The organism is Cesiribacter sp. SM1, assembly GCF_020178975.1.
In the GTDB taxonomy this organism is placed as follows: domain Bacteria; phylum Bacteroidota; class Bacteroidia; order Cytophagales; family Cyclobacteriaceae; genus Cesiribacter.
Genome location: NZ_JAHXBU010000090.1, coordinates 173,015 through 288,357 on the forward strand (window position 1 = coordinate 173,015; position 115,343 = coordinate 288,357).

The window sequence follows — 115,343 nt, forward strand, 5'->3', positions numbered from 1 at the left end:
CCGGCCATGGCCCTGGAGAGCTGGTTCAGGATTACCAGGTTAATCTGGCGCTGGTTGCCGATGTCCTTGTTTTCCTGCTCCAGGTAGGTTAAGAACTCATCTGCACGTTGTGCCATAAGGTTTCCAATTTCTACGGCACGCTCCACATCGCCGGCCTCCAGCAATAGCTGCACGGTAAGGGCAGTGGCGTAATCGTATGGAATGGCCCTGTCTGGCATTACCTCCAGGCTCTTGTGCAGGGCATTCAAGGCCATTTCGGTTTTGCCTTCGTCCAGCAGCGCTCCAGCCAGGGTGTTGAAGGAAGCACGGTGGTTCAGTACAAAGTTGCGGTAGTCTTCGGTATAATAAACATCTTCATTGTCGAGCTCACGCCAGAAGAAGTCATTCATCATGTTATCATACATCTCCTGGGTGTTTACCAGCTCTGCCTGCGGGTTAGGGTTGCGCGTTGGCAGCAGGCGGTAGGTTGTGCCCTCATGCACCACATACTCCGAAAGGTCAAAGCTGATGCTCTGCAGTGAGGTGTTGTTGAAGTACACCGGGCGCTCCCAGTTGTTGGTTACCAGCAGGTCCAGCAGCATCAGGTCTTTTTTCTCCAGGGCATTGCCGGTCATCTTAAACTCCATCTTGTCTACCAGCAGCTCCTCCATGTTTTCCGGAATAATACCTTTATCCAGCAGCTCCTGGCGGTTGATGTTCAACGAGAGCGTGCGGGAAGGAATGGTGTTCACCTCGTCTGATGGCGTAGACAGCCTGATGGCAGGATGGCCCTCACGCACCAGATTAATGTACTGCTCCAGCGGCAGGGCACCCTTCAGGTTCTTGTTCTCATAGAAGTACACCACATCATTCAAGCCACCCTGCTTGTAGTTTTCCTTGGTAAGGCTGATGGGCAGAGGCTCAGACTCGTTCATCTGCATTTTCATCTGGTCAATGTACCAGTCGGTGTTGAAGTAGGTAAGTACGATTACGCGAACATCGGTCCTGAAGCCCTCAACCTCCTGTGCGTACCAGAGCGGGAAGGTATCATTATCGCCGCCGGTAAAGAGTATGGCGTTTGGTGCCAGGGAGGCCAGGAAGTTCTTGGCAGAATCTACCGAGAAATAGCGGTTAGAGCGGTCATGATCGTCCCAGCCCTCTGCCGCCATTACACCAGGCACCAGCAGGCATAGCGCAGTAGCAAGTGCCGGGGCTGCAATAGGATTCTTTTTGAACGCTTTTTCGAATACCTCTGCAATGGCGATCACACCAAAGCCAATCCACATGGCAAAGGCATAGAAAGAGCCTACATAAATATAATCGCGTTCGCGTGGTTCAATAGGAGGGGAGTTCAGGTACAGGATCAGGGCCAGGCCCGACAGGAAGAACAGCAGGAGCACAAAGCCAAAACCTGTTTTATCCCTGGAGAACTGGTAAAAAGCACCCAGTACTCCTAAAATCAGGGGGAGCATCCAGTAGTTATTGCGGGCTTCGTTGTTGGCCAGCACATCGGGCATGTTCTCGGTGCTGCTGTTGAATGGGGTAAGCACGCCGGCATCTTTATAATCGCCCTGGCGGCCCACGAAATTCCAGAGGAAGTAGCGCCAGTACATATGTCCCATCTGGTAATCGAACATATAGGCAAGGTTATCGCCAAAGCCGGGCGATTCATGCGGCTGCAGCCCCATGCGCTGCCTGTAGAGCTGCTGGTGCTGAGGTGCCGTGCTGTAGGCACGCGGCAGAATGGTCATGCGCGTGTTTTCACCATAAACCGGCACAGGCTTATAGCTGGCAATTTCATACTTGTCTTCTCCCTTGCGGTAAACAGGGTCGCCGCGGTCGTAGCGCTCCAGCTCTGCATCAAAATACTGTCCGTAGAGCAGGGGACGGTCGCCGTACTGTTCCCTTTTCAGGTAAGAAACAAAGGAGATCAGGTTTTCGGGGTTGTTCTCGTCGATAGGCGGGTTAAAGTTACTCCGGATCACCACCAGCGTATAGCTGGAGTAGCCAATCAGGATAAACACCAGCGCCAGCAGGGCTGTATTAAGGCCGACCATTTTTTTGCGCTCGCTCCAGATTACGCCAAAGACTAGCGCGCCCAGGAACAGCAGCACAAAGAATATAGCACCTGAGCCAAAGGGTAGTCCCAGGCTGTTTACAAAGAATATCTCGAAAGAACCGGCAATAGAGGGCAGGCCGGGTATAATGCCTACCATCACCACACCCACAATTACCAAACCGATAAACATAGCCAGCAGTACGCCTGCTGTGGTATATTTGGTGTAGCGTTTGTGGTAATAAATGAGTGCAAGCGCAGGCACTGCCACCAGGTTGAGCAAGTGAACGCCAATGGAGAGGCCCATGATGTAGGCAATCAGGATCAGCCAGCGGTTAGAGAGGCGCGGATCGTCCAGCAGCTCCCACTTCAGCATGGCCCACACCACAATTGCCATAAAGAACGACGACATGGCATATACCTCGGCCTCTACTGCCGAAAACCAGAAAGAATCAGAAAAAGTATAGGCCAGCGCACCGATAAGGCCACTGCCGATCATCAGTACCGACTGGCGGGAAGATTCAGCACCCAGTGGCGCATTCACCATTTTACGCGCCAGCAGCACAATGCTCCAGTATAGGAACATAATAGTAAAGGCACTGCTGATCACACTCACCCAGTTTACGAACAGGGCCACTGATTCAACGTCAGGGGCAAAGAGTGAGAACATCCGGCCAATCAGCAGGAAGAAAGGCGCTCCGGGAGGGTGAGGCACCTCCAGCTTGTAGGAGGCGGCAATAAATTCACCCACATCCCAGTAACTGGCGGTAGGCTCAACGGTAAGTCCGTATACCACCGCGGCCAGAAGAAACACTCCCCAGCCAACCAAATCATTCAAACGCTTAAACTGCTGCATATTTTAGAGTTTTGCCTGCCCTGCAGGAACACTGCCCGGGAAACCTTAATCCCGGCAGAAATTTTTATCAACGGCTAAAGAACGGCGAAAATAAAGCCAATAATGCTTCCGGCCGGAACTAGAATCGTTAAATAATGTTAAAATGGCTTTTACACAAGCCGCTGCAAAAATATTCTATTTATTCAGAAAAAGTAATTGTTTTTTAGGGTTCGTAAGCGGGGCTGTGTTTGAGGGTGGATTTGTTCGTTGTTACCTCATCCCTAACCCTTCTGACTAGCCGTCCGCCTCTTAAAGGAGAAGGGGATTTGGCCGCCAGATGATTTAACAGGGTCTTGCGGGGGTTGGCCTTTTTTCTGGGGGCAGGGTTGTGTATTACAGGGTATCTACCAGTACAAACATCCGCTTGTACTAAAGATAGATGAGGAAATGGGTTTAGTACAGCACAGGCGGGTGCCTGTACCCGGTTGAGAGTGATATCAGGCGCATCCGGGGAATCCTGATGGATAACATTAACAATATGAGACTTTAACCCTGCTTCCACCCCAAATCATGAAAAAATGCAGTAAATATCACATGGGAGAACTAGTCTGCTCCTTTTTTGATTAATATTACATTGTGCACGATATTTGCGTTAACTCCACCATGAAACACCTGATTCTCTTATTGTTGGTATGCTTCACTACGACTGCATTTGCGCAGACGGCCTCCACTGATACCCAGTTGGTAGAGGCACCGGGCTTATCTTCAGATGAAGAGAAACTCCTACTGATGGACATGACCCTGCAGATGGAAACTGCAGATGCCATCAACCAGATGTACAACTTTAAGTTTGCCAGGGCCGAGCAGCAGTTTCGCTGGATCAAGCAAAAATACCCCACGCACCCGCTCCCTTATTTCCTGATGGGCCTTAGCCAGTGGTGGAAGATTATGCCCAATGTGGAGAACGAGCGCTACGATGTGCGCTTCACCCAATACATGGACAGCACCATCTACTTTGCCGAGCGCATGTTAAGTGCCGACGAAAGCAATGCCGAAGCAAAATTTTTCCTCTCCGGCGCCTGGGCCTTTAAAAGCCGCCTTCACTCAGAGCGCAAAAGCTGGCGCAAAGCCGCCTCTTCCGGTAAAAAAGCCCTGGAGTACCTCGAGCTGAAAGGCGAGAAAAAAGCACTTAGCTCTGAGTTTCTCTTTGGCGATGCCCTCTATAACTATTATGCCGAGTGGGTGCCTGAAAACTACCCCCTGCTGAAGCCTGTGCTGATGTTTTTCCCCGATGGCGACAAGCCCCTGGGCATGCAGCAGCTAAAGGAAGTAGCCAATAATGCCTTCTACACCCGTACCGAGGCACAGTATTTCCTGATGCGCATCCTGGCCCTTGATGAAAACAAGCCCTACGAAGCCCTGCGCCTTTCGGAGTACCTGCACAAGACCTATCCCGATAACCCCTACTTTCACCGCTATTACGCCCGTATGCTCTACACCACCGGCCAGTACACCAAGCTGGAGGAGACTTCCAAGAACATCCTGGACAAGATCGACAACAAGATGCCCGGTTACGAGTCCATCAGCGGACGCTATGCAGCCTTTTACCTGGGCCAGATGTACGATGTGCTCAACAAGCACAACGATGCCCGCAAATACTTTATCCGTGTAATAGAGTTCGCCAAAAGCACCAACGACCTTGATTCCGGCTATATGCTCTACAGCCTCCTGGCCCTGGGCGACATGGCCAAGGAAGACGGCGACGAGCGCCAGGCCAAACGCTACTACAAAGAAGTAAAAAAATACGGCGACCGCGGCCACTCAGCACATTCCAAGGCCAGGGAGAGGCTGAAGGAGATGTGATTTTATTAACTTTACTTCACATTGCTGTGCATAGGGAAATGAACCGCATAAGTGAAAGTGCTTAACCTAAGCCCTCGCGCATGACTTGGATCGATCTTTTTCTTACCCCCTTCTATCTGTTGATCATATATGTATTGGCTTATATTGTCAAGCCACATGTAAGCAATAGACATACAGGTAAATATTTCATTCCTGCTTTAAGCCTGAAATTACTAGGGGCAGTTTGCCTTGGTTTAGTGTATCAATTTTATTATGATGGTGGGGATACGTTTAGTTATTTTAATTCTGCTAAGCAAATATGGGAAGCATTCAATAAAAGTACAGCAACTGGTATTGATGTGATTACAGCAGAGGCTGGAAATTATTCCGGTAATTCGAGTACTTATACCATGCGAATGTGGGGATTTAGGAGCCAAGCTAATTTGATGGTGATAAAAATAGTAGGTATTCTAGGCCTGATAAGTTTTGGTTCCTACACAGTCATTAGTTTGTTGTTTGCAGTTTTGAGTTTTTCAGGCCTTTGGGCCATGTATCTTACTTTTTATAAAATTCGGCCAACCCTTCATAAAGAACTTGCCATAGCCTCCTTTTTTGTGCCTTCTGTTTTTTTCTGGGGTTCGGGGATCATGAAGGATACTATTTGTATTGGGGCCTTAGGTTGGGCTTTTTTTGGTTTTTACCATCTTTTGCTGGCAACTGAAAAAAAGATCTTTTCGTTTGTTATTCTGGCTGTTTCAATTTTCCTTATTAAGGAAATCAAAACATATTTAATTCTTTCTTTTCTGCCTGCAGCTATTTTTTGGATTGTTTTAGAGTACAATAAGAGGATCAAGCAGGTGTATATAAGGGTTTTAGTGTTTCCTCTTATATTGGGTATAGGATTAGTAGTAGCTTATTTTGGAGCTGTAAAGGTGTCGGAAGATAGTGATCGCTACGCAATTGATAAAATTGCCGAAAGAGCAGCCATTACTTCGAATTATTTAGAGAGGCAGACATTAGCGCGTGCAGGTGTTGGCAGAAGAACTGGTTCTGAGTATTCTGTCGGAACGCTGGACGGCAGTTTTGGAAGTATTTTAACGGTAGCCCCACAGGCAATTGTAGTTACCTTATATAGGCCATTTTTATTTGAGGTAAGAAATCCTGTAATGTTATTATCAGCCATTGAAGCCTCCTGGTTTCTGTTCCTTACTATATACATTATATGTAAAACAGGTGTAATTAAATTTTTTACCGTTGCTTTCAAAGATCCTTTAGTTTCTTTTGGAATGATATTTAGTATTGTCTTTGCAATTGGAGTAGGGGCTACCTCTGGTAATTTTGGTACCTTGGTTAGGTATAAGATACCATTGATTCCTTTTTATCTGGTTGCTCTTTATATTATGCTGGCAGAACTTAGAAAGTTTACTGGTAGAAAAAAACAGGTGCGTCGACAACGTTATGTTGTGCATACCACACCAACACCTATGATTTAAAACAATCTATGTTTATCAGGCCATGAAAATAAGGATCTCTGAAAGGTAGAATGATGAATCTTTCTGCCAGAGCTTCTTAGCTTGTGTTCTGCAAATAATATACATTGCTGCATAGTTTGCTTACCGAGTAATGATATATCAGCTTTATTTCAATTAATTAAGTTCTGCGAAAACTCCTGCCAATTGATATCAGGTATGCTATTATAAGGTGGGTAGAACCTTCCATGTCTCGAATATAATCCAATTACGTAAGTGAAATTAGTCTGATAAATAACTTTGTATTCTAAATTGTTATATGAATGCCAATCAATACTTCCATAACTTTTCTTTGATAACTCTTTCATGTCAATGGGATTCATTTTGTTATCAAGCCCAATAAACTCGGCATTCGAATCAACGAACATCCACCCCTTCTGTGTCAGCACTTCAAGTAAAGCATGAGACTCATTCCCAGGAGTTAGTAAAGCTTTTGTTGTACTACCGCTAATTCCTGTTGATAGTACAGTAATGTGTCTGGTCTTAAAGTTATATGTGCGTAGTATTTTTTCGATTACCCTGCTTCTGTCATAGCATAATCCGTAGCGAGAATTATACAAGTTCTCGGGTTCTCTTGGACTACCCTCTGGTATACCCTGATTGATTGGTGCTACAGAGAGTACCCTATTCTGGACAGCCATAATAAACCTAATTTCTTCTTCAAAAGACTTTGGCAGTGACAAAGAAAGACTGTCCTCTTCTAGAATTTTGGATATATATATCTGATCGCTTTCAGTAATGGAATTGTCAACGTTATGGAAAATCAGTACACCAACCAGAGAAAGAACTGCTGAAGTCAAGAGAAATAGTAATAATTTTTTCATATAACACAATAGAAAAACTTATCTGAAAGATTGATGTTTGAGCGTCTAAAAGCTGATATGCATCTTCAAGCTTTTGGTTTTTGATTTATTTAGATATTAATACTTCTACTTCTATGGCTTTCAGATAGATAGCTTAATTTTCTTGGTTACTATAGAGAGCTTATGAGAGTTGAAATTAATAAAAATAGCAGACTTATTTTAAGTTTATGGTTAGTATATTTATTTGAAACCATGGAAGGAACAGTTACATATTGAAAATCTGACACTATCAGTTGATTCTAACTGCAGTGTTGATCAATGCCATGCGAAAGGAATTTTATGAGAAAAGATTCAAATAATTACAATAGTTGGCTGACACTGAAAATTTAGCTTCCACACTTGCTCTGGCCCGCTTGCCTATGGAGCAGCGTAGGTAAGTGTCTTCTATTAACCTGCTTATTGATGACTCCCACTCCTCCGGGCTATCAGCTAAATACCCATTTTTATTATGTTGAATAATGGTCTTATTAACCCCTACAGGTGATACAACAGAAGGTACACCCAAGGCCATATATTGTAAGGCCTTGAAACCACATTTACCTTCCGACCATTTGTCGGCCGTCAGGGGCATCAGGCCTATATCCATCTTCAGCAGGTCATCTGCTTCTGTTTCTTTATTCCATTTCCTGAACTCCAACCTGGGAATCCGTAGATCGGGTGTGTGGTTAGAAATAATCAGGAAGCTGATGTGTTGATACTTTGTGGCTAAATGGTTAAGCACTGGTTCAAGTAACTTTAGGTACTTTAGGGTGCTGTGGGTACCTGTCCAGCCCAGAATCACCGGCCCATCGCGGTGTTCCTTTAGTCGGTTGTGCAGGTGTACCGTGTCAATTGTAGTCGGGTTCGTTACTACATAATTGTTGTACTGCCGGGCCCAGTTAGCTAAATAGTCATTGCCGCAGCTTACCCTGGTACTCCAGCGGCAGATAGAGGCTACTTTTTGGTGCCATTTCAGGCCTGCAGCCAGCTTGTTTTGTTCCGAAGTGTTGGGTAGCCAGATGGCATCATCAAAATCGTAAATAACTCTTTTTCTGAACACTTTCGTGATGAGCCACTCAAAAAGGGGAGGCCCCAGGGGAGCCGCTTCGCGGTGTATGAACACCCAGTCGTATCTGTAGATGCTGGGCAATAGTGCTATTCTCCTGAGAAAGCCTTTGGCAATACCCAGGGCTTTTTTGGAGCCATTGCCCGATTTGTAAAGTATCCGCCAGGTCTCAAGGTCTAAGAAAGAGGCAACGGTGTAGCGGTGGCCTTCTTCTTTCAGTATGTCGAAGTACTGTTCAAAGCGAAAACGTTGCGAGGGAGCTTCTCCCTCCGGATATGGTACTACAAATAGAATGTTCATGTTCAATCCCCCTGCTGCTGCTGTTTTAAACCTGGCAGGTCTTCAAGACCTGTCAGGTTTGCTGACGCTTGCAAAGAAAGTACTTTACCAATATCAATAATGTTATTTCCTAAAATCCCTTGCACAAAAAGCTGCCGTTCAGCAGGTTTTCCCGGTTGTAATGCATCGGAACATCGCCCATCAGCACCTGCCCGCCGGCACCTTCTACAATGGCCTGCCCAGCGGCAGTATCCCACTCCATGGTAGGCTTGCCCCGGTAATAGATGTCAGCAGCGCCATCGGCTACCAGGCAGAATTTGATAGAGCTGCCTGAATCAACATAATTAGTAATGGAATATTGTGCCAGCACCGCATCGTCTTCATCACCAGAGTGAGAGCGGCTGCGGACGGCAGTCAGCTTTTCTGTTTTATTGTTCACCTTCAGTTTTTGTGCCTCTTTGCCCTTCTGCTGTTTAAAAGCACCATAAGCCGATCCGCCCCAGTAGAGGGTTTCTTTTACAGGTACATAGATCACCCCAAACAGCGGCTTGTGGTCTTCGATCAGCGCAATGTTTACCGTGAACTCACCATTCCGTTTAATAAATTCCTTGGTGCCATCGAGCGGATCTACCAGCCAGCAGCTGCTCCAGTGCTGACGGTCACTGTATGGAGTCTGCATACCTTCTTCCGATAGTACCGGTATCTGCGGGAAACGTGTTTTCAGGCGCCCGTCTATCACCACATGCGAACGCTGGTCGGCAATGGTCAGGGGGGAGTCATCGGCCTTGTAGTCTACAGTATCGAACAGGGAGGTGTCGTGGTATACTTTCAGGATTTCTTCACCGGCTTTAACGGCAGTGTCGATCAGGTACTGGATATCATTCTGGGAGAGCAGAGTAGGCATAAAAATGTGCTTGTGTTTTAGGTTAGTATTAAATGCAAATATAAGGAGGTATGGGGTATGAGGTACCAGGTATGTGCATAAAGTCTGCAGCATATGCCCGGCTTTATTACGTATGGGTAGGGGTGGAGGTTGTAAAAAATCTTTTCCAAAACCGAAACCCTACCCATACACACACCGTTTGCTAAAGGGTCGTTTCGCAATTTGGAAGGGGTACGGATATTCCTGCTAGCGAAGCCCTTTATTTATGGCAAAATATTTTTAGTTTTGCATCTGGTTCAGAAATAATTTTTTTGTGGAGAATATTCACCCAATCTTTGACAGGATTCTTGACCGTAGTCAAAAAGAGCGCTTGCTCAAACAACGCGCGGCCGTCATCTGGATGGTAGGCTTGTCCGGCTCGGGCAAAAGTACCATTGCACAGGCCCTGGAAAAACGTTTGCACCAGGATGGCTGCCTCACCCAGCTGCTCGATGGCGATAACCTGCGCAGCGGCCTCAACAGCAACCTTGGCTTTTCTGAAGAAGACCGCCGGGAAAACCTGCGCCGCTCTGCCGAAACAGCAAAGCTGTTCCTTAACTGCGGCATCATCACCATCTGCTCCTTTATCAGCCCTACTGCAGAGGTGCGGGAAAGGGCTAAATCCATTATTGGAGAGGCTGATTTTCTGGAAGTGCATGTAAAATGTTCTTTTGATGCCTGCGCAAAGCGCGATGTAAAAGGACTTTACGCCAAAGCTCTGCGCGGCGAGATCAAAAATTTTACAGGACTGGATGCTCCCTTCGAGGAACCTCAGAACCCCTGGCTCCAGCTTAATTCCGAAGAAGAAAGCGAAGAAGCCTGTGTGGAGCTCCTATATACAAAACTGATTCAACGAGTAAAAACTCAGCAAGATTAATTTAAGAGGCATGGCATCTTACAACCTAAGTCACCTGAAACAGCTGGAAGCGGAAGCGATCTATATCATGCGCGAAGTAGCCGCACAGTTTGAGCGCCCGGTGCTCCTTTTTTCCGGTGGAAAAGATTCGATCGTATTAACCCGTCTGGCGGAAAAAGCCTTCTGGCCGGCTAAAATGCCTTTTCCCCTCATGCACATCGATACCGGCCACAACTTTCCCGAAACCATCGCTTTCCGCGATAAGCTGGTGGAAAAGCTGGGCGTGGAGCTGATCGTGGGCAGCGTGGAGGAATCTATCCGCCAGGGCAAGGCCCAGGACGAAAAAGGCCCAAACCCCAGCCGCAATGGCCTGCAGACCATTACCCTGCTCGATAAAATTGAGGAACTGGGATTTGATGCTGCCTTTGGCGGTGCCCGCCGCGATGAAGAAAAGGCCCGTGCAAAAGAACGTTTCTTCTCGCACCGCGATGAATTTGGACAGTGGGACCCTAAAAACCAGCGCCCTGAGCTCTGGAACCTGTTCAACGGCCGTAAAAATATGGGTGAGCACTTCCGGGTGTTCCCGATCAGCAACTGGACGGAGATGGACGTATGGCAGTACATTGCCCAGGAAGGCCTGGAGCTGCCGCCGATCTATTTCTCGCACCAGCGCAGGGTGGTAAACCGCGGCGGTGTGTTACTGGCCGAGAACCCTTACATCTCGCTGCTCAATGGCGAGGAGTACGAAACCCGTACCATCCGTTTCCGCACCGTAGGTGATGCCACCTGTACCGGGGCGGTAGAGTCAGATGCCGATACCCTGGAGAAAATTATTCAGGAAGTTGCTTCTGCCCGCATTACAGAACGCGGTGGCCGTGCCGACGACCGCCGCAGCGAAGCAGCCATGGAAGATCGTAAACGCCAGGGATATTTTTAACAGGTATCAGCGATCGGGTATCAGGCATCAGGTTGTTTGCTGCTTATGCCGGCGCCTGAATGTATCATCCTACTGCCCGATACCGCAGCGGCGGACCGCCTCATACCTCATACCTCATACCCCATACCTAAACAACAATGGAACAACAACTAGCAAATACTGCTGTAGATACAGATCGTTACCTGAACATGGACCTGCTGCGCTTTACCACGGCCGGCAGTGTGGATGATGGTAAAAGTACACTCATAGGCCGCCTGTTGCTGGACAGCAAGGCAATTTTTGAAGACCAGATCGAAGCCATAGAACGCAGCAGCAAGCAGCGCGGTACCGAATATGTAGACCTTTCGCTGCTCACCGACGGCCTGCGTGCCGAGCGGGAGCAGGGTATTACCATTGATGTGGCCTACCGTTACTTTGCCACCCCGCGCCGTAAGTTCATTATTGCAGATACCCCCGGCCACATCCAGTACACCCGCAACATGGTAACGGGCGCCTCTACGGCCAACCTGGCCATTGTGCTGGTAGATGCTCGCCATGGGGTAGTGGAGCAAACACGCCGCCATGCCTTTATTGCCTCCCTGCTGCAGATCAAGCACCTGGTGCTGGCTGTTAATAAAATGGACCTGGTGGATTACAGCGAAGATGTATTCCAGAAGATCAAGGATGATTTTTCAGAATTCAGCTCCCGCCTGAACATTGCCGATATCCGCTACATTCCCATCAGTGCCCTCAAAGGCGACAATGTGGTGGAGAAAACAGAAAACATGCCCTGGTTTAAGGGCGCTACCCTGCTCTACACACTGGAAACGGTGAACATCAGCTCTGATCATAACCATGTGGATAGCCGCTTCCCGGTGCAGTATGTGATCCGCCCTCAGAACGATAAGTTCCATGATTACCGTGGCTATGCCGGCCGTATTGCCGGTGGTGTATTCAAGCCGGGCGATGAGGTTATGGCCCTGCCATCAGGCTTTACCTCCAAAATCCAGAGCATCGATACCATCAACGGCCCGCTTGAGGAAGCCTTTGCGCCTATGTCGGTAACCATCACCCTGGAAGATGATATTGACATCAGCCGCGGCGATATGCTGGTGAAGCCCAACAACCAGCCCAAGACCGAGCAGGACATTGAGCTGATGATCTGCTGGCTGAACCAGAAGCCCCTGCAGCCCAAAGGCAAGTACATTCTCATGCACACCACCAAAAGCTGCAAGTGCATTGTAAAAGAGGTGCGTTATAAGGTAAACATCAACACCCTGCACAAGATCGAAGATGACCTCACGCTGGGTCTCAACGAAATAGGCCGCATCAGCCTGCGTGCCACAGAGCCCCTTTTCTTCGATAGCTACAACAGGAACCGCGCTACCGGCTCACTGATCCTGATCGATCAGTTTACGAATGAGACTGTTGGTGCCGGGATGATCATTTAATGATGCTTCCTTTATGATTCGATAAAAGAATTTAAAAATAATTTTTTTCCTATTAACTAACTCAACTAAGGCAGTTCCTATATATATGAAATTGACCCTAATCTGGCAAGGTTAGGGTCTTTCTTTTTAGGATGAGCCAACTGGTTATTAAAAGAAAAGTCGTGTTTGGTAAAGGCTTTATGTTGTACTGATCCATAAATAGGCTGTTTCGTATTTTTTCTGGGCTAAGGATTATTTTAAAATAAATTTTAACTACACTTGTTTTATCAACCATTTTTCTTTCTGTATTACGATTTTCTGTTTCATTCATGTAGGAGGTTACTGGATTTTTTATATTTGCTGTGGGTATTGATGCTAATAAGTTTCATACCTGCCAATTATATCCAGTTCTAAAAGGAATGACATCAATAATACTGCTTAGGGCAATTAGAAAGGCGAAAAATCTATTAGCGCCTGGTAAAAATTTTGCATTCGATACACCTACTGTAGATTTCTCTGGACAGGCAGCATCAAACCTTATTTCCCAGCTATTAACAGCGGAGAGTCCGGCAATGATTGCCCGGTTTGGGTATGGTGAAATTCGCTGTGTGTATAATTATGTAACGCAGCCCAGCCTTCAGAACATAAAAAGATATATAAACGGTGAGATTATATCGTTGGGATGGGAAAAGGACAGGGCAAGAAGCATGTCTGTTAATGCTGGCTTTTTTCCGGCAAATATCAGTAATTTTGAAAAATTTAGTCAACTCATGATCCAGGAAATGAAGCAGGTCGACATCCTTGGCTCCTGGCTTCCAGAGGAACATATTTTTCATGAAGAATTGAGCCTCGCAAAAAAAGTGAAACTTTCTGATTTGGAGCCTTATTATCATCAGGATCCCTGGACCAATGTACTGAAGGGTAAGAAGATATTAGTGGTACATCCATTTGAAGAATCAATCAGAAGACAGTATAAAAAAAGGAAATATCTATTTAAGGATGAAAGGATACTGCCTGAATTCGATTTAAAGGTTGTCAAAGCAGTTCAGAGTATAGCAAATAATAATGTTATTTATAAAAATTGGTTTGAGGCACTGGATTCTATGAAAGAAAAAATCATCAAAGAAGATTTTGATATTGCTTTGATTGGATGTGGCGCTTATGGCTTTCCTCTCGCGGGGTTTGTTAAAAGTATCGGCAAGAAGTCTGTTCATATAGGTGGAGCAGTACAAGTTATTTTTGGAATAAAAGGAGCCAGATGGGATGATAAAAAGTTTTTCCAAAGTTTATATAATGAGCATTGGATAAGACCTGTTCAAAATGACTTTCCAGAGAACTATCAACAGGTAGAGGGAGGATGCTACTGGTAAAAAGAAGATCTTAATGTACTGTTCTTGTAAGAATTTCTTCATGTATTATCTTAAGTAATGATGCTATTATTAACATAGTATGTTCTTGTAAAGCAAGAAAATAGTATCTTCGAGGCTTCAAAAGTTTTAAATGCAAAAAATTGTTGTTGATGCTAATAAGCACCAGGTGACCTTAAACCTGAGGGAGTTGTTGGCTTATAAGGATCTTTTTCTCGTGTTGGCCTATCGTGATTTAAAGGTACGTTATGCTCAAACATTTCTTGGTTTATTTTGGGCATTTATTCAGCCAGCAGCGACCTTACTAATTTTCACGGTGGTATTTGGTGTAGCTGTCAAAGTGGAGACAGGTGGAGTGCCTTATCCAATTTTTGCCATTGCCGGCATGTCGGCCTGGGCATATTTTGCTTTTGTACTTAATAACTCAGGCAATTCTATCATAGGAGCTCAGGAAATGGTAAAGAAAATTTACTTTCCCCGCCTGATCATTCCTTTATCAAAAGCGGTAGTAGGTTTGGTAGATTTTGCGGTGGCGTTCGTATTCATGTCTGGTCTTATGATATTTTATGGCTTTATGCCATCCGCTAATATTATCTACCTTCCTCTTTTTATCCTGTTAACAATCATATCAGCCTTAGCTGTAGGCATCTGGTTAAGTGCCTTAACAATTCGTTACAGGGATTTTCAACAAATTGTGCCCTTTATGATACAGTTTGGCTTATATGCCACGCCCATTGCCTATCCTGCCGAAACAATTATCAAAAGTTTGCCCAACTGGGCTGTGATAATCTATTATCTGAATCCAATGGCAGGGGTGGTAGAAGGCTTTCGCTGGTCAATATTAGGTGGAGAGCCCCCCTCAAAATATGCCTATATATCTTTCGTGCTGATCATCTTACTTTTTATTAGTGCACTATATTATTTCAGGAAAGTGGAGCGGATAATGGCTGACATAGTATAGCAATGAGTGATATAGCGATAAAAGTCGAGAACCTGGGAAAGTGCTACCAGATTGGTCATGCCAAAAGTGGAGAACTTCGGGAAAGCTTTGGCCAATGGTTTAAAAAGCTTAAAGGAAGTAATGGAAAAGCAGCTGAAACAGCCTATGAGTTCTGGGCATTACAAAACATCAGCTTTGAAGTTAGAGAAGGACAGGCGGTTGGGATCATCGGACATAATGGAGCTGGCAAAAGTACTTTACTTAAAATCCTAAGTCGTATTACAGAACCTACAAAAGGCAGGTTTGAAATCAGGGGCAGGGTATCCTCTTTGCTGGAAGTAGGCACAGGCTTTCACCCGGAATTAAGCGGCAGGGAAAACATCTACCTTAATGGAACTATATTGGGAATGAAGCGCTCTGAGATCAGGGCAAAGTTTGATGAAATAGTAGCTTTTAGCGGGGTAGAGAAGTTTATTGATACCCCCGTAAAGCATTATAGTAGTGGAATGAAAGTGCGGTTGGCTTTTGCTGTGGCCGCACACCTGGAGCCAGAAATCCTGATTATAGATGAAGTGCTGGCTGTTGGCGATGCTGAATTCCAAAAGAAGTGTCTGGGTAAGATGGACGAGGTAAGCAAGAATGAAGGCAGAACTATCTTATTTGTCAGTCATAATATGCTTGCGCTACAAAGTCTTTGTTCAGAGGCTATCTTGCTAAGCAGTGGAGAGGTTACGGCAACTGGTAGTGTAGATCAGGTGGTGAGTACATATCTAAGAGCATTTAATGCTTCAGAAAAAATTAAAATTGTATATCCATCATCAGAATGTCCGGGTAATCAATCGGTAAAACTCTTAAGCCAGGAAGTAGTACCTAATGAACATGATCATTTAATTGTTAATGACAGGCCATTGGAGATGACTTTTAGGTTTGAAAATCTTCAAAAAGGAGAGAGCGTTTTGGATGTAACCTTTCATTTAGCAGATGAGATGGGGAACCTGGTTTTTGTAGGCAGTTCTGCCTTTAGTGGAAATAATATGGTAGGTAATGGATTACACTGCTATTCTTGCCAGATTCCTGCTTATTTGCTCCATGAGGGGTTTTATTTGATATCGCGGCTATTGATAGTAAAAGATAAAGGAACTATTCTATACGAGCATAGGGATAATATAACTTTTCAGGTAAAAGAACCAACGGTAGCGGAATTTGGATGGAAAGGTGCCAAAGAAGGCATAGTAAGACCTAAACTAGAATGGGTAATTAAGTAGCATATGATTCCAGTAACGAAGCCATTTTTACCTCCAAGGGAGGAATATGAATACTATTTGCAGGGAATTTGGAAGAGAGAGTGGCTAACAAATAACGGACCACTGGTAAATGAGCTGGAGCTGAAACTTAAAGAATACCTGGAACTAAAGCACCTCCTGTATGTATCTAATGGCACTATTGCCATTCAGATGGCGATTAAAGCGCTGGATTTGAAAGGTGAGATAATTACAACGCCATTTTCTTATGTGGCTACAACCAGTAGCATAGTCTGGGAAGGCTGTTGTCCTGTTTTTGTAGATATCCATCCTAAAACTTTCAATATAGATCCATCTAAAATTGAAGCGGCAATCAATGAGAATACCAGCGCTATATTAGCAACGCATGTGTATGGTAATCCATGTGATATAGATGCTATACAGACCGTTGCCGATAAATATAGTCTTAAAGTTATTTACGATGCCGCTCATTGCTTTGGGTCAAAGTATAAGGGGAAAAGTGTTTTCGCCTATGGCGATATATCAACAACAAGTTTCCATGCTACTAAGCTCTTTCATACTACGGAAGGTGGGGCAGTATTTACGAATGACCCTGATCTGTTGAAGAAAATGGCCTATTTACGCAATTTTGGCCATGATGGACCAGAGAAATTTGTTGGTGTAGGTGTTAATGGAAAAAATTCTGAGTTTCATGCAGCTATGGGTTTGTGCAATATCAAGTTTGTTCCAGAAATACTTAAGCGGAGAAGAGAACTGTCAGAGCGTTACAATTTAATGCTACAGCCGCTAAAGGTAGTAAGGCCTGTAATACAACCAGAATCAGAATTTAATTTTGCTTATTACCCTATTATTTTCCAGTGTGAAAGTGTATTGCTGAAGGCTATAAGTGCCTTGCAGGGAATATATGTTTCTCCAAGAAGATACTTTTTTCCTTCTTTGGAAACACTTGATTATGTCAAACCAAGTCAGAATATTGCTGTATCAAAAGATATATCAAGGAAAGTTCTTTGCCTACCTCTTTATCATGATTTGTCATTTGAGGAAGTAGATATGATATCTAGAGCTCTTCTAAGAGCACAGAACTATTAAATAGAATTATTAAATAGAATATTATGCTAATAGTGGGTGCGAAAGGTTTTGCAAAGGAGGTGCTAGAAGTTATTTGTCAGGAAAGGGTGCCGGATAATTTAGCCTTTTTTGATGATATAAATCCAGAAGTTGAGGGTCTCGTTTACAATCGCTTTCCAATATTAAAAAATGATGAAGCAGTGAGATCTTATTTCAAAGATGTGGATAATAGATTCACTATAGGTATAGGAGGTCCTGTTTTAAGGTATAACCTTTCTCTCAAGTTTATGAAACTTGGTGGAGAATTTACGTCAACTATTTCACCTAAAGCTACAATCGGAATTTTTGGAAATAGTATAGGTATAGGGGTGAATTTAATGTCTGGTTCAGTTGTAACAGGTAGTATAAGTATTGGAGAAGGAACACTTATAAACCTTAATTGCACAATAGGTCATGACACACTAATTGGCAAGTATGTTGAAGTATCGCCTGGAGTAAGCATATCTGGAAACTGTACTATTGGTGATTTTTGCAATATAGGTACTGGCGCTGTGATCCTTCCAAAAGTAAAGTTAGGTAGAAATGTTATTATAGGAGCAGGTGCTGTAGTAACAAAGGATATAAGTGATAATTCTCTTGCTATAGGTGTACCAGCTTCTGTAGTAAAAAATTTAGAACCTCTTAATATATACTGAGTTTGATAAGAGTTAGCGTTTGCATGGTTACTTACAACCATGAACAGTATATAGAGCAAGCTATTTTAGGGGTGATTAACCAAAATGCAAGTTTCCCCATAGAGTTAGTCATTGGGGAGGATTGTTCTACTGATGGCACAAGAGATGTATTGCTCGAATACAAGTCCAAATACCCAAGCTTGATTAAGCTAGTACTTCAAGAAGAAAATGTAGGAGTACTCGAAAACTTTGTTAAAACTTTAGAAGCCTGTGATGGAGATTATGTAGCTCTTTGCGATGGGGATGATTACTGGACTGATCCTTTGAAAATTCAAAAGCAAGTAACATTTCTGGAAAGTAATCCTAACTTTTCTATTTCTTTTCATAATGTTGTTTATATATATGAAGATGGAACAAAGGATGTCCCTGTTATGGAAAAAGATATCTATGGTATAGAAGACCTTTTAGCGAAGAATTTTATTGCAACAGCATCCTGTGTTTTTAGAAAATTTCAGGTTGAGTTGCTACCAGAATGGTTTAAAAAACTTCCATTTGGTGACTGGAGTTTGCATATTCTTAATGCTCAGTATGGAAAAATTAAATACCATGATGAGGAAATGGCTGTATATAGAATCCACAAAGGAGGAACATGGTCTGGAAGTTGGTCTTCAGGTTCAGCGGAGAAAGCAATTAGTGCAATCCAGACAAAAATCAGGTTTTTTGATTTGTTAAATGAATATTTTGGGAAGAGGTACACTCATATACTGAGAGATCAAAAGATGGCTGCTTATAATCAGATGCTATATGTGTACTCAGATTCCGGGAACCATATTAAAGTTGATAAGAGAGCTATTATTTACTATTTGCTAAATAATTTGTGGGTAAAAAAATATTCAAAAAAGCTTATAGTTGTATCAATTTTGCGTTACTGGTTTGGAGTTAAAATTGTTTGAAACAAATGCTCTGACGCGATATGATTTGGATTGAGTTCAAGTAGAGAATAGAGATCTCTTGTTGCTAATTTGTATTCGATATCCTTAGTTAATCTTTAGCTGCTCTGCTCATGAAGTCCAATGTATCAATCGATGTTTTTAAGTTTTATTAAGCTTTCGATAAAGCAGATACTAAGTCAGCCCCAGCTACACCAACATTCATGACTAAACTAAAATTTGCCTTAGTAAAGCAAGACGTGTACCAGGATTTATACGTTTGCCCGATAGAAGAAAGATCATCTTTAGAAATACTTTTTTCATCCATGGGAAGGGTTGGCCCAATTGGATTGATCTACGAGCTTGGTGCTGATTTTATAATAGTGAAAGAGGAGTATGATAAAGAAACTCAAATTTATAAAAGGTCTATTCCTCATATCGCTGAAAGTTTGCAATTGTTAAAAACTACGACTTTAGATAAGCTACCTAACCAGGGGTTCAAAAAACCTGGAAGCCCACACCCTAATGGAAGGTTTAGTATATCATGTCGGGATATAGATTGGGGAGCATATGATATTGTTATATCAGTTAATGTAAGTATCCCCAAAGCTATAATACAAGAATACAAAAACACAATATTCTGCTATATGATGGGTGAAGCCAATATGGCCACCGAAAAAGTAAAATTTGGATACGATGTAACATTAAATCAAATGGCAAGAGGGGTGGTCGCTAGTCAGCTAGGGCCGGTTGATTTCCCTTATACTTTTGTGAAAGGTGATACACTTGAGAACATTGTAAGGGAGAAATATCAGAAGCCTATCAAAAAGGGTATTTATGTGGAAATAAATTCCTGTACAGAAAGACCAGTTGTTAACACACCAGAACAATTTGAGGTAATTCAAAAAGAAACTGGGGAAGAGGTAGTTCTCCATAAGCAACTCATAGAGGAGAATCTTCTTTCTGTTTATAAGTCTAAATACTATGTTAAGTTAGGAGGACGGAAAACCAGGGGAAATGGTGCAATCGAGGCTGTGTCACTGGGAACATTAGTGATTATGGATCCTTCTGATATAATTCACCATGAAATTTTAGCTAAAGAAACGCAATGTAGTAGTGCTCAAGAAATAATTGCCCTTATCAATAAACTCAATCGTGACGAAGAAGAATATCAAAGGTTACTGGCTATCCAAAGAGAAAATGTTAGTAAATATATGTATGATAAGCCATTGGAAAGTTTAATTAATTGTTTGGACGACAAACGTAAAAGAAATGAAGATGGTTGGGTTCAAAGGCTTATGAGAAACTTCAGAAGCTAATCATCACGATCAGGAACTGATTATGATACTTGTGGCCTTGTTCATTGCGTGCTTCTTACTATACTTAAATGCAAGTTGTGTATAATGTGTCTTGGCAAGTTTTTGGGGAAATCTGTACGAGTAGACTTAGCTTCAAACATTAGTATATAAAGATATGATCATAAATACCCTCAAGAGAAGCATAAGAAAATTAATACTAGGATATGATATATCTACTTATTACTTCTCTCAAGGTGGTGAAGACGCAATTCTTCAGGCGCTTTTTCATAAAAAACTAAGCCGTAAAGATAAAGGCTTTTTTATCGATGTGGGCGCTTATCATCCATACAAACACTCCAATACTTATTTTTTCTATATCAATGGCTGGAGAGGCATTAATATTGATGCCCGCCCGGGAAGTATGAAATCGTTCAATAAAGTCAGGCCTAAGGATGTAAACCTGGAGGTCGGGGTTAGTGAAGAGAATGGTACGCTGACCTATTACTTCATTAGTGAAAGCTCTACCATGAATTCTTTTTCCAAAGATAATCTGTTGGAAAATGGCATGTATAAACATGTTCAAGCTGAAATTCCTGTAAAGGTTACTACACTAGAGGACATCCTAGATAAGCATGCTCAGCAGTCTGGTCATATTGATCTTTTAAGTGTTGATGCGGAAGGTTTAGACTACCAGGTGCTTAGATCAAATAACTGGAGTAAGTATAAGCCTGATGTTATCGTGCTGGAACTTAGCTGCCAGGACATAGATGATGTAAAACATAATATATCAGCCCGGTTTCTTTTTGATTTAGGTTATAGAATTGTCGCTAAAAACGTCATCATCAAAAATGTAGCAAGTGTATTTTTTGTTTCTGATAGTTTTGATTATTAGTAGGGTAATAGGGATGTGACGTTTATCAATATGGAATTTGCCAGTAAGAAGCTTGCTGTAATTGCCCCTCAGATTGGAGCCTTATCAGAGACCTTTATCAGAAAACACATGGAGGCTTTAGTGCCTCAAAATACATGTGTGATCGCCGCAACAAATGATCCTCCATATGCAGGAAACTGGGACGTAATGGGTCCTAAGCTGATCCTGAAGGTTTCTGATTTCAAAAGTATGTTTTTGCCTAAGATTTCAAGAGCAATGGTAGGTGTACTATCTACAAATAATTATCTGCAAAAAAAGCGGGCAAATGTGTTCTTAAAAAAAAATAGGCCAGATGTTATATTAGGTGAGTACTTAAACTTTTCGTTGCTATGGTGGCCAATGGTAAAGAAATTAGGGATACCAATGTATGCTCACGCACATGGCTTGGATATCTCTGTAGTGTTAAAGGATGCTGAATGGCGAAAGCGGTATTTGCAGCTGAATGAGATGTCAGGTGTGATCACAATGAGCAAAGTAAGTAAAGAAAAATTAATTGATCTAGGCGTTGATTCAGATAAAATTCATGTAGTACCTTATGGAGTGGATGTGCCTGATATACCGGTAACACGTGAAGAGATTGAAGAAGTTAATTGCCTGGCAGTTGGTAGAATGATTACTAAAAAAGCTCCAATATTTCTCCTAGATGCATTCCGTCGAGCATTTGAAAAAAACAACCATCTCAGATTAGATTATATTGGGACTGGCCCTCTCTTGCCAGCTGCCCAACATTATATCAAAGCATTTAATTTAGAGCATGTTGTTAAATTTCATGAAGGAATGTCAAGAGAAAAGGTGCAAGCTTTCTTCAATCGTGCAGATATATTTTTACAGCATAGTGTTGTTGATCATGTAACAGGAGATGAGGAAGGATTACCCGTTTCAATTCTTGAAGCCATGGCAAGTGCACTTCCGGTAGTTTCTACAAGGCATGCAGGTATCCCAGAAGAAGTCGAGGAGGGTATTACAGGTTTTTTAGTGCAAGAAGGAGATACAGTCACAATGGCTCAAAAGATTAACCTTCTAGCTGCTGACCCTGAATTGAGACAAAAAATTGGTTTAGCTGGCTGGCAAAGAGCAAAGCAGCAATTTTCATGGGAGAAAGAGAAAGGGGATTTGCTTAAGATTCTTTTTAGCTAGGATTATACGAATTTATTTTCAGCTACTAATGCGTATTATAGGAGTTTGATAAATGGAAGGGAGAACAAATGGGTGACTTGGCTCCGATTGTAGTATTTGTATATAATAGGCCAAAACATACTGCCTCGACCGTAGAAGCGCTAAGAAGCAATTTTTTAGCTAGTGATTCTGATTTATTTGTGTTTGCAGATGGCCCCAAAAATGATGCGAGTGAGGATCAGTTAAAGGCTATTTATGAAACAAGAGAAATATTCAAAGATATTACTGGCTTTAAATCTGTTACGATTTACGAATCATCCTGTAACAAAGGGTTGGCTAGGTCTATTGTAGAAGGGGTAACTAAGATAGTTGATGAATTTGGAAAGGTAATAGTACTTGAGGATGATCTGGTGACATCTGCATACTTTTTGACCTACTTTAATGATGCTTTGGATACTTATGAGGACAATGAGAAGGTAATGCATGTGAGTGGGTATTGGTATCCCTTGGAACTGGATAAAATATTACCGGAAACATTTTTTTTCAATGTTACCTCGTGCTGGGGTTGGGGTACGTGGAAGCGTGCATGGAAACATTTAGAGCTTGATCCACAAAAGCTGATGGAACAGTTAGAGTATTCTAACAAGCTGAAGTATTTTGATCTGGAGGGATGGGGTGATTTCAAAGGGCAGTTAGTTGCTAATATTTCAGGCAGAATGAGTACCTGGGCAGTACGATGGCACGCTAGCGTGTGCTTATCTGATGGTTTCTCGCTCCATCCCAGGCATTCTTTAGTGAAGAACATTGGTTTTGATGGAACAGGAGTGAATTGTTATGATGATAATGGCCAGGCACAAAACCAGAAAGTTTTAGACAGGCCAATAAATGTGATCAAGCAATGTGCTACAATGGAGAATGGGAGAGCCAGAGCGCGGGCTATTCAATATCTCCAGTCATTGAACAAAAAGCCTACTTATTTAAAAAGAGTTAAAGCTAGAATATGGTCTCTTCTCCACTAACAGGTAAGCCTGCTTTACTTCTTGAGGAAGTACCTACAATTGAAATAGCACAAAAGTATAAGAAGGAGCTTGATTTAGATGTTAATTATATCTTTCAGGGACATAAGACTTTACAAAGGTATTTATGCAGAGAGACTGGGTACAGTTTCTTTTATCCATTTGATTTAGCAGGGGACGGTAAATTTTATTCAAAATTACAACAGTTTGATTGGTATTACATGCCTTGGAAATGGGAGCATAATTTTGCACTCTCCATGATCAGGAATGGCATGAAGATTTTGGAGATTGGTTGTGGAACAGGAGGTTTTATCAATAAAATTTCAAGCTTAAGAGATGTGGAAGTTGTGGGATTAGAGCTGAATGAGGAAGCTGTTGCAGCTGCGAGAACGAGTGGTGCCAATGTACTTAATAACACGGTACAAGAGTTTTCTGTCAATCATGCCGAGACTTTTGATGTGGTCTGCTCATTCCAGGTACTGGAGCATATCAGTGATGTTGATAGCTTTATCCGCTCTTCTGTTGAGTGTTTGAAGAAAGGAGGTAAGTTGATAGTTTCTGTGCCTAACAATGATTCTTTTATCAAGTATGCAGATTATCCCTTGAATTTGCCACCTCACCATATGGGGCACTGGACTTATAATTCATTGAAAAATGTGGCACCCCTATATAATTTAGAATTTGAGAATGCAGTTTTCGAACCTTTACAACATTATCACATAGACTGGTATTTACATGTGATGATGAATGATAAGGCCAGGTTTTCTTTCTTTTTTAAGATGCTTTCCAAATTTCGTCTGAACAAAGCTTTTTCACTTTTGCATAAAAGGGCTGATTTCAACATCAAAGGACATTCGATCACTGCTGTCTATACTAAATCATGAAGGTTCTTCACTTGTGCACTTTTTCAAGTGGAGGTGCTGCTAATGCTGCAGTTCGCTTGCATCAGGGTCTAATGAATGAAAATGTCATTTCAAACTTTTTGTACCTGAAAGGAGAGCCTAGTGCTACCGAACAGCTTGTTATATTCGATGACTATGCAACTGGGCTTGTTTCCAAAATTCAAGACTTTTTTAATGGTAACTGGTTCCATTACAGAGTGAAAGCTAATAAGAGATTATTTGAAATATACAGCTTTCCGAAATCTAAGTATAAAGATTTAGCACAGCATCCCTTAGTTAACCAAGCAGATATCATTCATTTGCACTGGGTTTCTAACTTTATAGACTACCCTTCTTTTTTTAAAAAGCTTGATAAGCCTGTAGTATGGACCTTGCATGATATGAATCCATTTAGGGGCGGGTTTCATTACGAGGAGGATGCCAAAAGAAGTAGCTACCTTCAGGAATATGAAAGGACATTATTAAATATAAAGAAAAAGGCTTTGGCTGGTTTCAAACAGTCAGTTACCTTTGTTGCTCCTTCTAAATGGCTGCTAGAGGAGTCATTGCATAGTGAAATTGGCCGAACCTATCCTCATTACCTTATCCCTTACGGAATAGATGTTGATGTTTTTCATGCTTATTCTCAGAGAGAGGTGCGAACTGAATTAGGAATTGCCGAGCATGAAAAGGTACTTCTTTTTGTAAGTGAGAATGTTGATAACTATAGGAAAGGATTTGATCTTCTTTTACAGGCTCTTCCTTCCCTTGTTGATGAATTTGCAGATTTGAAAATTGTTGCAATTGGCCGTGGATCGGATGCCATACCTGAATATGTTAAACATTTAGGAATGATACATGAACAGCAGTACCTTGCCAAAATATATGCAATGGCAGATGCGGTGGTTTTACCCAGCCGGGAAGATAATTTGCCAAATGTCATGATCGAGTCCCTTGCCTGCGGAACTCCGGTAGTTGCTTTTTCAGTTGGAGGAATGCGGGATGTTATACGGTCGGGTATCAATGGTATACTCGCAGAAGACGTATCCGCAGCTGGATTAAGCAAAGCACTGTCTGCATTACTGGTCAATCTTAATGTGTATGATAGGGCATCGATTCAAAGAGATGCCCATGAACTGTTTTCGTTAAATGTGCAGGCCGAGCGTTACATAGATTTATACCGTCATATTCTTAGCTGATGTTGCCTAAAATTTCAGTAATAACGCCGTCATTCAATCAGGGGCCATATTTAGAGCAAACAATTAACTCAGTAATCGATCAAGGCTACCCCAATATAGAATATATCATAATTGACGGAGGTAGCAAGGACCAGTCGGTTGATGTCATCAGGAAGTATGAAGAGAAGCTTTCGTATTGGGTAAGCGAGCCAGACCAGGGCCAGTCTCATGCCATCAACAAAGGTTTTTTAAAAGCAACTGGAGATATCATAACCTGGATCAACAGCGACGATTTGTTGCTACCCAATGCCCTGAAGATTGTTGCACATGTTTTTAGGGATGATCCAACCCTAAGTCTTGTGCATGGCAATGGCATATACTTATGGCCGAATGGTACTAAAACAGAAGTGCCGGTTTCTCCAGAAGGCTTTCCCTACAAATATTTATCGGGCATGGCATTTACCCAGCCTTCGTCTTTCTTCAGAAGATCCAGTCTGGAAAAAGCAGGATATTTAGACGAGTCGCTGCATTTTGGCATGGATTATGATTTAATGCTGCGGCTTTTTGATGTTGGCAAAACAAGGCAGCTAGATGATTATTTCTCTATTTATCGCATACACCAGGAAAGCAAAACCAGTACCTCCAAAATAAGATTTGCCCGGGAGTGGGCCCAAATATTCAGTAAAGTTGTTTATTCAGCAAATCCGGCTTCTAGAGTCATTAATATTTTAAAAGAACTTGAGCTGTATCAGCAGCCCGGTACAACATATGCTTTCTCAAAACATTATGAGGAGGATTTTTTATATCAATCACTTCTCTATTTTTTAAATTTCCAGATTATTTTCCATTACCAGTCGGCCAGCCTGGAGCGGGCAAAAGTAATCACGCACTGGTTTAAAAAGAATGAACCGCTGTACTTTAATAAATTTGGGTTAAAGCCTGTTTATTATAGGTCTAAATATCTGCCAGCACCGCTGCTCCAATATGGAAGATCAATCCTCGCCAGATATTAAGTTTAGCGTAATAGTGCCGGTATACAACAGGGCTGACATCATTGGAAAAACCATTGAGAGTGTATTGCGCCAGGAGTATGCCTGTTTTGAACTGATACTTGTGGATGATGGGAGTACCGATCATACCTCTGATGTTATCCAAAATTATGAACGCTGCGACCTCAGGATAAAAAGCTACTCTATCAAAAACAGTGAACGCGGCGCTGCCAGAAATTTTGGGATCAGACAGGCTACAGGGAATTACCTTGTTTTTCTGGATTCTGATGATCTGTTTCATGCAGATCATTTATCCACTCTGTGTGCCTACATCATTGCCCTGGGAGCACCTGCTTTCCTGGCAACTAAGTACAATTTCTTTGATGGGGTACGACACTTCCCTTCCGATCTGCAGCCCCTGCCGGAGGGGGATTATGATTACAGGTATATGTTGAAGGGAAACTCTTTCGCCTGTAACTTCTGTGTAAAAAATACGAATGACCTGATTCTTTTCGAGGAAGACAGGTCTGTAGCCTGCTTTGAGGACTGGATGTTTCTGGTAGAGAATTTAAAGCAACACAAGCTGTTTTTGATTGACAGGGTTACTGTTACCATGCACGATCATCCGGGCAGGTCCATGAGAGGGGCTAACGAGGTCCTGATCAGGAAAAGATTGAAAGCTAGCCGTTTTCTGGAGCAGAAGCTCCTGTTTGATAGTAAAGAAAAGCAGGTTTTAAATGCATACAGCTACTACTTCTGTGCCATTCATGCCTATCTTGACTATGATAGAAAGGCAAGTATGCAGTATACTTTAGAAGCTATTAAAAGTATGCTACAACCAAAGTTTTTGCTGATGCTGCCAAAGGTAATATTCGGAAAGCGATTAATCAACAAATTGCTTTCCATGAGGAGAGGTTAAGTTAAGGGAAAAAGTTAATTTTGCAGATAACAAAGCAATGTTTCTTGTTCCAAGCAGGCAAAAGTAGAAACGTTTGCCTGAGCTTACTCTATCATCAGAAATATCATACAACTGGTTTGAAGAATATATTGGTACTTACTTCCTGGAGCTATAAGGATGCCTTGATCCAAACCTATACCCTACCATACCTGAAGATCATTTTAAAAAAATTGCCGGAAGGGAGCAGGGTTTTTTTATTGACTCAGGAACAGGAAAGCCTGAAGATGCGGCCGGATGAGCTGACAGCTGTGAAAAAGCAGTTGATGGAGGATGGTATTGTGCTGCTTCCTTTTAAATATATTCCATTCGGCCCACAGGCAGGCCTGGCCTGGACGAAAAGTTTACTTTTACTGAAAAAACTGGTGAAAGCAGAAGGCATAGACTATCTTCATGCTTTTTGTACGCCTGCTGGTGCTATTGGTTATATGCTGTCGCTCATAACTGATAAGCCGCTGGTGCTGGATAGCTTTGAGCCACATGCAGAAGCCATGGTAGAAAATAAAACATGGCGCCCGGGCAGCATCTCCTATAAAGTACTTCTGTTACTGGAAAAATTGCAGTATAGAAGGGCAAGCTACATTGTTTCTGCTACTGAAGGTATGAGAAAGTATGCCAGGGAAAAATATGGCGTAGCAGAGAAAAAGATGTGGGTAAAGCCAGCTTGTGTTGATCTTGAATTGTTTACATCTGCCAAGCTTAAACAGCAACGGTTGTTGAATGAACTGGGCCTGCAGGACAAGCTGGTTTGTGTGTATGCTGGAAAGTTCGGAGGAATTTACCTGGACCAGGAGGTTTTCGATTTTTTTAAAGTTGCCTATGACTATTGGGGTGATCGGTTCAGAGTATTGCTCCTGACGAATCAGCCCAGAAATGATATAGATACTTGGTGCAAAAGGGCAGGAGTTCCTGCAGAAATAGTTCTTGATTTGTTTGTGCCCCATTCAAAAGTAGCTGATTATATGGGTTTAGGCGATTTTGCCCTGACACCGGTAAAGCCGGTGCCTACCAAGCGGTATTGTACCCCTATCAAAAATGGAGAATATTGGGCGCTTGGGCTGCCCGTTGTAACCACGGCAAACATATCAGACGACTCTGGAATTATTGATCAGAATAGCATTGGGGCTGTTATTGAGACGCTTAATGAAGAGCCTTACCTGGCAGCTGTGAAGAAAATCGATAGCTTGTTAAGTCAGCCGAAGGAAGAAGTTTTTACTAAAATTCGTAATATTGCTAAACGCTATAGAAGCTTTGATATAGCAGAGCATGTTTATCAGGAGATTTATGGAGCAAAAGAAAAATAAAATATTAATAACTGGCGGCTGCGGGTACATTGGTTCACAAACCATAATAGAACTGGTTAAACAGAATAAGTATGAGATAATATCCGCAGATAATTTTATAAATTCTTCTGCTGCTACGCTGGAGCGCATAAGGGAAATAAGCGGACGCGAGATCAAAAATTATGAATTAGATCTCCGGGATAAGGAAAAGACGCTTAAGCTTTTTGAGGAGAATAAGGATCTTGTTGGGGTGATACATTTTGCAGCCCTGAAATCTGTGCCGGACTCTGTAGCAGATCCTATTTTGTATTATGAAAATAACATTAGTTCTTTATTGAATATACTGTCTGCATGCGACCAGTATCAGGTTGATAACCTGATTTTCTCCTCCTCCTGCTCTGTTTACGGAAACGTAGAAAAACTTCCGGTTGATGAAAATACGCCTCTCACCAGGGCTGAATCTCCCTATGCACATACAAAACAGCTTGGTGAAGACATCATTAGGCACTTTGCTAAAACATCATCGGTTAAAACCATAGCGCTGCGATATTTCAATCCTGTGGGCGCTGATGCATCCGGCAAAATAGGCGAGAATCCTATCAACAGGCCTAATAATTTAGTGCCGGTGATAACGCAAACAGCAGTTGGTAAAATTGAACAGCTTACTGTTTTTGGTGGGGATTACGATACGCGTGATGGTTCATGTATACGGGACTATGTGCATGTTGCCGATATTGCCAAAGCACACATACTGGCGTTAGGTTATCTGATTGATGATAAAAACAGGAGTAATTTCGAGATCTATAATCTTGGTACTGGTCAGGGCGTTACGGTGTTGGAAGCCATCAAAGCTTTTGAAGAAGTAAGTAAGCAAAAACTTAATTATATAGTAGGTCCTCGTAGAGAAGGCGATGTTGCCAGTATCTACAGTAACAGCCAACTGGCAGAGGAAAGATTAGGTTGGAAGGCTGAAAATGATATCTATGATATGATGAGTAGTGCGTGGAAGTGGCAGTTGAATCTGGAAAAAGAACAAGTAAAATAGATATGAAAAGGAAAGTTTTAATTACGGGCGGCGCTGGTTTCATTCCAAGCTCATTAGCCGATCGTTTGGTGAAGGATGAGAATTATTTTGTGGTGCTTGTTGATAACATGCTTACAGGCAAAAAGCTGAATGTTACCAAAGCTCCAAATTGTAAATTCATCAAGTGCGATGTAAACTCCTATAACGATATTGCTCCGGTAATGACTGCTTATCAGTTTGATTATGTTTTTCACTATGCAGCGGTTGTGGGTGTGCAGCGAACACTTGATAATCCTGTAATGGTACTGAATGACATACAAGGTATCAAAAACGTACTTGATCTTGCAAAGAACACAGGGGTTAAACGTGTGTTCTATTCTTCTTCCTCGGAGGTGTACGGTGAGCCTGTAGAACTGCCGCAACGTGAGCTAACAACACCACTTAACTCCAGGCTGCCTTATGCAGTTGTGAAGAATTTGGGAGAAGCTTTTTGCAGATCTTACAAAACAGAATACGATCTTAATTTTACCATATTCAGATTCTTTAATACCTACGGGCCCAAGCAAAGTGAAGACTTCGTAATTAGTAAATTTCTGAATCTTGCCCTGCAGGGAAAAGATATACCTGTCTATGGTGATGGAAACCAGACACGGACTTTCTGTTATATAGAAGACAACCTTGATGCAACCCTGAAAGCCCTTAATCATGATTTATTTGTGAATGATGTTGTTAATATAGGCAATGACCAGGTTTACACTGTTAAAGAATTAGCCGAAATAATTATAGAGGTAACAGGTTCCGACTCAAAGATTGTTCATTTACCGGCTTTAACTGAAGGAGATATGAATCGCAGGCAGCCTGACGTAACAAATATGAAGATTCTTTTAGGAAGGGATTTTAAATCCCTGCAGGAAGGAATAGAAGAGATTTTAATATTAAGAGGGAAAAAAGCAAGAATCACCACTTATTAAACGGAACTCTACAAAATATCTTTGCTTATGGTGATTGTAAGCTCGAGAGCTGGACAGTTGGCTAATAGAATTATCCATTTCTCAAATTTTATAGCAAATGCAATAGAGCACGATTACCGCTTACTGTATCCTTTCTTTGATGAGTATAGAGAGTATTTTGAGAAAATTGAACAGAATGATTTTGATGGCTACAAAATCAGTTCCCGGCTTGTACAGAATAAATGCCTTAATACTTCCTTATCTAACTACCTATTCTTTTTTCACAGGCTGTTTAGGAAAGTAGGTCTCACTAAACTTCCTTTTCTGGAGTTTCATTCAGTGCTTACTCATGATGAACAGGATTTGGCATATAGTATGGAAAATCCTGCTTTTGTGGATTTAGCAAAGAAAAATCTGCTGTTAACCTTTGGGTGGTCATACAGAGATGAGGTGAACTTCAAAAAGCATGCTTCCTTTATCAGGACCGTTTTTACACCACTGCCTGTTTATCAGGAAGAAACAAAAAGAATACTAGCCGAATGTAAATCTAAAGGGGAGGTAGTTGTGGGCATACATATCAGAAGAGGTGATTATAAAGCTTTTAATGGAGGAAAGTGGTACTTCGAGGATGAGGTTTATTTAGAGAAAATGAAGCAGATGAGGGCTCTCCTCAAACAACATGGTAAGACTTGTGTATTTCTAGTTTGCTCCAATGAGGCTGTTAATGTTGATTATTTCTCTGAACTAGATGTAGTTGCCGAACCAAAGCATTTCATTGTAGATTTATATGCACTTGCAAAGTGTGATTATCTGATTGGACCACCGAGTACATTTACCATTTGGGCCTCTTTTTATGGGCAGGTACCACTATTCAAAATAGAAAGAACCGATTCTCCGGTTATTCTGTCCAATTTCAAGATACACTATAAGTGCCTTCAGACCACTGAATCAGTATTGAAGTAAATAGCAGAATGATATTCTGTTGAAATTGTAATCTTTTGTTGCCATTTTAAGATTCTTCCAAACCATCTACCGATTCATACTTCCAAACAAAATAAAAACAAAATAATCTGTAGCAGATTTAGGGATTAACGCTAATTTTGTGCTGTTAACCATTCTGACAATGAATTATAAGCTCGATCAGATCGACCGCAAGATTCTGGAGATTCTACAAAATAACGCGAAGATCACCAATGCACAGCTTTCTAAGGAAGTAGGGCTATCGCCGGCACCAACGCTGGAACGGGTAAAAAAGCTGGAGCAGACAGGCATCATTGAAAGCTACCATGCGAAACTGGACCCCGCAAAAATAGGCTTAGGCGTTTCTACCTTTGTGCATGTAGGCCTTAAAGGTCACAATAAGGAAAATATTGAGGTGTTTCTTTCTGCCATCCGGGGCATCGACGAAATTATCGAATGTCACCACGTAACCGGCACCGGCGATTTTATCCTACGTGTGATTGCCAAAGACATTACCTCTTACCAGCGCCTGATGCTGGAAAAGGTAAGTGAAATTCCGGTGGTGGATAACCTGCAATCGATGGTGATCCTCTCTACCTTCAAGGAAAAGAAAAGCATGCCCCTCCCATAGGGTCTGCGAAATCTAGAACAGAAGTCTTTGCTTTACGGTAAAGACTTTTTTTATTTGAGGAAGGGTAGGGCAGGTATATGGTATCTGGTATAGCGTATATGGACAAAGGCAAATTAGCAGCCGCTGAAAATGGTCAGTGGTGGCGGTTGAGGAACATGTGCCCAAGGTTGAAGCCCTGGGCTAAGCACGAGCAGCAACATCATGTCACTAAAAAACTTTGTCCGAAGCCAGGCATAGTTAGCCCCGGGCTTTAGTCCGGGTTCCGCTCAAGCCCAACCTGACCCTAATGAGCCGCAACGGCGGTCCGTCACATTAATAAAATAGCACATTAACACCCATGTCCCTAATACTCCAGGAAGCGCAAATTCGGCAGAAGGTTCGCAGAATTGCTTTTGAGATTTACGAGAATAATTTCGAGGAGCAGGAGCTCTGGCTGGCCGGTATAGAAGGGCAGGGCTGGAATTTTGCCCAGATGCTGCAGGAGGTGCTCCGGCAGATCAGTCCGCTAGAGGTGTCGCTTATGCGCATTGAGTTGAATAAGTTTACACCCTCTCAGACCGAGGTGCTGCTGCATGATGCTCCTGAATCGTTCGCAAATAAAACGGTGATCCTCACCGACGATGTGCTCAACACCGGTCGCACCCTTGCCTACAGCCTGAAGCCATTCCTGCAGCAGCCGGTCCGCAAGCTGGAGATTGCCGTGCTGGTAAACAGGAGCCACACTACCTTTCCGGTGCAGGCCAAGTACACTGGTTACGAGCTGGCCACTACACTTTCCGATCATATAGAGGTGCAGCTGTCGGCCGAAAAGATGGCCGTTTACCTGCAATAGCAGAATAAGGCACAGAATACGCTACTTTTGGCCAAAGCCTTGCATGCTTGTGCTGCATGAAGCAGCGCCTGCATCTGTAGTAATGGTTTAAGTAAGTGTGGGTAAATAGCTGTATATGAGTTATTAATTTAGTTATTGAGTGGGGTGCGGATTTAGTTGCATCCCTTTCTTTATTTAAATAATACTAAACATTACATTGCAATATTGCTGCTGATATTCAATGTACACAGAATGGCATAAGCTGTATTTTTAAGCTGCAGAAATACTTACCGGGATGAATCATTGTGTGTAGCAGACAGACATGCTGTCTCTAAGGGGGTTTGATTGCCTTTGGAATGGCTTCATGGAGCCTGTATTTCTTAGGCTGTCTCCGAAATAAAGGGGCTGCCTCCGTGGACTGTCAGCCAAAAATAAAGTGGCTGCATTTCTGTTTGCGGCATAAGCATGACGGTGTGTACTGCATCATAAAGAGTTGAAAAATGGCTGAACAAGCATTTATGAAAAGTGAGCAAAGGCATGGAAACCTGTTCGATAATTCGCTGGTGGCCATGCTGCGGGCTGATATTATCAGCGGGGAGATCCTGGAGGCAAATGGAAAAGCCTGGGAGCTGATTGGCCTGGCACCCGGCCCCGGGGTTTCGCTTACTGACTTTTTCATAAATGATGATCAGCGTGTGCAGGTTTTAGCGCTGCTGCGCGATAACAGACTGGTCGAAAACTATGAAATAGAAGTACGCAGCAGTGATGAGCGTTCGCTCTGGATCTCCATGTCGGCCTGCTATTATCCTGTGGAGGGAATGATCGAATGTGTGCTCAGGGACATCACAGAAACCAAGCAGACCCTGCTGGAGCTTCAGAAGGTGAATTTTGAGCTTGATAACTTTGTATACCACGCCTCGCACGACCTTCGCTCCCCGCTTAGATCAATCCTGGGGCTGATTAACCTGCTGCGGATAGAAGACAATGAAAAAGCAAAGCAGAACTGCGTAGACATGATCGAGGGCAGCATTAAACGCCTCGACAACCTGGTGCAGGACCTCCTGAGCATGAGCCGCAATAACCGCGTGAATGATGCCCATGTAGAGGTTAACCTGATGAATGAGATCAATTACTCCTTTGCCAACTTTTACCACGTATCGGATACCAAAAACCTGGAGATCGTTACTAAGGTGCGGCAGCCGGTAATTTTCAAATCTGATATTACACGCATCCGCATTATTTTAAATAACCTTATCTCCAATGCCATCAAATACCGCAGCTATGAGCGGGAGCGCTCTTACATACACATCGATGTAGCGGTGAGTGAAGCAGAGGCGGTGTTTGTGGTAGATGATAACGGCGAGGGAATACCTGCATCCAAGCAGGCAAATATATTCGATATGTTTGTGCGGGCATCTGAAAGCAGTGAAGGCTCGGGTTTGGGACTTTACATTGTTAAGAACGTGCTGGAGAAACTCAAAGGCACCATTACCATGGAGTCTGAAGAAAATGTGGGGACCCGCTTTACTGTTCGCTTACCCAATAATTTAATTGAAGAGCCTGTAATCGCCTAGCAAAGAAGCTTAGCGGAAGCTTTCTCAAAACTGCCCCGACTTTCCCTTCTTTCCTGAGCTGCGCTGTCTACAAAAGTGGGGCACTCCGGGGGAGCTTGCTGGCAATGAGCAGTAGATCTGAATTCACGGAGTGCCTTTGCGCAGCCGGTGATGATATCCGGATTGTGTGGGGGTAGTGTATGCTGTTTATCAAATATCCTTATTGACAGTATCAAAAAAGCCGGATGTTTGGATTTACCAAAACCTCCGGCTTTATTTGTGCAGCTTCAATATTTTTCAGCCATGTCAGTACATAAATCAAGCATCCGCAAAATTACCACCCACCAGCTGCAGGAAATGAAAAGCAGGGGAGAGAAGATCTCCATGCTCACTGCCTATGATTATTCCATGGCGCGTATTCTCGATGCTGCCGGTACAGATGTGCTGCTGGTAGGCGATTCGGCCTCCAACGTAATGGCGGGTAACGATACCACCCTGCCCATTACCCTCGATCATATGATCTGGCATGCCTGTGGCGTGGTAAAGGCAGTGCAGCGTGCGCTGGTGGTGGTAGATATACCTTTCGGTAGTTACCAGGCCAACAGCACAGAGGCCCTGAAGTCGGCCATCCGTATCATGAAGGAGAGCGGCGCCCATGCCATTAAAGTAGAGGGCGGCCGGGAAATACAGGAGTCGGTGATCCGCATCCTCAGTGCCGGGGTGCCGGTAATGGGACACCTGGGCCTTACCCCTCAATCGATCTACAAGTTTGGTACCTACAGTGTAAGGGCCAAGGAGCAGGCCGAGGCCGAGCGCCTGATAGAAGATGCCATTATGCTGGAAGAATGCGGATGTTTTGCGCTGGTGCTGGAAAAAATTCCTGCTGCACTTGCGCAATCGGTAGCACAAAAACTGAAAATTCCGGTAATTGGCATTGGTGCCGGTGCCGGTGTAGATGGCCAGGTGCTGGTGGTGCACGATATGCTGGGCATTACCCAGGATTTTAAGCCCAGGTTTCTGCGCCAGTATGCCGATCTGAACACCATCATCAATGATGCAGTTGTACGCTATATCAACGATGTTAAATCAAAAAGCTTTCCCAGCGAAGAAGAGAGCTACTAGGGGAGTGAGTGGCCGCCGCTTAGGTGAGTGAGTCGCTGCTGCTGAATAGACCATATGGGGCGGCGCCGTTCATTTTTAACGCGGCGGTAGCGGCTGGACAGAAAGACAAATAACAGATAGAATTTTTTTATAGAATAGAATGATCCCCTCAATGTAAAAAGAAAGGAGATCGTGATACAGATAAAATCAACTTATAAAATGGCAACACAAGCATCCAGAATTATTTACACCAAAACAGATGAAGCGCCAGCTTTAGCAACTTATTCTTTATTGCCAATTGTAAACACTTTTGCAAAAACTGCAGGCATCACTGTTGAAACCAGGGATATCTCACTTGCAGGCAGAATCATTGCCAGCTTCCCGGAAAGACTCTCCGACAAGCAGAAGCAGGAGGATGATCTTGCTTATTTAGGTGAACTGGCAAAAACGCCTGAAGCAAATATTATTAAGCTGCCAAACATCAGTGCCTCCATTCCGCAGCTTACGGCAGCCATCAAAGAACTGCAGGGGCAGGGCTACGATATTCCCGATTATCCGGCCGACCCGCAGAATGATGCTGAAAAAGAAATCAAGGCCCGCTATGCCAAAGTGCTGGGCAGTGCCGTAAACCCGGTGCTGCGCGAAGGCAATTCCGATCGCAGGGTGGCGGCCCCGGTAAAAGAATATGCGAAAAAGAACCCGCACAAGATGGGTAAGTGGTCGTCTGACTCTAAGTCGCACGTTGCGCACATGACAGAAGGCGATTTTTATGGCAGTGAAAAATCTGTGGTGATAGAAAAAGGCGGTGATGTTAAAATTGAATTTGTTGCTGCCGACGGAAGTACAAAAACACTGAAAGAAAAGACTCCGCTGAAAGCAGGGGAGGTAATCGATACATCAGTTATGAGCAGAAAGGCCCTGCGTTCTTTCCTGGAGAAGGAAATTGCAGCGGCTAAGGAGGAGGGTGTACTGTTGTCGCTCCACCTGAAGGCCACCATGATGAAGGTGTCGGACCCTATTATGTTCGGTCATGCCGTTACGGTGTACTTCCGGGATGTGTTTGAAAAGCACGGTGCTAAGTTCAAGGAAATTGGCGTAGACCCCAACAATGGCCTGGGCGATCTCTACAACAAGATCAAGGCATTGCCGCAGGAGCAGCAGGCAGCCATAGAAGCAGATATTCAGGCGGAATACAAAAAGCGCCCCGAGCTGGCCATGGTGAACTCCGATAAAGGCATCACCAACCTGCACGTGCCAAGCGATGTGATCATTGATGCGTCCATGCCGGCGGCCATCCGCGAATCTGGCAAAATGTGGGGACCAGATGGCAAACTGCACGATACCAAAGCAATCATTCCTGACCGCAGCTATGCAGGAATCTACCAGGAGATCATCAAACTCCATAAAGAACATGGTGCTTTTGATGTAACCACCATGGGCACCGTGCCTAACATTGGCCTGATGGCCCAGAAGGCAGAAGAGTACGGCTCGCACGACAAGACCTTCGAAATGGGAGGTAGTGGTACCGTGCGTGTGGTTGATCCATCCGGAAACGTACTGATGGAGCAGAAAGTTGAAGAAGGGGATATCTTCAGGATGTGCCAGACCAAAGATGTGGCCATCCAGGACTGGGTAAAGCTTGCGGTAACCAGGGCCAGAATTACCAGCACACCTGCTGTTTTCTGGCTTGACTCAAACAGGGCGCACGATAAAAAGCTGATCCAGAAGGTAGAGAAGTACCTCAAAGACCATAATACAGAAGGACTGGACATCAGGATTATGTCGCCGGTAGAAGCCATGCGATTTACCTGTGACAGAGCCAGGGCAGGTAAAGATACGATATCTGTTACAGGTAACGTACTGCGCGATTACCTGACCGACCTGTTCCCGATCCTGGAGCTGGGCACCAGTGCCAAAATGCTTTCCATTGTTCCGTTGCTGGCCGGTGGTGGCCTGTTTGAGACAGGTGCCGGTGGCTCTGCCCCTAAGCATGTGCAGCAGTTTGTGGAAGAGAACTACCTGCGCTGGGATTCTCTGGGTGAGTTCCTGGCCCTTGCGGTTTCCCTGGAGGATATGGCGCAGAAAACCGGTAATGAGAAAGCCCAGGTGCTGGCTGAGAGCCTGAACAAGGCAAATGGCGAGTTCCTGGATAAGGACAAATCTCCTTCACGTAAGATAGGTGGTATTGATAACCGCGGCAGCCATTTTTACCTGGCCCTTTACTGGGCGCAGGCCCTGGCCGAACAAAACAAAAACCAGGAGCTAAGGGATAAATTCAGTACACTGGCTAAGAACCTCACGGAGAATGAAGATAAGATCGTGAAAGAACTTGCCGATGTTCAGGGCAAGCCTGTTGACATAGGCGGCTACTTCCATCCGGATACCCAGAAAACAGAAAAAGCCATGCGCCCAAGCGCTACCTTGAATGGGTTTCTGAATAACTTCTAAAGGATAATGCTTGAACGATAGAGTTTGATTTATCAAGATTTATCTTAGGCGATGCAAATAAAACTGCTCTGAATTAATGTTCAGAGCAGTTTTTATTTGCTACAGGCTTCTCTTTTCGAGCATAGCGAAACAACCTGGTTTCTGTACCGAAAGACGCTGGATTGCCCCGGGGTGGCCCCCGCTTCGACGGTTCAATTCGCTACGTTTTCAAATGAAGATACTGCAGCATTAAAGCAGGTCTGGAATCTAGTCCATCAAACTTCTCTATTGAAATCATCAATATTATGATCATCTGGGGCTGATTAATTTTCCAGCTTAATATGTGTTAAAGATGAAAGCTGCTGATAATCTGTTTGTTATCATCTTCTGGAGTCAGGTACAAGCCGTCATTCCCCTGAAGAGGGAGATCTGTTTGCTTTTACAGGCGAAATCACCATTCCTGTTTTTAGCTAACGGATCCCCGCCTGCGCGGGGATGACGATCAGGGAGTAATTGACACTGATGCGAACCCTTAACTCACGAGAGTTTAATAACTGATGTTTAAACGTATACCAATGCTTATCAACAAAATACCAATCATTCTGCTAATAACCACCATCATTGCCTGCACCTCGCGGGAGCAGGCAGCGGAAGTAAAGACAAACCCTGAACCTGATTCTACTACTGCGACAACAATGCCGGATAATGCATTGGCCCAGAACAGGCAGGACACACTCATGATTGAAGGCATGCCGGAGCCGGTAAGCCTGAATCTCTACCGTTCTCCGCAAAGCTGGCCGCTGCAATTCCACACTTATTTACCCCCGGGAATGGAAGCAGAAACCACCAGTTCCGGTGAGGGAAATGCTGTGCAGTTCAGCTTCAACGAGGCGCGCATAAATTTCTTCACCTTTCCCGAAGGCATCAGCCGTTCTGAAGCGCAGAAGCAGGCCTATAATGCCCTGGGCTCCAGATCAGTAACGCCCTGTGATAATGAATGGGAATGGCAGTGGGGCTGCTACTACAGTGGCAGCAATCCGGAACAGGTAAATCAAATACTCATGGGCGAGCATGAGGGCCGCTACTTCTATTACCTCATCCGCTACCCTGCAGCATATGGCGACGGTTTCGGCCCCCGCTACAGGATGTTGCTGGAGCACTGGCGGTGGGAGGAGTGAGAAAAATCCCTATCTTTGAATAAAACAGATCCCCGTTGCTGAATCCTGCTGTATCATCATTTGGTGAAATTCTGCTGTACCTGATCGGTGGAATTGTGTTCGTGGCCGGTGCCCTGCTTACGGCCTGGATTATTCGTCCCAGCCGCCCTAATGTGGAGAAGCTGGCAACCTATGAATCTGGCGAAGAACCGGTGGGAAGTGCATGGGGGCAGTTTAATGTGCGGTTTTACATCGTTGCCCTGGTTTTTATCCTGTTTGATGTGGAACTGGTATTCCTGTTTCCCTGGGCAACTGTTTTCGGTAAGAAAGCGCTGATCGATGCCACCGATGGCATGTGGGGCTGGTTTGCTTTTGTAGAAATGACGATTTTTGTTGCCATCCTTGGCCTTGGTTTAGCATGGGCCTGGGCTAAGGGGCTGCTGGACTGGGTTAAACCGGAGCCTGTTGTAAAGCAGCAGGGTTCACCAGTGCCACCAGGCCTGTATGAGCAGATCAACAGAACAGTAGCTGCTGCTGCCAGGGCAGAGCAACGTAAGCAGAAGGAGTAGCATTTATGGGATTACTGGATCAGAAATTCGGGCAGGGTGGTGTGCTGGTCAGTCATGTAGACGACCTGGTGAATTGGGCAAGGCTTAGCAGCTTATGGCCCATGGGCTTTGGCATTGCCTGCTGTGCCATAGAAATGATGGGGGCTTTTGCCTCGGGCTATGATCTTGACAGGATAGGGGTGTTTCCGCGCCCCAGCCCCCGGCAAAGCGATGTGATGATTGTTGCCGGTACAGTTACCTTTAAAATGGCAGATCGCCTGCGCCGGCTCTATGAGCAGATGCCAGAGCCGCGCTACGTAATTTCAATGGGCAGCTGCGCCAACTGCGGCGGCCCCTACTGGCAGTGGGGGTATCATGTGGTAAAAGGGGTAGACAGGATTGTGCCCGTAGATGTGTATGTGCCCGGATGCCCGCCCCGCCCCGAAACCCTGATCGGTGGCATTTTAAAGCTGCAGGAAAAGATCAGAAAAGAAACCCTCATGACACCCGAAGCGCTCGAGAAACTGATTGCCAGAAAGAAAGGAGCGGCCGTATGAGCGCACCCGCATCTTTCACAACACTCGTGGCGCTGCTTCAGGATAAGTTTGGCACCGGTATAGTGCTCGGTACCGATGAAGCCGGTATGCCACCTGCAGTGCTGATTGCTCCAGATGCCATTGCTGATGTGTGCCGTTTTTTGTATGAAGGGGAGCAAACCTACTTCGACCTGCTTAGCTGTATTACGGGGCTCGATAACGGACCGGAAGCAGCCAGCATGGAGGTGGTCTATAACCTCTATTCTATCCCTTACAACCAGCACCTGATGCTAAAGGTAGTGCTGCCCCGGAATTTGCCCGGACAGTCGCTGCCGGTAGTGCCCAGCGTAAGCAGCATCTGGCGCACCGCCGACTGGCACGAGCGTGAGGTTTTTGACCTGGTGGGCATCCATTTTACAGGACATCCCGATCTGCGCCGGATTTTACTGCCCGATGACTGGGAGGGCCACCCCCTGCGCAAGGACTACCGGGAGCAGGAGTACTACCACGGCATCTGGGTGCGCTACGGACAGGAGCGGCTGGAGGATGAGTCCGGAAAACATCAATAGGTTTTGGGTTCTGCTCCATTAAAAAGATCTCCAAATCAGCCCATGATTGCCGGAAGTAAGAAATTTGCCTGGAGCGCTAACTTCAATTTTGCATTTTCAGAATTTTATACTGCCATACTGAGGTGTTGGCAGCAGTACAGTTGGAACATTTCTGCCTGCGCATCTAACGCTATAGATCAGCAGCAGCAGGAGCAGCTGTAAGATTTGTTAATCCTCATGTATTAAAAAGCGGTTAAAAATAGCTTTATCAGGTTTAATTACATCTTTCTTCTTCACAGTCAAAGACTTGTTAAATTTCGGATAGTAAGAGTATAAAGGTTTACTCTGCTAAATGGCTGAATTATGATGCTGTACGGAATTGAAGCAACTTCTCTTGGAATGTATCAGGCGGAGCAGCTGTGCTGCTCGAAGTGTGGTGGCGTGAATTCAGTGAAGATGAAAGTATTTGCCAAATACTTTCATGTTTCCCGGATTCCGAGTTTCCCGCTGGGAAAAATAGGTGTAGCGGTATGTCAGAACTGTAATCATTCTGTAGATAACCAGGGATTCAGTCACCTGCAACAGTACCAGCTGGCCTTCAGGCAGATTGAAAAGAAAACAACAATCCCTTACTGGTCATGCGCGGGCATAGGTCTGCTCCTGATGCTGATGAGCCTGGTAGGGTATTCCCTGGCAGGCATTTAGAAAGGAGGCTCTTTAGCCTGTCATCAGCAGCCATTGCTGTGAAGCCAATGGGCTTCTGAGGAGCTACCAACGCCAGTAGGCGGACGGAGGGCTGCTTGTTTGCTATTGCAGTTCAGGGCCTACCGCCCGCCTCCTGGCGGGTGGTCTGTTGCTCTACGCCTGCAGGCTTACATATAAGGCACAACAGGCTTTTATTGCTCGGGATCTTGTTTGTATCTTAGGGGCTTATGGCCAATCCCGTTCAATACCAGTACCACCCCGATCATTTTAAGAATTCAGAGCCTGCCAAGTATAAGGCCGAAGCGCTGCCGCCCGGGCATATGCTCATCAACATAGGTCCGCAGCACCCCTCTACCCATGGTGTGCTGCGCCTGGAGGTTATTACGGATGGTGAAATTGTACTTGATGTGGTGCCTCACCTGGGGTACCTGCACCGCTGCTTCGAGAAACATGCCGAAAACCTCACCTACCAGCAAACCATTCCCTTTGTAGATCGCCTCGATTATGTGGCGGCCATGAACAATGAACACATCTGGTGCCTGGGGGTAGAAAAAATGCTGGGTATTACCGACAAGGTGCCGGCAAGGGTAGAGTACATACGGGTACTGGTGGCAGAACTGAACCGCATTGCTTCGCACTTTGTGGCTGTAGGCACTTACGCCATGGATATCGGCGCTTTTACACCTTTTTTGTGGCTGATGCGCGATCGCGAACATATTTTACGGCTGCTGGAGTGGGTGTGTGGTGCACGTATGCTGTACAACTACATCTGGATCGGGGGCTTGTACTACGATCTGCCGGTTGGTTTTGAGGAGCGCTGTTCGGAATTTCTGCGTTACCTCAAACCAAAACTAAAGGAGCTGGAAGATCTTGTAATTGAAAATAAAATATTTGTAGACCGTACTGCCGGGGTGGGGGTGCTGCCGCTGGATCTGGCCATTAATTATGGCGTAACCGGCCCCATGCTCCGTGGCTCCGGGCTGGCCTACGACCTGCGCCGCATCGATGGTTACAGTGTTTACCCCGAGCTGGATTTTGAAGTGCCTGTGGGCAGGGGGCAAATGGGCGCCAAAGGAGATTGCTGGGACCGCAGCTGGGTGCGGGTGCAGGAGTGCCACCAGTCGGTATACATTGCAGAGCAGTGCCTGCAGCGTCTCACCACAGATTTAAAAAGAAGCAGGGATTTTGATCCCAAAGCGGCAGTACCCAAAAAAGTACGCCCCCCTAAGGGAGATTATTATGTGCGGGGGGAAACACCCCGGGGTGAGCTGGGCTTTTTTTTCAGGGCCGATGGGCGGGCAGACGTACCCTTCCGCTGCAAGGCACGCAGCACCTGTTTTGTAAACCTTTCGGTACTGCCGGAGATCAGCAAAGGTGTGATGATTGCCGACCTGATCGCCATTATCGGTTCTATTGACTTTATACTTGGTGAGGTAGACAGGTAGGGCTAGGGCATCTCAGTCTAAAGCAAACAGTCTGCCCCCGTCGTGTCAATGCATGCTTCGAGGCTACAGGAATTGCCAGATGCTTTCAGTCTGAAGCATCTGTTGGCTTATCAAAACAGTCGGCTTAGTGAAATGTTGATTAGCTCCTGTGAACAAATGCCTGCCAGAGAGTTTATTAGCCAAATACTCCTTGTATGTCATTAAAAATTCTAACGGCTGAACAGATCAGGGAAGCCGACCGCGTAACCATTGAAGAGGAAAAAATTGAATCGCTTGAACTAATGGAGCGGGCTTCTGCTGCTTTTGTACGGGCATTTGTAAAGCTGTATGACGAAAAGCGGCCGGTATTTGTACTGTGCGGCACAGGGAACAATGGTGGCGATGGCATGGCCATTACCCGGCTGCTCATCAGCCAGCAGTACAAGGTGTCAGCGTTTGTGGTGGGAGACCTGGAGAAGGCAAGCAAGGATTTTAGTACCAATAAAGAAAGGCTTGAAAAGTTTCAGACACCGCAGCATGTGCAGGAGGTGGGGCAGCTTCCCGAGTTTCCCGCAGATAGCATCATTATAGATGCTTTGCTGGGATCTGGTTTAAGCCGGCCTATTACAGGGCTGCTGGCAGAGGTGGTGAACAGGCTGAATACGAGTGGGGCAGAGATTGTTGCTGTGGATGTGCCCAGCGGGATATACCTGGATAAACCAATAGAAGCGGGCTCTGCTGTAGTATGTGCCGATATGGTCATTACCTTTGAAGTGCCCAAGCTGGCCTTTATGCTGCCGGGCAGCGGCAAGCATGTGCGCCACTGGAAGCTGGTGAACATTGGCCTGAGCAAAAGCTATCTGAATGAGGTTAAAACTACTAACTGCTTTACCGATACCAGTACCATAGCAGATATCTACCGCAGGCGCGATAAGTGGACGCACAAAGGCGATTATGGCAAGATTTTGCTGATTGCCGGCAGCAAAGGCAAAATGGGAGCAGGGGTGTTGTGTGCCAGGGCCTGCCTGCGCAGCGGAGCCGGTCTCCTGACGGTGCATGTGCCCGCTTCCGGCTATACAATCATTCAGACATCAGTACCTGAGGCTATGGCGCTGGTAGATAGCAGCGAGGAAGAGTTTAGTGCGCCACCGGTGCTTGATGGCTTCAATGTAATTGGCGTAGGCCCAGGATTGGGTACGGCTGAGCACACACGGCAGGCCTTTAAAAAAATGCTTCAGCAGGTTGATGTGCCTATGGTGCTGGATGCCGATGCACTGAACCTGTTGGCACGGTATCCCGATCTGATGGAGCACCTCCCCAAAAAAGCCATTCTAACGCCGCACCCCAAAGAGTTTGAGCGCTTAGCGGGCAGCTGGCAGCACGATTACGAGCGGCTTGAAAAGCAAAAGGAATTCAGCCGTAAGCATGGAGTAGTGCTGGTGCTGAAAGGGCCGCACACCAGCATAGCTGCACCAGACGGAAGGGTGTATTTTAACAGTACCGGAAACCCGGGGCTGGCAACCGGTGGTACCGGAGATGTGTTAACCGGTATCCTGGCAGGTATGCTGGGGCAGGGCTACGAGCCTTTCGATGCAGCTGTGCTCGGTGTATTCCTGCACGGACTGGCGGCAGACCTGGCCGCAAGAGATATGGGCGAAGAAGCGATCATAGCATCAGACCTGATCACTTTTTTGCCCAAGGCATATCAGAAGATCAACGACCCTTCCTTCAATATATCAGCTCAAGTTTTTTAGTGAACTCTACCAGGAGGCGGTGCAGGTTTTCGAAGGCTGTTAGCGGCAGGGTTTCGCTGCGGTCGTACACATCGTGATACGCCTGTATGCCTCCCAGTGTATAAATGAAAAAGGAAGGAACACCCTTCTCGTAAAAGGGGCAGTGGTCACTGTTGCAGGCTTCGCCCCGCGGCGACACCTGTTTGAGCAGCTCATGCTCCTGGTTTAGTGACTGCAGTAGTTCAAAATGCTCCCTGAAAACGCTGCCGTTTACCACTTTAATGCCTTCTTCCCCTGTGCCGGTAATATCAAGGTTCATCAGGAAGCGGATATTCTCCAGGGGCACAAGCGGGTTTTCTACAAAATACTGCGACCCCAGCAGCCCGGCTTCTTCGGCTCCAAAGGCAATAAAAAGAATGTCGTGATCGGGCTGGTGCTGTGGCTGCGAAAAGTATTTTGCCAGGCTTAGCAGCATGGCCACGCCGCTGGCATTGTCGTTGGCACCGGGAAAAAAGGTGTTGCTGCCCAGGCGGCCCAGGTGATCATAATGTGCACTGAAAACCACCAGGCCTTTTCCCGGATCTTTACCCGGCAGCAGGCCTGCTACATTTTGTGTGGTAAGCGCCGGAATAAACTTGCTCTCTATCTCCAGTTCTGCAAAACGAAAATTAGCTGGAGCTGCTGCTTTGTTTACGATTAGCTGTGGGCGTTCGCAGGGCTGCTGAGCCACATGCCAGGTGAGCTTTTCATCTGTTAACACAATTACCGCAACAGCCGGGTTATTCTTAAAACCCCTTAAAAAGGCCAGCACATCTTCCAGCCTTTGTCTATCTTCTTTGGAGGCACTGCTAAAGCCTGTTTTATCGATGAGCAGCACCTTGTCGCGTGCCTCCTGCAGGCTGCTGAGCAGTAGCTGTGGATCTTTGATGGCAGCAGCAGAAAGTGGCATTACTTCGTAGCGGCCGCTTATGCTCTGCGAGCAGGGCGATACCAGGAAATCCTTCCCGGGCTCCAGCACCTTATCACCAGCCTTCAGGGCTACATCATCAGGAAAGGTATTGACAGAGATAGGAAACTCCTGGAAATAACCATTACCAAAAGATTTTAGCTTATGCTTTTTGAATTCGGCAGCAATATACTGGGCCGCCTTGATATGACCACCCGCAACATAACCACGGCCATGCATGCCTGGTGCCGAGAGGGTATCAATAACACTGCGGGCATAGGGTAATGCCTGTTGACCAAAAGATGAGCCGGAAAAACAAAACAAGAAGGTTACCAGCAGAAAGCCGATACGGAAACGCGTAAACACAGACACAAGAAGAGGGAAAAGACTGCCAAAATTCTTTCCTTAAATTTACAGAATTGAGTGCAGGTTTAACAAGAAATTGTTCAACTTTATTTGCGTAACCCCGTGGCCGGGCGGTGCAGCTGAACACCACAAAAGCGGCAGTAGTTGGCGTCGGCGGGATGATCTTCCGGTTTGCAGCTTGGGCAGGCTTTTACCTGTGGGTTGGAGGCTTTATCGGCTTTGCTTAATTCTGATGAAACAATGCCTGTTGGAACTGCAATAATGCCATAGCCAAGCAGCATAAGCAGCGTAGCCAGGAACTGACCTGCCGTGGTATGCGGTGTTATATCGCCAAAGCCAACAGTAGTAATGGTTACAATGGCCCAGTAAATGCTTACAGGTATATTATTGAATCCGTTTTCAGGCCCTTCTATCAGGTACATCATGGTGCCTACAATAATCACGATTGTTATAACGGCACCAATAAATACAATAATCTTATAAACGCTGTTGCGCAGGGCCAGTTGCAGGGTTTGCGCCTCACCCAGGTAGCGGCTCAGCTTTAATACCCTAAAGATGCGCAGTAAACGCAAGCCTCTTATAACAAGTAAAAAACGGGTGCCGCTGTAAATAAGGTTGATGTAGGTAGGTAAAATAGATAACAGATCTACCAGCCCGTAAAAACTGAATATGTATCGCCAGGGGTAGCCCGCACTGATGAGGCGCAGGATATACTCAATGGTGAAGGCAATGGTAAAGAACCACTCCAGGGCTACCAGCAGCGAACCATACTGCTCCTGTATGGAAGATACACTTTCCAGTACTACTGTAAGGATACTCAGTAAAATTAATACCAGGAGCACCACATCAAATAACTTTCCGCCCCAGGTATCGGATTCAAAAATGATAATGTATAGTTTTTTACGCCAGCCCTGCCTAAGACGTTCCTTTCCGTATACCATTTATAAGTTTAATATCTAAAGTTCTTCTATTTGGCTTTTACTTAATCTACGCATTACTAAATGAACATTTGCATTAGTATAAAAATCAGTATTTTGTTTGATCTTTATCTGCAGGTGCAGCCAAATATGCATTAATCGGGCATGGTAATAAAGGTTCAGAAGAGCAGTTTGTAACGGCTAAAAGGTTTAGCGGTTCTGCTGCACACCTCTACTTTGTTGCAATTGTCTTAAGTCTGTATCCTGAAATTGTTTTCCGTCTTCTGAACGTATTTCGGCACGGGTAACAGGCAAACTCTCGGGGTAGTTATCCCTGATATATTCAACCAGCTTTTCTCTTAAATACACCCGCAGCTCCCAGGCATTCCCAGAGTTGAGGGCACTTACCAGCACACGCAACTGAATGGCTGTTTCGGTTGTTTCTGTAACCTGCAGCACACACACTTTTTTGTCCCAGTGCGGGCTGGCTTCACAAAGCCGCCTAAGTTCTGCACGCAGCTCTTTTAGCGGTACATAATAATCTGTATACAGAAATACAGTACCCAGCAGTTCGGTAGACTGGCGGGTCCAGTTCTGGAATGGTTTTTCTATAAAATAATTAATGGGCACCACCAGCCGTCGCAGGTCCCATAGCCTGATTACCACATAGGTAAGCGTAATTTCTTCAATACGGCCAAATTCGCCTTCAACAATCACTACATCATCTATACGAATTGGCTGGGTAAATGCAATCTGAAAACCAGCAATAAGATTAGCTATAGATTTTTGTGCAGCAAAGCCAATGATTATGCCTGTAACGCCGGCAGAAGTTAACAAACCAGCTCCTATAGTGCGTACACTTTCAAAACTTAACAGTAAAACTGATAACGTAATAACTACTACTCCAATAATCAGTAGTTTTCTGATAAACTGTACCTGTGTGCGTACTTTACGGGCCAGGAAATTATTTTCTGCCTCAATATCAAAATTATCATTGATGTAATCCTGCGCTACATAAATAATTTTGATAGCCAGCCATGCAAAGCCAATGATCATGAGCACACCCAGGGTTTTTTCCAGAAACTGGTTTTCCCGTGGGGTTGTGTCCATCAGGGGTAGGGTAAGTGAAAGTGTAATTAATGGTACCAGGAAGTTTAGTACCGCACTGCACCTGGTTAACAGGGAGTGGATGAGAATGGCATCCTGATGGTTTCTGAAAGCAAACCTAAGAATGCTAAATATGATAGACTTTATTAACAGGCCACCTAAAACAGCGGCAATAATTAAGATAAGGTTTTGAAAAATTGGAGCAAGGTCCTGATAATATCCCTGAAATTGTTCCATAAAAAATGTTGAATATACGTTAAGCGCTAACAGCTGTATTTAATAAGTTAAAGAAAAAGAATGTTACAGGAGCAGGGAGATTCCCGGCAACTATACATTCTTAAATTGACTTTCCTGATGAATGAAGCCTTACCCCCGGTTCCGGCATAGCGGCTCACAGCCTCTGCAGGCGATACTATAGCGCTTTTATCCTCAAAAACAGCCAGGGCCAAAACCTACATCAGTACTACAGTGAGTAACCAGAGTTTAAATGCAGGGTTTCATTTTGCAATTTAAACGGCTCAATCATAGCCCTCTTAATTACGGATGAAACAGAAAATAGATGAAGTTTTTCGCAGCTGATTTATTGAAAATAGCTAAAAAGCTCAGCTGCTGTTAATTTTGTTTGATTAGTAGAAAAAAAGTATAGAAAAATTTTGCTAATATTAGAAGGTATCATTTCTTTTGTTTTGTATATAGTATCAATTTTTTTTAATTAGCACTTCATTTTGTTCTAACCACCCGCAATAATGAATAATAATTCGAGCGATCTCTCTAAGGTTAATGATCGTATTCAGTACTTTCAGGATGATATCCTGAAAGTGAGTGCAAACCGTTTTGCAAAAGAAGTTGGAATTGCATACGGTACTTTACGTAATTTATATACTGAAGATAAAAAGCCACGTAAAGGCACCATTCAAAAAATATTAGAGGCTTATGATGGTTTCATCAATCCGGCCTGGCTGCAAAGCGGCAAGGGGCGCCCTACCTTGTCGGCTACACAGGAACATCCTGGTTTTCAGCTCATGACCAGTGATGAGCACTGGCCAAAAGTGGGTCGCCAGGTGCGTAAGCTTATTCGCAAATCTGAGAAATCGCCCGAGGAAATAGCAAAGGCTACCGGCTTTTCGATGTACAGGTTAAACAAAACCTTAAGTGGCAAGCAAACGCCTACCCCACAGTTTATGAGTGTGCTACTATCGGAACTTGGTGTAACGGTAGACCAGCTGGCACAAAAAGCAGGTGTGGCAGTGCCGCAGCAACAAAAAGAAAAAGAAAAGCCGGCAAAAGCTGTAGCAGAAGCAGACGAAGAGCAGGTGACAGCCGAAGTGCAGTCGCTGGAGGATGCACAGCCGGAGCAGCCACAGGCAGCCACAGCACAGGTGCAGCCCCAACAGCCGCAGCAGGCAACAGCCCCCATGCCGGTGCCCCAGCCACAGACTTTCCCGGTGCAGCAACCTTATGCAGCTGCAGTGGATCATGAAGGGGTGCAGGAGCTGCGCATGAAGATTGATTTTCTTACCAACAGAATTAACTACCTGGAAGAACGCCTAAGCCGCTTGGCTAGATAGTTCATCAGTACAGTATCTGTATCTTCAGAAAAGATAAAAGCAGTAATACCGAAAGGTGTTGCTGCTTTTTTTGTTCGTATAGAAGGTAAATACCGGAACCATGCCGCCCTTGCGGCACTTGTTTCTGCCTGCCTTTCCAGCCCGGGAGGAGTGGCATGTATTGGCCCTGCCCGGGGCGTTTGGCCAAATATGTCATAGACAAAGCACTAAAGTATAATTGAAAAGGCCGGATAGAGAAAAATAGCATAATCAGCTTAAGCCTCTACCTTTATTCTGCTCATTTCCTTAACTTTAGGCTAACGATGGGATGGACTGCGCTGCCGATAACGGAATTACCGCCAAAATACTACCTCGATAATTTTTACTCCTTGCTTGAGTTTGTTGAGGCTAAGTACGGGCACCTTCTGCTGGAGGGTGAAAAGGATTTTATTGCCCGCTTCAGGGCCTTGAGTGAGGAGGGTCGCTGCCTTTTTTTGCGTTTTGCAAACCGAAAGGGCCGGTTTTTCAGGCTTAACAAATTGAACTATCCTGAAATAGGAGCCCTGGCGCTGCCACTGCAGGAGCTGACAACCGCTGGATTTTGCCTTCTTTTTAAGGAGGAATACAAGCAGGAATTACCAAACGTACTGCAAATTTTCAATAAGCAGGAGCTTTGTGCCATCTGGAAGCTGTTGCAGCCAAAGGTAAAGGGGTTAAGCCCTTTAAAGAAGGAGGAGCTGCTCCAGAGAATGCTGGAGGAGCTCGTGCATGACGAAATACTGCAGGCTGTGCTTGCCCTTGAAACGGTGGTAATTCAGCGTTACCTGCAGGAGTATGAGCTGCTGAAATTCCTGTTCTTTGGTCACCTGCACGGCGAAATGTCGGAGTTTGTGATTCGCGACCTGGGCTACGTTCAGTACGAGGTGCTGGATAATGATAAACTGGTGGCAAAGTTCAGCAGCCGTAAAGAGGTAGAAGATAAATTCTGGATATCATCTGTATACCAGCATTTCAGGGAGCTAAGAGATGCACCGGTAGCAGAGCCACTCTACACCTGGTATATGCAGATTGCCGGCCGTGGCGCACAGCTGGGCGAAGAAGCAAGGCCAACCTTCGACAGGCTTACCCTAAAAACAGCCCGCCTGTTGGAAAGGCTGCAGCAGCCCGACTGGGCCCTGGAGGTTTACCGCTACAGTCAGCAGCCGCCTTCGCGGGAGCGGCAGGTGCGCCTGCTGCAAAAGAAAGGTGATGTGCAGCAGGCGCTGGAGCTCTGCCACCAGATGGAAGCTACACCTCTGAATGCCGAGGAGTCGATTTTTGCACAGGACTTTTGCAGAAAGCTGAAAGTTAAGAAGGCTGTAAGAAGTACTACAGAACTGCTGAAAGAAGCAGAATCTGTGCAAATATCCGAAGAGTACCGCTATTATGTGGAAAAAGGTGTGATCCGTTACTTTGCCGATAAAGGTTATGAAGTGATGTACAGCGAGAATTACCTTTTCCGCAGTTTATTTGGCCTCTTGTTCTGGGATGTGATCTTTGATCAGGATGTGCCGGTTTACCACAGTCCGCTGCAGCGCTTCCCTGCAGATTTGTACCTGCCGCAGTTTCTGGACCGCAGGCAGGAGTCGCTGAAAAAGCGGGTAGGGGAGCTTAACAGGCGAAAAGCACTGCTCAGTCACCTGCGCAGCACCTATGATCAGAAATGGGGCATTGGTAACCCTTTGGTGGGCTGGCATGAAAATACCCTGCCTTTACTGGAAGCTGCCTGTAAAAAGATACCCATGGAGGCGCTGTACCAGGTGCTGCTCAACATGGCTCAAAACCTGAAGGAGTATGGCCGCGGCTTTCCCGATCTTTTTATGTGGTCAAAAAAAGACTATCGCTTTGTGGAGGTTAAGTCTCCAACTGATGCCCTGTCGCCACAGCAACTCTACTGGCTCCGCTATTTTAAAGAAGCGGGCATCAGGGCAGATGTGCTAAGGGTAGAGTGGATAGCTGGCTAAAGCAGCAGCTGTAGGGCTTCCTGTAAGCCAGCCTGTAGCTGCCGGGGCGACAGGGGTGGTAACTGCAGGTGCTGGCGTATGCTGTTTACTACTGCCAGATCGTGGCACAGGCTTCGGGCATGTTGCTGGTGTAAAATAGCCAGGGCCAGGGCAGTTTTAAGGGTATGCGCTTTCTGGCGGATGGTGTGGGGTGAGTAGCGGGCAGGGTGCAGATGTACCCAGTGCCCGGACAGGTTGCCTACCCGCAGCACCCATTGCGAGTGGTCGGAGAGGCAAATCAGGCGGTAGCCTTTGTGGCTGCTGATCCAGACTGTGTATTTATCCTGTAACAGGTAATCCTGCTTTTGGAGCAGTTTCTTAACCTCTTCAGTAACAGCATCAACAGTTAAGGGGCCTGTATAAAAATCGAGCTGCGCCGCTCCTATGGGTAATAAGAGCTGGCTCAGCTCGTGTGGTGGTATAGAAGAAGGTGTTTGCCTTATCAGTTGCTGCAGGTATCCCTGGTGATGCTTAAGGGCATTAAATAAAATGGGTGCTGTATGCTGCAACAATCACTGAAGTGGTTAACCTCTTTTATTAATTTTCCCGCTGCCACTGGTACGGGCATTCACTGAAGTTGGGCTGCCTGTGTAGTTTACATTTCCGCTGCCGCTTATGTGTGCATCCAGTTTGTTATCGGCATGTACAGAGCAGTTACCGCTGCCGCTTATGTGTACTTCCACCTCACTGGCACGAAGGCCCTCTGCCATAACTTTGCCGGAACCACTGATGTGTGCGTTTAATACACTGGCGGTTCCGCTGGTTTCAATATCACCAGAGCCAGAAACATGCGCATCGAGCTTGTCGGCTGCAACCGGCAAATGCATCCTGCCAGATCCGCTAACATTCAGTTTCATATGGCTGGCAGAGAACTGGTCTTTGCTCTCCAGCTTACCGGAGCCACTCAAAGCCACTGCCTCCAGGCTTGGCATGCTTATGTAAATCACCACCTTCTCGAAATTATTGCCAAAGAAGCTCCACTTATCATTTTTACGTTTGATGACCAGCTGATCTCCCTTTACCTGGGTTTCTATTTCATCCAGGTCGTCGCCCTCCAGCTGTACTTTAAAGGGTCCCTTGCTTAAACGCACTTCTGCGGGTACACCTATCGATAATTTGGTGAAGCCGGTAAGGGCACGCGTTTCAGAATTCTGCGCCAGCATTGGCAGGCTCACACACAGGGCTAGGATCAGGCTTAAAAAAGTTTTCATGGTAGTAAGGGTTGTTTTAAGTTAGATGCCGGCCGGTGCGAGATGGTTGCATGGGCAGTCGAAAAAAGAGGAAGTATATGGTATGAGGTATGTTGATCCTGAAAGCGGTTTTAATAGCCAGCAGCTTACCGCTTTTTATTCTGAGCTGCTAAACTGGAACACGTTTCCCTGTACCATATACTTTGTACCCAATACTACATTCCAGCTACCGATTACCGCTCAATATCCAATTCCCAGCTTTCTGAAGATAAAGTGCATAAGCCAGGCGGGACCAATAAGCAGGAACTGCACATCTTTCAGGAAACTTGGCTTTTTACCCTCTACTTTGTGGCCGTAGAACTGGCCGATCCAGGCTACTACAAATATAACCAGCGCTATCGCCCAGAGGGGGGCAATGTTAGCCTGCTCCAGCTGCCAGGCGCCCATGAGGCAAAGTACTGAAAAAAGGAGCATGCCTACGAACAGGGCAGGGGAAAGCACCAGGTAGTAGACCAGTGTGATGAGCAGTAACAAGGTGGCCCAGTTGGCAAATGCTGCGGCAGTGCCTGTGAACATGTTGTTTAGGGGACCGGCCGGGATGGACCAGAGCAGGCATACGATGCTGAAAAAAATCAGCGGCACGCAAATCCAGTGAATGGTTTTGTTGAGTGAATTGCGGTGGCTCTCGCCATATTCACTAAGCAGCGCATCGATTTTTCGCATAAGTCTAAGCGGCTTTTTCGAGTTGGGCTTTTCCGGTTTTGACTTTTGCCCAGGGTTTTATTTGCCAGAACACCCGGGCGGTAGAGAGGTGGTTGCCCTGCTTGTCATGTATTTTGATCTCGCAGGGAAGTACTACCGATTCTGCAGTCTTGAGCGGCTCCAGTACCGATTCCTGGATAAATTCAGGACTGATGCGCCAGGTTGCGTGAGCATCCATCTTGCCCTGGTAAAAATATTGGATGTCCAGGTTCTTGAGGATAATGCGGAACTCCCTGGGACTAAGGCCCGAAAGCAAAAGCACGCCTGTGGTATATTCCGAAAGGGTTGCCAGTGCGCAGGCGTGTAGTCCTCCTATATGGTTTTTGTTTTTTCTGCGGTAGGGAAGCAGGGTTTTAATGTGCAGGTCACTGATCTCCAGGATCTCAAATTTGTGAGGCAGGTTAAAAGGGATCATGCGGCTTAACACCTGGTTGAGCAGCCACAGGTAAAAACGCGATTTTTTTGCTTTGTTCAGTAAACTGACGGGATCGGTCATGGGGCAGGGTGTTTGATTGCTTATATGCCTAATATAAAAAAAATCTGCTATAGCTACTACAACGTTTGCATGAATATGCTTTGGTAGCCTGAGCAAACAGCTTTACATTTGGGGCATGTTAAGTTTTTGGGAGCAGGAGAGCTATATTAAAGCTGATTATATAGTAGTGGGAGGCGGTATAACTGGTCTTTCCACAGCCATTGAAATAAAAGAAAAACGTCCGTCGGCCAGGGTGCTGGTGCTGGAGCGGGGGCTTTTTCCATCGGGTGCCAGCACGCGTAATGCTGGCTTTGCCTGTTTTGGCAGTTTAACGGAACTGCTGGTAGATAGGCAGGCTATGGGCTCCGAAAGGGCCTTTCAGCTGGTGGAAGAGCGCTGGCGGGGCCTGCAGAAGCTGCGCCAGCGCCTGGGCGATAGCCGCATTGGCTACCACCAGTGGGGCGGCTATGAGCTTATACGTGAAGAAGAACGGGATTGCCTTGAGCAGATCGAGGCTGTAAATGAATGGCTCCATCCCTTGTTCAGGCAGCCAATATTCAGTGAGCGCAAAGAGCAGCTGTCTGTTTTTGGCTTTTCCCGGCAGCGGGTACAAACCCTGATTTACAATCCGCTGGAGGGGCAGGTGCATACGGGCCAGCTTATGCAGGCCCTGGCAGCCTGTGCCCGAGCAGTAGGAGTAGAGGTGCTTACGGGCGTGCAGGTTGAGCGTATAGAGGAGGAAGCTTCCGGGGTAGCTGTGGTAGCGCTTGACCCGGCCCGCAAGAGTGAAGTGCCCTTCAGGGCAGAAAAAGTTGCCATCTGCACCAATGCCTTTGCCCGGCAGTTTTTGCCTAATCTCGACCTGCAACCGGGCAGGGGGCAGGTGCTGCTCACAGCTCCCGTTGCAGACTTGCCTTTCAGGGGTACCTTTCACCTGGAAGAAGGCTACTATTATTTCCGGAACATTGGCAAGCGTATCATGCTGGGTGGTGGCCGCAACCTCGATTTTAAAACAGAAACAACCACCCACATCAGCCTGAACAACAGCATACAGGAGGCGCTGGACAGGCTTCTGCAGGAGGTTATTTTACCCGGCAGGCCTGTTGCCGTTGAGCAGCGCTGGGCAGGTATTATGGCCTTTGGACCGGTAAAAGAACCCGTGGTGCACCAGCAGGGCAACAGAATTGCGGTTGGCGTTCGCCTGGGGGGCATGGGTGTAGCCATTGGCAGCAGGCTTGCCGAGAGACTGGCCGCTTTGCTACTGATAGGCTAACGGTTCTATTGCCTTAAACACACCGGCTTCTTTTCTCGTTAAGGTTAAGATTTCAACTAAAACTTTAACACCATGATAAGAATGTTAGTGCATCTGCTGGTAGATGCAATAGTACTTTTAGTAGCCTCCAGGGCAATGAGCACTGTATATGTGAAGAGTTTCAGCACCGCCGTATGGGTTGCTATATTAATAGGTATATTTAGTTTTCTGATTGGCTGGCTGCTGTCGTTACTGCTGAACATAGCCACACTGGGCCTCTTTTTCTTTACCGGGCTTGGGTTTGTGATCCGGATCATTGTCAATGCTATTATCATTGAAATAGTAGATAAGCTTCATCGGGGATTTGAGACCAAAGGCTTTACGCCATCCCTGATACTTGCAGTGCTGATTGCTCTTGTCAGCTGGATCGTTGACCTGATCATGTTCTCTTAGTGTACTTTTAAAGTATACCTTGGTGTGAACAGCTAAAACAATTGTTTTTATATGTAGGGCAGAAAGTGGCATATAGTTGCCGCTTTCTGCCCTTCTTCTTTTCTTTGCAGCAATGGATATTGTAAAGCTAATTGGTCTGGTGGCCGGCTTTTGTACAACTGTTGCCTTTCTGCCGCAGGTAATTAAAACCTGGCGGAGCCGCTCTGCCAAAGATATTTCTCTGGGTATGTTTCTTTTCTTTGTGTTTGGTGTGCTGTTGTGGCTTATATACGGCATTATGGTTAGCGATTTACCCATTATTCTGGCAAATGGTCTTACCCTTATTCTGGCGGGCAGTATCCTCTACTTTAAAATTACCTTTAAAAGTTAGGCAGCAAAGCCATCGCTTACTCTCCTGCGGGAGTTTCTTTTAATCTGTGATGATGGGTACTGCAAACAGGATTCTGATTCTTGGGCTGCTGAACATTATGCTGAAGGTCAGGAGGATAGAATGATGCGCAGACCATTGGGCAAAAAGGTGGAGCTGATCCAACATCTTTTTGGTTTTGAAAAATTTCTGCTGAGGGTTTCTTTTTAATGAAGTTTTTCGGCTTTGTATGATTAAGGCGTATATTAGTTGTTTAACGCCCTTCGTTTTTCTTTTACAATGAGTGTTACCAAGCGTAAACCACGCCTGTTTGAGGCGCTGATTCCCATACTTCTGCTGATATGTCTGCTGGCGCTAAATGTGCTGATTTTTGGCGATTCTGCTCTTGATGGATCTAACCAGCTGGCACTGCTGTTTGCTGCTGCCGTTGCAGGCATTATTGGCATTCGGTTAGGTTATACCTATGATGAAATGCAGGACGGCATTGTGCGCAGCATCAGCACGGCGCTATCTGCCATTCTTATTTTGTTGCTGATAGGCGCCCTGGCTGGCACCTGGCTGTTAAGTGGTATTGTGCCGGCCATGATCTACTACGGGCTTGAAATACTGAACCCTACCATATTTCTGTTTGCAGCCTGTTTTGTGAGTGCGGTTGTCTCGCTGGCAACTGGTTCGTCCTGGTCTACCGTGGCAACCATTGGTATTGCACTGCTGGGCATTGGCAAGGCCCTGGGCCTGTCAGAAGGCCTTATTGCAGGCGCTATTATTTCCGGTGCCTATTTTGGCGATAAAATGTCGCCCCTAAGCGATACCACCAACCTGGCACCTGCAGTGGCCGGTACCGACCTGTTTACCCACATACGCTATATGATGTGGACCACAGTGCCCTCCATCATCATATCGCTGATCATCTTCCTGGTAATTGGTCTTACCAATGATACCGGCGGGGTAGTGGCAAATGTAGAAGAGGTGCAGCAGGCCATCGCACAGCGCTTCAACATCAGTGGCTGGTTGTTCCTGGTGCCGGTAGCTGTAATTGCCATGATAGTAGGTAAAATGCCTGCCCTGCCTGCCCTGCTGATCGGTACTTTGCTGGGTGGTGTTTTTGCCTTTATTTTTCAGCCCGATGTGGTTGGCCTGGTATCAGGCGAAGTGAATGATCCCCTCCTGGGAGGCTACATAGCCCTGATGAAGTCTATGTATACCGAAATTAGCATACCTGCCGGTAACGAAGTGGTAGACGAACTCTTAACCACAGGTGGTATGTCTGGTATGCTTAATACGATCTGGCTCATTGTGTGTGCCATGGTTTTTGGCGGGGTAATGGAAAGTACGGGCATGCTTCAGCGTATAACGGAGGGTATTATCTCCTGGGCTACTTCTACCGGTTCGCTGATCACCTCTACGGCTGTTACCTGTATTTTCTTTAACTTAACAGCTTCGGATCAATACCTGGCCATTGTGGTGCCGGGCCGTATGTTTGCAAATACTTACAGAAAAAGGGGACTTTGTCCGGAAAATTTAAGTCGTACACTCGAAGACAGCGGAACCGTTACTTCGGTGCTGGTTCCCTGGAATACCTGCGGTTTAACACAGTCGTCGGTATTAGGAGTTGCTACACTTGTATATTTGCCGTACTGCTTTTTTAACCTGATTAGCCCGCTTATGACGATAGCCTTTGCCTATCTGAACATAAAACTAAGGCGCTTTTCAAACCAAACCCCTGAAAAAACAGATACTTCAGTAAATGTTTAAGCAAGAGGTTACCAAAGACGAAATTAACGAGCTGCCCCTTATCCGCTATGAAGGTAAGGTAGAGGTGGTAACGACGGAAGACGAATTAGCCGAAGCGCTGACAGATCTTCGTCGACAGCCGGTGCTGGGCTTCGATACCGAGAGCCGGCCTTCGTTCCGTAAGGGAGAGTATTATCCTATTTCCCTGGTGCAGATAGCTACTCCGGGTCTGGTATACCTCATCAGAACAAATAAAACGGGCTTTCCTGCAGGCTTAAGAGCCCTGTTTGAAACACCTACCGTAATCAAGGCTGGTATATCTATTCTTGATGATTTGCGTGAGCTTCAGAAGCTGGGTAATTTTAAACCAGGGGGTATCATAGAGCTTAACCAGGTAGCACAGGCCGCCGGTATCAAAAATATTGGTGTTCGCAGCCTGGCTGCCATTATCATGGGTATCCGGATCAGTAAAAGTCAGCAGACCTCGAACTGGGAGCGGGATAGCCTAAGCAAGAGCCAGATCTACTATGCCGCCACCGATGCCTGGGTATGCCTGCAGCTTTATGAAAAGCTGGAGCGCTGGGGGTACATTCAGCCTGGTGAACACCTGTTCCAGATGCCGCCACCGGCAAAACCTAAAATCAGGCAAAACGGAAGGCCTTTCGGCGAGCGGGGGAGTTAGGGCTTGTTATGGGTGCTGAAGCCGCAAAGGCAGTTTATTCTAGCGCAGTGCTGCGGCTACAAATTCACTCATTCACTAAATCACTTATTTGATCACTTCCACACCCAGTATCTGCCGGGCTTTTTCGAGGGCTTCGGGGTAGAGGCTCTGGCGTACCAGTAACTGCATGCGGCAGGTTTCTGTAAAGGACTGATCCTCTACCTGCATATTATATTCGCTCACCAGCCTCATGACTTCATTGGTAAGCTCATAGCCATACTGCAGCTTTAACTGCTGCATTACTACTTCTTCCTTTATTTCGTTGGCGGCCAGTGCTTCGGCTGCAGCCGTTTTATAGGCATTAATGAGGCCGCTTACCCCCAGCTTGGTGCCACCAAAATAGCGGATCACTACCACAAGCGTATTGGTTAACTCCAGTGAGCGTATTTGCCCCAGGATAGGATCGCCGGCAGAATGGTTGGGCTCACCCCCATCATTGGCACGGTAGCGTTCTGAATGGGCGCCCAGTATCCAGGCATAGCAGTGGTGGCGGGCATCGAAAAACTCCTTTTTCAGGGTCTCCAGTACTTCCTTTATCTCCTCTTCGCTTTTTACCGGGTGAGCCCTGGCAATAAACTTGCTGCCTTTTTCCTTGTATAGGCCTTCGGAGCTTCGGGCAATGGTCCGGAAAGAATCGGATGGCTGCATTACTTCAGGTGGGCTTTGGCTTCCTGTTTTACTGGGTACTCGTACATAGCCAGGTCAAGTGCCTGCTGCCATGCTTTTTTAGCCTTTTCCTGCTGATTCTTTGCCTCGTAATAACGGGCAATGCCGGCATGTGCCATGCTTCTGTAGGTATCTGCTATGTAATTGAGGGGGGCTGCCATGCTAAGCGCAGCATGGTAGTGGGGTAAAGCCTGCTGATGGTTTTGATGCTGTTTTTCCTGCAGTAAGCCGCTAAACAGCTCTCCGGCAGCGCGGTAGTAGGCATCTGTTTCCTTCAGCAGGTAGGCTACATGTGGGGCTGCTTCGGCATAATGCCGGGCGGCTATGAGCGACTCGGCCAGCTGCAGACGAATAAAGCGGTTATTGGGAAATTGTTTGTAGAGTATCTGTATGCTTTGCAGCGCTTTCTGTGGCTGGTTTTCATAGTAAAGGTAGAGGTGCACCAGGAAAACTGCCGCTTCTGCTTTGGTAAATACATTGTTGCGTACAGAATACTCCAGCTGCTGCAGTCCCAGTGATTTATTGCCATCCTGGAACATCCACATAAAAGATTTATACACCGGGTGCAGATCGGGATACTTTACCCGGTAGTAGTTATAGAGGCCTGTGGGGAAATAAAATTCCTTGTACGACTCCTTTAGCTCAAAACCCTCCTTCATATAGCCGTAGGTAGGCCTGGCCTGCTTTAGCGCTGCCATATAATCGCCCTTCTCTGCATGGAAACGCGTAAGCAGGCTATTGGCGGTAAGGGCCGCGAAAACACTCACAGTTTTGTCCATGCCTTTGTCGAGGTAGGCCTCTGCCTGGCTGTTGGTCTGATGCAGCAGCTGTACAAACTCATGATAATGCGGCGATGCCAGGTGCATGGGGGCATCCTTCCAGTAGAGGTTGAGGGCTTTCAGGAGCGGATGTACAGGATGCGAGGCCGGCACCCGGTGCTTCAGCATTTCCAGTTCCCTGTCTACCTGCTGGTGCCGGGCATCGTAAATAAGGTATGTGATGCGCTCCACATCTTCCAATCCCTTGGGGTCGCCATAGAGGGTGTAGGCTTGCCCACGGAGCAGGAGGGGGCAACACAGGAGTAACAGCAATATGGCAGAAACAGCACGAACCAACTTATAAAGCACTTAAAATTTCCTGATAAGATAGCAAAAATATAGCCAAAACAGACAGCAGCAGTCCGAGCTGGTTAAGGGGCAGCAGCTTTTCCTTAAAAAAGAGCACCGCAGCAATCGAAGAACCTAAAATTATGCTGATGTTAAGGAGCGGATAAAAGAATGCGCCGTTATTATCGAACTCTGCCAGCCCCTTTACGATAAAATAGATGCTGAAAAAATTAGGTACGCCCAGTACAACACCCCCTAAAAACTCCCTGCGGCCTGTTGGCTGTTTTCTGAAAAGCTGCAGCACAAGGCCTAGAATGGCTGCAATAAAAAAGATCACCAGCGGAAAGATGCCTTCTTCCCTGGGCGTTAAATATCGGTAGGAGGTATAATTAATGGTCGTATCGATAATGCCGCTGCATAAAAACACACCAAGCGGAAGCAGCAGTATAAGCCTGTTGCCCGGCAGTGGTGCTTTTTTCTCCTCGCGGGGCTTCCAGGAGCTAAGGTATATTGCTACAAAAGCCAGGGCAATGCCCAGGTAATTCCAAAGGGTAAACTCCTTGCTCTCGATCTGCAGTATAAACATACTGAAAACCACCGGCAGCGCCAGCGACATTTTGGCGGCAATGGAAGAAACCGTTACACTAAGCCGCTGGGTAGTCATGGCCATCATATAGAAAGTGCCGATAAACATTGCTCCCAGGAAAAAGGCCAGCAGCAGCCAGGGGCTATTGATGGAAATAAGCTGCAGACTACTGAAGCCACCCAGGAAAACCAGGCCGGTGATGATACAAACAAAGTAGTTTACCACAATGGCCGGCAGGGTGTTAACACCATAGCGGGCATACCCCCTGAAGATCAAAAAAATAGCAACATTAAAAAGGATGCCTAGAAGCAAATAGGGCATAGGATGCAGAATAAAACAGGCTGCGAAATTAATGAATATTTATGAAAGCAATAAATAGGGGGTTTTAAGGAGAAGTAACATTAAAGTATGTAGGGAAACCAGGAGAATAAGCGAGCCTCTGTAAAGCAGCTGTTTAGTTTTGGGAAAGTATTGCTCTGTAAAGTGTGTAGACTTTCTCTGTAACGGCTGTGCTGGAGAAACGCTTCATAAAATCTTCTCTGATAGCAGTAGGAGAATATTGACTGTAAAGCCTGATCATGAGATCCATTGCCCCTGCCAACTGATCGGGGGCCTGAACATCTACTACTAAACCATTATGCTCCTGAACAATAAATTCAGGCCCGCCACAACGGGTTGCAATAATGGGCTTTCCACAGGCGAGTGCTTCGGCATAAACTACTCCCATAGACTCATGGATGCTAGGTAGCACAAAAGCATGGCAGTTTTTAAATTCTTCTGCCGCTTCTTTTCGTGTCAGTTCTCCAAGCCATTGTATGTTAACATCGAGTTGCAGCTGTGTGGCCAGGGCCTGATATTCCTGCAGATGTTCACCATCTCCTCCTATTCTAAAGTTCACCTTCTTATTGCTCATCAACTTTATAGCCTTCAAAAGGTCTGGGATTCCTTTTTGGGGTACCATTCTACCTAATGTGAAGAAGGTGAAAACTTGTTGTTCCTGCTTATCAGAGGATTTAGCCGGATGAGCTAAAGGAGAGAACATACTTTCATTTACTAAATTTGGAATAATAACAGGCTGTACACCAGTTTTATCCTGTATATCTCTGGCGGCATGCGGGCTGATGGCAATCACCGCATCTGCTTTTTGCATGGGCAGCAGCACTTTATCCATGATTTGTTGTTTGCGCATATAGCAACTAAAAGGAAAAGGGCTCATTTGCTCTGTTATTACATAGGGCAGTTTATGCCTGGAGGCCAAATGCATTGCTATGTAGCCTGCAGGAAAAGCAACCTGGGCATGAATAATTGTGGTTTTACCAAAATCAGATTCAAACCGGTTTAGATTCTCATCATTAGCCTCAATAATGCGCTTGATGTTACCCTGAAAAAGTTTATCACTCCAGGTTAAAGCTGGGCAGTAATACTCCTTTAAATTATCGTAAATGGTGTACTGATAATTGCGCTCCAGAGGGAATCGGAGCAGTTTGTAAAAATTTTTAAGGTGATCTTTAGCCCAGATTAGGTTTGCCTCTGTTTTTTGTCCCCAAAGGCTGACTCCAGAGTTCAATGCAGGGTAAGCCGCCGCCATTGCCTGGATCAGTTCCTGATGAAAAATTCCGGAAATGTTTTCATCCGCCGATGGATACCAGGATGGTATATAGAATACATTCATGTACTACTGTTAGTTATTCAGCTTGTAAGGCAGCGGGCACTGTTTCAGCAGAAAAATAAGAATTACACCGACCTGAAAATGTCATCTTTGTTTTGTTGTATTTTCAAATACATTGCATCATGTTCTTTTTCCTGATGTTTTGCTATTTCCCAAGCCATTGTTTTGTGCCATAAACGGTCTATCACTGCATCAAGGCTACGACTTTTACTTGAGGCCCACCAGAGTGCCCTCGAGAAAATGGATTTATTCATCAGGTCTATTCGTTCTGCAGGAGGTCTGAAGCCGGCACCGTGGTGGTAAATGTGGTTGTGATAGATACCGTACCATACAGGGTGAGTGCCCAGGGATTGCGTCCGATAGAGGCGCAGCCATTCTATGTTGAGTTCAAGTAACTGTTTGAAAAGATTGCCCCCCACATCAGATACCAGCTGGCCGTTACTATCTTCCCAGCAGTACCCTCTTTTCCAGTCCCCCCTTATTTGCTGCCAAAAACCAACTGTAGTAATACAAAAACTTGGGTGAGGTTGTGGATCCATTAAATTCTCTTTTCTAACAATTGCTGCTAATGGATACTTTGGAACTACCTCCGCTATAAAATTCTGCATGGGAGCTATAGGAAAAGCATCTCCATCAAGAAAAATAAGAACATCATTTGGATTGGCCTGCGGTGCTATAATTTGTGATAGTAAGTTTAACTTAACAGCATGTTCTTCAATAGGTTCATCGCATACATAGAAGAACTTCTCATAATGTTGTTTCTGAATTCCATTCAGAAAAGCATACACCTTAAATGGTTGAGGTAGATATTTTTGTAAATAATACAACTGCAGATCAATCCATTGATCAGATTGCCAATGTACTGTAACTACATGTATCATATTAATCTATTATCGTAAGGCGAATCCTTTAACATATGAAGTTTATATACATTCAAAACCTGATGACGGCAAAACAATAACTCCTCTTCTAATAATTCTGCAAGTTTATTAAATGTGCTTCTGAAGACTAATTCAGAAGACATTATCATCGGTTTCTATTACTGTTTAGAGCAGTGACCCTGCAAAATCTTTATATTCACAATTTACTATTGAATCTGCTGGTAAACTATTGATTCTAAACTTCTGCTTCTATTTCAATTGCATGTTAAAGGTTCTAAAACGACTATACGCCTGGCTTTACAACTATTACATCCATTATCGGGCTCGTAAAATTAAGGGCTGGCAGCTTTTTTCTAGTAAACGTCTGGAACTGCGCTTGTTGTTGAACTGCAGTAATTTTATTGACTTCATAATCAGGGAAAATGGATGTTTTGAGGAGGAAGTACTGGTAGCAATTGATTTATATAGCAGTGATAAAAAATTTCTGTTTATTGATGCTGGTTCGCAGCTAGGTCAGTTTAGTTTGTACGTTAAAAAAAGATATCCTAGTGCTGGGATACTTTCTTTCGAGCCAAATTTAGCTGCTTATCATCAGCAACAGGTTAACATGCTAATCAATGACCTCGATTATCAACTTGTACCAAAAGCACTAAGCCTGCAGACAGGAACAGCCTCATTCTTTACACCTTCTGAACATTATACTGATGGATACGGCAAGCGAAATCCCGGAATTGGCAGTCTGGTGAACGAGCCGCAATCCCTGGCTTTCGGTTCTACTGTTGAAACCGTAATGCTTGACTGTTACAGGAACACATGGATTGACTATGAAAATATATTGATTAAAATTGATGTGGAAGGTGCAGAATGGATGGTTTTAGAGGGCGGCAGAGAGTTGATGACTTCCGGTAAGAAGATTTGCCTGATTGTGGAGCTGTTCTCTGAAAGTCACCCGGAAAATGTGGGGAGGGTGAAGATGTTGCTGAAAGACTGGGGGTTTAGACGATGTGATAAGGAGTGGCAAGTGCAGGCTGAAGATGAGTACGAAAAGCAGTCAGGAAATTATTTTTACAAACGCTAAGCATTCAATACTTTTAGTCTATCCCTGCTTATGTCCCAACCCCTTGTAACCATCATCTGCCTCTGCCATAACCATGCTCCCTGGGTGGTGGAGAGCCTGGAGGCTGCCTGGCAGCAGGCTTATTCCAATGTTGAGCTGATAGTGGTAGATGATGCCAGCAGTGATGGTAGCCAGGAAGTGATAAAGAATTGGCTCTATGATAAACCACAGATCCCTTTTATTGCGCTAAAAGAAAACCTGGGCAACTGCAAAGCCTTTAACAAAGGTCTTGCCCTGGCGAAGGGCAAGTATGTGATTGATCTTGCTGCTGATGATATTTTGTTGCCTGATAGGGTAGCCATTGGGGTGCAGGAAATGGAAACGGCTGGCGAAGGCTGGGGTGTGCATTTTACTGATGCCTGGTATATTAAGCCGGATGGCAGTTTGCTGAAGCCACACTATCAACGATCCTTGCAGGGAAATCTGTTGCAGCCGGTACCACAGGGCTGGGTTTACAGGGAAGTACTGGAGCGTTATTTTATTTGTACACCCACCATGATGATGCGCCGCAGTGTTCTGGATGCCCTTGCTGGCTACGATGAGCAACTGGCCTATGAAGATTTTGACTTCTGGGTACGCTCTGCAAGGCTCTGGAAGTACCTCTACACCGATCAGATACTGGTTAAAAAGCGGGTGCTGCCCAGGTCGTGGTCGGCCAGGCAGTACGAAGCAGAAACCTTGCAAATGGCCAGTACCCTGGCTATTTGCTACAAGGCAAAAGAGCTGAACCAGACAGCGGAAGAAGATAGGGCATTGGGTAAGCGCTTAAGTTACGAGATCCGTCAGGCTATTCGGCATAAGCACAGGGAAATAGGCAGGCAAATGCTGGCACTTAAAAGAGAAGTATGGCCTGTAGGCTGGGAGGATGCTTTGCTGGCGTTTTTACTGAAACGTATTTGAGCATTTTTGGTGAAAAGGATGCTCCCTGATTGTTATGAACTTTTGAAGTTTGAGGTGCCCCACTTGATACTAGAGCATTCATTTTAACACAATTAAGGGTTCCTGCAAAAAACAGGAACCCTTATTGGTACTGATGAACGCTGTAAAGTTAAAATTTGAACCATCCGTGCGATCAACGCTGTATAAATCGCAGGCGCCGTTCCTGGCCATCAGCTTGTTTGATCAACAGAACATAAATGCCACGGTGTAGCTGCCGGGTGCTTACTTCCCAGGTGTTTAATGAAGCCCCCTCCACCAGCACTGACTGGTATCTTCTGCCAGCGGTATCGTAAAAAAATACCTCACCCTCTTGCAGCAGATTTGCTTCCCGGGTAGCTATTCTAAGCCAGCCATCAGTTACAGGGTTGTTAAGCAGTTGCAGGCTTTCTGTAGTGTTTATAGTCACGGTAGCTGCCTCCTGTAAATCTTCGGCATCTGACCGTACATCAGAGGTACTTGTAGTGCTGCTGCTGTTACTGCCCGTGCTAAGTACTGCATCCGGTATCGTTCTTTTGGAAATACCAGGTCCGCTGTAGCTTACAGACAGCTGTTCGCCAGAGTACTTCTCAAAGTATGTAACCCTGATTGGATGTAGGCCTGCTGCCAGTTGTACTGTGCCTGAACGTTCCTGCAGTGCATGCATGCCATCGTTATTTACAATCTGCTGCCCGTTTATGTACAGCTTGCTGCCATCGTCGCTCTGGGTATAAAAAGTGTAGGTGCCTGCCGTAGAGATTTCTATGTAGCCCTCAAATACAAAGCCAAAAAGGTTGTTACTTTTTCTTGGTGCAAGGCTGAAGTTATTAACTGTACCTGTCTTTTTTGGAGTCAGGGAACTGAAGTTAGGAAGCACACTCCAGCTACCCTCATAATATTTATAGCTAAGTCCGGCATTTGTGCCGGCGGGTGGTGTGCTAGAGGCGCTGCCACCTGTGCTAAGTACATCGTTTGGAATTTTTTTCTTGCTAAAGCCAGGACCTTTGAAGCTTACATTTAAAGTTTCTGAACTACCACAGTATTCAAAATAAGTAACCTTGATGGGGTGGGTACCTGCCGTTAAGTATACCGAGCCTGAACGTTCCTGCAGGGCATGAAGTCCGTCGTTGTTGACAAGCTGGCTGCCGTTGATGTAAAGCTTACTGCCATCATCGCTTGCTGTATAAAAAGTATAAGTGCCTGCAGTAGCTATATTAATGTAGCCTTCATACAGAAATGCAAACTTATTATTCCTGCTTTTTGGCGATAGGCTGAAGTTGCTGACAGTGCCTGTCTTTTTTGGGGTAAGTGAACCAAAGTCTGGAAGTACACTCCAGCTGCCTTCGTAATATTTATAATTAAGTCCTGCGGTAGAGACTGGATCATCATCATCATCGGCAGCAGCCACATTTAATTTCATACGGTCTTTTGCGGTGGCACCTGCGTTATCGGTAACCATTAACTCAAACTCATAAGTGCCCGCGACCAGTTCGTAGGCATAGAGCGAGGGCGTGGTGGTTTGGCTAAGCGTGGCAGCAGGACCACTAATCTTACTCCATTTATAGGCACTGATAGTTCCGTCAGTGTCAGATCCTGACCCACTGATGGTAACAGAGTTTGTTGGCAGCTTTATGTTGATATCAGGTCCTGCATTGGCCGAGGGGGGCTGGTTTGTAGGTGGCGGAGGTGTTGTGCCCGGTTTGCGGTGCTGCAGCATCCAGGCATACACATCATCACCATAGGTGCCATTGTATACATAATCCCAAAGATCATCATGTCCGTGCTGGCTGTAAATGGTTCCTTGCGCCGGCGGGTTGGCAACAGGATTGCAGCTGTTATTAAGTGTGTTGATGGCAGCCATCATGGAACTGGCAGGGTATACGTTGTCATTTTTTCCATGAAATGCCCAGACAGGTACACTGCTTAAGCGGCAAACATCCTGGTTCCGGGCATCTGCACCCAGTGGGCTTACAGCTGTGATCTGGTCGGGATGATCTCCAGCAAAATCCCAGACTTTGGTGCCCCCCATGCTGATGCCTGTTAGGTAGATACGCTCGGTATCAATGTTGTAATTCTCTTTAATCCAGTTGAGCATGGGCATCAGGTCGTGGTAATGCCACCAGCTTGGAGCCTGGGGTGCAATCACCACAAAGTCAATCTCCTTACCATTTTTTAGGAGTTTGGGCAAAGCCCGCTGGTACATTTTGCTGAGGTCGCTGGTGCCATTGCCCAGTTCTCCGGCACCGTGCAGGTACAGGATAAGGGGCTTTTTTTCGCTGCTGGAAGAGTAGCCAGCGGGAAGGTACTCAAAGAATCCGAAAGGGGTTCCGCTGGTGCCTTTGGTAATAAGGCGGCGGCTACTTTGTTGGCTAAACACCGGTTGTGAAACCACAAACACGGTAAATAAAACGAAGGCCCATCTCACTAAATCAAAGTGATGGAGGGGTAGAGATTTTTTCATACAATGCTTTAGGCTGAAAAATCATCAAAAACTGATAATATCTAAAAAAAGTACCACTATCAGGATAACGCTAGCCGCAGCAGAAGGTTTGAACGGTTTGATTATTAGGATGAGGATTTATCGGTGATTTTCTTCCTCATCCAACATGCCCAGGTAACTGTTGAATCGGGAGGGAGCAATGGTGCCTGCTTCTACGGCATCCATAACAGCACAGCCTGGTTCATGGGTGTGGGTGCAGTTGTTAAAACGGCACTCATTTAACAGCTCTCTCATTTCAGGGAAATAGTGGTCCAGCGGATCATCTTCCATATCAGCGAGCCCCAGTTCCTTAATACCTGGTGTGTCTATCACCCAGGTGTTGCTGTTTACCCGGAACATCTCTGCAAAAGTGGTGGTGTGGGTTCCTTTATTGGCAAAGGAGCTTATTTCTGCTGTTTTCTGATTTGCCTCCGGCGATATTTTATTAAGCAGGGTACTTTTGCCAACACCACTGTGGCCCGAAAGCAGGCTTAGCTTTCCCTCCAGTAACTGGTTAAAGGCATCGATACCACTTTGTTCTTTGGCAGATATGGCAATGCAGGTATAACCCAGGGGCTCATAAATACCGATAAGCTCCTGCAGGTAAGCATGATCTTTTTCTTTGAGTAAGTCTTTTTTGTTGAACACAATAATGGCAGGAATGCGGTAAGCCTCTGCCGATACCAGGAAGCGGTCTATAAAACCCAGGGAGGTGCGGGGTTGTGCCAGTGTGGCAATGAGTACTGCCTGATCGAGGTTGGCCGCCAGTATATGTGCTTTGTGTTTGTTGTGTATGCTGCGGCGGATCAGGTAGTTCTGGCGGGGCTCAATATCTGTAATAACGGCCTGTTCATCGCCACCGGCTTCTTCAAGTGGCTCCAGCTTTACCCAGTCGCCAACGGCAATGGGGTTGGTTACATTCAAACCTTTGATCTTGAACTTGCCCCGCAGCCTGGCTGTCCAGCGCTGGCCCTGTTCGTCTTCTACCTCGTACCAAAGGCCCGTTGATTTAATAACTCTGCCGCGTAGTTCGCTCATAGAAGGTTTTTACAGTATTGAATAATTTTAGCGGTGGCGCCGGCCTGTTCTGCTACATATCGGGCAGCAGCCCCGCCGGCAGCTTTTCGCCTTTGTTCGTTATCAAACAAAACGCCAAAAATGCTTAAGAGTTCTGCAGCATCTGCAACAGCATAGGCAGCTTCAAGGTCTATCAGGTCCCTGGCTTCGGCAAATTTCTGATAATTGCGGTTTCCAAAGAAAACAGGAATACCCCAGACGGCAGCTTCGAGTGTATTGTGCAGGCCTTTGCCAAAGCTACCCCCCACATAGGCCCAGCTGCCAAGGGCATAGAGCGAGGAAAGCAGGCCAATGGTATCAACCAGCAGTACATCTGCGGAGGCTGCTTCCTGCGGGCTGGTACTGGTGTAGCGCACCGTTTTAACCGAAAGTATTTTCTCGGTTTGCTGCAGGCCTCCCTCATCTGTTTCGTGGGGGGCAATAATGAATTTAACCTTACCCCTGTACTGCTGCACCAGGGGTGCCAGCACCTCCACATCTGCGGGCCAGCTGCTGCCTACCACCATTACAGGCATGTTGCCGGCAAAGGCCCTGGCCAGCGGAATATCTCTGGCCTGTTTGCTAATGGTAAGCACCCTGTCAAAACGGGTGTCTCCCGCAACCCTTACATGCTCCACGCCAATCTCCTGCAGCAGCCTGGCAGAGTCCTCATTCTGCACAAAGAGCTGGCTAAAGTAGCCCAGCATTTGCCTGTAAAAGCTGCCGTGTGGTTTAAAGAACAGCTGGTTGGGCCGAAAGATAGCAGAAATCAACAGGGTAGGAATGTTACGCTTAGATAGCTCCTGCAGGTAAAAGTGCCAGAACTCGTACTTTACAAACACGGCCAGCTGTGGCTTCACTGCATCCAGAAATGCCTGGGCATTCGCAGCAGAATCCAGTGGCAGGTAAAAGATCCAGTCGGCACCGGCATAATTTTTCCTGATCTCGTAACCGGAGGGAGAAAAGAAGGTAAGGAAAATCTTATGCTGCGGGTACTCCTGGCGCAGGGCTTCTATAACAGGGCGGCCCTGTTCAAATTCTCCCAGAGAGGCGCAATGGAACCACAGCACAGGGGCTGTATTCCCCTGCATGGCCTCGCTGATGCGCTGGAGCAGTTGATGCCGCCCCTCCAGCATTTTTTTTGCTTTAGCGTGCAGGGGCGCTGCCAGTGTAAGTGCTGTGCGGTAGCCGCCCAGGCCAAGGGTGTAAAGCCACTTTTGTAGCATCATGGGCCAAAAGTAAAGAAAAAAGCCGGCTTTTGGGGCCGGCTCTTAATATGAATATGCTCCGTGCTAAGATGTTAATCTCTCCTGAAGCTGATCCTTTTGTACTGAATTAGTTATTAGACAGGTACTCTGCCACACCCTGACGGGTAGCGTTCATAGCCTGTTTTCCTTCTTCCCAGTTTGCAGGGCATACTTCGCCAAATTTCTCTACGTGGCGCAGGGCATCAACCAAACGAATCATTTCGTCGATGTTACGGCCCAATGGCAGGTCGTTGATGGTAGCATGACGCACCACACCTTCTTTGTCGATCAGGAAGCTGCCACGGTAAGCAACAGGCTTGCCTTCAAACTGCAGGTTACCTTCTTCGTCGTAGTTCCAGTCGCCGGCAAGTACGCCAAAGTTGTGGGCGATGGTTTTGGCAGAATCAGCAACGATGGGGTAAGTTACACCCTGGATGCCGCCCTGGTCTTTAGGAACATTCAGCCAGGCCAGGTGGCTTTCTTCGGTATCGCAGGAGCAGCCAACAATGGCTACATCACGCTGCTCAAACTGAGCCAGTTTCTCCTGGAATGCGTGGATTTCAGTTGGACAAACAAATGTAAAGTCTTTAGGATAGAAGTAGAAAACCACGTACTTCTTGCCCAGGTACTGGTCAAGAGAGAAGTTGTCTACAATTTCTTCGCCGTTAATAACAGCAGGAGCGTTAAATAGTGGAGCTTTTTTTCCAACTAATGATGCCATAAAACTGATGAATAGTTAGGTTGTAATTATAATGCAATGGAACAGACACTACTGCCTGGCTCCAAATTTCGGTACGCTAAAATTCCGGCTGCAAAGGTAGGAGAGGCGGGGGAGTAATGCAAGGATAGATCAATGTGCTAATTCTTTAATATGCTCATGTTTAATATGCTCATGTGCTGATGTTGGGCAATGGGAGAAGTTGTCTGCTGCCGATAATATCATCCTGCGGCCAGTTTAGCCTGGGGCTTTGATTAAAATTGCCCACAGAAAATAGCTTCTCCCATTGCCCATCATTATCACATAGCACATCAGCCAGTTAACACATTCAGAGACTACTTTCCCTTAAAATCAGGCTGGCGTTTTTCGATGAAGGCATTCATGCCTTCTTTCTGGTCTTCGGAGGCAAAAAGGAGGTAAAAGTTTTTGCGCTCAAAATAGAGGCCTTCGCTAAGGCTGCTTTCATAGGCGTGGTTTACAGATTCTTTGGCCATCTGGGTAGCAATGGGCGACATCTGAGCTATTTCTGCTGCCAGCTCCATGGCACTCTGCAGGTACATTTCTACCGGTACAACCCTGTTCACCAGGCCCCAGTTGAGTGCCTCCTGCGCAGAAATGAATTTGCCTGTCAGCACTAATTCCATAGCCCTGGCTTTGCCAATGGCGCGCGTCAGGCGCTGGGTGCCACCAGCACCAGGCATTACCCCGATTTTAATTTCTGGCTGACCAAACTGGGCAGTTTCAGAGGCTACAATCATATCGCAGGTCATGGCCAGTTCGCAGCCACCCCCCAGGGCAAAGCCCGAAACGGCTGCAATCAGGGGCTTCTTGGTACGCTTGATCTTATCCCAGGTGCTGAACTGATCTACTTTTGCCATATCAATGGCACCCTTGCCAGCCATTTGTTTGATGTCTGCACCTGCAGCAAATGCCCGTTCGTTGCCGGTTAGCACAATCACACGCACCTCATCATCCTCATCGAGCGCAACAAGGGCATCCCGCAGCTCACCCATCAGCTGCAGGTTAAGGGCATTGAGCTCTTTGGGGCGGTTCAGGGCAATAAGGGCAATGTGCTTGCGGTATTGGGGCGTAACAGTAATAAATTCTGCTTGCATAGGCTTAGGCTAAAATTGGTTGGTGGGCCTAAGATGAAAAAAATGGATGGGAAGTAAAAAAGAAAACCTCTCTTAAAACTAAGAGAGGCTTAATGCTTAATAGATGTTAAACAGGTGTATGAATAAGTGTGTTATGTACTCCTTTATACCCTAAGCCCTGCCATAGGTAACCCCTGTATGTGAAAATATTTAAATATTTTTTTCAAAGCGGTTCAGGTATAGGGGTAAGTGCCTGTTTGTGAGTGGTTTTGGGTGCTTGAAATATTTTTAAAAATTCTGCTAAAGTGTGGGCACCCATCTAAGATGTTTTGTGAAAAGAATAATTTTCGCCCTAAAAGCAGTTCTGCCAGCAACTACGCCAGCAGTGTAGCATAACTGCTAAAATTCCCTTTAGCGCTGGCTCCGGCGAAACTGCAGGCGCTTTTGCTGGTTAGCTTTATACTGATGTTTGTAATTAAACCTTATTAAAAAGCCGATGGATAAAATAAAAGTACTGTTTGTGTGCCTGGGCAACATATGCCGGTCTCCGATGGCAGAGGCTATTTTTAATCACAAGATAGAACAGAAAGGATTAGGCAGCCGCTTTGAGGCTGATTCAGCAGGCACTGCAAACTACCATGTGGGCAAACCTGCCGACAGCCGCACCATCCGTGCAGTTGAACAAATGGGCATCCGCATTGCCCACGCTGCCCGCCAGGTAACCACCCCTGATTTGCGCTACTACGACTATGTGCTGGCTATGGATGCCGAAAATATGGAAATACTCAACACCCTTGCCGAAGCAGATGCGGCCCTGGGCGGACGTATTTACCTGATGCGCGATTTTGAGCCCGGTGCCCAGCCCCACAACACAGCCAATGAAAATCAGCCCTACACCAATGTAGATCCCCTGTCTGATAATCCGCGGGATCCTTTAACACCTAACCTGGCTGTGCCCGATCCATATTATGGTGGTGATGAAGGCTTCCGGGAGGTGTATGATATCCTTGACCGAACCATCGAAAATTTCATCAGTTTTGTAGTTCAAAAGAACAAGCTGCAGCCCAATGTTCGATGACCCCAGCCACTTTTTTGAACAGGCCTTATTTATTGCAACAGGCCGAGAGCTGCAACTGAAAGATATGCAGATGAAGGGTGGGGGCTGTATTAACCAAACCGTACACCTTAGCACCAGCGGTGGCGACTTTTTTATTAAGTGGAACGATAGCGCCGGGGCTGAAATGTTTGAAGCCGAAGCAAAAGGCCTGGCTTTGCTAAAACAAACAGGAGCTTTGCCTGTACCAGCAGTTATAGGACAGGGGCAGGTTGAGGGGCGTCCTTTCCTGCTGCTCCAGTACCTCGACAGCCGCTCACCTTCTAAAAATTACTGGCAGGCGCTGGGGCAGGGGCTTGCACAACAGCATGCCTCAACACAGGATCAATATGGCCTGGACCATAACAACTACATAGGCCGTTTGCCCCAAAACAACGAGCCGCTGCAGAACTGGACAGCGTTTTTCATACAACGACGCCTGGAGCCACAGCTGGGGCTGGCATACTATAACCAACAGCTGGATAAAGCTTTTCTTGAGCGGTTTCGCAAGCTCTATCCGCGCCTGGAGGAGCTATTGGTAGAAGAACCTCCTGCACTCCTGCACGGTGATCTGTGGAGTGGCAATGTGATGGCCGGCCCAGAGGGTGCAGCCTGGATCATTGATCCTGCAGTTTACTATGGCCACCGCGAAGCAGAACTGGCCTTTACCCGGCTGTTTGGTGGCTTTGACCCGGCTTTTTACAGTGCCTACCAGGAAGTAAAGCCGCTGGAGAAGGGGTGGGAGGAGCGTTTTGATATCTACAACCTCTACCCCCTGCTGGTGCATGTTAACCTCTTTGGCGCAGGCTACTTAAGTGGTGTAGAGCAAATCATCAGGCGCTACTGCTGATGCTGAAGCGTATGCTGCAGCCTGGCTGCCGGCTGGCTGAAAAAAAATCACTCTAAAGGCATAACAGCTTTGTGATCAAAATTCAGGAATTAACGTTAAAAGATAAATCAGAAGATAATGCAGGAATGTAAAGCTGTAAAATACGGATTTTTACTACCTGTACGTTTGTTCTTTGTTTAAACACACTTTACTTAGCGCTGCTATGGCTATGTGCCATGAGTGCTTAACCTGTATTACATGAAAAAAAACTATTCTGTAGCACTACTTGCATTGCTGATGATGATGCTTGTTGGTGCTCCTGTAGATGCACAGAGAAATAAAAATTTTGCCCTGGCCGATACACTGAGCCAGGCGCCGGAAAACTGGTTTAACCTCGATCCGCAAACAGACCGTGTGCCGGGTGTGAGCACTGAAAGAGCTTACAAAGAACTTTTGGCTGGTAAAACCCCCAAAGAAGTAATAGTAGCCGTGATAGATTCGGGCATCGACATAGAGCACGAAGACCTGAAGGGCAAAATCTGGGTGAACACAAGAGAAGTTGTAGGCAACAACATAGACGATGATAATAATGGCTATGTGGATGATATCAACGGATGGAATTTTATAGGTGGCCCTAATGGCGAGCATGTAAATTACGATACCTTTGAGCTTACCAGGCTTTACAAGGAATATCGAGATAAATACGAGGGTAAAACTGCCGAGGAGGTAGAAAATAAGCATGATTTTGCCCTTTATCAGCAGATAAAAGAGGAGTTTGAAGCAGAGCGTGCCGAATATGAAGAGCAGGGCTCTTCCTTTCTGCAGTTCTATGAGCAGTACTCTGCTGCAAGAGCACAGCTGCAGGCAGCCCTGGGTAAAGACAGCATAGGCATGGACGACCTGGAGGGATTTGAGCCGCAAACTGATGAGTTGCGTGTTGCCAGGGGTATTGTTGGTTTTGCGTTGAGCAATAACCTTACCGATGATCAGATTGAGGAATATCATGATTACCTGAGCCGCTACCTCAAATACAACCTGAACCCTGATTTTGACCCCCGCCACATTGTGGGTGATGATTACGATAACCTGCAGGAGCGCTACTATGGTAATCCACTGGTTGAGGGTCCCGATGCAGAGCATGGCACCCACGTGGCAGGTATCATTGCCGCTAACCGCCAGAACGATATAGGCGTGGAAGGTGTAGCCGCCCCTGTTAAAATAATGGTGCTGCGTGCAGTGCCCAATGGCGACGAGCGTGATAAAGATGTTGCCAATGCCATTCGTTACGCTGTTGATAACGGAGCAAGGGTTATTAACATGAGCTTTGGTAAGAGCTATTCTCCCGATAAAGCAGTTGTAGATGAGGCTGTACGCTATGCCAGCGACAAAGGCGTGCTGCTGGTGCATGCAGCCGGTAACGACAGTAAGAATATCGACACAGAAAATAACTACCCAACCAAGCGGTTCCTGGGTACCAAAGGAGTTGCAAATAACTGGCTGGAGGTTGGTGCCTCTGCCTGGGGCAGCGGCAGTAATTTTGTAGGTACTTTCTCTAACTATGGCCGCAAAACGGTAGATGTGTTTGCCCCGGGTGTAGACCTGTATTCTACGGTGCCCGAATCGGAATACAACAGCCTTAGCGGTACCAGCATGGCAGCACCTGTTGTAAGTGGCATAGCAGCTATGGTAATGGCATATTATCCTGAGCTGTCTGCCGAGCAGGTAAAAGAAATCATTATGAAATCTGCCGTAAGATATACCAAGGGTAAAGTGAACAGGCCTGGCGGAGATCCGGGAAGCAAAGATTCCCTGACCCGCTTCAGAGATCTTTCCAGCACCGGTGGGGTAGCCAATGTTTATTATGCCCTGCAGATGGCCGATAAAATGAGCAGAAAAAACAGATAAAAAGTATCTCTATATACTGGTTTAATTCACAAATGAAAAAACGCTTGTGCCCTGGAGGTACAAGCGTTTTTTCATTGTATCCGTTATTTCTATAAGATTAATCTATTACATCGAACCTGAAGCCGATAGGAGACTGCTCTTTTTTGGTGTTGGGTGTGGTAACCAGGAAACGTTCCAGTTCCTGCTCGTAAAACGTTTTCAGTGAGTTAAAAAGATAATCGAAGAAATCGCGGAAGTTATAATTTCCGTCTCTTTCTTCAATGGTAAACTCCCTTTCATTAGGTATGGCAAGAATAAAGAAAGCGGTCACTTTTTTAATGCTTATTTCAAAGCTCATACTTTCTTTTTGCTGCTCATCCATATCGGCACAAACCGTTATAGAAAAGCGAATATGCCAGAAAGTATCTTTCTGCATATCCATGGCCTCCAGCATATTTTCGGTAACCTCCTTCGGATCATCCTTTGAGCGAAGTTTCAGGCGATCGTCGGGTATATTAAATTCATGCTTCAGCTCCTCCATAAGGGTTAGGGCAAACCTGTAACAGGTTTCCTTATAAGTCCTGAAGTCAGTTAGGTTCTTGGCGTATGCTTTACAAAGTTCTTCGTATCGCGTCATAGGTGTTATGGTGTGCTCTGGCCTTGGCCAGTTCCGTTTCAGTATATAATATATTGCAGCAAGAGCTGTTTTGTTTATTTAACGCACCACAATCTGGTAGGTGTGCCGGGTTCTTTGCTCCAGCAACAGCTCTTTTCCACTGCTCATTTCTTCAATGGTGTTATCGGTATAATTTTTTATGGTGATGAGGGTAAGCCCTGTATTATAGCGTATTTCGTATTCACTGGAGAGGTTACTGATTAACGCATCATTTTTAGTGGTATTACCATCAACACAAATAGAAACCGAAGTAGCCGAATTCTGCATTACATTTATTTTAATGTGCATCATATCCAGCATAAAAAAGATGCTGCTAAGGTTTCTTTCTGTAATAAAAGAATAATCCCGGATATGAAAGGTAATCAGCGTTTGGTTTTTCTTAAAAACAATGGCTGGTACTGTTTGACTGGCACCTTCTTCAAAAATGCGGGTGCCGGGCTCTTCGGGTTGCTTGAAGGAGCGCACCAGCAGCGGAATCTGCTGGTTGGCCAGTGGCTTTATAGTTTTTGGATGAATGACCGATGCACCAAAATAAGTCATCTCGGCAGCATCGTAGTAGTTCAGCTCCGGATAAAGTACGGTATCCTGAATAATTCTTGGGTCGGCATTCAACACCCCTGGCACATCTTTCCAGATGGTTACCGATTCGGCATTGAGGCAGCTGGCAAAGATGGCAGCAGAAAAATCGGAGCCCTCGCGGCCCAGGGTGGTGGTGTAACCATCTGAACTTTTTCCTATAAAGCCCTGGGTGATGATGACCTCCTCTTCCAGCACCGGAATCAGTTCGCGGTTTACCTTACTGCCGGTCAGGGGCCAGTTGATTTGTGCTTCGCGGTGCAGGTTGTTGGTGCTGATGTAGTTACGGGCGTCTATCCAGCGGCAGGCAACCTCCATACTGGCAAGATAGGCCTGCAGGATGCCTGAAGAAATAAGCTCTCCGTGGGCTACCACCTCATCATATACCTGGTTAAATGGCTGGCGGCGTGCTTTTTGCAGCGCCCGGGTAAGCGACTGAAACCGCTGTGCCAGGAAAAAGTGAACCTCGTGGTGTATATCTTCGAAAAGGGCTTTTACAATCTGCAGGTGGTAATTGTACAGCTCATTAATCTGATCGGCATAGGAGGTATGGCCCAGGCTAAGCTGCAGCAATTCTTCCAGGGCATTGGTTGTGTTGCCCATGGCCGAAACTACAACCAGCAGCTGATCACCTTTATAGGTTTTTATGATATCGGCTACATTTTTAACGCCCTCAGCATCTTTAACGGAGGCGCCTCCAAATTTAAAAACTTTCATTCTTTTGTTAACAGGTTACTGCAGTGCGCAATATGCTGGTTTATTTTTCAGGGCACTGATATTAAATGAATTTCATGCCTAAAACTACAGGAGCACAGGCAAAGTTTAATATATAGCGCCACCGTGAAGATAACAGCATGCCCGGAAAGAGTTTTAAATATTTTTATGCAAACGTTTGCGTGAAAAATGATTTTGTTACTAACTTTACAATATGGTCAGTTCACTCAACTTTTTTCCTGTGTAATTTATTACTAATTATTTTTTTATGACGAAGGAAAATCTTGGTTTACCTGTTGGTACTACGTTAGATCGGTTCATTAAAAGAAAGCAAGATGATTTTCCCTATGCCACTGGTGAGCTTTCTCAGTTGTTGCGGGATATAGCCCTGGCAGGTAAAATTATTAACCGTGAAATTACCCGCTGCGGCCTCATAAACCTGGCTGGCGCATTTGGGGCAACCAATGTGCAGGGCGAGGAACAGCAAAAGCTGGATATTGTAGCCAATATCCGTTTTATACGCGCTTTGCGCAACGGAGGTGAGGTTTGCGCCATTATCTCCGAAGAAGAAGAGGGGATTATAGACCTGGATAACCCCAACGGCAAATATGTGGTAGCCATGGACCCGCTCGATGGCTCTTCGAATATCGATGTAAATGTTTCAATAGGAACCATTTTTTCGATATACCGCCGTAAATCGCCCACCGGCACCCCCATTACAGATGCAGATGTGCTGCAAAGGGGGGTAGAACAGGTGGCTGCAGGCTATTTGCTGTATGGCACCTCCAGCATCCTGGTGTATACTACGGGCTATGGTGTAAACGGCTTTACATATGAATCTTCTATGGGAGAGTTTTTCCTTTCTCATCAGAGTATAAAATCGCCTGAAGACGGAAAAATATTTTCTGTGAATGAAGGTAGCTATAACAGCTTTGATGCCGGTGTAAAGGAATACATCGAGTATTGTAAGGCTAGTGAGTTTAGTGGCAGGTACATAGGTTCGCTGGTGGCAGATTTTCACCGGAACCTGATGAAGGGGGGTATTTATATGTACCCCGCTACAGCCAGTGCCCCTAACGGAAAATTAAGACTTATCTATGAGTGCAATGCCCTTGCCTTTATAGCTGAGCAGGCTGGAGGCCGTGCCACAAACGGACAACAGCGTATCATGGAGCTGGCCCCCGGCAAACTCCATCAGCGTACGCCGCTCTTTATCGGTTCCAGAAAAATGGTAGAGCAGGTGGGCGCTATTTTAAATCAACACGAACTGCAGCGCAGTGCTGTAGATACTTTATAAAAGTAAGTTAGTAAGCTTTGTTTTAGGTTGTAAATTAAAAAGGCTGCCTCTGATTAGAGCAGCCTTTTTCTTGTTCTGTGGTTTTCTGATACACTTTAAACTGAGTGTATTCAATGTTACTTTTCTTCTTTTTCGGCCTTAGCAGTTTTTGCTTTCTTTTCCTTTTTTTCCGACTTGTCGGCCTTATCTGTCTGTTCGGCAGCAGGGCTCTCTGCATTTTCATCAGCAGGAGCTTTCTCATTACCCTCCTGCAGGGTTTCCGGAGCATTTTCCAGCAGAATCTTATACCAGCTCACCAGCTTTTTTATGTCAGATGGGTACACGCGCTCCCTGTCATAATCTGGTAAAATATGCTGCAAAAATGCTCTTAGCTCTTCGGGAGAAGAGTTGCTGTCAATGCCCGGATCGTCTCCAAATTCACTGTTAATCTTTACAAGGATGTTCTCCAGCGGCTCTGTGCCCTCGGCAGTAGTGGTGTAGATAGATATTTCCTTTAACACAGAAACCCGCTGGTTGGCATTTACCACCAGGCGTTGTTTTTTATTATCGATAGATTCTACGATTACGCCACTGCGGGTTGGCTTCACGATGCGGTAAAGACCGCCTTTTCCGGCAATTGATGCAATTTCTTTTAATTCCATACCTAGTTTATTCCTTTATATGCAGTCATTTAAAAAGGGATGCCATATTACGGCTAATTCTTGAAATCTCTATTCAGCTGGCGAATAAAATCAACCAGTTCTTCGCGTCCTTTTCCGGTTTCGGAAGAGGTAACAAAGTAAGGGGGCAGCTCTGCCCAGTCTTTTAACATGCTGCGTTTATAGGCAGCCACATGCTGGTCTACTTTAGATCCGGAAAGTTTATCAGATTTGGTAAACACCATAGCAAAAGGCAGGCCGTTTTTGCCTATCCACTGCATAAACTCCAGGTCTATTTTCTGGGGTTCCAGCCTTACATCCAGCAGCACAAAAAGACACAGCAGGTTCTGGCGCTGCTCTAAATAATCTTTTATCATCTTAGTCCAGCTGGCACGCTGTGTTTTGCTTACTTTTGCAAAACCATAGCCGGGTAAGTCTACCAGGTACCACTGCTGTTCTATAATAAAATGATTGATGAGCTGGGTTTTACCGGGTGTACCCGAGGTTTTAGCCAGCTTTTTGTTTCCTACCATCATGTTTATCAGCGAAGACTTGCCAACATTGGATCTACCAATAAAGGCATACTCCGGTAAGGTAGGAGGGGGGCAACCGGCAACGGTGCTGTTGCTGATAATAAATTGAGCGTCCAGGTTATGCATTGGGTGCAATTTACAATTTCTTATAGCCAGCAGCAAATAAGGTGCTTAGGCCTTTTTAGATAAAGGAGTAGGTTAATATGTAACGAGTTCTGGGATAAAAGTGCAAAAGTGCGTGATGTCTTACATAGCTAAAAAGCTGCAGCCGGAATTGTTTTTGGATTATTTAGGGAAAGCGGCTTAAATTACCCTCTCATTAGTCTGGAAGTTCAGAAGGAATACCCCGTAAACCAATGATAAAAAGATATTTTGGTGCTTGCCTGCTCATTACTCTGCTTAGCCTAAGCGGTAGCGTAGCGCATGCACAAATGGCAGACACCAGGGCAGATAGCGTTGAGCTGGCTGAGCAGTTTTATGAAATTGGCCAGGAAATCTTGAAAAGCACAAAAGTAGTTGTGCAGGCCCGCGAACAGTTCGAAATGGCAGCAAACCTGGATCCTAATAACATCTGGGCCAATTTTATGACAGGCCAGACCTACCTGGAGTCTGTTAATAAGGAGCGCTCTGCCAAATACTTCCTGCGGGTGTATCAGCAGGATCCTAATTTCCGCTACGACCTGCTCTACTCCATCGGCAAGGGCTTTCAGTATGGCCAGAATTACGAAGAGGCACTTAAGTACTATAATCAGTATAAGCAGAAAACACTCTCAGATGTAAATTACAGGGGGCAGGATAAAATACAATTACGGGATGTTGAACGCAGAATAGAAGAGTGCCAGAATGGCTTAGAGTACGCAAAAAATCCAAAACATTACTCAATCGTAAATATCTCCGAAAAAGTAAATTCTATCTGGCCCGACTATGGTCCGGTACTGAATGAGGATGAAACCATTCTGATCTTTACCACCCGCCGCCAGGAGGATAACCTGAACGAAAACGTGGACTCTGACAACTTCTACTTTGAAGATGTATTCTACTCTGAAAAGGTTAATGGTGAATGGACGGCTGCCAAGAACATCAAGGAGCCTATCAACGATATGTACCATAACAGTAACCTTTCTCTTTCTGCAGATGGTAATACCCTTTACCTGTATCGTTACGATAACGGGGGCGATATTTTCTTTTCTACAAAAGAAAAGGATGGTACCTGGGCTTATCCTCAGCCGGTAAGTGAGTTTATTAACTCCAGCTTTGCCGAGAAGTCAATCTCTGTATCCAAAGATGGCAATACGATGTTCTTCAGCAGCAACAGACCCGGCGGTTTGGGTGGCCTGGATATCTACATGAGCAAAAAGGATAAAAATGGTAAATGGAGCCGCTCGGAAAACCTGGGAGCCACCATCAACACCGAGTTTGATGATGAAAGCCCTTTTATCCACTACGATGGCAAAACCCTTTATTTTAGTAGCCGTGGCCGCAAAGGCATGGGCGGCTATGATATCTTTAAAAGCGTTTACGACAGCACAGCCCGCCAATGGTCTGAACCTGCCAACCTGGGGTATCCCATTAACACACCAGATGAAGACGTATTCTTTGTAGCAACCAAAGATGGCAAAAGAGGTTATTATGCTTCTGTTAGAGACGACGGACAAGGGTATACTGATATTTACATGGTTAACTTTTTTCCTGATGGCGAAGAAAAGCCTGTGTTAGCGCAAAACAAGCCGCAGCCAAAGCAGGAGCCGGAGAAAAAAGAACCGGAGCCAAAGCCCGAGCCTGAAAAAGAAGAACCTGTGCAGGAGCAAAAGATTGCAGAAGCGCCTAAGCCTGAGCCAGCAGCAGCACTAATGCCGGTAACGCTTACCATTCGCATTGTAGATGATGCAACAGACCTGCCCCTGGAAGCAAATATTAACCTGCGCCGCCTGTCTGATAACCAGCTGGCAGGTAAGTCTGAGACTGGCCCGGGTGAGTATAAATTTACCACCACCCAGAAGCAGCCGGTACAAATGGTGCTTAGCGTGGAGAAAGATGGCTATATGTTCAAGAACTTTAAGCTTACAATACCTGCAGCCACCGCACAGGCACAGGAAATTAGCAGAAGTATTGAGCTGAGCCGCCTGCAAACCGGCTTCTCTTCGGTGTTGAGAAATATCTATTTCGATTTTAACAACGCAACCTTTAAGAAAGACTCTTACGACGAGCTGAATAAACTGGAGCGGATGTTGAATGAAAATCCAGACATGGTGGTGGAAATTTCCGGCCATACGGATAACGTAGGGGGCAAGGAGTACAACAAGCAACTTTCGCAGCGCCGTGCTCAGGCCGTAGTTGATTATGTGGTACAGAAAGGCATCAGCAAATCGCGCGTAAGTGCCAAAGGCTATGGCGAGGAGCGCCCCATTGCCTCTAATGACGACGAAAAAGAAGGCAGGATGCTGAACAGGCGAGTGGAATTCAGAATAGTAAGCAAGGGTGGTGCAGTAGCCACACAATAAGATTATAGAAAGCTTTGGTATAAAACACGGGTATATAGCCCGTGTTTTTTTAATTTTGATGCGCAGGTAGTAAAAATATGCGTTATCTAGCTGCGGATTCAAAAAATTACCATGACAGTATTACCCTATAAAGATCAGAATAAAGGAAAAAAAGACCAGGTGGCTACTATGTTCGACAATATTAGCCCCCGTTACGATCTGCTCAACCACCTGCTTAGCCTTGGTATAGACGTACTGTGGCGTAAAGAGGCTATAAAAATGCTGAAGAAGCGCAAGCCACAGCCACAACTGCTCCTGGATGTGGCCACCGGAACCGGCGATTTTGCCATGGAAGCCCTCGTGCTTGCCCCTGACAAAATTATTGGTGTTGATATTTCTGCAGGTATGCTGGAGGTGGGCCGCCAGAAAATTAAGAAGCAGGGACTGGAGGATCGCATAGAAATGATTCAGGCAGATTCAGAGAACCTGCCCTTTGAAGATAATATGTTTGATGCTGCCATCGTTGCATTTGGTGTACGCAACTTTGAAGACTTGAAGAAGGGCCTGCGCGAAATGAACAGGGTGCTGAAGCCCGGAGGGGTTGTTACCATTCTGGAATTTTCACGGATGCGTACTTTCCCGCTCAAGCAATTGTTTAACTTCTATTTTAAACATATTTTGCCACGTATTGGCAAAATGATTTCTAAGGATCAATCGGCTTATACATACTTACCGGAGTCTGTACAGGCATTCCCGGATGGTACAGACTTTTTGAAGATATTAGAAGAAACAGGATATACTAAAACAGAATGGAAATCTTTAACCTTTGGTGTAAGCGCAATTTACGTGGCTTCCAAGTAACGCTTCTGTTATTGCTTAGCATGTTTGCTTATTCTGCCCATGGGCAGGAAACCGTGAACATGAATCAGGAAAACCTTTCCTATGGCGAAACTCGATTTATTTCGTTTGGATTCCTGTTAGGGGGGCACACCTCCAGCCTTAGGCCAAAGTTCTCCGAAGAGTTTACGAAAGCAGCTTTCAGCGATACGATCAATATCACAACAGGTAGTCCTTTTGGCTTTTCCATCGGTTTTCTTACAAACTTTAAGGTGGCACAGTACCTGGATATCCGTTTGATGCCAAAGGTTGCTTTTTATGATTATAAGCTTTCCTTTCAGACTACAACCCCTAATGACGAAGCAGTAAAGGATGCCCTGGCAGATTTTACCACCGTAGATGTACCCATTTCATTTAAATACAAATCGATGCGCAGGGGCAATCACCGTATGTTTATAACAGGGGGTGTTACCCAGATCATTGATGTAACCGGTAAAAAGCAAAAGGAAGAAAACAGTGAGAACGGGCTGCGCCTGAATGGCAATAACACCACTGCAGATATTGGCTTCGGTGCCGATTTCTTTTTTCCGCTCTTTAAATTTTCTCCTGAAATCCGCTATTCCTACGGCCTTACAGATATAATGGACAGCCGGAACAATAATTTAAGCCGTGCCTTTGATAGAATGGGCTCGCAGGTGATAGGCATTTACCTGGTGTTTAACTAACAGCAGCACTTTAGAAAAAAAACTTTTTATATTGATAGGAGACTCCGGCGCTTAGGCCCGGAGTTTTTTATTTTTATGCCTGCCACTTTTTATCTTGCCAACACTTAAGCATTCAAGCATGAACAAAAGAACAGTATTAGTAACAGGGGCTACCTCTGGCATAGGCCTGGCTACTGCCAGGCTGCTGGCACAGCATGATTTCAGGCTAATTGTAACAGGCAGGCGCAAGGAGCGGCTGGAGCAGCTTAGCCAGGAGTTGTCTTCTCTTACCGACATACACTACCTGGTGTTTGATGTGCGGGAGCGGGAGGCAGTGCAAAATGCCATACAGGGCCTGCCGGAAGACTTTGCTACCATAGATGTACTCATCAACAATGCTGGCAATGCCCATGGCCTCGATACCATACAGGAAGGAAACCCCGACGACTGGGATGCCATGATGGACATTAATGTAAAAGGCCTGCTGTATGTGAGCAAAGCTGTAATCCCTCAGATGACCAGCCGCAAGCAGGGGCATATTGTAAACATAGGCTCCATAGCAGGCAAAGAGGTGTACCCTAAGGGTAATGTTTACTGCGCCTCCAAACATGCCGTTGATGCCATCAACAAAGGCATGCTCATGGACCTGAACCCTTATGGTATCAAAGTTACAGCCATCAACCCCGGACTGGTAGAGACTGAGTTTTCTGTTGTGCGCTTTAAAGGCGACGAAGACCGTGCCTCGCAGGTTTACAAAGGTATGCAGCCGCTCAGGCCCGAAGATGTTGCCAGTGTGATCCTGTATACCCTGCAGCTTCCTGCCCATGTTAATATTAGCGACCTGGTGCTGCTGCCTACCGATCAGGCTAGTGCCACCGTGGTAAGAAGAGCATAAAAACAGATGGAATACAGCCGAAAAGTTTTATTTTCAAATTCCGTTTATGTTTATCAGTAAATAATGCTATTTTTAATAAATAAGCCATTTCTATAAATCAGAAAAGGCAAACAGAAAGATGCTGGTATTTAAAGTGTATGAGTTTTATCAGGCACTTGAGGAAGATAGCCTTAGCCTTTTTTACCTTGGAGATGTTAGTGATAACATTACCGAAAAACTTATTGCCTTAAATGACAGGAGGTTAAATGAGTCGGGGGGAGGCAAGGTAAACAGGAAGATTGGTTTCCTGATTGCCGAGTGCTTTCAGAATGTGATCAGGCACCAGGTACATCCGCCGGGTCTGGCTGGTCCGGGCCTGCAGCATGGCTCACCCATGTTCATGGTCAGGCATCATAACCAAAAGTATGCAGTAGCTTCTGTTAACCTTGTTCGAAACGAAAAGGTAGGCCCCCTGCAGGCAAAGCTTGGAAATTTAAGCCGCCTCGACAGCTTAGAGCTGAAAAAAATGTATCTTGATATTCTGCCCGGTGGAGAATACTCTGATAAGGGTGGCGCAGGGCTGGGATTAATTGAGATGGCACGCCGTTCGGGGCAGCAGTTTCAGTTCGATTTTGAGCACAGGGATGAGGCACATTCGCTCTTTTTCTTTCAGCTGCACATGCAGGAAGAAAAAGCACTGAGGCAACCGGTGGCCTCTCTGCAGGTAACCAAGCAGTTGTATGCCAACCTGCAGGAAGAGCAGATAATTTTGCTTTATAAGAGCGACTTCTCCCAGGATTCCATGCTGCCGGTGCTGGAGATGATAGAGCATAACATGAGCCGGCAGGGACCTAATATGTATAAGCAGAAAGCTGTTTTATACGTGCTGGTTGAGCTGTTTCAGAACATTATGAAGCATGGAGCTGCATGGCACGGGCGCCAGGAGGGTGTGTTATGCATATGCAGAACAGCTGCAGGCCAGTACTTATTATGCGCCGGCAATTTTGTTGCCCAGGAAAAAATACCCACTTTGCGGCAGCACCTTTTACAGATCAATGCACTGGATAAAGGAGGGCTGCAGCATTTGTATAAACAGGAATTAAGAAATACCCATGCCAGTACCAAAGGAGGAGCAGGCCTGGGGCTGATAGAAACAGGGCGCTACAGTACCGGCGCTTTTGATTTTAGTTTTGTAACGGTAGATGATCATCATTCATTCTTTACCTTAAGTACCGCAATCTGAGAGAAAACAATAAAATGCTAAAAACTATAAATCTGGAACGCAGGCCTGATACCCCGGCTATAAAGTTTGATCCGAATGGAACACTCTCCATAGCTGGACGCTCACTGCCGGAAAATGCAGAGAGTTTTTACAAGCCGCTGATCGATTGGGTGGCCCGTTATGCTGAAACTGCGCAGCCAGAACTTACTTTGTTAACCATAGAACTGGAGTATTTTAACTCAAGCTCTGTAAAGCAAATACTGATGATTTTGCTGAAGCTGGAAGAACTGCACCGGCAGGAGGGAAAGGAAGTTCAGGTAGTATGGAGCTATAACCAGGACGACGAGCTGATGGAGATGAAAGGCCGTGAAATGGAGAGCCTGGTAGATCTGCCCTTCTCTATGCAGGCATACAGCCTTTAAGTTTTCCTTAAATATCCTAAATACCGCTTAAGGCAGTCTTATGCCTAACAGCATGATATCATCTGTCTGGCGAATTTTGCCCTGCCAGCTTTTCAGTGTCTGATCAGCCATTTCCTTTTGGCTCTCGGCAGGCAGGGTCTGCATCTGCATTAGCATATCCTTAAACCTGCGGGTATTAAATTTCTGGTCCTGTTCTTCACCAAACTGGTCCATGTAGCCATCAGAAAAAAGGTACAGCATACTGCCTTTTGAGTAGGCAGTGGCCTTATTGGTGAAATTCCGCTTACGGCCGTTCCTCAACACCTTGCCGCCTATCGAGTTAATATCTGCCTGCAGCACCTGCAGGCTGGAGCCGTTTATCAGGTAGGCTGGGTTCATGGCTGCCGCAAAGGTAATGGTGCTGTTGGCAGGATCTATAAGGCATACCGATATGTCCATACCATCCTGCAGAATGTCTCCCTCTTTTTCGCCCTGCAGTACTTCCTGCACCTGCGTATCCAGCAAATCAAGTATGCGGGCAGGATCGGTCACGCCTTTTTCTGCAACAATTTCCCTTAGCAGCCTGTGGCCTATCAGCGACATGAAAGCCCCCGGAACCCCATGGCCGGTACAATCTGCAACGGCAAGCAGGTAGCCATTGGGATGTGGATGAAAGAAGTAGAAATCGCCGCTCACAATATCTCGAGGCTGCGACAGCACAAAAGAGTCGCAAAGATGGCTTTTAAGGGTGCGTTCTCCCACCAGAATAGACTGCTGTATGCGCTGGGCATAGTTAATGCTGTCTGTTATCTGTTTGTTCTTTTGCTCCAGGATAGTGTTGTTCAGCTGTTTATTCTGGTAGTAAGAGTAAACCAGGTACAGAAAACCCATGAGCAGCATCAGGAGCAGTACCAGCAGAATAAGAGAATTGCGCTGTGCCTGTAGTTTATCCTGCTGAGTCTGAATTAGCAGCCGGGCATTTTGTATTTCCTGCTCGGCTGCCTGTATCTGGGCTTCACGTTTTAATATCTCCAGGCTGTCGAACTTTGTTTGTTGCAGCAGCTTATCTATTGCAAGCTGTTCCTTGGCCTGCTGCAGTGCTTCCTGCTTGGTAGAGATTACACTTGTATCGGCAATACTACTTTCTATAGAGGGCCCTAAGTCAATCTTCCTGGATATCGTTAGCCTGTCTTCTGTTACTTGAGACAGGCTGTCAGTGCTGCTTGTTGGGTCAGTGGCGGGCACTGCAGTAGTGGGCAGCTGGGTAGTTCGCTTTGGGCTGGCATTGCGGGCTCTCTCGGGCCTGTAGTTGGCTATGGCTGCATTATTCTTCTGCAGGGCCTTGTCCAGGAGTTCCAGGGCAGCATCTGCAGTGTTGGCGCCGGCAGAAGATCCTGTTATGGATTTATTATCGGTGGGAGCCAGGATAAACTGCTGCTGGGAGGGATTGTAATACAGGCGGCCCAGCGTACGGTCCAGGCTTTTATCACGGCCCTTTTTAAAGCTGTTGGCTACAAACTCTGCACTTGCAAAGCGGTAACCACCCTGCTGAATGTTTTTTGGCAGGGCCCGGGTATCTATCAGAAGCGTATTTTTGTTATATCCCTCTTTGGTGATGATAAGGGTATAGAGCTTGTTAAAGTCTAAGGGAAGGCTGTAGTTACCCTTATCATCGGTAAGCACTTCTTCTACAAGATGCTCGTTCTGGTAAAGGCTGATACGAACACCATCGAGGGTACCTTCAAAAACGGCAGGTTTATTCTTTTTCAGTAAGCCGCCTCTGCCAGGATCCCATTCATAGCCATGCACGGTACCCTCCAGCCAAAAGGCAGTGGGCTGTGCCAGGGCCGGAACAGCAAACGCAATTGATAGCAAAAGTAGCAGAAGTGCTCGCATGGGTTTTATACAATCTCAAAATAAGCAAGCTTAGCGCAGTAGCTCAACATAACGTACTTTTTTTTAGGTTTTTGCAGCTTAATGTGGAATGTGACCGTGTTTAGAGTGCAACAGGGCTTACTATTCCTGTTTTGGCCAATTCTGGAGGCGTAAGCATTCCTGCAACCGGTACCAATCTGTTACAGCTTAGTCCGAAGCAACCTTCAGCAGGGTAGGGCTGTGCATGCTATGTTCTCCTTCAAAACTTAATTCTGAATATTTGAGGGGATTCAGGGATTGTAAAAAAAGAGTCTGCTTTGCTGTTTCTTCCCTTTTCAGGAAAGGATCCTGCGCTCCCCACACCTGGTAGAGGCTTACCTGCCCCAGGCGGCTACTGCTTAGCTGTGGTGGCAGGTCTGGCGGAAACACTCCGGCCCACAGCACCAGCTTTTTATACTGTAGCTGTGTGTGCATGGCCCAGCGGCTAATGGTAGCAACACCCTGGGAGAAACCCAGCAGGTTTATTTCAGCAGCCTCCCTTAGCCCGGAATGTTCTGCTACAGCATCCAGGTAGTGGAGGTAATTGCTGATATCGGTAAGGCGTTCTTCGCGTGTCATCCAGCTGGCACCCACACGGCCGCTGTGGCCCTGTATGTAAAAGCGGGATAATCCCTCCGGGGCAACAATGTAGTAGCCCAGCTCTGCAAGGGCGCCAAAGTGCCTGATGAAATAAGGGGCCAGCTGGCCATAGCCGTGGCATACCAGCCAGGCTTTGTTGCCGGGTTCGCCCAGCGTGCTATACCGGGCCTCATACTCAAACCGTAGGGAATGCTGATTCATAAGCCGCAAATAAAACAAAAAAGGGCAGGATGCTAGCCCCTGCCCTTATGATTAGTAGATTTTGATCATCTTCTGAAGCCCAGCACACTACCACCGCAATGTGCATTAGAGTCTTTGAATGTAAAGGTTATATAGTAAATACCGGTAGAGTTGCAGTTATATACCACACCCTTAAAAAGCTTACCATTTGCCTGGTTTGTAGTTACCTGCCTGCGGTTAGAATCGTAGAGGCTAACTATGATACCATCGGGGGCTTCGCCGCCGGTGCAAATATTAATGGCATATTCGGTGCCTTTAGCAAATACATAAGAGTATTCAATCTTATTTTTGGCTCCCTTCTCTCCATCAATCGGAAAGCTTTTCACAAAGTTAAAGCCATCACTCATTTGAGTAATGCAGTTGTCTGCCAGATCGGAGGCACCGCACTGAGCTGAGGCTGTATTGGCTGCTAACAGAATGAATGCCAGAAAGCCAAACGTTGCGAAAATCCTTTTCATATCCATTCTAGTTAATGATTTTGTTACGTATTGCTTGAGTAGTAGCTGATATTTCCTTGAGGTTCTCAGCGGTAATTTTTACCTCACTGGTACTGTTGTCTTTTACAACCAGCATGCCATTTACTTCTTCGAAGGTGGGCTCTGCATAGGTGTTAATGATCTGTACTTTTTCGTAAGCTTCTGCCAGGGGCTGGAACATCTGCATGTACTGAGCCATGTTTGCATTGCTTTCGCTGTAGAAACTTAGCAGGAGCATAATGTTGTCAAGGATCATTTTCTGCTCACCGATACGCTCAATCAGGATCTGGTTATCGGGATTGGTTTGTGCTACCTGTGCGGTTATATGGAGGGCTTCCAGCCAGCCACCTGTAAGAATCAGGATGCTCAGGTTAGAGCGGTTCTGCTCCTGCAGGTATCCGTTAATGTTGTTGAAGTTCTTGGTAGTAAGGTAAAGCAGCGAATCGAGGTTGCTGCTGTTGGTGGCAAGACGCTTGATGGTGCCAAAATCAAAGAACTGGCCAATGCTTAGCTCGTCGGCAAGCTGCTTAATGGAGTTCAGGTAGAAGATGGCGTCCTGGTTTTGCTCATAAATGTTGGTATAACCCAGGTCTGTGCCATAGATGCCAAGGTTAATGGCCTTCTGATAGCTGGTGTTATACTTGCTCACACCTTTAGGGTTGTTGAGCATGGACTGGTTGTAACGGGTGCCTGTTTCCTTCAGCAAAACAGAAATCTCCAGGGGAGAAGGGATTTGCTGAAGTATGTCATGGACTACCTCATTTGAAATTTGGGGCTGTGCGAGCCGGGTGCTATCCAGTGCTGCCTGGTAAATATCTGCGCTTGGCTTATTCGAATCGCAAGACCACAGAGCCAGTAGCATCAGAGAAAACAGCGATAATTTTTTCATGATTGGGTACTGCAAATTGTAACAAATTTATAATATCAATCTTTATTCTCAATCGGGATGTACTTTATAAGTACAATCTCACCAAAATCGAATATTAACGACTGAAAAGCTTAAGAAACTTCCTTAGGGCCTCTGCATACAGTGTTAGGTATAAAGAAGCGCTCATAAGCCAGATTACAACAATATTGAATAAGTAGGTGTCGAAATAGAACCCCAAAAAGTGCTTTTGTGGAGCAAAGAAATGAGCCCTGTAATCTAATGCATGTTTTGGATTATTTGGTACATGATATATCGGGTCAATTAACTGTACCAGCTCTCCGTTCTGCTCCAGTATGCGGTCTTCGGAACCAAGGTTGCGGAGCAGGTCTGTCATTGATTCATTGTAATACCTGTCCTTGTAGGTGTTCACATCAAAATCGGCCTCATGCTGTTTGCGTAAAGCAACCAGGTTCTCCAGCTTGGTTTCTGCCAGCTGGTACTGTTCTATGTAATGGGCACGCACTTTATCGAGGTAAGCATCCAGGGCGGCAATTTGCGCATCGGTGATAGAAGCAGGCTGTAGCTGTGCCAGATCAAGCCCTTCCAGCCCCGCCTGCACCTTTTCTTTGCCTATTTCATTGCGGATCAGGGCGAGCTTGCCCAGCACTTTCTGCTGAATACTGTCGGTAGTGTTTAGCCTGTTTTCTTCCACATACACCACAGCCTCCTTTAGCTTGTCCACCCAATAGTTCGACTTATAGTCGGCCATGCGGGCGTCTGATTCTACGGGGAAGCTATAGATGGAGAAAGGATTGTTCTTGTACTGGTAGGTAGCCATGGCTTCGTAGGCCCAGCGCGAGGCCATTACATCGGCCACCACAGGTACTTTACCCCGGTTGCTGATGGTGTTGTTGAGCTTATCGAACGGAAAGAGCAAACCACTTAAGATCATTTGCGGGATGAGCAGCAGTGGTATCAGAATGTAAACCGTTACGGCAGAGTTAAAGGCAGAGCTGATGTTTAACCCGAGCACGTTGGCAAAACAGCTTACAGAGAACAGCACCAGCCAGAAGGGCAGGAGCATACCATCGATGCCCAGTACCAGGTTACCGATCAGCACAAAGCAAAAGGCCTGTATGGCTGATAGTGTAAACAGGATGGCCAGCTTGCTCATGAGGTAGCTGTTCCAGCTAAGGTTCAGGAAGCTTTCGCGCTTCAGGATCTTACGGTCGCGTATAATTTCTTCGGCACTAACGGTTAAGCCCATAAAGAGCGCCACCACTATGGCCATCATCAGGAAGGCAGGTATGTTTTCGTTAAACCTGAAAATATAGCTGCCGCCGGTATGGTAGCGGATAATGAAAGACAGGATCAGGGCAAGCAGCGGTGCCTCCAGCAGGTTAATCAGCAGGTACTGCTTGTTGTTGATTTTAGCCAGGGTATCGCGGGTGGCAAAAATTACAGCCTGCTTTATACGGGATGGGATGTTGAGGTTACGCGGAGGTTCCTCCTGCACATCGCTCACCTTCTCCAGTTTAAACTTAGTCTGAAACTGCTCGTGCCACTGGGCAGGCGTTACCTTACGTTTATTGGTAAGCTGGCCGTACTCGTCTACCACACGGGCTTCTATAATGTTAAACACCTGCTCGGGGTTTACATTGCTACAGGTAGGGCACTGGCCACGGTCGCCATCTACCTGGTTGGTTGCTTTTTTAAAGTAGGTGACAGCTGCCACCGGGTTGCCATAAAATACCGGGAATCCACCGGTATCCATGATGTACATCTTATCAAACATCTTATAGATGTCTGATGAAGGCTGGTGAATTACCACGAAGATAAGCTTGCCTTTCAGCGAAAGCTCCTTCAGCAGGTCAATTACGTTTTCAGAATCGCGTGAGGAAAGTCCGGAGGTTGGCTCATCCACAAAGAGGATAGAAGGCTCACGGATCAGTTCCAGGGCAATGTTAAGGCGTTTGCGCTGGCCACCGCTAATGGTTTTATCCAGCACAGAGCCTACGCGCAGGTCTTTGCGCTGCTCCAGGCCCAGGTTTTCCAGCACCTGTATTACACGCTTGTGCAGCTCCTCTTTGGCCATGCCTGCAAAGCAAAGCTTGGCATTGTAAAAGAGGTTTTCATAAACGGTTAGTTCTTCAATCAGCAGGTCGTCCTGGGATACATAGCCTATTACGCCCTGCAGTTTTTCCTTATCGGTGGTTAAATCCAGGCCATTGATCAGGATTTTACCACCTGTTGGTTTTTCTATGCCTGCCAGCACGTTCAGCAGGGTAGTTTTACCCGCACCGCTGGCACCCATTATACCAATGAGGTTACCGGGACCTTCGCTGATGTTTATATCGCGCAGGCCCAAGTCACCATTGGCAAAGCGAAACTCTACATCTACAGCATTGTAAGAGAGTTTTGCCTGTACGCCATCGTAATTAAAATGGCTTGTAATATCGCTGTAATACAAGGCAGCGCCCTTGGGTGTTTTTATGGTGCTGCCATGTGAGTACAGGTATACCTGTTCCGGCTTCATGATAAAGCCATTCAGCACTACCTCCTCATGTCCCAGGTACTTTACAAAGTACATGTCTACACTCTGCACCTTCATGAAGATCAGCTCTCCGTGAAGTTCTGTGTACACATGTTTCTTCAGATCGTCGGCTTCTGGCTCTGCAGGACTTACGCCGGCATCGGCAAGTACTTCCTGCAGGCCATTGCCAACAATCAGAATATCTTCAAAGTTTACCGACTGGCTGTTGGCAGCCAGCACAAAGCTTTCAATGAGCTTGTACTCCTGCTTTTTAAAGCGGAAAACGGTAGAAACGGTGTCGATGATCTCCATTCGCTGGGGCGTGAAGTTTTTATCAGAGGCCACCAGCTCCAGGATCTTGATCAGTACTACTACCCTTTGTTTCTGAGTTAGGGTTTTATTGATTTTTTTGCAAATGGCGAGGGTTTTTACAGAGTCCCGCACAGAGGTTAACTTCCGTACCTTTTTCTGCTTGTCTTCCTCAGCTTCCTCTTCAGGCTCTTCCTCCTGGTTATAGCCTACGAACTTATCATAAAGCTCCAGGTATTCGCGTATAGAGTCCTGATCCAGCTCCTGCTGGAAAAAGCGAATTACGAAGTTACGTTCTACTTCCGTAGCGCCACCATCTTGTTTGGTGATGATGGCAAATAACTGGGTAAGGGCCTTGAGTATTTCCTCACTCATAGTGCAATACTAAATCTGGGATAGGGTGTTTCCGTTTGTGCTTTTACACATGGAGTGGAACCGGTACTTTCCGGTTCCTTTTACTAGTAGGTATTAGTAGGTGCTGAATTCAAAAGGAACTTCTACCAGTTCAGAGAACTCCTCACCGGCTTCCTGCATGTCTTCGTCGTCTTCGTGGTAGTACCAGTGTACGGTAACTCCGCCAACCTCTTCCAGCTGCGAAAGCAGGTCCAGGATCAGCTTGGAGGAAGCTGTATTGAAGTACTCCAGTTTGAAAACAAATTCAGTGGAAGGGTTGGGGCTTGACTTGTAGTCGTCGAGCCAGTCCAGAACGGGCTGGTAAAACTCGGCAGAGTCTTCGGGCAGCGAGCGTCCGCTGATCTCGAAGATACCGTTGCTTTTATCCAGTATTATTTTTGGAGTGTCCTCCGTTCCTTCTAGGTTTATAATTTGCATGGTTTTACTAGATGTTAAGGTTATGGAGTCTATTCTTTAGCGATTTTGGTACGAAGTGAAAAGAAGGAGTACTGATCATCCAGCTTTTCGAAGTCGTATTCAAGCGGACTGCCCGACTTACGGGCCATGTCTACAAAGCCCAGACCGGCGCCACCTTTTTCAGATAAGCTGGTGCTTTTGATAATGTCTTTGTAGAGCTGCTTCAGGCCTTCTTTGTCCAGACCGTTAATCTGGTCGAGCTTACCTTTCAGATGCTCTACATCTTCATTTTTAATAGGGTTGCCGGAAGTGATAATGTAGGCATTGTCCTGCTTGCCAATCATAAAGATTGCGGTTGACTTCTGAACCATTTGTTTGTTCAGGTCTTCGCTATGCTTTACAATGTTTTGCAAGCACTCTACCATTACATTAAACACTTTGCGTTTGATGCCAGATTCTTCGCCCATGGAGTCCATGTTGCGCTCGGCCATGGCCAGCACTGACTTGGTGATCTCCTGGGTGAATTCGCCCTCGTACACGAGGATCAGGTTCCTGGCCAGCATTGTTTTATGCAGTTCATAGATGTATTTCATAGCACTTTACAGGAATTTATGGTTGTACTATTTGCCTGTGAGGGCAGTAAAATTAAACTATTTTTATACGATTAGATAGCTGCTAAAAGCGTATACCAATCAACAACATGTCATCAGTTTGTTTTTGGTCGCCTTTCCACTTTTCCCACTCTTCATCAAACACGCTCATCTGAACCGGCATGCTGCTAAGCTTCTGATCCATGATCATATCACGCAGGCGTTTTGGTCCAAACTTGCGGTTCTCCGGGCCGCCAAACTGGTCTGGGAAGCCGTCAGAGCAGAAATAAACGGCATCTCCGAGCTTAAGAGAAAGGGCAGTGCTGGTAAAGTTTGTCTGGTTTTTGAACTTGCCACCACCAATCGGGAAGCGGTCTCCCTTGATCTCCTGCAGCTCACCATTGCTCAGATAATAGAGCGGACGGTGTGCTCCGGCGTATTCTAATGTGCGTTTTTTGAGGTTGATCTTACAAAGCGAGATGTCCATTCCGTCTTTTGTTTTGGAATCTTCCTCGTCCTGACGCAGTGTTTGGGTTACGCCGGCATCCAGGGCATCCAGGATCAGGCCCGGATCGGTAATCTTGCGGCTGCGCACAATATCGTTGAGCAGGAAGTAGCCGATCAGGGAGATCAGCGCACCTGGTACGCCGTGCCCGGTACAGTCTACTGCTGCCAGGAAAATATCGTCGCCTACCTGCATGAACCATGGGAAGTCACCGCTTACCACATCGCGCGGCTTGTACAGGATAAAGGAATCCGGCATCAGGCGGCGGATAAGGCCGTTATCCGGCAGAATGGCTCCCTGTATGCGCTGGGCATAGTTAATGGAGTCGTTGATCTTTTTATTCTTGGCCTGTATCTCCAGCTCAATAAGCTTACGGTCTGTTATATCGTGAGATACCACCAGCACCGACTCAAGCTCTTCGTGATCGTTAAATTCAGGGATGGCATTTACCTGCATTACGCGATCGCCCAGCTGCTCGGTAGGGAACTCCATTTCGGTAGATACCTTTGAGTTGCTCAGGCGTACATCCTGCAGAATCTCCACAAGCTGCTTAACGATCTTGTCGTGCAGGCCTACCTCTGTAAGCCCCCTGTTTACAAGCTGATCCGGATCGTTGCCGGTATAGGCTCTTACAATTGGGTTGATGTAGAAGAACTCGTTTTTGGTGTTCAGACGGGTGATAAGGTCTGGTGAGTTCTCGGAAAGTGCCTGCATCTGGCTGCGCATGCGCTGCTCCTGCTCGGCACGGCGGCGTTCGGTAATATCGCGCGTATTCACCAGGATACCCTGAATGGCAGGGTCGGCAAACAGGTTGGTACCGGTGGCCTCCAGCCATACGTACTCCTCGTCTTTGCGCCTGAACTGGAACTGCACGGTAACCTGCTCGTTGGGGTGATCCAGCATCTGCTGGAACATGTTTTCAAAGCTGTCAACATTGTCGGGGTGTACGTACACCAGGTCTCTGCGGGAGATCAGCTCATCCTGTGTATAACCAAGGATCTTTTCTGCTGATGGAGAGATGTAACGCACCACGCCATCTTCCTCGTAAATGGTAATAACCTCGGATGCGTTTTCCAGCAGGAGCTGCATCCTTTTCTGGGTTTTGTTTACCTCGTCGATCTGCTCTTCCAGGCGGAAGTTGGTTCTTTTCAGCTCCTCCTGGGTTGCTTCCATTTCTTCGGCATTCTGGCGCAGTACCTCCTGCTGCATTTGCAGCTCGTGGCTCATTTTCTGCGATTCTTCCAGCAGGCGGTGCGTACGTTCGTTTACTTTGATGTTAAAGACCGTACGGGCTATGATCAGGCTGATCTCCTCCACGAACTTTACATTCCGTGCAGAGAACTTGCCAAGACCTGCAAACTCCATTACGCCATACACCTGTTCGTTGGTAATAAGCGGAACAATAAGGATACAATCCGGACGCTGCTCTCCCAGCAATCCAGAGGTAATGCTAAGGTAATCGTAGGGGATTTCCGTGCGCAGGAGGGTATCCTGTTCTATGGCTGCCTGCCCAACAAGGCCTTCGGCAAAGCGGTAGCGGCCTTTCAGGTATTTCTTCTTGTTGTAGGCGTAGCTGGCTTTTAACTCAATAAAGGTGTTGTCCTGGTCATCGTCGTTCACCACATAAAATGCACCCTGTATGGCGCCAATTTTACGGGTAACGTAAGAGGCAACTGCATCGCCCAGTTCTTCTAGCTTGTTGTGGAGGCGAAGAATCTCACCGATCTCGGCAACGCCGGTTACAATCCAGGTGCGTTCACGGTCGCGGGCCTCTGATTCCTGGATGCTGTTACGCATGCTGATCAGGGCAGTGCCCAGGGAGTCTTCGTCACTTAAGGGTTTAAAATCAGCCTCAAAATGTCCCTCTCCGATCTTATGAGCAAAGTTGGCGGTATTTTTAAGGGCTGCCACCACATTGCCTACAGTATGGGCCATTTCACCAATCTCATCATTACTCTTTACCGGTACGCTCTCGGGCAGGATACCCTGGTTCAGGAGCTGCAGTGTAGCTTTAAGGTTGTGCAGCGGGCTAATTAGCACACTGGAGAAAAGAACAGATACCAGCAGGCAGACTACCAGAATAGCTCCGGCGGCAAGTAAATAAATGTTAAGCAGGCCGGCAGTCTGTTCCTGCATCTCTGCCATATCGATCTTAGTAACAATGCCCCATTTCGTTTCGGGTATGCTGCTGCGTACTGCCAGTGTTTGCTGCTGGCGATAGTCAAGGTTAACTTCGGCACCTGCTTCACCTTTTACAGCCTGCTGCAGGGCTACATCTTCTTTCTGCTCAAGTTTTATTCTTTTTTGAAGGGGCTCAACTGCCTCGTTGCGCAGTGGGCTAAGGTAAAGCACTTCTACATTGTTGTGGAGCGTGCCCAGCATTGTTTCACCTGTATTACCCAGGCTGGTGGTATCCTGCACAATGCTGTATACCGGCGCCATGTTCAGCTGTGCCAGTAAAAAGCCAACCTCATGATTATTAGTGTCGGTAAGCGCAACGCCTGCCAGCATATAATAACCCTTGCCTTCCTTTTCTTTTTTTACATCAGTAAAGAATAAACCTAGGGCTGCTTTTTCCAGGGTAGCGCCATCAACATCTTCAAATACGCTGCCTACCGGGCTGCCAAGCTTCTCTGCCTGGGTGGCGAAAAGAATTTTGCCATTGTTGTCCAGCACAACCAGGTTCTCCCATCCGTTCACTTCCTGCAGGGGCGTTAGAATTGGGCTAAGAGTACCTTCTACATCTGTGGAAGCTTGTTCTTCTCCTTCAGCAGCCGGGGCTGTAAGCTGGCTTAACGCCTGCTGCAGGGCTGCCTGCTGCTGTGCTCCCTTCAGGCCTGCAGAAACCTGCTGCAGGTGGTCCGATATTTTCTGCGCCTTGTAGGTGTTTACCGCCGTGAGGGTCTCCAGGTACCGTTCGTGCAGCGAGTTGTTGGCAAAGCGGTAGGTAATAAAGCTCACCGCCAGCACGCTAAGCAACACTACTACCAGTACCAGCAGGGTTATTTTGTTTCCTATGCTAAATCTCCTGATCATATGCCTGTTCTTTATATGGATAGGTATTGCTTATCGTTTAATGGGTTCATTCAAAAAGTCCTCTTCCTGCACTGGCTGAACAGCAGCATGCTGCTGGCTGCTATCGTCAATAATTTTGCCCATGATTTCAAAAGACTGTTTTACCAGTTCTTCCTGTGATTTGGTGAGAGGTGTAAAGGAGGCAATCTCTACCACGCCGGCAATAGTTTCACCAGCGCGGATGGGCACCAGCAACAAGTGCTTAGGGGAGGCACTGCCAAGGCCGCTTAGTACCTTTATGTAGCCATCAGGCACCTTGTTCAGGTTCACCGATTGGCCTTCTTTTGCCACCTGGCCCGGCAGGCCTTCTCCGTATTCGTAGCGGATCACCTGGCTGTCGGGCTTCATGAGGGCGTAGCCGGCGCGGAGCTCAAGGCTGCGTTGTTCCTGCCGCTGTATGCTCACATATACCGCACCCTGGCTTGCCTGCAGCTGGTTGCACACTACGCGAATGGCCTGCTCCAGCTTTTTATCCGGATGCTCATTGCGGGCGGCCGCCTGCCGGATGGCGCTGAGCAGGTCTTCACTCATGGCGCTTACATCGTGGCTTTCGGTGTCGTCATCATTTAGCTTGGCCGTCTGCTGGGTGTTTTTAACCTTCTCCACATATACCACGTTGGCATCCTGGTTTTTGAAGGATACGGCCTGGGCAATGAGTGCCACCAGGCCAATCATAAGGGTAGAGATGGTAACAATCAAAATATTGGTGTGCAGGGGCTTGATCTCGGCAGCCACTGCCATATCGATTGTTTTAGAAGAGGCCATCAAATAATCTGGCAGCTCAATCAGGTACCAGGCAGTGGCAAAACCCCCCAGTACAAAGAGCACGCTTGCACCGATAGCAAAGGTGTTGGCTATTTTATTCATCCTATATTACTTATAGAGTTTATCCAGTTCATTTAAAAATCTGATGATCTCATCAACCTTCAGCACGTGGTCTATACTAGTTGCCTCCAGCGCTGCCGTAGGCATGGTGTCTATCATACATTCGCCGGGCTCCTGCACAATGGTAAGGCCTCCGCGCTCTTTGATCCGTTTCATGCCCAGGGCACCATCTTTGTTGGCACCGGAGAGCAGTATGCCTACCAGTTTATCTTTGTAAACATAGGCGGCCGAATCAAGCGTTATATCAATTGCGGGCCGCGAATTATTGACCATGTCTTCTGTTGAAAGGGAAAATGAATTGCCCAATTCAAGGCAGAGGTGGTAATTGGCGGGGGCCAGGTACACCATTCCCTTTTTAATATTTTCTTTATCGAAAGGCTCGATCACAGGCTTTTTGCTCTTGATCGATAGGGCTTCCGTAAAGCCATTACGTACATGCTTGAGCCGATGCAGGCACATGATAATGGGCAGATTGAAGTCTTCGGAGATGCTGGACAGGATTTTGGTGATTCCCTGAAAGCTCCCGGCAGACCCACCAATCACGATGGCTTTATATCGGTTATGTAGATCGAATTTCGTCATACCGCTCGTTCTGTCCGGAGCTAATTAATCCTTAATCTTTTTGTAAATCTTCTCCTCGTTGTTCACCACAATAAATTTGTTGGCTATTTCGCACCAGATGAGGGATTCTTTAGAGCCTATTGCCAGGTAGCCGTATTTGAACAAGCTTTCGTGCAGCCTTTTCAGCACCTCGTTCTGCAGGGTCTGGTTAAAGTAGATCATCACGTTTCGGCACAGTACCATGTCGAACTTATTGAATACAGGGCCACTTACCAGGTTGTGCTGCCGCCACGATACATTGGCCACCAGCGACTTATCCATATAGGCTTTGCCATCGCGCACGGTGTAGTAGTCTGATAGCTTGCCTGTACCCTGGAAACGGATATAGTTTTTCTCGTTCAGCTCCATGTTTTTGAGCGAGTAAACGCCGGCACGGGCTTTATCCAGAATTTCAGGATCCAGATCTGTGGCTATTATTTTGGATTTCTCCAGAATACCCATCTCCTTCAGCATTACGGCCATGCTGAATACTTCCTCGCCACTGCTGCAGCCGGCATGCCAGATGCTGATGGTGTCAGCATTCAGCAATACGTTGGGGATGATATGGTCCCGTGCTACCCGCCAGAAGGAGGGGTCGCGGAACATTTCGGTTACGTTTACCGTGATTTCAGAAACAAAATCATGGAAAAACGAACGGTCTTCCTTAAGGCGGTTGATGAGCTCCTGTACGGAGTTCATTTTAAAGACATCCATAACCCGCTGAATACGCCGCTTGAATGACGACATGGCGTAATTCGTAAAGTCATAGTTGTATGTATCTTTAATAACCTGGGTAAGGTTTCTTAATTCTGCTATCTCGATATCGCGCATACTGCCTGACCATTTCAGGGGAAGTGTAGTAAGTTTTTAAAAGCACTTACCCTGGTTTTTTCTAGCTGTCTTTATTTAATTCTATTACAAGAATGTTAAACACTCTGTGCCACTCAATCATAAAAGCCTTTTTCTGATTTCCTTAAGCTTTGTTCCCGGCTTAGATCAGTTAAAGTGCCTTTCTGCTTATCCTGAAAGTGTTTAATTCTGTGATAATATTAGTGATTAAATTTAAGCTACCGGAGAGGCTGTAATAAATGGGGTTATTATCGAGATTTTTAGGTGCGGGCCTTATGTAAGGTTAGCTACAGTGCCTGGTGAAAAAATTGTTTGAACGTTGAGCAGCAGGGCAAAAAATGGGTCTTGAAGAAAGAAAAGGGGCTAAAGAAAAGGTAGGAGAGCGAAAGTTTCAGGTAGAAGAAATAAGAGAATCCATGTTGAATGAAAAGGGAAGCAGGCCTGCAATAGAGCCAGCCTTGATATACTGCTGCTCACCCCACTGCAGAATTATTTCTATGGGCTGCTGTTGTTTGTGCTCGTACTCCAGCATTACCTGGCGGCAGCCACCACAGGGAGAAGCCATCAGGAATATGCCTGATCCTGCTCGTGTGGCCGTTACAGCAACTTTAAGAATGCGTTCATCGGGCTGCTGCACGGAGCATGAAAAAAATGCCACCCGCTCTGCACAAAGGCCACTGGGATAAGCTGCATTTTCCTGGTTGCTGCCAAAAACCATTTGTCCGTTGGCCAGGAGCAGGGCAGCCCCAACCCTGAAATTTGAATAGGGAGCATAAGCTGTGTTGCAGGCGTTTCTGGCACCAAGCATCAGTTCCTGGTCCTGCTGGCTTAGCTTTTCGAAGGAGTTATATAGCTCAAACTCCAGTGTATTTGTAATTTTTTTAGGCATATTAGCCCTTTGTATTAGAAAAGGGTGATCAATATAGCATTTTTTGTTTTCAGATTAAAACCTTGAGAGAAATACTCAAAATAGCTACTTTCAACAGCCAAACCAGATCAAGGCATTCATGAAGAACATCTTAGTAATAGGTGCTGGCCGCTCTGCCACTGCGCTCATCGACTATCTGAAAAAATACATAGGGGATAAAGAGCTGCAGCTCACCATTGCCGATGCCGACCTGGCCCTGGCGCAGCAAAAAGCAGGGAACGCCGGCGGGAGAGTTAGGGCCATCAGCCTGGATATTTTTAAAGAAGAAGAGCTGAACCAACACATCAGCCAGGCAGATGTAGTGGTAAGCATGGTGCCTGCTGCTTTTCACCCCCTGGTGGCAAAGCCCTGTATCAGCCATAAAAAACATATGCTTTCTGCCTCTTATGTATCTGATGAGATACGGGCACTGGATGAGCAGGCACGCCAGGCAGGTGTTCTGATCCTGAAAGAATGTGGGCTGGACCCGGGGATCGATCATATGACAGCCATGGAGGCCATTGATAAAATAAAGGCAGCAGGCGGGAAACTGCTGGCATTTCGTTCCTACACCGGAGGCCTTATTGCTCCTGAATCTGATACCAACCCCTGGGGTTATAAGTTTACCTGGAACCCCCGGAACGTGGTAATGGCGGGCCAGGGCACCACGGCACGCTACCTGCGCAATGGCGAATACAAATATGTGCCTTACCACCGCCTGTTTGGCCGCCTGGAGCAAATTGAGATAGAAGGCTATGCTCCCTTTGAAGGTTATCCGAACCGCGATTCGCTTAGTTACCTCCAGATATACGGTATAGAAGATATACCTACCATGCTGCGCGGAACCCTGCGAAAGAGGGGGTACTGTGATGCCTGGGCAAGCCTGGTGCAGTTAGGCCTTACCGACGATAGCTTTAAAATGGAAGGATTGGAAGGGATGACACTGCGCGAATTTACCAACTCCTTTCTTTCTTACGATCCTTCTCTTTCTGTTGAAGAGAAGTTTTGCCGCATGATGGATGTGAGCCCGAAGAGCGACCTGTTTAAAAGAATAGTATGGCTGGGCTTGTTTTCCAAAGAGCCGGTGCCGGTTAGCAAGGCCAGCCCCGCCCAGGTGCTGCAGGCAATTCTGGAAGAAAAATGGAAGCTGGAGCCCCAGGATAAAGACATGGTGGTAATGCAGCATATCTTCGACTGGGAGGAGCAGGGTGAGCAAAAAAGACTTTACGCTTCGCTGGTTAGTTTGGGAGATGACCAGCTGCACACGGCCATGGCCAAAACAGTAGGCTGGCCACTGGCCATTGTCGTAAGTCTGTTGCTGGAGGGTAAAATTGAGCGGAGGGGGGTATGCACTCCTGTTACGCCAGATTTGTATAAGCCAGTTTTAGAGGAGCTGCGTGAGCTGGGGGTTACATTTATAGAGAAAGTGGTAAGTGTACCAGCGGCTAAAAAATAAGGTAGTACTCTTTCATCAGGTCCCGGAACTGATCCGAATAAGCACCGCTGGCATCCCTGATGGTAAGCTGGAATACCTGTTCTGCTTCCGGCACTTTTTTTCCAAAACTAAAAACTGTTCGGTGCACGACGGGTAAAGAAGGCCTGTCGTTGATATGCAGCCTTTGCTGTACGTAAAGCCCTGCCTGCTTTGCCTCCAGCTCAAACTCCTGTGCCTGCCGTGGTGGTAAGAGTACAAACAGGCGCCCGCTGGCAGCCAGCAGCCTGCTACTGTGTTGGGCCAGGGCAGTAAAGCTTAGTGACTCCTGGTGCAGGGCCATATCCCGGCTCCTGTTGCCAGACTTAAGATGGCTGGCGTAAAAGGGAGGGTTGCACACAATAAAATCGTAGGTATGTGCCGGAAAGTACTCCTGCAGGAGGAGTTGCTGCAGCTTGATGCGGTCTTTCCAGGGGCTGTTGCAAAAATTTACCGCTGCCTGCCCTGCCGCCTGGGCATTCGGTTCCAGTGCATCAATGGAAGCCTCATAACGTTGGGCCAGCATAAGGGAGAGCAGGCCGGTGCCGGTGCCAATATCCAGTATACTGCGGGGAGATTCGTGCTGTGACCATGCCCCGAGAATGCAGGCATCGGTGCCTACTTTTAAGGGAGCAAGCGCCTGCTCCACCCTGAACTGTTTAAACTGAAACCAGCTATTTCCCATCCTGCCTGCAAAATAGCAAAAAAAGGAAAGGCAGCCGGTAAAGCTGCCTTTGGTACTAATTATTAAATATATTATCAGGTAGAATGGACTTTACAGATTCTGGGGTACTCTAGCGAGGGGTAGGCCCTTCAAGTGTGTTGCCGCCCTGGATGTCCATTTGTTCCTCTAATTTTGTTCTAACATCCATGATCTTTTCCCGGATGAAAGGCAGGTCATTTTTGACAATGTGCCAGACCGGGCTCCGGAAAATTTCCATTTCCTCATTATAAGAAGCATTGCGCAGGCTCTCCAGTACCCGGAAGTCTATTTCGTCGTACTGATTTTTAAAATCATCGGAAAGCAGCTGTGTTGCTACACCTATTTGTGCTAACAGGTCGTAAATCATAGCCCGTTCGTTCTCATCTGTATTGAAGCTTTCATAACTATCTACATCCTGCAGATAACCTTCAATTTCAAGAATATTTTGAGCTATATGTGATAAGTGTACTAAATCTTCTCCTGGTGTCATGTCGAAAAAATTAGGGTTTAAGAATTAACCCGCCAGATCTAAAATGGTTTATATGCATTGTTTGATGCAGGCTGATTATATACTGTATATCGTAATTGGAGAATCAAAGGTTATGTGCCGGTAGTAGGAGTATTGGTATTGAGTATTGAGTATTGAGTATTTTATTATTAGAGGTAAAAGCAATACATAAGCTCATGTGTTGGGTCCGCTTAATATCACATCTGCCTGCAGACAAGCTGGCAAATCAGACAATTAGCACATTGAAGAATTAGCACCTCAATCATTTCCTGCTTCGTAGCCATCGTCGATGAGCAGTGGTGGGGTTTGGCTGGCAATAACAGCCAGCTGGTCGCAGCGCTCGTTCTCGGGATTGCCGGCATGGCCCTTTACCCACTGAAATTTTACATTATGCGGTTTGGCAGCGGTGATGTAGCGACGCCAGAGATCTTCATTTTTCTTTCCCTTGAAGCCGGTTTTCATCCAGTTCCAGATCCAGCCCTTGGTTACCGAATCCACTACATATTTGCTGTCGGAGTAGATAAGTATGTTCAGCCCGTCTTTTTTCATGGCCTCCAGTCCCTTGATCACCGCCAGCAGCTCCATGCGGTTGTTGGTGGTAAGGCGGTAGCCTTCGCTTAACTCTTTTCTGTAGGGGCCGAATAAAAGTACAGTACCATAGCCTCCGGGACCAGGATTACCTTTTGCGGCGCCATCTGTAAACATCACTACCTGCATTACGAAACTTGAATTACACCCCAGGATACGAGGTTACTCTTGATGATTTTTACGGCAATGGCCAGCAGGATAATGCCAAATACTTTTCTGATGATATTAAAGCCGGCCACACCCAGTTTACGTTCCAGCCAGCCACTGGTTTTCAGTACCACGTACACAAATGCCAGGTTAATAACTATCCCGATCAGGATATTATAAAGCTCATACTCCGAACGCAGCGATACCAGGGTGGTCATGGTGCCGGCACCTGCAATGAGCGGGAAGGCCAGGGGCACAATGGAAGAGCTGGCGGCATCATCAACATCGGCCTTGAACAGCTGTACGCCCAGGATCATTTCCATACCAATCAGGAAAATGATAATTGCACCCGCCAGGGCAAATGACTGCACATCCAGGCCAAACAGTTTCAGGATGGATTCACCCAGAAACAGGAAAGCAATCATGATGATGCCTGCCACAATGGTGGCTTTTTCAGATTGGATATGACCTGCCTTTTTGCGCAGATCTATGATAACGGGCACCGATCCTACTATATCTATAATAGAGAACAGGATCAGAGACACCGAGAAAATTTCCTTCAGGTTTAACATGCCGCAAAGCTATGAAAAAGTGGGGGCGCCAAAGAATGTTTGGCAGGATTTTTCAGTGCTCCAGCCAATGTGTAAAAAATCCCTGCAATTGCTCTATTTCCTGAGTTGTAATAGCAGGAAAATTGGCAATGCGGAAGGTATCATTTTTCCAGGGACCGTAGCCATTGCCCAGGTAAAAACCCTGCGCCAGTGCTTCGGCCTTGAGGGATGATACTTCGTTTGGCACTCCCTGCAGACAAAGTATTGTTGTAGACTGGAGCACCGGGTTGTTGATCAGTGGCTCAAAATGGTCCTGCAGGCGTAGGAACTCCAGCCACTGCCGTTGCCTTGCCACCAGCTCGCGGTGTACGGCAGCCTGTGTATGCCGCTCGGCAAGGCTGCGCTGCAGCAGGTACAGGTTCAGTACATTGGGGGTGTGGGTGGTCTGGTGTTTGCGGGCATTATCCAGCATAAAAAGCAGGCTGTTGTAATGGTTCCGCTCCCCCAGTTCCTCTGCGGCAGCAACAGCCCTTGGAGAGCAAACCATCAGGGCCAGGCCCGCAGGCAGGCCAAAACATTTCTGCACCGAGGCAAACCAGACATCGGCAGCACCCCATGGCAGGGCCACACCGCCCATGCTGGAGGTAGCATCTGCAGCTATGAGCGGAGCGGCATGCTGCATCCTGAGCTGGTGCATAAAACTGTCGGGCAGGGCAGTGCCGTTTGAGGTCTCGTTGTGGGTAAGTGCCAATAACTGGTAGCCCCCGGTCTGCAGGGAGGCCAGGTCGGGTAGCTCATCGGGCTGAAAAGCAAAGCGATGAGCGGCCCCTGTTAATTTATTCGTGTACTCAAACCACTTTTCGCCGAAGGCACCATTGTACAGGTGCAGGCTGTTGCCTCCCGGCCCCAAGAGGGATTGGGCTATGATTTCCCAGCATTCGGTTGCCGAAGAGGCTGGCAAAATTGTGTAGTTCTCCGGGATTTCCAGTTTTTGATGCAGGGTATTTACCAGCTCCTGCCACAGTTGCGCAAACTGCGGACTGCGGTGGTTTACACTAAGGATACCGGATTCCCAGGCTTCCTGCATATACCGGGGAAGGGTATCCCATACTTTAGAAGGGCCAGGATAAAAAGATATCATCGCTTATGATAGTCCAGGAGGTATTGAATTGCCAGTGCATAACCACTTAAGCCCAGTCCGGTAATGGTGCCAACACAAACAGGGCTTAAATAGCTGTGGTGCCTGAAGGCTTCCCGGGCGTGCACCCGGCTAATGTGCACCTCTATAACCGGTGCATTTATGCCACTCACTGCATCTGCCAGTGCAACAGAGGTGTGGGTGTAGCCGCCCGCATTAAAAACAATGCCATCGGTGCTAAACCCAACTTCGTGCAGTTTATCCAGTAGTGTCCCCTCGTGGTTCGACTGGAAATAGTGGAGGCTGTGGCCGCTGAACTGCTGTTGCAGCTGCTGAAAGTAATCCTCAAAAGTGAGAGATCCGTAAATGTGCGGCTCCCGCTTACCCAGCAGGTTAAGGTTAGGGCCGTTCAGGATGTGGATGTTCATGGCAGGTCAAATTTACAAGATTAGCCTCCATTGCAAAATTCTGTACCCCTAAATCAGCAGGAAGCGGATTCTTTTATTGTATTTTTGTTTCTATGACAGCTCAATGGCAACCATTTGTGCGGCAGTTTGAGGGGTATCTGAAGCTGGAGCGCTCACTTTCAAAAAATACGGTACAGGCTTACCTGAACGACATCGGCAAGCTGGCGCAGTACAGCGAGAGCCACACTCCCCAGACGGTTGATGAAGTGCACCTGCAGAACTTCCTGGAGTGGGTAAACAGCCTGGGCATGACACCCCACTCACAGGCACGCCTGCTTTCTGGTATCAAAGCTTTTTACAAGTACCTGATGCTGGAGGACGTGATCAGGCACGACCCCACCGCCACCCTGGAAGGCCCCAAGCTTGGCCGTAAGCTGCCCGATACCTTAAGTGTGCTGGAGATAGACCAGTTGCTTTCGGCCATTGACATGAGCACCCCCGAGGGGCAGCGCAACCGGGCCATGCTGGAGGTGCTCTACAGCAGCGGCCTTCGCGTAAGCGAGCTCACAGATCTTAAAATGACGCACATTTACTTCGATCTGGGCTTTTTGCGCATTATTGGCAAAGGAAACAAAGAACGGCTGGTGCCCATTGGCCGTGATGCCCTCAAGCACCTGCGTCTTTACCTCGATGGGGTAAGAGTACATTTGAACATTCAAAAGGGGGCAGAGCCCTTTGTGTTCCTGAACCGCAGGGGAGGCAAGATCAGCCGTATCACGGTATTCAACTTTATCAAGCAGCTGGCAGAAGATATTGGACTGAAGAAAAGCATCAGCCCGCACACCTTTCGCCACTCCTTTGCCACCCACCTGATAGAAGGCGGCGCCGACCTGCGTGCCGTGCAGGAAATGCTGGGCCACGAAAGCATCACGACTACTGAAATTTATACCCACCTGGACAGGGACTACCTGAAGCAGGTAATCCAGGATTATCATCCGCGGAGTTAGTGGGGGTTAAATTTTATATAGATGGACCCAGGGTTGAAACCCTGGGCTAATTGTGACTGCCTTTTATATTCTCCATTGGAAAGGAACGGCACTTGCTGCTCATTAGCTTAGCCCCGGATTTTTATCCGGGCTATGCATCTAACCAAATCTCCCAGGACCAGTTATTCCAATATGATCAGAATAGAAAAAGAAAAAACTGGTAACCTTATCAAGACCTATGTGAGCGATAAGCTTACGCGGGAGGATTACGACCAGCTGATTCCCATCATGGAAAAGACCCTGGAAGACTGGTCGAATGTGCGCTGGTATTTTGAAATGCAGGATTTTAAGGGCTGGAGCATGCAGGGGGCTTTCATCGACTTTAGCTTTTCATTTAAGCACGCCAATGAGCTTGGTAAGCTTGCTATGGTAGGCGAAAAGCAATGGCAGGAATCGCTCACCCAGGTAATGAAGCCCTTCACCAAAGCTGATGTCCGATACTTTTCCCTGGAAGAAAAAGAAGAAGCCCTGCAGTGGATTAAATCGTAGGAGTTTTGAGGGAGTGAGAGTGTGAGGGATCGCCAGCAGCGTATAGCTGTTGTGGGGTATGGTTGCTGTAGAGGCTGTAGAAGTCTATATACAATATACCAAGTACCATATACCTGCTGCCGCACACTAATTACCCAATACTGTCCTATATTTGCAGGCAAACCTATTCGCCTGTGTATTCTTCTCTTATTCGCCCTCTGCTGTTCCGGCTGCCGGCCGAGCGGGCCCATCACTTTACCTTTAACAGTTTAAAGACGCTCATGCACCTGCCTGGTGTAGCGGCTGTTGCCGAAAGTCAGTTTAAAGTAGTTGATAAGCGGTTGGAGCGGGAGCTGTTTGGCCTGAGATTTCCAAACCCTGTAGGACTGGCCGCTGGCCTGGATAAAAATGCGCTGTTGGTAGATGAGCTGGCCCACTTTGGCTTTGGTTTTATTGAAATTGGCACCTTAACGCCACGTCCGCAGGCGGGTAACCCGCTGCCCCGCCTGTTTCGCCTGCCCACCGATGGGGGGCTTATTAACCGCATGGGCTTTAACAATGAGGGGGTAGAAGCCGCTGCCGAAAGGCTAAGGCAAAGCAGGCACCGGACCATCATTGGCGGAAACATCGGCAAGAACAAGGATACCCCCAACGAAGAAGCTGAAAAAGACTACCGGATCTGCTTTGAGGCACTCTATGAGGTGGTGGATTATTTTGTGGTAAACGTAAGCTCACCCAACACACCCAACCTGCGGGCACTACAGGAGCGGGAGCCGCTGCAACGTTTAATACTTTCTCTGCAGGAGCTCAATGCCAAAAAGGCCAGGCCTAAGCCAATCTTACTGAAAATTGCCCCCGACCTGAATGAGGCCCAGCTCGATGATATCGTGGCCCTTGCTGCTGAAACACGCCTGTCTGGACTGATCGCTACCAATACCACCATCTCCCGCAGTGGTTTGCGTACCCCGGGCCCAACAGTAGAAGCAATGGGCGCAGGTGGCCTTAGCGGAAAACCACTCACACAAAGATCAACAGAGGTAATTCGTTACCTCCACAAACAATCAGGCGGTACTCTTCCCATTGTTGGGGTAGGAGGGATCTTTACACCGGAAGATGCACTGGAAAAACTGGCCGCAGGCGCATCGCTCATACAATTATATACCGGCTTTATTTACGAAGGTCCGGCATTGGTAAGAAGGATCAACGAAGCCTTACTGAAAGTATCGAAGTAAAGACTACATACAGCAGCAGTCTCTGGAATGAGGCGGCAGTGCTTTTTTAAGTCTTTGTTAAACTGTTACTTAAACTATGGGCAGCCTTTTATAAGAGGGCTAATACGATACAGCCAGAACAGTCTGTAAACAATTAACATGCAGCAATAAAGCGCTTCTTTTCTTCGGCTTTTTAATTACTTTTGTTGTTCTGCAAATCACAGTAGTATGGCCAAGAATATCGTCAAGGGCAATACCTTTAAACAGCCAAAGGAGAAAGAAAAAGCGAGGAGAGCGTGGCGTTGGAAGCTAAACCTTGCGTTTGTGCACGACCGGCGTTTGCAACTGGCTTTCGGTGTATTTTTAATTATTGCCGCTGTTTACCTGTTTACAGCTTTTTTATCCTACCTCTTTACGGGCAGGGCCGATCAGAGCGTGGTAGAAGCGCTGTACGATGATGCTGCCCTGCGTGAATCAGGAGCAGAGGTGGAAAACTGGCTTGGCCTGTTCGGAGCAGTTTTTGGCTACTATTTTATATTCAGATGGTTTGGTATAGGAGCCCTGCTACTGCCACCCCTTTTGTTTCTGCTGGGCTACCAGATCGTTTTCAGGCGACAGCTGCTGCCTTTTGGCGAGGTATTCAAATACAGCTTTTTCTGTGTTTTTTGGGTGGGTACCTTCCTGGGCTACCTCCTGTTCCAGACAGATACCGTAACTTCCTGGGGCTTTCTTAGTGGTGGTATCGGGTATGAGCTGGCCCGCATGTTTCATGATTTTCTCGGTTGGGGTACCATTTTGCTGCTGGCCTTTGCGCTGGTGGTGTTTGCTATCTATACCTTTAACATAACAAATCTTCTCAATTTCTGGAGGGGCAATCCAAATGATGCATCCGCTGCAGCCCCTGAGCCGGAAGAAGAACAGGAGGAGGCATTGGTGGAAGAAGAAGAGGAAGATGGCAGCTGGCCTCCCTCTGCCGACAGTACCCCTGATGAAGACCTTCCTTTTGAGCCCGATCAGAAAGACGAGGAAGAAGAGCTGCGCACCTGGACGGTTAAGCGCCCCTACGAGCAACCAGCAGCTGTGGCAGCAACTGCGCCTGCCGGTCCTGCTTTTGAGGTAGAAGACAGAACTACGCCTGTGCCTGCCCCTGCTGCCAGGGTAGCAAACCCTGCCCCTGTAGCAGACCTCGGCTTTGAGGTGATAGATGATGAAGAAGAGGGCCAGAAGGTGCTGAACCAGGAAAACTACGATCCTACCCTTGACCTGGGCAGCTACCAGTACCCACCGGTAGACCTGCTCAATGAGTATGAGAGTGGTAAGGTAAAGGTAGATGAAGATGAGCTGCGGGCTAACAAAGATAAAATTGTAGAAACCCTTACCAACTTTAAAATTGGTATCAACAGCATTAAAGCCACCATTGGCCCAACGGTTACCCTTTATGAGATTGTACCGGAGCCGGGCGTAAAGATCTCCAAGATCAAAAACCTGGAAGATGATATTGCCCTAAGCCTTGCCGCCCTGGGTATTCGTATTATTGCGCCAATACCAGGCAAAGGCACCATTGGTATAGAAGTGCCGAACAAGAACCGCGAAATGGTATCCATGCACTCCATGATCACTACTGAGAAGTTCATGAAGGGTACCATGGAGCTGCCCATTGCGCTGGGTAAAACCATCTCTAACGAAGCATTTATCACCGACCTTGCCAAAATGCCACACCTGCTGATTGCGGGTGCCACTGGCCAGGGTAAGTCGGTTGGTTTGAACGTGCTGCTGGCATCGCTGCTCTACAAAAAGCACCCCTCGCAGCTTAAGCTGGTGCTGGTAGACCCTAAAAAGGTAGAGCTTACACTGTTTAATAAAATAGAGCGGCACTTCCTGGCCAAGCTGCCAGATACCGAGGAGGCCATTATTACCGATACCAGCAAAGTGGTAAACACCCTTAATTCGCTGTGTATCGAAATGGATAACCGTTACGACCTGCTGAAGGATGCCGGTTGCCGTAACCTGAAGGAATACAACGCCAAGTTTGTGCAGCGCAGGCTTAATCCGGAGAACGGTCATCGCTTCCTGCCCTACATTGTACTGGTAATCGACGAGCTTGCCGACTTAATGATGACGGCCGGTAAAGAGGTGGAAACCCCAATTGCCCGCCTTGCGCAGCTGGCCCGTGCCATTGGTATTCACCTGGTGGTGGCTACGCAGCGTCCGTCGGTAAACGTAATTACAGGTATCATCAAAGCCAACTTCCCGGCGCGTTTATCGTTTAGGGTAACGTCGAAGATCGACTCCCGTACCATTCTGGATACCGGCGGTGCCGAGCAGCTGGTAGGGCATGGTGATATGCTGCTTTCTATGGGTTCTGATATTATTCGTATGCAGTGTGCGTTTGTAGATACCCCGGAGGTAGAGGAAATCTGCGAATACATTGGCGCCCAGCGCGGTTACGAATCTGCTTACCTGCTGCCTGAGTTTTATGGCGAGGGCGAGGAAGCAAAAGCAGGTGATGTTGATCTATCTGACCGTGATGCACTGTTTGATGATGCAGCACGCCTGATTGTGATGCACCAGCAGGGAAGTACCTCGCTTATTCAGCGAAAACTGAAGCTTGGCTATAACCGTGCAGGCCGCCTGATTGACCAGTTAGAGGCAGCCGGCGTGGTTGGCCCCTTTGAAGGAAGCAAGGCCCGTGAAGTTTTAATTCAGGATGAGTACGCTTTGGAACAATTATTGAATAGTATTTCCAACAAGCATACAAAGTATTGATAACAATGAAGAACTTATTAGCTTTTGTACTGATGTGCTTTGTGTCGTTGCTCAGCGCAAATGCGCAGTACGACCAGAAAGCACTAGGAATTTTAGACAAGGCAAGTGAAAAGTATGAGAAACTGAGCGGCTTTAAGGCCGACTTTGTCTATACACTGAACAACGATGCCGTAGGCACCAGTGCCGAAACCAAAGGCGAGATCACTGCAAAAGGAAAGCAATTCCGCTTAAAGATGAATGGCCAGGAGATTATTTCCGACGGCCAGACGGTCTGGACCTACCAGCCCGACACCAAGGAGGTATACATCGATAAGTTTGATAATGTAGTAGGGGAGAATGTTAATCCCTCTAACATACACAACCTCTATCGCAAGGGCTTTAAGTATATGTACAAAGAGGAGATCAAGGTAAATGGCAAACCCCACCACGTGATAGAACTGGTGCCAGAAAAAGCCTCTGATACCAATTATTATAAGATTCAGCTGGTGATCGACAAGCAGGACCTTACCTTCTCCAATTTTACCATCTTTGAGAAAAACGGCAACCGCTACCTGTTCGATATCAAAAATTTCCAGCCCAATACGGCCATCGCCGATGGTACCTTTACCTTTAAAAAGAACCAGTACCCGGGTGTTACAGAAGTAGACATGCGGAATTATTAATTATAGTAGACAATAGGCTTTGGTTAAAGGTTAAAAAAAATCTATTGTTCTTAATCAGGAGGTTATTGATCTGTCTTAGACTATAGGACTAAGGAAAAAGCCACTGTTCATCACGAACGGTGGCTTTTTCTTTAAAAAACCACTTCCAGGCGCCAACAACCAGCAACTAATTACTATTTTTAGGGCATGACCTACCAGGACCTTTTTGAAGCCATACAGGAAAAACGCTCATACCTCTGCGTTGGCCTTGATACCGACCCTGCCAGATTACCAAAGCACCTCCTGAAGCACCCAAACCCGGTGCTTGAGTTTAACAGGCGAATTATAGAGGCTACGGCACCTTACTGTGTTGCCTATAAACCCAATACTGCTTTTTATGAAGCATTAGGAGCAGCAGGCTGGGATACCCTGCGTCAGACCCTGGAAATGATTCCGCGCAGCCACCTTTCTATAGCCGATGCCAAAAGGGGCGACATAGGCAATACTTCCAAAATGTACGCAAAAGCTTTTTTTGAAGATATGCGTGCCGATGCCATCACGGTGGCTCCTTATATGGGTGCCGACAGTGTAATGCCTTTCCTTGATTTTGAAGGTAAATGGGTAGTGCTGCTGGCGCTTACCTCCAACTCGGGCAGCCAGGATTTTCAGGTGCTTAAGGTAGATGAAGAGGAAGAAGAACTTCTTTACGAGCGTGTAATCCGCACCTCCCAGGAGTGGGCAACGCCGGAACAGCTGATGTATGTGGTGGGTGCCACCCAGACCACCGAGCTGGAAAATGTGCGCAGGCTTGCACCAGACCATTTTTTGCTGGTACCCGGGGTTGGTGCCCAGGGCGGCAGCCTGGAGGAGGTATCGAAATGGGGCATGAATAAGAGCTGCGGACTGCTGGTAAATGCCAGCCGGAGCATTTTATATGCCTCTGATGGTGAGGATTTTGCTGAAGCAGCCGCCGCAGAAGCCAGGCGTATGCAGGAACATATGAGTCATTACCTCGATAAGTATTTGCCAAAAGACTGATGCAGGAGGCCTTTATACAGCTGGTGTGGTTATTAGGCTATTTTGATAAAAAGGGCTGGACAACTGCTGCAGGTGAAAAAATAGAGGTCTATAGTCCCGGCAGGTTAAACAAAGACGCCGGCCCCGACTTTAAAGGTGCCCGCCTGAAAATAGGAGCGCTGCAGTGGCATGGCGATGTGGAGCTGCACCTGAAATCGAGTGGCTGGCAACAGCACAACCACCAGCAGGACCCTGCCTATAATGCGGTTGTGCTGCATGTTGTGCTCAGGGATGATGGCGCCGCCGCCATACGGCAGGATGGTACCCAGGTACCGGTGGCTTCCCTGCAGGAGAGGATAAATCCCGGGGTGTATGAGCGTTATGAGCAGCTCCTTAGCAGCCTGCATGCCATTCCCTGCGAGCCGCAAATTGGGCAGGTTTCTTCCCTCACACGCATTTCCATGCTGGACCGTGCGCTTATGCAGCGCCTGGAACGTAAAGCAGGGGAGGTGCTGGGGCTCTTGCAGCAGAACGGAGGCGACTGGGATGAAACTGCATGGCAGCTACTGGCGCGGGGCTTTGGTTTTAAAAAAAATGCAGAACCCTTTTCAGTACTAAGCCGCCGCCTGCCTCATAAAATACTCCTTAAACACTCGGGAAACCTGCAGCAGCTGGAAGCTTTACTCTTTGGCGTAGCAGGCCTGCTGGGGGCCAGCGATATACATCCCTGGGTAATGGGCCTGCAGCGGGAGTGGCAGCTGCTGCAGCATAAATGGAGCATGCAGGAGAAGGTGCTGAACCC

At 46.5% G+C, this 115,343-nt stretch carries 106 protein-coding genes (2 of these 106 running past the window's edge); 63 read left to right on the top strand and 43 right to left on the bottom strand.

All coding sequences use genetic code 11. From position 1 onward, the window contains the following. Positions 1-2,891: the 5' portion of a DUF2723 domain-containing protein gene (locus tag KWJ01_RS17210; RefSeq protein ID WP_224998089.1), read on the bottom strand. It extends 79 nt beyond the left edge of the window; only the first 2,891 of its 2,970 coding nucleotides appear in the window; its start codon is at positions 2,889-2,891; its stop codon lies off the left edge, out of view. Between the two features lie 642 nt (positions 2,892-3,533). Here KWJ01_RS17210 and KWJ01_RS17215 point away from each other — a divergent pair. Further along, a complete protein-coding gene (locus tag KWJ01_RS17215) occupies positions 3,534-4,733 on the top strand; it encodes a tol-pal system protein YbgF (RefSeq protein ID WP_224998090.1) in 1,200 nt (399 codons plus the stop codon). 80 nt (positions 4,734-4,813) lie between these two features. Continuing rightward, positions 4,814-6,205, top strand: coding sequence for a hypothetical protein (locus KWJ01_RS17220; RefSeq protein ID WP_224998091.1), 1,392 nt, complete (start codon positions 4,814-4,816; stop codon positions 6,203-6,205). A 149-nt stretch (positions 6,206-6,354) separates the two neighbouring features. Here the strand turns inward: KWJ01_RS17220 and KWJ01_RS17225 are convergent, their stop codons facing one another. From KWJ01_RS17225 to cysQ, 3 genes are all read right to left on the bottom strand, one after another. Next, positions 6,355-7,065, bottom strand: a complete 711-nt coding sequence (locus KWJ01_RS17225; RefSeq protein ID WP_224998092.1) for a transglutaminase domain-containing protein — start codon at positions 7,063-7,065, stop codon at positions 6,355-6,357. Positions 7,066-7,381: 316 nt separating this feature from the next. After that, positions 7,382-8,449 (bottom strand): glycosyltransferase, encoded by a 1,068-nt coding sequence (locus KWJ01_RS17230; RefSeq protein WP_224998093.1) that lies wholly within the window; start codon positions 8,447-8,449, stop codon positions 7,382-7,384. A gap of 109 nt (positions 8,450-8,558) precedes the next feature. After that, positions 8,559-9,332: a 3'(2'),5'-bisphosphate nucleotidase CysQ gene (gene cysQ / locus KWJ01_RS17235; protein WP_224998094.1), complete on the bottom strand. Its 774-nt coding sequence runs from the start codon at positions 9,330-9,332 to the stop codon at positions 8,559-8,561. 292 nt (positions 9,333-9,624) lie between these two features. On the opposite strand from cysQ, the gene cysC reads away from it, so the two are divergent. The 33 genes from cysC (at position 9,625) to KWJ01_RS17400 (ending at position 44,568) form a co-directional block, all read left to right on the top strand. Continuing rightward, the gene (cysC, locus tag KWJ01_RS17240) at positions 9,625-10,227 is read left to right on the top strand and encodes an adenylyl-sulfate kinase (RefSeq protein WP_224998095.1); all 603 of its coding nucleotides are present in this window, start codon (positions 9,625-9,627) and stop codon (positions 10,225-10,227) included. A gap of 10 nt (positions 10,228-10,237) precedes the next feature. Further along, entirely contained in the window at positions 10,238-11,143 is a 906-nt protein-coding gene (gene cysD / locus KWJ01_RS17245) for a sulfate adenylyltransferase subunit CysD (RefSeq protein WP_224998096.1), read from the top strand. 137 nt (positions 11,144-11,280) lie between these two features. Continuing rightward, entirely contained in the window at positions 11,281-12,573 is a 1,293-nt protein-coding gene (gene cysN, locus KWJ01_RS17250; RefSeq protein WP_224998097.1) for a sulfate adenylyltransferase subunit CysN, read from the top strand. A gap of 398 nt (positions 12,574-12,971) precedes the next feature. Next, a complete protein-coding gene (locus tag KWJ01_RS17255; protein ID WP_224998098.1) occupies positions 12,972-13,922 on the top strand; it encodes a hypothetical protein in 951 nt (316 codons plus the stop codon). A gap of 130 nt (positions 13,923-14,052) precedes the next feature. After that, entirely contained in the window at positions 14,053-14,880 is an 828-nt protein-coding gene (locus tag KWJ01_RS17260) for an ABC transporter permease (RefSeq protein WP_224998099.1), read from the top strand. 2 nt (positions 14,881-14,882) lie between these two features. After that, complete coding sequence (locus tag KWJ01_RS17265; protein ID WP_224998100.1) at positions 14,883-16,124, top strand: polysaccharide ABC transporter ATP-binding protein; 1,242 nt, start codon at positions 14,883-14,885, stop codon at positions 16,122-16,124. 3 nt (positions 16,125-16,127) lie between these two features. Then, positions 16,128-17,210: a DegT/DnrJ/EryC1/StrS aminotransferase family protein gene (locus tag KWJ01_RS17270; RefSeq protein ID WP_224998101.1), complete on the top strand. Its 1,083-nt coding sequence runs from the start codon at positions 16,128-16,130 to the stop codon at positions 17,208-17,210. Positions 17,211-17,233: 23 nt separating this feature from the next. Then, positions 17,234-17,884, top strand: a complete 651-nt coding sequence (locus KWJ01_RS17275) for an acetyltransferase (RefSeq protein ID WP_224998102.1) — start codon at positions 17,234-17,236, stop codon at positions 17,882-17,884. A 23-nt stretch (positions 17,885-17,907) separates the two neighbouring features. After that, positions 17,908-18,816, top strand: a complete 909-nt coding sequence (locus KWJ01_RS17280) for a glycosyltransferase (protein WP_224998104.1) — start codon at positions 17,908-17,910, stop codon at positions 18,814-18,816. Between the two features lie 200 nt (positions 18,817-19,016). Next, on the top strand, positions 19,017-20,111 hold the full coding sequence (locus KWJ01_RS17285; protein WP_224998106.1) for a hypothetical protein: 1,095 nt from the start codon (positions 19,017-19,019) through the stop codon (positions 20,109-20,111). 154 nt (positions 20,112-20,265) lie between these two features. Beyond that, positions 20,266-20,982 (top strand): FkbM family methyltransferase, encoded by a 717-nt coding sequence (locus tag KWJ01_RS17290; protein ID WP_224998108.1) that lies wholly within the window; start codon positions 20,266-20,268, stop codon positions 20,980-20,982. A gap of 30 nt (positions 20,983-21,012) precedes the next feature. Continuing rightward, the gene (locus tag KWJ01_RS17295) at positions 21,013-22,158 is read left to right on the top strand and encodes a glycosyltransferase family 4 protein (RefSeq protein ID WP_224998109.1); all 1,146 of its coding nucleotides are present in this window, start codon (positions 21,013-21,015) and stop codon (positions 22,156-22,158) included. Between the two features lie 68 nt (positions 22,159-22,226). After that, positions 22,227-23,156: a glycosyltransferase gene (locus KWJ01_RS17300; protein ID WP_224998111.1), complete on the top strand. Its 930-nt coding sequence runs from the start codon at positions 22,227-22,229 to the stop codon at positions 23,154-23,156. Continuing rightward, complete coding sequence (locus tag KWJ01_RS17305) at positions 23,138-24,037, top strand: bifunctional 2-polyprenyl-6-hydroxyphenol methylase/3-demethylubiquinol 3-O-methyltransferase UbiG (protein WP_224998113.1); 900 nt, start codon at positions 23,138-23,140, stop codon at positions 24,035-24,037. Before KWJ01_RS17300 ends, KWJ01_RS17305 begins: the two co-directional genes overlap by 19 nt. Beyond that, positions 24,034-25,233, top strand: a complete 1,200-nt coding sequence (locus KWJ01_RS17310; RefSeq protein WP_224998114.1) for a glycosyltransferase — start codon at positions 24,034-24,036, stop codon at positions 25,231-25,233. Before KWJ01_RS17305 ends, KWJ01_RS17310 begins: the two co-directional genes overlap by 4 nt. Beyond that, positions 25,233-26,225 (top strand): glycosyltransferase family 2 protein, encoded by a 993-nt coding sequence (locus KWJ01_RS17315; RefSeq protein ID WP_224998115.1) that lies wholly within the window; start codon positions 25,233-25,235, stop codon positions 26,223-26,225. Before KWJ01_RS17310 ends, KWJ01_RS17315 begins: the two co-directional genes overlap by 1 nt. After that, complete coding sequence (locus tag KWJ01_RS17320) at positions 26,197-27,120, top strand: glycosyltransferase family A protein (protein WP_224998116.1); 924 nt, start codon at positions 26,197-26,199, stop codon at positions 27,118-27,120. The genes KWJ01_RS17315 and KWJ01_RS17320 overlap by 29 nt, the downstream gene beginning before the upstream one ends. A gap of 116 nt (positions 27,121-27,236) precedes the next feature. Further along, complete coding sequence (locus tag KWJ01_RS17325) at positions 27,237-28,460, top strand: glycosyltransferase (protein ID WP_224998117.1); 1,224 nt, start codon at positions 27,237-27,239, stop codon at positions 28,458-28,460. Continuing rightward, positions 28,441-29,484 carry a UDP-glucose 4-epimerase GalE gene (gene galE / locus KWJ01_RS17330; RefSeq protein ID WP_224998118.1) on the top strand — a complete coding sequence of 348 codons (1,044 nt, stop codon included), beginning with the start codon at positions 28,441-28,443 and terminating at the stop codon, positions 29,482-29,484. Before KWJ01_RS17325 ends, galE begins: the two co-directional genes overlap by 20 nt. Continuing rightward, a complete protein-coding gene (locus KWJ01_RS17335) occupies positions 29,442-30,434 on the top strand; it encodes an NAD-dependent epimerase/dehydratase family protein (protein WP_224998119.1) in 993 nt (330 codons plus the stop codon). Before galE ends, KWJ01_RS17335 begins: the two co-directional genes overlap by 43 nt. A 27-nt stretch (positions 30,435-30,461) precedes the next feature. Next, positions 30,462-31,376 carry an alpha-1,2-fucosyltransferase gene (locus KWJ01_RS17340; protein WP_224998120.1) on the top strand — a complete coding sequence of 305 codons (915 nt, stop codon included), beginning with the start codon at positions 30,462-30,464 and terminating at the stop codon, positions 31,374-31,376. A gap of 160 nt (positions 31,377-31,536) precedes the next feature. Continuing rightward, positions 31,537-32,004, top strand: a complete 468-nt coding sequence (locus tag KWJ01_RS17345; RefSeq protein WP_224998121.1) for an Lrp/AsnC family transcriptional regulator — start codon at positions 31,537-31,539, stop codon at positions 32,002-32,004. A gap of 337 nt (positions 32,005-32,341) precedes the next feature. Continuing rightward, complete coding sequence (locus KWJ01_RS17350) at positions 32,342-32,836, top strand: phosphoribosyltransferase family protein (RefSeq protein WP_224998122.1); 495 nt, start codon at positions 32,342-32,344, stop codon at positions 32,834-32,836. 479 nt (positions 32,837-33,315) lie between these two features. Continuing rightward, positions 33,316-34,389, top strand: a complete 1,074-nt coding sequence (locus KWJ01_RS17355; protein WP_224998123.1) for a HAMP domain-containing sensor histidine kinase — start codon at positions 33,316-33,318, stop codon at positions 34,387-34,389. A gap of 282 nt (positions 34,390-34,671) precedes the next feature. Then, positions 34,672-35,490 (top strand): 3-methyl-2-oxobutanoate hydroxymethyltransferase, encoded by an 819-nt coding sequence (panB, locus tag KWJ01_RS17360; protein WP_224998124.1) that lies wholly within the window; start codon positions 34,672-34,674, stop codon positions 35,488-35,490. A 198-nt stretch (positions 35,491-35,688) separates the two neighbouring features. Beyond that, complete coding sequence (locus KWJ01_RS17365) at positions 35,689-37,917, top strand: NADP-dependent isocitrate dehydrogenase (protein WP_224998125.1); 2,229 nt, start codon at positions 35,689-35,691, stop codon at positions 37,915-37,917. 536 nt (positions 37,918-38,453) lie between these two features. Further along, positions 38,454-39,074, top strand: a complete 621-nt coding sequence (locus tag KWJ01_RS17370) for a hypothetical protein (RefSeq protein ID WP_224998126.1) — start codon at positions 38,454-38,456, stop codon at positions 39,072-39,074. A 35-nt stretch (positions 39,075-39,109) separates the two neighbouring features. Beyond that, a complete protein-coding gene (locus KWJ01_RS17375) occupies positions 39,110-39,622 on the top strand; it encodes an NADH-quinone oxidoreductase subunit A (RefSeq protein ID WP_224998127.1) in 513 nt (170 codons plus the stop codon). Between the two features lie 5 nt (positions 39,623-39,627). After that, on the top strand, positions 39,628-40,158 hold the full coding sequence (gene nuoB / locus KWJ01_RS17380) for an NADH-quinone oxidoreductase subunit NuoB (protein ID WP_224998128.1): 531 nt from the start codon (positions 39,628-39,630) through the stop codon (positions 40,156-40,158). Further along, positions 40,155-40,706, top strand: coding sequence for an NADH-quinone oxidoreductase subunit C (locus tag KWJ01_RS17385; protein ID WP_224998129.1), 552 nt, complete (start codon positions 40,155-40,157; stop codon positions 40,704-40,706). Before nuoB ends, KWJ01_RS17385 begins: the two co-directional genes overlap by 4 nt. 435 nt (positions 40,707-41,141) lie before the next feature. Then, a complete protein-coding gene (locus tag KWJ01_RS17390; RefSeq protein ID WP_224998130.1) occupies positions 41,142-41,390 on the top strand; it encodes a hypothetical protein in 249 nt (82 codons plus the stop codon). Positions 41,391-41,617: 227 nt separating this feature from the next. Further along, complete coding sequence (locus tag KWJ01_RS17395) at positions 41,618-42,835, top strand: NADH-quinone oxidoreductase subunit D (protein ID WP_224998131.1); 1,218 nt, start codon at positions 41,618-41,620, stop codon at positions 42,833-42,835. A 194-nt stretch (positions 42,836-43,029) separates the two neighbouring features. Further along, on the top strand, positions 43,030-44,568 hold the full coding sequence (locus KWJ01_RS17400; protein ID WP_224998133.1) for an NAD(P)H-hydrate dehydratase: 1,539 nt from the start codon (positions 43,030-43,032) through the stop codon (positions 44,566-44,568). Here KWJ01_RS17400 and KWJ01_RS17405 read toward each other — a convergent pair. The 3 genes from KWJ01_RS17405 to KWJ01_RS17415 all read right to left on the bottom strand — a co-directional run bounded on the left by KWJ01_RS17405 (position 44,543) and on the right by KWJ01_RS17415 (position 48,120). Continuing rightward, positions 44,543-45,859, bottom strand: a complete 1,317-nt coding sequence (locus tag KWJ01_RS17405; protein WP_224998135.1) for a M20/M25/M40 family metallo-hydrolase — start codon at positions 45,857-45,859, stop codon at positions 44,543-44,545. The genes KWJ01_RS17400 and KWJ01_RS17405 overlap by 26 nt on opposite strands. Positions 45,860-45,945: 86 nt before the next feature. Continuing rightward, complete coding sequence (locus KWJ01_RS17410) at positions 45,946-46,800, bottom strand: ion transporter (protein ID WP_224998137.1); 855 nt, start codon at positions 46,798-46,800, stop codon at positions 45,946-45,948. A 186-nt stretch (positions 46,801-46,986) separates the two neighbouring features. Beyond that, positions 46,987-48,120 (bottom strand): mechanosensitive ion channel family protein, encoded by a 1,134-nt coding sequence (locus KWJ01_RS17415; RefSeq protein ID WP_224998139.1) that lies wholly within the window; start codon positions 48,118-48,120, stop codon positions 46,987-46,989. A gap of 509 nt (positions 48,121-48,629) precedes the next feature. Here KWJ01_RS17415 and KWJ01_RS17420 point away from each other — a divergent pair. Both KWJ01_RS17420 and KWJ01_RS17425 read left to right on the top strand, forming a co-directional pair. Then, positions 48,630-49,451 carry a helix-turn-helix transcriptional regulator gene (locus KWJ01_RS17420; RefSeq protein ID WP_224998140.1) on the top strand — a complete coding sequence of 274 codons (822 nt, stop codon included), beginning with the start codon at positions 48,630-48,632 and terminating at the stop codon, positions 49,449-49,451. 302 nt (positions 49,452-49,753) lie between these two features. Further along, the gene (locus KWJ01_RS17425; protein ID WP_224998142.1) at positions 49,754-51,433 is read left to right on the top strand and encodes a VRR-NUC domain-containing protein; all 1,680 of its coding nucleotides are present in this window, start codon (positions 49,754-49,756) and stop codon (positions 51,431-51,433) included. On the opposite strand, the gene KWJ01_RS17430 is transcribed toward KWJ01_RS17425, so the two are convergent. From KWJ01_RS17430 to KWJ01_RS17445, 4 genes are all read right to left on the bottom strand, one after another. Then, positions 51,430-51,984 (bottom strand): hypothetical protein, encoded by a 555-nt coding sequence (locus tag KWJ01_RS17430; RefSeq protein WP_224998144.1) that lies wholly within the window; start codon positions 51,982-51,984, stop codon positions 51,430-51,432. The genes KWJ01_RS17425 and KWJ01_RS17430 overlap by 4 nt on opposite strands. Positions 51,985-51,996: 12 nt before the next feature. Continuing rightward, a complete protein-coding gene (locus KWJ01_RS17435) occupies positions 51,997-52,683 on the bottom strand; it encodes a head GIN domain-containing protein (RefSeq protein WP_224998146.1) in 687 nt (228 codons plus the stop codon). Positions 52,684-52,902: 219 nt separating this feature from the next. Continuing rightward, positions 52,903-53,385, bottom strand: coding sequence for a DUF962 domain-containing protein (locus tag KWJ01_RS17440; RefSeq protein WP_224998148.1), 483 nt, complete (start codon positions 53,383-53,385; stop codon positions 52,903-52,905). 4 nt (positions 53,386-53,389) lie between these two features. Beyond that, positions 53,390-53,920 (bottom strand): DUF4442 domain-containing protein, encoded by a 531-nt coding sequence (locus KWJ01_RS17445; protein ID WP_224998150.1) that lies wholly within the window; start codon positions 53,918-53,920, stop codon positions 53,390-53,392. A 115-nt stretch (positions 53,921-54,035) separates the two neighbouring features. Between KWJ01_RS17445 and KWJ01_RS17450 the strand changes: the two genes are divergently transcribed. From KWJ01_RS17450 to KWJ01_RS17470, 5 genes are all read left to right on the top strand, one after another. Continuing rightward, positions 54,036-55,172 carry an FAD-binding oxidoreductase gene (locus KWJ01_RS17450; RefSeq protein WP_224998152.1) on the top strand — a complete coding sequence of 379 codons (1,137 nt, stop codon included), beginning with the start codon at positions 54,036-54,038 and terminating at the stop codon, positions 55,170-55,172. A 72-nt stretch (positions 55,173-55,244) separates the two neighbouring features. Then, positions 55,245-55,604, top strand: coding sequence for a phage holin family protein (locus tag KWJ01_RS17455; protein ID WP_224998153.1), 360 nt, complete (start codon positions 55,245-55,247; stop codon positions 55,602-55,604). A 112-nt stretch (positions 55,605-55,716) separates the two neighbouring features. After that, on the top strand, positions 55,717-55,974 hold the full coding sequence (locus KWJ01_RS17460) for a SemiSWEET transporter (protein WP_224998155.1): 258 nt from the start codon (positions 55,717-55,719) through the stop codon (positions 55,972-55,974). A gap of 276 nt (positions 55,975-56,250) precedes the next feature. Continuing rightward, on the top strand, positions 56,251-57,726 hold the full coding sequence (nhaC, locus tag KWJ01_RS17465; protein ID WP_224998156.1) for a Na+/H+ antiporter NhaC: 1,476 nt from the start codon (positions 56,251-56,253) through the stop codon (positions 57,724-57,726). Then, positions 57,719-58,387, top strand: a complete 669-nt coding sequence (locus KWJ01_RS17470) for a 3'-5' exonuclease (protein ID WP_224998157.1) — start codon at positions 57,719-57,721, stop codon at positions 58,385-58,387. The genes nhaC and KWJ01_RS17470 overlap by 8 nt, the downstream gene beginning before the upstream one ends. Before the next feature lie 84 nt (positions 58,388-58,471). Here KWJ01_RS17470 and KWJ01_RS17475 read toward each other — a convergent pair whose 3' ends face one another. The 5 genes from KWJ01_RS17475 to KWJ01_RS17495 form a co-directional block, all read right to left on the bottom strand. Further along, positions 58,472-59,074 (bottom strand): YigZ family protein, encoded by a 603-nt coding sequence (locus tag KWJ01_RS17475; protein WP_224998158.1) that lies wholly within the window; start codon positions 59,072-59,074, stop codon positions 58,472-58,474. Beyond that, positions 59,074-60,219 carry an ATPase gene (locus tag KWJ01_RS17480; protein ID WP_224998159.1) on the bottom strand — a complete coding sequence of 382 codons (1,146 nt, stop codon included), beginning with the start codon at positions 60,217-60,219 and terminating at the stop codon, positions 59,074-59,076. The genes KWJ01_RS17475 and KWJ01_RS17480 overlap by 1 nt, the downstream gene beginning before the upstream one ends. Beyond that, positions 60,209-61,105 carry a hypothetical protein gene (locus KWJ01_RS17485; RefSeq protein WP_224998160.1) on the bottom strand — a complete coding sequence of 299 codons (897 nt, stop codon included), beginning with the start codon at positions 61,103-61,105 and terminating at the stop codon, positions 60,209-60,211. Before KWJ01_RS17485 ends, KWJ01_RS17480 begins: the two co-directional genes overlap by 11 nt. Positions 61,106-61,238: 133 nt before the next feature. Further along, on the bottom strand, positions 61,239-62,456 hold the full coding sequence (locus KWJ01_RS17490) for a glycosyltransferase (RefSeq protein WP_224998161.1): 1,218 nt from the start codon (positions 62,454-62,456) through the stop codon (positions 61,239-61,241). A gap of 62 nt (positions 62,457-62,518) precedes the next feature. Beyond that, entirely contained in the window at positions 62,519-63,334 is an 816-nt protein-coding gene (locus tag KWJ01_RS17495) for a hypothetical protein (protein WP_224998162.1), read from the bottom strand. A gap of 262 nt (positions 63,335-63,596) precedes the next feature. Here KWJ01_RS17495 and KWJ01_RS17500 point away from each other — a divergent pair, with 262 nt between their 5' ends. Both KWJ01_RS17500 and KWJ01_RS17505 read left to right on the top strand, forming a co-directional pair. Beyond that, positions 63,597-64,412: an FkbM family methyltransferase gene (locus KWJ01_RS17500; protein WP_224998163.1), complete on the top strand. Its 816-nt coding sequence runs from the start codon at positions 63,597-63,599 to the stop codon at positions 64,410-64,412. A 30-nt stretch (positions 64,413-64,442) separates the two neighbouring features. Then, complete coding sequence (locus KWJ01_RS17505) at positions 64,443-65,351, top strand: glycosyltransferase (protein WP_224998166.1); 909 nt, start codon at positions 64,443-64,445, stop codon at positions 65,349-65,351. Positions 65,352-65,523: 172 nt separating this feature from the next. On the opposite strand, the gene KWJ01_RS17510 is transcribed toward KWJ01_RS17505, so the two are convergent. The 5 genes from KWJ01_RS17510 to KWJ01_RS17530 all read right to left on the bottom strand — a co-directional run bounded on the left by KWJ01_RS17510 (position 65,524) and on the right by KWJ01_RS17530 (position 71,981). Next, on the bottom strand, positions 65,524-67,827 hold the full coding sequence (locus KWJ01_RS17510) for a PA14 domain-containing protein (RefSeq protein WP_224998168.1): 2,304 nt from the start codon (positions 67,825-67,827) through the stop codon (positions 65,524-65,526). Positions 67,828-67,944: 117 nt separating this feature from the next. Further along, positions 67,945-68,883 carry a ribosome small subunit-dependent GTPase A gene (gene rsgA, locus KWJ01_RS17515; protein WP_224998170.1) on the bottom strand — a complete coding sequence of 313 codons (939 nt, stop codon included), beginning with the start codon at positions 68,881-68,883 and terminating at the stop codon, positions 67,945-67,947. After that, positions 68,880-70,130 (bottom strand): 3-deoxy-D-manno-octulosonic acid transferase, encoded by a 1,251-nt coding sequence (locus KWJ01_RS17520; protein WP_224998172.1) that lies wholly within the window; start codon positions 70,128-70,130, stop codon positions 68,880-68,882. The genes rsgA and KWJ01_RS17520 overlap by 4 nt, the downstream gene beginning before the upstream one ends. Before the next feature lie 106 nt (positions 70,131-70,236). Beyond that, positions 70,237-70,869, bottom strand: coding sequence for a peroxiredoxin (locus tag KWJ01_RS17525; RefSeq protein WP_224998174.1), 633 nt, complete (start codon positions 70,867-70,869; stop codon positions 70,237-70,239). Between the two features lie 332 nt (positions 70,870-71,201). Beyond that, positions 71,202-71,981 (bottom strand): enoyl-CoA hydratase-related protein, encoded by a 780-nt coding sequence (locus tag KWJ01_RS17530; RefSeq protein WP_224998176.1) that lies wholly within the window; start codon positions 71,979-71,981, stop codon positions 71,202-71,204. A gap of 475 nt (positions 71,982-72,456) precedes the next feature. Here KWJ01_RS17530 and KWJ01_RS17535 point away from each other — a divergent pair, with 475 nt between their 5' ends. From KWJ01_RS17535 to KWJ01_RS17545, 3 genes are all read left to right on the top strand, one after another. Next, the gene (locus tag KWJ01_RS17535; RefSeq protein ID WP_224998178.1) at positions 72,457-73,038 is read left to right on the top strand and encodes a low molecular weight protein-tyrosine-phosphatase; all 582 of its coding nucleotides are present in this window, start codon (positions 72,457-72,459) and stop codon (positions 73,036-73,038) included. Beyond that, a complete protein-coding gene (locus KWJ01_RS17540) occupies positions 73,028-73,903 on the top strand; it encodes a fructosamine kinase family protein (RefSeq protein WP_224998179.1) in 876 nt (291 codons plus the stop codon). Before KWJ01_RS17535 ends, KWJ01_RS17540 begins: the two co-directional genes overlap by 11 nt. Positions 73,904-74,140: 237 nt before the next feature. Continuing rightward, the gene (locus tag KWJ01_RS17545; RefSeq protein ID WP_224998180.1) at positions 74,141-75,787 is read left to right on the top strand and encodes a S8 family peptidase; all 1,647 of its coding nucleotides are present in this window, start codon (positions 74,141-74,143) and stop codon (positions 75,785-75,787) included. A gap of 97 nt (positions 75,788-75,884) precedes the next feature. Here the strand turns inward: KWJ01_RS17545 and KWJ01_RS17550 are convergent, their stop codons facing one another. Together KWJ01_RS17550 and KWJ01_RS17555 are read right to left on the bottom strand one after the other, a co-directional pair. Beyond that, a complete protein-coding gene (locus KWJ01_RS17550) occupies positions 75,885-76,403 on the bottom strand; it encodes a hypothetical protein (protein WP_224998181.1) in 519 nt (172 codons plus the stop codon). A gap of 78 nt (positions 76,404-76,481) precedes the next feature. Then, on the bottom strand, positions 76,482-77,735 hold the full coding sequence (locus KWJ01_RS17555; RefSeq protein WP_224998182.1) for an aspartate kinase: 1,254 nt from the start codon (positions 77,733-77,735) through the stop codon (positions 76,482-76,484). A 265-nt stretch (positions 77,736-78,000) separates the two neighbouring features. Here KWJ01_RS17555 and fbp point away from each other — a divergent pair, with 265 nt between their 5' ends. Continuing rightward, a complete protein-coding gene (gene fbp, locus KWJ01_RS17560; RefSeq protein WP_224998183.1) occupies positions 78,001-79,029 on the top strand; it encodes a class 1 fructose-bisphosphatase in 1,029 nt (342 codons plus the stop codon). 116 nt (positions 79,030-79,145) lie between these two features. Here the strand turns inward: fbp and KWJ01_RS17565 are convergent, their stop codons facing one another. After that, entirely contained in the window at positions 79,146-79,670 is a 525-nt protein-coding gene (locus KWJ01_RS17565; protein WP_224998185.1) for a DUF5606 domain-containing protein, read from the bottom strand. Positions 79,671-79,723: 53 nt separating this feature from the next. Further along, on the bottom strand, positions 79,724-80,326 hold the full coding sequence (gene yihA, locus KWJ01_RS17570) for a ribosome biogenesis GTP-binding protein YihA/YsxC (RefSeq protein WP_224998187.1): 603 nt from the start codon (positions 80,324-80,326) through the stop codon (positions 79,724-79,726). Positions 80,327-81,035: 709 nt separating this feature from the next. Here yihA and KWJ01_RS28380 point away from each other — a divergent pair. From KWJ01_RS28380 to KWJ01_RS17600, 7 genes are all read left to right on the top strand, one after another. Then, the gene (locus KWJ01_RS28380) at positions 81,036-81,143 is read left to right on the top strand and encodes a hypothetical protein (RefSeq protein WP_370634730.1); all 108 of its coding nucleotides are present in this window, start codon (positions 81,036-81,038) and stop codon (positions 81,141-81,143) included. 1,099 nt (positions 81,144-82,242) lie between these two features. Then, positions 82,243-82,701 (top strand): OmpA family protein, encoded by a 459-nt coding sequence (locus tag KWJ01_RS28385; RefSeq protein ID WP_370634731.1) that lies wholly within the window; start codon positions 82,243-82,245, stop codon positions 82,699-82,701. 111 nt (positions 82,702-82,812) lie between these two features. Further along, the gene (gene ubiE, locus KWJ01_RS17580; RefSeq protein WP_224998191.1) at positions 82,813-83,541 is read left to right on the top strand and encodes a bifunctional demethylmenaquinone methyltransferase/2-methoxy-6-polyprenyl-1,4-benzoquinol methylase UbiE; all 729 of its coding nucleotides are present in this window, start codon (positions 82,813-82,815) and stop codon (positions 83,539-83,541) included. A 20-nt stretch (positions 83,542-83,561) separates the two neighbouring features. Then, entirely contained in the window at positions 83,562-84,242 is a 681-nt protein-coding gene (locus KWJ01_RS17585) for an outer membrane beta-barrel protein (RefSeq protein WP_224998193.1), read from the top strand. 118 nt (positions 84,243-84,360) lie between these two features. Then, positions 84,361-85,116, top strand: coding sequence for an SDR family NAD(P)-dependent oxidoreductase (locus KWJ01_RS17590; RefSeq protein WP_224998195.1), 756 nt, complete (start codon positions 84,361-84,363; stop codon positions 85,114-85,116). A gap of 118 nt (positions 85,117-85,234) precedes the next feature. Then, positions 85,235-86,338: a SiaB family protein kinase gene (locus tag KWJ01_RS17595; protein WP_224998197.1), complete on the top strand. Its 1,104-nt coding sequence runs from the start codon at positions 85,235-85,237 to the stop codon at positions 86,336-86,338. A gap of 14 nt (positions 86,339-86,352) precedes the next feature. After that, positions 86,353-86,739, top strand: a complete 387-nt coding sequence (locus KWJ01_RS17600) for a DUF1987 domain-containing protein (protein ID WP_224998199.1) — start codon at positions 86,353-86,355, stop codon at positions 86,737-86,739. Between the two features lie 27 nt (positions 86,740-86,766). On the opposite strand, the gene KWJ01_RS17605 is transcribed toward KWJ01_RS17600, so the two are convergent. From KWJ01_RS17605 to cdd, 12 genes are all read right to left on the bottom strand, one after another. Continuing rightward, on the bottom strand, positions 86,767-88,614 hold the full coding sequence (locus tag KWJ01_RS17605) for a SpoIIE family protein phosphatase (RefSeq protein ID WP_224998200.1): 1,848 nt from the start codon (positions 88,612-88,614) through the stop codon (positions 86,767-86,769). A 186-nt stretch (positions 88,615-88,800) separates the two neighbouring features. Continuing rightward, entirely contained in the window at positions 88,801-89,433 is a 633-nt protein-coding gene (locus KWJ01_RS17610) for an alpha/beta hydrolase (RefSeq protein WP_224998202.1), read from the bottom strand. Between the two features lie 65 nt (positions 89,434-89,498). Then, positions 89,499-89,930, bottom strand: a complete 432-nt coding sequence (locus tag KWJ01_RS17615) for a hypothetical protein (RefSeq protein ID WP_224998203.1) — start codon at positions 89,928-89,930, stop codon at positions 89,499-89,501. A 7-nt stretch (positions 89,931-89,937) separates the two neighbouring features. After that, entirely contained in the window at positions 89,938-90,837 is a 900-nt protein-coding gene (locus tag KWJ01_RS17620) for an NAP domain-containing protein (RefSeq protein WP_224998205.1), read from the bottom strand. A gap of 94 nt (positions 90,838-90,931) precedes the next feature. Next, positions 90,932-94,033 carry an ATP-binding cassette domain-containing protein gene (locus KWJ01_RS17625; RefSeq protein ID WP_224998206.1) on the bottom strand — a complete coding sequence of 1,034 codons (3,102 nt, stop codon included), beginning with the start codon at positions 94,031-94,033 and terminating at the stop codon, positions 90,932-90,934. A gap of 93 nt (positions 94,034-94,126) precedes the next feature. Continuing rightward, positions 94,127-94,489, bottom strand: coding sequence for a DUF1987 domain-containing protein (locus tag KWJ01_RS17630; protein ID WP_224998208.1), 363 nt, complete (start codon positions 94,487-94,489; stop codon positions 94,127-94,129). 29 nt (positions 94,490-94,518) lie between these two features. After that, positions 94,519-95,061 carry a SiaB family protein kinase gene (locus KWJ01_RS17635; protein WP_224998210.1) on the bottom strand — a complete coding sequence of 181 codons (543 nt, stop codon included), beginning with the start codon at positions 95,059-95,061 and terminating at the stop codon, positions 94,519-94,521. 82 nt (positions 95,062-95,143) lie between these two features. After that, the gene (locus tag KWJ01_RS17640; RefSeq protein ID WP_224998212.1) at positions 95,144-98,599 is read right to left on the bottom strand and encodes a PAS domain S-box protein; all 3,456 of its coding nucleotides are present in this window, start codon (positions 98,597-98,599) and stop codon (positions 95,144-95,146) included. Between the two features lie 30 nt (positions 98,600-98,629). Then, a complete protein-coding gene (locus tag KWJ01_RS17645; protein WP_224998214.1) occupies positions 98,630-99,505 on the bottom strand; it encodes a GAF domain-containing protein in 876 nt (291 codons plus the stop codon). Positions 99,506-99,511: 6 nt separating this feature from the next. After that, positions 99,512-100,105 (bottom strand): chemotaxis protein CheB, encoded by a 594-nt coding sequence (locus KWJ01_RS17650; protein ID WP_224998216.1) that lies wholly within the window; start codon positions 100,103-100,105, stop codon positions 99,512-99,514. Positions 100,106-100,129: 24 nt separating this feature from the next. Beyond that, entirely contained in the window at positions 100,130-100,954 is an 825-nt protein-coding gene (locus KWJ01_RS17655; protein WP_224998218.1) for a protein-glutamate O-methyltransferase CheR, read from the bottom strand. Between the two features lie 409 nt (positions 100,955-101,363). Beyond that, entirely contained in the window at positions 101,364-101,861 is a 498-nt protein-coding gene (gene cdd / locus KWJ01_RS17660; RefSeq protein WP_224998219.1) for a cytidine deaminase, read from the bottom strand. Positions 101,862-101,979: 118 nt separating this feature from the next. Here cdd and KWJ01_RS17665 point away from each other — a divergent pair, with 118 nt between their 5' ends. Next, positions 101,980-103,335 (top strand): saccharopine dehydrogenase C-terminal domain-containing protein, encoded by a 1,356-nt coding sequence (locus tag KWJ01_RS17665; RefSeq protein ID WP_224998221.1) that lies wholly within the window; start codon positions 101,980-101,982, stop codon positions 103,333-103,335. On the opposite strand, the gene KWJ01_RS17670 is transcribed toward KWJ01_RS17665, so the two are convergent. The 6 genes from KWJ01_RS17670 to aroQ all read right to left on the bottom strand — a co-directional run bounded on the left by KWJ01_RS17670 (position 103,325) and on the right by aroQ (position 107,413). Then, a complete protein-coding gene (locus tag KWJ01_RS17670; protein WP_224998223.1) occupies positions 103,325-104,035 on the bottom strand; it encodes a tRNA1(Val) (adenine(37)-N6)-methyltransferase in 711 nt (236 codons plus the stop codon). The two genes, KWJ01_RS17665 and KWJ01_RS17670, sit on opposite strands and share 11 nt — an antisense overlap. A gap of 109 nt (positions 104,036-104,144) precedes the next feature. Beyond that, positions 104,145-104,543, bottom strand: coding sequence for a DUF86 domain-containing protein (locus KWJ01_RS17675; RefSeq protein WP_224998225.1), 399 nt, complete (start codon positions 104,541-104,543; stop codon positions 104,145-104,147). A gap of 276 nt (positions 104,544-104,819) precedes the next feature. Then, complete coding sequence (gene rnhA, locus KWJ01_RS17680) at positions 104,820-105,278, bottom strand: ribonuclease HI (RefSeq protein ID WP_224998227.1); 459 nt, start codon at positions 105,276-105,278, stop codon at positions 104,820-104,822. Continuing rightward, entirely contained in the window at positions 105,278-105,868 is a 591-nt protein-coding gene (locus KWJ01_RS17685) for a MarC family protein (protein WP_224998229.1), read from the bottom strand. Before KWJ01_RS17685 ends, rnhA begins: the two co-directional genes overlap by 1 nt. Positions 105,869-105,920: 52 nt before the next feature. Continuing rightward, complete coding sequence (locus tag KWJ01_RS17690; RefSeq protein WP_224998231.1) at positions 105,921-106,988, bottom strand: aminotransferase class V-fold PLP-dependent enzyme; 1,068 nt, start codon at positions 106,986-106,988, stop codon at positions 105,921-105,923. Further along, on the bottom strand, positions 106,985-107,413 hold the full coding sequence (aroQ, locus tag KWJ01_RS17695; protein ID WP_224998233.1) for a type II 3-dehydroquinate dehydratase: 429 nt from the start codon (positions 107,411-107,413) through the stop codon (positions 106,985-106,987). Before aroQ ends, KWJ01_RS17690 begins: the two co-directional genes overlap by 4 nt. 92 nt (positions 107,414-107,505) lie before the next feature. Here aroQ and xerD point away from each other — a divergent pair, with 92 nt between their 5' ends. From xerD to KWJ01_RS17730, 7 genes are all read left to right on the top strand, one after another. Beyond that, positions 107,506-108,399: a site-specific tyrosine recombinase XerD gene (xerD, locus tag KWJ01_RS17700; protein ID WP_224998235.1), complete on the top strand. Its 894-nt coding sequence runs from the start codon at positions 107,506-107,508 to the stop codon at positions 108,397-108,399. A gap of 171 nt (positions 108,400-108,570) precedes the next feature. Beyond that, positions 108,571-108,927 carry an STAS/SEC14 domain-containing protein gene (locus KWJ01_RS17705; protein WP_224998236.1) on the top strand — a complete coding sequence of 119 codons (357 nt, stop codon included), beginning with the start codon at positions 108,571-108,573 and terminating at the stop codon, positions 108,925-108,927. Between the two features lie 173 nt (positions 108,928-109,100). Continuing rightward, a complete protein-coding gene (locus KWJ01_RS17710; protein WP_224998237.1) occupies positions 109,101-110,138 on the top strand; it encodes a quinone-dependent dihydroorotate dehydrogenase in 1,038 nt (345 codons plus the stop codon). Positions 110,139-110,345: 207 nt separating this feature from the next. Further along, positions 110,346-112,883 carry a DNA translocase FtsK gene (locus tag KWJ01_RS17715; RefSeq protein WP_224998238.1) on the top strand — a complete coding sequence of 846 codons (2,538 nt, stop codon included), beginning with the start codon at positions 110,346-110,348 and terminating at the stop codon, positions 112,881-112,883. A gap of 5 nt (positions 112,884-112,888) precedes the next feature. Then, positions 112,889-113,545 carry an outer membrane lipoprotein carrier protein LolA gene (locus KWJ01_RS17720; RefSeq protein ID WP_224998239.1) on the top strand — a complete coding sequence of 219 codons (657 nt, stop codon included), beginning with the start codon at positions 112,889-112,891 and terminating at the stop codon, positions 113,543-113,545. Between the two features lie 186 nt (positions 113,546-113,731). Beyond that, a complete protein-coding gene (gene pyrF, locus KWJ01_RS17725; protein WP_224998240.1) occupies positions 113,732-114,562 on the top strand; it encodes an orotidine-5'-phosphate decarboxylase in 831 nt (276 codons plus the stop codon). Further along, on the top strand, positions 114,562-115,343 hold the 5' portion of the coding sequence (locus tag KWJ01_RS17730; protein ID WP_224998242.1) for a DUF2851 family protein. 511 nt of this gene lie beyond the right edge of the window; 782 of the gene's 1,293 nt are visible here — the first part of the coding sequence; it begins with the start codon at positions 114,562-114,564; its stop codon lies beyond the right edge, outside the window. Before pyrF ends, KWJ01_RS17730 begins: the two co-directional genes overlap by 1 nt.

Coding starts and splice junctions, on each gene's coding strand:
- KWJ01_RS17215 (WP_224998090.1), top strand. CDS start 3,534: ATGAAACACCTGATTCTCTTATTGTTGGTATGCTTCACTACGACTGCA.
- KWJ01_RS17220 (WP_224998091.1), top strand. CDS start 4,814: ATGACTTGGATCGATCTTTTTCTTACCCCCTTCTATCTGTTGATCATA.
- KWJ01_RS17225 (WP_224998092.1), bottom strand. CDS start 7,065: ATGAAAAAATTATTACTATTTCTCTTGACTTCAGCAGTTCTTTCTCTG.
- KWJ01_RS17230 (WP_224998093.1), bottom strand. CDS start 8,449: ATGAACATTCTATTTGTAGTACCATATCCGGAGGGAGAAGCTCCCTCG.
- cysQ (WP_224998094.1), bottom strand. CDS start 9,332: ATGCCTACTCTGCTCTCCCAGAATGATATCCAGTACCTGATCGACACT.
- cysD (WP_224998096.1), top strand. CDS start 10,238: ATGGCATCTTACAACCTAAGTCACCTGAAACAGCTGGAAGCGGAAGCG.
- cysN (WP_224998097.1), top strand. CDS start 11,281: ATGGAACAACAACTAGCAAATACTGCTGTAGATACAGATCGTTACCTG.
- KWJ01_RS17255 (WP_224998098.1), top strand. CDS start 12,972: ATGACATCAATAATACTGCTTAGGGCAATTAGAAAGGCGAAAAATCTA.
- KWJ01_RS17260 (WP_224998099.1), top strand. CDS start 14,053: ATGCAAAAAATTGTTGTTGATGCTAATAAGCACCAGGTGACCTTAAAC.
- KWJ01_RS17265 (WP_224998100.1), top strand. CDS start 14,883: ATGAGTGATATAGCGATAAAAGTCGAGAACCTGGGAAAGTGCTACCAG.
- KWJ01_RS17270 (WP_224998101.1), top strand. CDS start 16,128: ATGATTCCAGTAACGAAGCCATTTTTACCTCCAAGGGAGGAATATGAA.
- KWJ01_RS17275 (WP_224998102.1), top strand. CDS start 17,234: ATGCTAATAGTGGGTGCGAAAGGTTTTGCAAAGGAGGTGCTAGAAGTT.
- KWJ01_RS17280 (WP_224998104.1), top strand. CDS start 17,908: ATGGTTACTTACAACCATGAACAGTATATAGAGCAAGCTATTTTAGGG.
- KWJ01_RS17285 (WP_224998106.1), top strand. CDS start 19,017: ATGACTAAACTAAAATTTGCCTTAGTAAAGCAAGACGTGTACCAGGAT.
- KWJ01_RS17290 (WP_224998108.1), top strand. CDS start 20,266: ATGATCATAAATACCCTCAAGAGAAGCATAAGAAAATTAATACTAGGA.
- KWJ01_RS17295 (WP_224998109.1), top strand. CDS start 21,013: ATGGAATTTGCCAGTAAGAAGCTTGCTGTAATTGCCCCTCAGATTGGA.
- KWJ01_RS17300 (WP_224998111.1), top strand. CDS start 22,227: ATGGGTGACTTGGCTCCGATTGTAGTATTTGTATATAATAGGCCAAAA.
- KWJ01_RS17305 (WP_224998113.1), top strand. CDS start 23,138: ATGGTCTCTTCTCCACTAACAGGTAAGCCTGCTTTACTTCTTGAGGAA.
- KWJ01_RS17310 (WP_224998114.1), top strand. CDS start 24,034: ATGAAGGTTCTTCACTTGTGCACTTTTTCAAGTGGAGGTGCTGCTAAT.
- KWJ01_RS17315 (WP_224998115.1), top strand. CDS start 25,233: ATGTTGCCTAAAATTTCAGTAATAACGCCGTCATTCAATCAGGGGCCA.
- KWJ01_RS17320 (WP_224998116.1), top strand. CDS start 26,197: ATGGAAGATCAATCCTCGCCAGATATTAAGTTTAGCGTAATAGTGCCG.
- galE (WP_224998118.1), top strand. CDS start 28,441: ATGGAGCAAAAGAAAAATAAAATATTAATAACTGGCGGCTGCGGGTAC.
- KWJ01_RS17340 (WP_224998120.1), top strand. CDS start 30,462: ATGGTGATTGTAAGCTCGAGAGCTGGACAGTTGGCTAATAGAATTATC.
- KWJ01_RS17345 (WP_224998121.1), top strand. CDS start 31,537: ATGAATTATAAGCTCGATCAGATCGACCGCAAGATTCTGGAGATTCTA.
- KWJ01_RS17350 (WP_224998122.1), top strand. CDS start 32,342: ATGTCCCTAATACTCCAGGAAGCGCAAATTCGGCAGAAGGTTCGCAGA.
- KWJ01_RS17355 (WP_224998123.1), top strand. CDS start 33,316: ATGGCTGAACAAGCATTTATGAAAAGTGAGCAAAGGCATGGAAACCTG.
- panB (WP_224998124.1), top strand. CDS start 34,672: ATGTCAGTACATAAATCAAGCATCCGCAAAATTACCACCCACCAGCTG.
- KWJ01_RS17365 (WP_224998125.1), top strand. CDS start 35,689: ATGGCAACACAAGCATCCAGAATTATTTACACCAAAACAGATGAAGCG.
- KWJ01_RS17370 (WP_224998126.1), top strand. CDS start 38,454: ATGTTTAAACGTATACCAATGCTTATCAACAAAATACCAATCATTCTG.
- nuoB (WP_224998128.1), top strand. CDS start 39,628: ATGGGATTACTGGATCAGAAATTCGGGCAGGGTGGTGTGCTGGTCAGT.
- KWJ01_RS17385 (WP_224998129.1), top strand. CDS start 40,155: ATGAGCGCACCCGCATCTTTCACAACACTCGTGGCGCTGCTTCAGGAT.
- KWJ01_RS17390 (WP_224998130.1), top strand. CDS start 41,142: ATGAAAGTATTTGCCAAATACTTTCATGTTTCCCGGATTCCGAGTTTC.
- KWJ01_RS17395 (WP_224998131.1), top strand. CDS start 41,618: ATGGCCAATCCCGTTCAATACCAGTACCACCCCGATCATTTTAAGAAT.
- KWJ01_RS17400 (WP_224998133.1), top strand. CDS start 43,030: ATGTCATTAAAAATTCTAACGGCTGAACAGATCAGGGAAGCCGACCGC.
- KWJ01_RS17410 (WP_224998137.1), bottom strand. CDS start 46,800: ATGGTATACGGAAAGGAACGTCTTAGGCAGGGCTGGCGTAAAAAACTA.
- KWJ01_RS17415 (WP_224998139.1), bottom strand. CDS start 48,120: ATGGAACAATTTCAGGGATATTATCAGGACCTTGCTCCAATTTTTCAA.
- KWJ01_RS17420 (WP_224998140.1), top strand. CDS start 48,630: ATGAATAATAATTCGAGCGATCTCTCTAAGGTTAATGATCGTATTCAG.
- KWJ01_RS17425 (WP_224998142.1), top strand. CDS start 49,754: ATGGGATGGACTGCGCTGCCGATAACGGAATTACCGCCAAAATACTAC.
- KWJ01_RS17435 (WP_224998146.1), bottom strand. CDS start 52,683: ATGAAAACTTTTTTAAGCCTGATCCTAGCCCTGTGTGTGAGCCTGCCA.
- KWJ01_RS17440 (WP_224998148.1), bottom strand. CDS start 53,385: ATGCGAAAAATCGATGCGCTGCTTAGTGAATATGGCGAGAGCCACCGC.
- KWJ01_RS17445 (WP_224998150.1), bottom strand. CDS start 53,920: ATGACCGATCCCGTCAGTTTACTGAACAAAGCAAAAAAATCGCGTTTT.
- KWJ01_RS17450 (WP_224998152.1), top strand. CDS start 54,036: ATGTTAAGTTTTTGGGAGCAGGAGAGCTATATTAAAGCTGATTATATA.
- KWJ01_RS17455 (WP_224998153.1), top strand. CDS start 55,245: ATGATAAGAATGTTAGTGCATCTGCTGGTAGATGCAATAGTACTTTTA.
- KWJ01_RS17460 (WP_224998155.1), top strand. CDS start 55,717: ATGGATATTGTAAAGCTAATTGGTCTGGTGGCCGGCTTTTGTACAACT.
- nhaC (WP_224998156.1), top strand. CDS start 56,251: ATGAGTGTTACCAAGCGTAAACCACGCCTGTTTGAGGCGCTGATTCCC.
- KWJ01_RS17470 (WP_224998157.1), top strand. CDS start 57,719: ATGTTTAAGCAAGAGGTTACCAAAGACGAAATTAACGAGCTGCCCCTT.
- KWJ01_RS17475 (WP_224998158.1), bottom strand. CDS start 59,074: ATGCAGCCATCCGATTCTTTCCGGACCATTGCCCGAAGCTCCGAAGGC.
- KWJ01_RS17485 (WP_224998160.1), bottom strand. CDS start 61,105: ATGCCCTATTTGCTTCTAGGCATCCTTTTTAATGTTGCTATTTTTTTG.
- KWJ01_RS17490 (WP_224998161.1), bottom strand. CDS start 62,456: ATGAATGTATTCTATATACCATCCTGGTATCCATCGGCGGATGAAAAC.
- KWJ01_RS17495 (WP_224998162.1), bottom strand. CDS start 63,334: ATGATACATGTAGTTACAGTACATTGGCAATCTGATCAATGGATTGAT.
- KWJ01_RS17500 (WP_224998163.1), top strand. CDS start 63,597: ATGTTAAAGGTTCTAAAACGACTATACGCCTGGCTTTACAACTATTAC.
- KWJ01_RS17505 (WP_224998166.1), top strand. CDS start 64,443: ATGTCCCAACCCCTTGTAACCATCATCTGCCTCTGCCATAACCATGCT.
- KWJ01_RS17510 (WP_224998168.1), bottom strand. CDS start 67,827: ATGAAAAAATCTCTACCCCTCCATCACTTTGATTTAGTGAGATGGGCC.
- rsgA (WP_224998170.1), bottom strand. CDS start 68,883: ATGAGCGAACTACGCGGCAGAGTTATTAAATCAACGGGCCTTTGGTAC.
- KWJ01_RS17520 (WP_224998172.1), bottom strand. CDS start 70,130: ATGATGCTACAAAAGTGGCTTTACACCCTTGGCCTGGGCGGCTACCGC.
- KWJ01_RS17525 (WP_224998174.1), bottom strand. CDS start 70,869: ATGGCATCATTAGTTGGAAAAAAAGCTCCACTATTTAACGCTCCTGCT.
- KWJ01_RS17530 (WP_224998176.1), bottom strand. CDS start 71,981: ATGCAAGCAGAATTTATTACTGTTACGCCCCAATACCGCAAGCACATT.
- KWJ01_RS17535 (WP_224998178.1), top strand. CDS start 72,457: ATGGATAAAATAAAAGTACTGTTTGTGTGCCTGGGCAACATATGCCGG.
- KWJ01_RS17540 (WP_224998179.1), top strand. CDS start 73,028: ATGTTCGATGACCCCAGCCACTTTTTTGAACAGGCCTTATTTATTGCA.
- KWJ01_RS17545 (WP_224998180.1), top strand. CDS start 74,141: ATGAAAAAAAACTATTCTGTAGCACTACTTGCATTGCTGATGATGATG.
- KWJ01_RS17550 (WP_224998181.1), bottom strand. CDS start 76,403: ATGACGCGATACGAAGAACTTTGTAAAGCATACGCCAAGAACCTAACT.
- KWJ01_RS17555 (WP_224998182.1), bottom strand. CDS start 77,735: ATGAAAGTTTTTAAATTTGGAGGCGCCTCCGTTAAAGATGCTGAGGGC.
- fbp (WP_224998183.1), top strand. CDS start 78,001: ATGACGAAGGAAAATCTTGGTTTACCTGTTGGTACTACGTTAGATCGG.
- KWJ01_RS17565 (WP_224998185.1), bottom strand. CDS start 79,670: ATGGAATTAAAAGAAATTGCATCAATTGCCGGAAAAGGCGGTCTTTAC.
- yihA (WP_224998187.1), bottom strand. CDS start 80,326: ATGCATAACCTGGACGCTCAATTTATTATCAGCAACAGCACCGTTGCC.
- KWJ01_RS28385 (WP_370634731.1), top strand. CDS start 82,243: ATGTTCAAGAACTTTAAGCTTACAATACCTGCAGCCACCGCACAGGCA.
- ubiE (WP_224998191.1), top strand. CDS start 82,813: ATGACAGTATTACCCTATAAAGATCAGAATAAAGGAAAAAAAGACCAG.
- KWJ01_RS17585 (WP_224998193.1), top strand. CDS start 83,562: ATGTTTGCTTATTCTGCCCATGGGCAGGAAACCGTGAACATGAATCAG.
- KWJ01_RS17590 (WP_224998195.1), top strand. CDS start 84,361: ATGAACAAAAGAACAGTATTAGTAACAGGGGCTACCTCTGGCATAGGC.
- KWJ01_RS17595 (WP_224998197.1), top strand. CDS start 85,235: ATGCTGGTATTTAAAGTGTATGAGTTTTATCAGGCACTTGAGGAAGAT.
- KWJ01_RS17600 (WP_224998199.1), top strand. CDS start 86,353: ATGCTAAAAACTATAAATCTGGAACGCAGGCCTGATACCCCGGCTATA.
- KWJ01_RS17605 (WP_224998200.1), bottom strand. CDS start 88,614: ATGCGAGCACTTCTGCTACTTTTGCTATCAATTGCGTTTGCTGTTCCG.
- KWJ01_RS17610 (WP_224998202.1), bottom strand. CDS start 89,433: ATGAATCAGCATTCCCTACGGTTTGAGTATGAGGCCCGGTATAGCACG.
- KWJ01_RS17615 (WP_224998203.1), bottom strand. CDS start 89,930: ATGAAAAGGATTTTCGCAACGTTTGGCTTTCTGGCATTCATTCTGTTA.
- KWJ01_RS17620 (WP_224998205.1), bottom strand. CDS start 90,837: ATGAAAAAATTATCGCTGTTTTCTCTGATGCTACTGGCTCTGTGGTCT.
- KWJ01_RS17625 (WP_224998206.1), bottom strand. CDS start 94,033: ATGAGTGAGGAAATACTCAAGGCCCTTACCCAGTTATTTGCCATCATC.
- KWJ01_RS17630 (WP_224998208.1), bottom strand. CDS start 94,489: ATGCAAATTATAAACCTAGAAGGAACGGAGGACACTCCAAAAATAATA.
- KWJ01_RS17635 (WP_224998210.1), bottom strand. CDS start 95,061: ATGAAATACATCTATGAACTGCATAAAACAATGCTGGCCAGGAACCTG.
- KWJ01_RS17640 (WP_224998212.1), bottom strand. CDS start 98,599: ATGATCAGGAGATTTAGCATAGGAAACAAAATAACCCTGCTGGTACTG.
- KWJ01_RS17645 (WP_224998214.1), bottom strand. CDS start 99,505: ATGAATAAAATAGCCAACACCTTTGCTATCGGTGCAAGCGTGCTCTTT.
- KWJ01_RS17650 (WP_224998216.1), bottom strand. CDS start 100,105: ATGACGAAATTCGATCTACATAACCGATATAAAGCCATCGTGATTGGT.
- KWJ01_RS17655 (WP_224998218.1), bottom strand. CDS start 100,954: ATGCGCGATATCGAGATAGCAGAATTAAGAAACCTTACCCAGGTTATT.
- cdd (WP_224998219.1), bottom strand. CDS start 101,861: ATGCCTAAAAAAATTACAAATACACTGGAGTTTGAGCTATATAACTCC.
- KWJ01_RS17665 (WP_224998221.1), top strand. CDS start 101,980: ATGAAGAACATCTTAGTAATAGGTGCTGGCCGCTCTGCCACTGCGCTC.
- KWJ01_RS17670 (WP_224998223.1), bottom strand. CDS start 104,035: ATGGGAAATAGCTGGTTTCAGTTTAAACAGTTCAGGGTGGAGCAGGCG.
- KWJ01_RS17675 (WP_224998225.1), bottom strand. CDS start 104,543: ATGACACCAGGAGAAGATTTAGTACACTTATCACATATAGCTCAAAAT.
- rnhA (WP_224998227.1), bottom strand. CDS start 105,278: ATGCAGGTAGTGATGTTTACAGATGGCGCCGCAAAAGGTAATCCTGGT.
- KWJ01_RS17685 (WP_224998229.1), bottom strand. CDS start 105,868: ATGTTAAACCTGAAGGAAATTTTCTCGGTGTCTCTGATCCTGTTCTCT.
- KWJ01_RS17690 (WP_224998231.1), bottom strand. CDS start 106,988: ATGATATCTTTTTATCCTGGCCCTTCTAAAGTATGGGATACCCTTCCC.
- aroQ (WP_224998233.1), bottom strand. CDS start 107,413: ATGAACATCCACATCCTGAACGGCCCTAACCTTAACCTGCTGGGTAAG.
- xerD (WP_224998235.1), top strand. CDS start 107,506: ATGACAGCTCAATGGCAACCATTTGTGCGGCAGTTTGAGGGGTATCTG.
- KWJ01_RS17705 (WP_224998236.1), top strand. CDS start 108,571: ATGATCAGAATAGAAAAAGAAAAAACTGGTAACCTTATCAAGACCTAT.
- KWJ01_RS17715 (WP_224998238.1), top strand. CDS start 110,346: ATGGCCAAGAATATCGTCAAGGGCAATACCTTTAAACAGCCAAAGGAG.
- KWJ01_RS17720 (WP_224998239.1), top strand. CDS start 112,889: ATGAAGAACTTATTAGCTTTTGTACTGATGTGCTTTGTGTCGTTGCTC.
- pyrF (WP_224998240.1), top strand. CDS start 113,732: ATGACCTACCAGGACCTTTTTGAAGCCATACAGGAAAAACGCTCATAC.